This window comes from Prevotella sp. HUN102, from assembly GCF_000688375.1.
Lineage (GTDB): Bacteria > Bacteroidota > Bacteroidia > Bacteroidales > Bacteroidaceae > Prevotella.
Genome location: NZ_JIAF01000004.1, coordinates 633208 through 748550 on the forward strand (window position 1 = coordinate 633208; position 115343 = coordinate 748550).

At 46.4% G+C, this 115343-nt stretch carries 89 protein-coding genes and 6 pseudogenes (2 of these 95 only partly in view); 47 read left to right on the forward strand and 48 right to left on the reverse strand.

The features are described 5' to 3' along the window. The 3 genes from P150_RS0107600 to P150_RS17080 form a co-directional block, all read right to left on the reverse strand. Positions 1 to 580 carry the 5' portion of an efflux RND transporter periplasmic adaptor subunit gene (locus P150_RS0107600; RefSeq protein WP_028897167.1) on the reverse strand. It extends 503 nt beyond the left edge of the window, so only the first 580 of its 1083 coding nucleotides appear in the window; it begins with the start codon at positions 578 to 580; the stop codon falls past the left edge of the window. 44 nt (positions 581 to 624) lie between these two features. Further along, entirely contained in the window at positions 625 to 1956 is a 1332-nt protein-coding gene (locus tag P150_RS0107605; protein ID WP_036932136.1) for a TolC family protein, read from the reverse strand. A gap of 317 nt (positions 1957 to 2273) precedes the next feature. Beyond that, on the reverse strand, positions 2274 to 2507 hold the full coding sequence (locus tag P150_RS17080; protein ID WP_081819355.1) for a DUF6132 family protein: 234 nt from the start codon (positions 2505 to 2507) through the stop codon (positions 2274 to 2276). A gap of 310 nt (positions 2508 to 2817) precedes the next feature. Between P150_RS17080 and P150_RS0107610 the strand changes: the two genes are divergently transcribed. Together P150_RS0107610 and P150_RS0107615 are read left to right on the forward strand one after the other, a co-directional pair. After that, positions 2818 to 3759: an acyltransferase family protein gene (locus P150_RS0107610; protein ID WP_028897169.1), complete on the forward strand. Its 942-nt coding sequence runs from the start codon at positions 2818 to 2820 to the stop codon at positions 3757 to 3759. A gap of 273 nt (positions 3760 to 4032) precedes the next feature. Continuing rightward, positions 4033 to 6234, forward strand: coding sequence for a S8 family serine peptidase (locus P150_RS0107615; RefSeq protein ID WP_028897170.1), 2202 nt, complete (start codon positions 4033 to 4035; stop codon positions 6232 to 6234). Positions 6235 to 6646: 412 nt separating this feature from the next. Here the strand turns inward: P150_RS0107615 and P150_RS17570 are convergent, their stop codons facing one another. Beyond that, positions 6647 to 6784 (reverse strand): hypothetical protein, encoded by a 138-nt coding sequence (locus tag P150_RS17570; protein WP_155952968.1) that lies wholly within the window; start codon positions 6782 to 6784, stop codon positions 6647 to 6649. A gap of 616 nt (positions 6785 to 7400) precedes the next feature. Here P150_RS17570 and P150_RS0107635 point away from each other — a divergent pair. The 9 genes from P150_RS0107635 to P150_RS0107675 all read left to right on the forward strand — a co-directional run bounded on the left by P150_RS0107635 (position 7401) and on the right by P150_RS0107675 (position 19848). Beyond that, on the forward strand, positions 7401 to 8669 hold the full coding sequence (locus P150_RS0107635) for an AAA family ATPase (RefSeq protein WP_028897173.1): 1269 nt from the start codon (positions 7401 to 7403) through the stop codon (positions 8667 to 8669). Further along, positions 8647 to 9147 (forward strand): hypothetical protein, encoded by a 501-nt coding sequence (locus P150_RS0107640; protein WP_028897174.1) that lies wholly within the window; start codon positions 8647 to 8649, stop codon positions 9145 to 9147. The genes P150_RS0107635 and P150_RS0107640 overlap by 23 nt, the downstream gene beginning before the upstream one ends. Positions 9148 to 9420: 273 nt before the next feature. Further along, the gene (locus P150_RS0107645) at positions 9421 to 12336 is read left to right on the forward strand and encodes a leucine--tRNA ligase (protein WP_028897175.1); all 2916 of its coding nucleotides are present in this window, start codon (positions 9421 to 9423) and stop codon (positions 12334 to 12336) included. 72 nt (positions 12337 to 12408) lie between these two features. Then, the gene (locus P150_RS0107650) at positions 12409 to 13389 is read left to right on the forward strand and encodes a YitT family protein (RefSeq protein ID WP_028897176.1); all 981 of its coding nucleotides are present in this window, start codon (positions 12409 to 12411) and stop codon (positions 13387 to 13389) included. A 17-nt stretch (positions 13390 to 13406) separates the two neighbouring features. Further along, the gene (locus P150_RS0107655; protein WP_028897177.1) at positions 13407 to 13982 is read left to right on the forward strand and encodes a non-canonical purine NTP diphosphatase; all 576 of its coding nucleotides are present in this window, start codon (positions 13407 to 13409) and stop codon (positions 13980 to 13982) included. A 702-nt stretch (positions 13983 to 14684) separates the two neighbouring features. Beyond that, complete coding sequence (locus tag P150_RS0107660; protein WP_028897178.1) at positions 14685 to 15575, forward strand: glycosyltransferase family 2 protein; 891 nt, start codon at positions 14685 to 14687, stop codon at positions 15573 to 15575. Continuing rightward, positions 15572 to 17599, forward strand: coding sequence for a hypothetical protein (locus P150_RS0107665; protein WP_028897179.1), 2028 nt, complete (start codon positions 15572 to 15574; stop codon positions 17597 to 17599). The genes P150_RS0107660 and P150_RS0107665 overlap by 4 nt, the downstream gene beginning before the upstream one ends. After that, positions 17575 to 18861 (forward strand): glycosyltransferase family 39 protein, encoded by a 1287-nt coding sequence (locus tag P150_RS16175; RefSeq protein ID WP_051617589.1) that lies wholly within the window; start codon positions 17575 to 17577, stop codon positions 18859 to 18861. Before P150_RS0107665 ends, P150_RS16175 begins: the two co-directional genes overlap by 25 nt. 15 nt (positions 18862 to 18876) lie before the next feature. Beyond that, complete coding sequence (locus tag P150_RS0107675; protein ID WP_036932138.1) at positions 18877 to 19848, forward strand: acyltransferase family protein; 972 nt, start codon at positions 18877 to 18879, stop codon at positions 19846 to 19848. Between the two features lie 273 nt (positions 19849 to 20121). On the opposite strand, the gene P150_RS0107680 is transcribed toward P150_RS0107675, so the two are convergent. The 6 genes and pseudogenes from P150_RS0107680 to P150_RS18190 all read right to left on the reverse strand — a co-directional run. Next, positions 20122 to 20670: an RNA methyltransferase gene (locus P150_RS0107680; protein ID WP_028897181.1), complete on the reverse strand. Its 549-nt coding sequence runs from the start codon at positions 20668 to 20670 to the stop codon at positions 20122 to 20124. 154 nt (positions 20671 to 20824) lie between these two features. Continuing rightward, positions 20825 to 21238: a SufE family protein gene (locus P150_RS0107685; protein ID WP_028897182.1), complete on the reverse strand. Its 414-nt coding sequence runs from the start codon at positions 21236 to 21238 to the stop codon at positions 20825 to 20827. A gap of 119 nt (positions 21239 to 21357) precedes the next feature. Continuing rightward, positions 21358 to 22608: a peptidase U32 family protein gene (locus P150_RS0107690; RefSeq protein WP_028897183.1), complete on the reverse strand. Its 1251-nt coding sequence runs from the start codon at positions 22606 to 22608 to the stop codon at positions 21358 to 21360. Between the two features lie 315 nt (positions 22609 to 22923). After that, positions 22924 to 23448 (reverse strand): hypothetical protein, encoded by a 525-nt coding sequence (locus tag P150_RS0107695; RefSeq protein ID WP_155952969.1) that lies wholly within the window; start codon positions 23446 to 23448, stop codon positions 22924 to 22926. Next, positions 23394 to 23690: a helix-turn-helix domain-containing protein gene (locus P150_RS17085; RefSeq protein ID WP_081819356.1), complete on the reverse strand. Its 297-nt coding sequence runs from the start codon at positions 23688 to 23690 to the stop codon at positions 23394 to 23396. The genes P150_RS0107695 and P150_RS17085 overlap by 55 nt, the downstream gene beginning before the upstream one ends. A gap of 94 nt (positions 23691 to 23784) precedes the next feature. Then, positions 23785 to 23916 (reverse strand): annotated as a pseudogene (locus P150_RS18190) (IS982 family transposase); the annotation flags it as partial. Between the two features lie 126 nt (positions 23917 to 24042). Here P150_RS18190 and P150_RS0107700 point away from each other — a divergent pair. Beyond that, positions 24043 to 24648, forward strand: a complete 606-nt coding sequence (locus tag P150_RS0107700; RefSeq protein ID WP_028897185.1) for a hypothetical protein — start codon at positions 24043 to 24045, stop codon at positions 24646 to 24648. Between the two features lie 222 nt (positions 24649 to 24870). Here the strand turns inward: P150_RS0107700 and P150_RS0107705 are convergent, their stop codons facing one another. The 3 genes from P150_RS0107705 to polA form a co-directional block, all read right to left on the reverse strand. Next, positions 24871 to 26088, reverse strand: coding sequence for an IS4 family transposase (locus P150_RS0107705; RefSeq protein ID WP_036932140.1), 1218 nt, complete (start codon positions 26086 to 26088; stop codon positions 24871 to 24873). 645 nt (positions 26089 to 26733) lie between these two features. Further along, positions 26734 to 26922 (reverse strand): type II toxin-antitoxin system Phd/YefM family antitoxin, encoded by a 189-nt coding sequence (locus P150_RS16180; protein ID WP_051617590.1) that lies wholly within the window; start codon positions 26920 to 26922, stop codon positions 26734 to 26736. A gap of 470 nt (positions 26923 to 27392) precedes the next feature. Continuing rightward, positions 27393 to 30155, reverse strand: coding sequence for a DNA polymerase I (gene polA, locus P150_RS0107715; RefSeq protein ID WP_028897187.1), 2763 nt, complete (start codon positions 30153 to 30155; stop codon positions 27393 to 27395). Between the two features lie 88 nt (positions 30156 to 30243). Here polA and P150_RS0107720 point away from each other — a divergent pair, with 88 nt between their 5' ends. Further along, complete coding sequence (locus P150_RS0107720) at positions 30244 to 31221, forward strand: polyprenyl synthetase family protein (protein WP_028897188.1); 978 nt, start codon at positions 30244 to 30246, stop codon at positions 31219 to 31221. Positions 31222 to 31299: 78 nt separating this feature from the next. Here the strand turns inward: P150_RS0107720 and P150_RS0107725 are convergent, their stop codons facing one another. From P150_RS0107725 to P150_RS16190, 11 genes are all read right to left on the reverse strand, one after another. After that, positions 31300 to 31629 carry a hypothetical protein gene (locus P150_RS0107725; RefSeq protein WP_028897189.1) on the reverse strand — a complete coding sequence of 110 codons (330 nt, stop codon included), beginning with the start codon at positions 31627 to 31629 and terminating at the stop codon, positions 31300 to 31302. A 355-nt stretch (positions 31630 to 31984) separates the two neighbouring features. Continuing rightward, positions 31985 to 33562, reverse strand: a complete 1578-nt coding sequence (locus tag P150_RS0107730) for a leucine-rich repeat domain-containing protein (protein ID WP_028897190.1) — start codon at positions 33560 to 33562, stop codon at positions 31985 to 31987. Positions 33563 to 33883: 321 nt separating this feature from the next. Then, positions 33884 to 35251 (reverse strand): WG repeat-containing protein, encoded by a 1368-nt coding sequence (locus tag P150_RS0107735; protein ID WP_028897191.1) that lies wholly within the window; start codon positions 35249 to 35251, stop codon positions 33884 to 33886. A gap of 100 nt (positions 35252 to 35351) precedes the next feature. Further along, entirely contained in the window at positions 35352 to 36263 is a 912-nt protein-coding gene (deoC, locus tag P150_RS0107740) for a deoxyribose-phosphate aldolase (RefSeq protein ID WP_028897192.1), read from the reverse strand. 22 nt (positions 36264 to 36285) lie between these two features. Next, positions 36286 to 37125 (reverse strand): CPBP family intramembrane glutamic endopeptidase, encoded by an 840-nt coding sequence (locus tag P150_RS16185; RefSeq protein ID WP_051617591.1) that lies wholly within the window; start codon positions 37123 to 37125, stop codon positions 36286 to 36288. A 32-nt stretch (positions 37126 to 37157) separates the two neighbouring features. Continuing rightward, complete coding sequence (locus P150_RS0107750) at positions 37158 to 37487, reverse strand: nucleotide pyrophosphohydrolase (RefSeq protein ID WP_028897193.1); 330 nt, start codon at positions 37485 to 37487, stop codon at positions 37158 to 37160. 347 nt (positions 37488 to 37834) lie between these two features. Continuing rightward, positions 37835 to 38287 (reverse strand): D-aminoacyl-tRNA deacylase, encoded by a 453-nt coding sequence (dtd, locus tag P150_RS0107760; RefSeq protein ID WP_028897195.1) that lies wholly within the window; start codon positions 38285 to 38287, stop codon positions 37835 to 37837. A 27-nt stretch (positions 38288 to 38314) separates the two neighbouring features. Then, positions 38315 to 40153 carry an excinuclease ABC subunit UvrC gene (gene uvrC / locus P150_RS0107765; protein WP_028897196.1) on the reverse strand — a complete coding sequence of 613 codons (1839 nt, stop codon included), beginning with the start codon at positions 40151 to 40153 and terminating at the stop codon, positions 38315 to 38317. 316 nt (positions 40154 to 40469) lie between these two features. Beyond that, positions 40470 to 41000, reverse strand: a complete 531-nt coding sequence (locus P150_RS0107770) for an adenine phosphoribosyltransferase (RefSeq protein ID WP_028897197.1) — start codon at positions 40998 to 41000, stop codon at positions 40470 to 40472. 176 nt (positions 41001 to 41176) lie between these two features. After that, positions 41177 to 43048 (reverse strand): tRNA uridine-5-carboxymethylaminomethyl(34) synthesis enzyme MnmG, encoded by a 1872-nt coding sequence (gene mnmG / locus P150_RS0107775; RefSeq protein WP_028897198.1) that lies wholly within the window; start codon positions 43046 to 43048, stop codon positions 41177 to 41179. A 431-nt stretch (positions 43049 to 43479) separates the two neighbouring features. After that, positions 43480 to 44568, reverse strand: coding sequence for a winged helix-turn-helix domain-containing protein (locus P150_RS16190; protein ID WP_036932143.1), 1089 nt, complete (start codon positions 44566 to 44568; stop codon positions 43480 to 43482). A gap of 177 nt (positions 44569 to 44745) precedes the next feature. Between P150_RS16190 and P150_RS0107785 the strand changes: the two genes are divergently transcribed. The 7 genes from P150_RS0107785 (at position 44746) to P150_RS0107815 (ending at position 52645) form a co-directional block, all read left to right on the forward strand. Then, on the forward strand, positions 44746 to 45600 hold the full coding sequence (locus tag P150_RS0107785) for a GLPGLI family protein (protein ID WP_036932144.1): 855 nt from the start codon (positions 44746 to 44748) through the stop codon (positions 45598 to 45600). Between the two features lie 219 nt (positions 45601 to 45819). Further along, positions 45820 to 48291, forward strand: coding sequence for a carboxypeptidase-like regulatory domain-containing protein (locus P150_RS16195; RefSeq protein ID WP_051617592.1), 2472 nt, complete (start codon positions 45820 to 45822; stop codon positions 48289 to 48291). A gap of 112 nt (positions 48292 to 48403) precedes the next feature. Continuing rightward, the gene (locus P150_RS0107800) at positions 48404 to 48685 is read left to right on the forward strand and encodes a hypothetical protein (protein ID WP_155952971.1); all 282 of its coding nucleotides are present in this window, start codon (positions 48404 to 48406) and stop codon (positions 48683 to 48685) included. Between the two features lie 271 nt (positions 48686 to 48956). Further along, positions 48957 to 49646: a fumarate reductase gene (locus P150_RS0107805; protein ID WP_028897201.1), complete on the forward strand. Its 690-nt coding sequence runs from the start codon at positions 48957 to 48959 to the stop codon at positions 49644 to 49646. A 30-nt stretch (positions 49647 to 49676) separates the two neighbouring features. Then, a complete protein-coding gene (locus tag P150_RS0107810) occupies positions 49677 to 51659 on the forward strand; it encodes a fumarate reductase/succinate dehydrogenase flavoprotein subunit (RefSeq protein ID WP_028897202.1) in 1983 nt (660 codons plus the stop codon). Between the two features lie 114 nt (positions 51660 to 51773). Next, positions 51774 to 51905 carry a four helix bundle protein gene (locus P150_RS17095; RefSeq protein WP_255327180.1) on the forward strand — a complete coding sequence of 44 codons (132 nt, stop codon included), beginning with the start codon at positions 51774 to 51776 and terminating at the stop codon, positions 51903 to 51905. Then, positions 51890 to 52645 carry a succinate dehydrogenase/fumarate reductase iron-sulfur subunit gene (locus P150_RS0107815; protein WP_028897203.1) on the forward strand — a complete coding sequence of 252 codons (756 nt, stop codon included), beginning with the start codon at positions 51890 to 51892 and terminating at the stop codon, positions 52643 to 52645. Before P150_RS17095 ends, P150_RS0107815 begins: the two co-directional genes overlap by 16 nt. 187 nt (positions 52646 to 52832) lie before the next feature. On the opposite strand, the gene P150_RS0107820 is transcribed toward P150_RS0107815, so the two are convergent. Then, positions 52833 to 54125, reverse strand: coding sequence for a hypothetical protein (locus P150_RS0107820; RefSeq protein ID WP_028897204.1), 1293 nt, complete (start codon positions 54123 to 54125; stop codon positions 52833 to 52835). A 41-nt stretch (positions 54126 to 54166) separates the two neighbouring features. Continuing rightward, entirely contained in the window at positions 54167 to 54391 is a 225-nt protein-coding gene (locus tag P150_RS0107825; protein WP_028897205.1) for a hypothetical protein, read from the reverse strand. Positions 54392 to 54404: 13 nt separating this feature from the next. Here P150_RS0107825 and P150_RS17575 point away from each other — a divergent pair, with 13 nt between their 5' ends. From P150_RS17575 to P150_RS0107855, 6 genes are all read left to right on the forward strand, one after another. After that, positions 54405 to 54578: a hypothetical protein gene (locus P150_RS17575; RefSeq protein ID WP_155952972.1), complete on the forward strand. Its 174-nt coding sequence runs from the start codon at positions 54405 to 54407 to the stop codon at positions 54576 to 54578. An 827-nt stretch (positions 54579 to 55405) separates the two neighbouring features. Continuing rightward, on the forward strand, positions 55406 to 56197 hold the full coding sequence (locus tag P150_RS0107835; protein ID WP_369793334.1) for a M15 family metallopeptidase: 792 nt from the start codon (positions 55406 to 55408) through the stop codon (positions 56195 to 56197). A gap of 99 nt (positions 56198 to 56296) precedes the next feature. Further along, on the forward strand, positions 56297 to 57592 hold the full coding sequence (locus tag P150_RS0107840) for an SAM-dependent methyltransferase (protein ID WP_197018062.1): 1296 nt from the start codon (positions 56297 to 56299) through the stop codon (positions 57590 to 57592). A gap of 205 nt (positions 57593 to 57797) precedes the next feature. After that, positions 57798 to 58949 (forward strand): hypothetical protein, encoded by a 1152-nt coding sequence (locus P150_RS0107845; RefSeq protein ID WP_028897208.1) that lies wholly within the window; start codon positions 57798 to 57800, stop codon positions 58947 to 58949. A 97-nt stretch (positions 58950 to 59046) separates the two neighbouring features. Next, positions 59047 to 61014: a DNA topoisomerase IV subunit B gene (locus P150_RS0107850; RefSeq protein WP_028897209.1), complete on the forward strand. Its 1968-nt coding sequence runs from the start codon at positions 59047 to 59049 to the stop codon at positions 61012 to 61014. A 95-nt stretch (positions 61015 to 61109) separates the two neighbouring features. Then, positions 61110 to 62699, forward strand: coding sequence for a S41 family peptidase (locus P150_RS0107855; protein ID WP_028897210.1), 1590 nt, complete (start codon positions 61110 to 61112; stop codon positions 62697 to 62699). 229 nt (positions 62700 to 62928) lie between these two features. Here the strand turns inward: P150_RS0107855 and P150_RS17100 are convergent. Further along, positions 62929 to 63350 (reverse strand): annotated as a pseudogene (locus P150_RS17100) (YitT family protein); the annotation flags it as partial. A 261-nt stretch (positions 63351 to 63611) separates the two neighbouring features. Between P150_RS17100 and P150_RS0107865 the strand changes: the two are divergent. The 3 genes and pseudogenes from P150_RS0107865 to P150_RS17110 form a co-directional block, all read left to right on the forward strand. Continuing rightward, positions 63612 to 64244: a hypothetical protein gene (locus P150_RS0107865; protein ID WP_028897211.1), complete on the forward strand. Its 633-nt coding sequence runs from the start codon at positions 63612 to 63614 to the stop codon at positions 64242 to 64244. Positions 64245 to 64542: 298 nt separating this feature from the next. Further along, positions 64543 to 64713, forward strand: a pseudogene (locus P150_RS17105) (type I methionyl aminopeptidase); the annotation flags it as partial. A gap of 237 nt (positions 64714 to 64950) precedes the next feature. Continuing rightward, a pseudogene (locus P150_RS17110) lies at positions 64951 to 65137 on the forward strand (tRNA (adenosine(37)-N6)-threonylcarbamoyltransferase complex transferase subunit TsaD); the annotation flags it as partial. Here the strand turns inward: P150_RS17110 and P150_RS16205 are convergent. Further along, positions 65138 to 65569 (reverse strand): annotated as a pseudogene (locus tag P150_RS16205) (YitT family protein); the annotation flags it as partial. Between the two features lie 232 nt (positions 65570 to 65801). Here P150_RS16205 and P150_RS0107880 point away from each other — a divergent pair. The 5 genes from P150_RS0107880 (at position 65802) to yfcE (ending at position 70751) form a co-directional block, all read left to right on the forward strand. Then, entirely contained in the window at positions 65802 to 67097 is a 1296-nt protein-coding gene (locus tag P150_RS0107880; RefSeq protein ID WP_028897212.1) for a DUF2851 family protein, read from the forward strand. Further along, positions 67098 to 67517, forward strand: a complete 420-nt coding sequence (locus tag P150_RS0107885; RefSeq protein ID WP_028897213.1) for a thioesterase family protein — start codon at positions 67098 to 67100, stop codon at positions 67515 to 67517. 127 nt (positions 67518 to 67644) lie between these two features. Further along, the gene (dprA, locus tag P150_RS0107890; protein WP_028897214.1) at positions 67645 to 68769 is read left to right on the forward strand and encodes a DNA-processing protein DprA; all 1125 of its coding nucleotides are present in this window, start codon (positions 67645 to 67647) and stop codon (positions 68767 to 68769) included. A gap of 407 nt (positions 68770 to 69176) precedes the next feature. Continuing rightward, entirely contained in the window at positions 69177 to 70112 is a 936-nt protein-coding gene (locus P150_RS0107900; RefSeq protein WP_028897215.1) for a hypothetical protein, read from the forward strand. 96 nt (positions 70113 to 70208) lie between these two features. After that, positions 70209 to 70751: a phosphodiesterase gene (yfcE, locus tag P150_RS0107905; protein WP_028897216.1), complete on the forward strand. Its 543-nt coding sequence runs from the start codon at positions 70209 to 70211 to the stop codon at positions 70749 to 70751. 65 nt (positions 70752 to 70816) lie between these two features. Here yfcE and dusB read toward each other — a convergent pair whose 3' ends face one another. Beyond that, the gene (dusB, locus tag P150_RS0107910) at positions 70817 to 71782 is read right to left on the reverse strand and encodes a tRNA dihydrouridine synthase DusB (protein WP_028897217.1); all 966 of its coding nucleotides are present in this window, start codon (positions 71780 to 71782) and stop codon (positions 70817 to 70819) included. A gap of 156 nt (positions 71783 to 71938) precedes the next feature. On the opposite strand from dusB, the gene P150_RS0107915 reads away from it, so the two are divergent. Next, positions 71939 to 72541 carry a hypothetical protein gene (locus tag P150_RS0107915; protein WP_028897218.1) on the forward strand — a complete coding sequence of 201 codons (603 nt, stop codon included), beginning with the start codon at positions 71939 to 71941 and terminating at the stop codon, positions 72539 to 72541. Positions 72542 to 72795: 254 nt separating this feature from the next. Here the strand turns inward: P150_RS0107915 and P150_RS0107920 are convergent, their stop codons facing one another. From P150_RS0107920 to dapB, 3 genes are all read right to left on the reverse strand, one after another. Further along, a complete protein-coding gene (locus tag P150_RS0107920; protein WP_081819301.1) occupies positions 72796 to 73512 on the reverse strand; it encodes a WbqC family protein in 717 nt (238 codons plus the stop codon). 162 nt (positions 73513 to 73674) lie between these two features. Further along, the gene (locus tag P150_RS0107925) at positions 73675 to 75204 is read right to left on the reverse strand and encodes a S26 family signal peptidase (protein ID WP_028897220.1); all 1530 of its coding nucleotides are present in this window, start codon (positions 75202 to 75204) and stop codon (positions 73675 to 73677) included. 57 nt (positions 75205 to 75261) lie between these two features. Beyond that, on the reverse strand, positions 75262 to 76017 hold the full coding sequence (dapB, locus tag P150_RS0107930) for a 4-hydroxy-tetrahydrodipicolinate reductase (RefSeq protein ID WP_028897221.1): 756 nt from the start codon (positions 76015 to 76017) through the stop codon (positions 75262 to 75264). A 654-nt stretch (positions 76018 to 76671) separates the two neighbouring features. Here dapB and ruvB point away from each other — a divergent pair. From ruvB to ybeY, 8 genes are all read left to right on the forward strand, one after another. Continuing rightward, on the forward strand, positions 76672 to 77709 hold the full coding sequence (gene ruvB / locus P150_RS0107940; RefSeq protein WP_028897222.1) for a Holliday junction branch migration DNA helicase RuvB: 1038 nt from the start codon (positions 76672 to 76674) through the stop codon (positions 77707 to 77709). A gap of 288 nt (positions 77710 to 77997) precedes the next feature. Then, positions 77998 to 78468 (forward strand): DUF4252 domain-containing protein, encoded by a 471-nt coding sequence (locus P150_RS0107945; RefSeq protein WP_028897223.1) that lies wholly within the window; start codon positions 77998 to 78000, stop codon positions 78466 to 78468. Between the two features lie 9 nt (positions 78469 to 78477). Beyond that, positions 78478 to 78990 carry a DUF4252 domain-containing protein gene (locus tag P150_RS0107950; RefSeq protein ID WP_028897224.1) on the forward strand — a complete coding sequence of 171 codons (513 nt, stop codon included), beginning with the start codon at positions 78478 to 78480 and terminating at the stop codon, positions 78988 to 78990. Positions 78991 to 79013: 23 nt separating this feature from the next. Next, complete coding sequence (locus P150_RS0107955) at positions 79014 to 79514, forward strand: RNA polymerase sigma factor (protein WP_028897225.1); 501 nt, start codon at positions 79014 to 79016, stop codon at positions 79512 to 79514. Then, positions 79511 to 79990: an anti-sigma factor gene (locus P150_RS0107960; protein ID WP_028897226.1), complete on the forward strand. Its 480-nt coding sequence runs from the start codon at positions 79511 to 79513 to the stop codon at positions 79988 to 79990. The genes P150_RS0107955 and P150_RS0107960 overlap by 4 nt, the downstream gene beginning before the upstream one ends. A gap of 17 nt (positions 79991 to 80007) precedes the next feature. Next, positions 80008 to 80457 (forward strand): DUF4252 domain-containing protein, encoded by a 450-nt coding sequence (locus P150_RS0107965; RefSeq protein WP_028897227.1) that lies wholly within the window; start codon positions 80008 to 80010, stop codon positions 80455 to 80457. A 105-nt stretch (positions 80458 to 80562) separates the two neighbouring features. Next, a complete protein-coding gene (gene coaD, locus P150_RS0107970; protein ID WP_028897228.1) occupies positions 80563 to 81009 on the forward strand; it encodes a pantetheine-phosphate adenylyltransferase in 447 nt (148 codons plus the stop codon). 52 nt (positions 81010 to 81061) lie between these two features. Next, the gene (ybeY, locus tag P150_RS0107975) at positions 81062 to 81478 is read left to right on the forward strand and encodes an rRNA maturation RNase YbeY (RefSeq protein WP_028897229.1); all 417 of its coding nucleotides are present in this window, start codon (positions 81062 to 81064) and stop codon (positions 81476 to 81478) included. A 368-nt stretch (positions 81479 to 81846) separates the two neighbouring features. Here the strand turns inward: ybeY and P150_RS0107980 are convergent, their stop codons facing one another. After that, complete coding sequence (locus tag P150_RS0107980; RefSeq protein WP_028897230.1) at positions 81847 to 83793, reverse strand: DEAD/DEAH box helicase; 1947 nt, start codon at positions 83791 to 83793, stop codon at positions 81847 to 81849. A gap of 931 nt (positions 83794 to 84724) precedes the next feature. On the opposite strand from P150_RS0107980, the gene P150_RS0107990 reads away from it, so the two are divergent. The 3 genes from P150_RS0107990 to P150_RS0108000 all read left to right on the forward strand — a co-directional run bounded on the left by P150_RS0107990 (position 84725) and on the right by P150_RS0108000 (position 88180). Next, the gene (locus P150_RS0107990) at positions 84725 to 86008 is read left to right on the forward strand and encodes an NAD(P)/FAD-dependent oxidoreductase (RefSeq protein WP_028897232.1); all 1284 of its coding nucleotides are present in this window, start codon (positions 84725 to 84727) and stop codon (positions 86006 to 86008) included. Between the two features lie 58 nt (positions 86009 to 86066). Next, positions 86067 to 86594: a TIGR00730 family Rossman fold protein gene (locus P150_RS0107995; protein ID WP_028897233.1), complete on the forward strand. Its 528-nt coding sequence runs from the start codon at positions 86067 to 86069 to the stop codon at positions 86592 to 86594. A 311-nt stretch (positions 86595 to 86905) separates the two neighbouring features. After that, on the forward strand, positions 86906 to 88180 hold the full coding sequence (locus P150_RS0108000; protein ID WP_028897234.1) for an ATP-binding protein: 1275 nt from the start codon (positions 86906 to 86908) through the stop codon (positions 88178 to 88180). Between the two features lie 329 nt (positions 88181 to 88509). Here P150_RS0108000 and bglX read toward each other — a convergent pair whose 3' ends face one another. From bglX to P150_RS18195, 8 genes and pseudogenes are all read right to left on the reverse strand, one after another. Next, the gene (gene bglX, locus P150_RS0108005; protein ID WP_028897235.1) at positions 88510 to 90765 is read right to left on the reverse strand and encodes a beta-glucosidase BglX; all 2256 of its coding nucleotides are present in this window, start codon (positions 90763 to 90765) and stop codon (positions 88510 to 88512) included. Beyond that, on the reverse strand, positions 90762 to 92990 hold the full coding sequence (locus P150_RS0108010) for a glycoside hydrolase family 3 C-terminal domain-containing protein (RefSeq protein WP_028897236.1): 2229 nt from the start codon (positions 92988 to 92990) through the stop codon (positions 90762 to 90764). Before P150_RS0108010 ends, bglX begins: the two co-directional genes overlap by 4 nt. A 117-nt stretch (positions 92991 to 93107) precedes the next feature. Then, complete coding sequence (locus P150_RS0108015) at positions 93108 to 94301, reverse strand: glycoside hydrolase family 5 protein (protein WP_231477628.1); 1194 nt, start codon at positions 94299 to 94301, stop codon at positions 93108 to 93110. A 65-nt stretch (positions 94302 to 94366) separates the two neighbouring features. Further along, positions 94367 to 95707 (reverse strand): family 16 glycosylhydrolase, encoded by a 1341-nt coding sequence (locus tag P150_RS0108020; RefSeq protein WP_036932146.1) that lies wholly within the window; start codon positions 95705 to 95707, stop codon positions 94367 to 94369. A gap of 357 nt (positions 95708 to 96064) precedes the next feature. Then, the gene (locus P150_RS0108025; protein WP_028897239.1) at positions 96065 to 97492 is read right to left on the reverse strand and encodes a hypothetical protein; all 1428 of its coding nucleotides are present in this window, start codon (positions 97490 to 97492) and stop codon (positions 96065 to 96067) included. A 70-nt stretch (positions 97493 to 97562) separates the two neighbouring features. Next, complete coding sequence (locus tag P150_RS0108030; RefSeq protein ID WP_028897240.1) at positions 97563 to 99107, reverse strand: RagB/SusD family nutrient uptake outer membrane protein; 1545 nt, start codon at positions 99105 to 99107, stop codon at positions 97563 to 97565. Positions 99108 to 99127: 20 nt separating this feature from the next. Continuing rightward, positions 99128 to 102388: a TonB-dependent receptor gene (locus tag P150_RS0108035; RefSeq protein ID WP_028897241.1), complete on the reverse strand. Its 3261-nt coding sequence runs from the start codon at positions 102386 to 102388 to the stop codon at positions 99128 to 99130. 634 nt (positions 102389 to 103022) lie between these two features. Then, positions 103023 to 103916 (reverse strand): annotated as a pseudogene (locus tag P150_RS18195) (family 16 glycosylhydrolase). A gap of 407 nt (positions 103917 to 104323) precedes the next feature. Here P150_RS18195 and P150_RS0108050 point away from each other — a divergent pair. Then, entirely contained in the window at positions 104324 to 107218 is a 2895-nt protein-coding gene (locus tag P150_RS0108050; protein WP_028897242.1) for a triple tyrosine motif-containing protein, read from the forward strand. A gap of 713 nt (positions 107219 to 107931) precedes the next feature. Here the strand turns inward: P150_RS0108050 and P150_RS0108055 are convergent. The 7 genes from P150_RS0108055 to P150_RS0108090 form a co-directional block, all read right to left on the reverse strand. After that, positions 107932 to 110052, reverse strand: coding sequence for a S46 family peptidase (locus tag P150_RS0108055; RefSeq protein ID WP_028897243.1), 2121 nt, complete (start codon positions 110050 to 110052; stop codon positions 107932 to 107934). A 91-nt stretch (positions 110053 to 110143) separates the two neighbouring features. Then, on the reverse strand, positions 110144 to 111634 hold the full coding sequence (locus P150_RS0108060; protein ID WP_028897244.1) for a lipopolysaccharide biosynthesis protein: 1491 nt from the start codon (positions 111632 to 111634) through the stop codon (positions 110144 to 110146). A 77-nt stretch (positions 111635 to 111711) separates the two neighbouring features. Next, entirely contained in the window at positions 111712 to 112938 is a 1227-nt protein-coding gene (locus tag P150_RS0108065; protein ID WP_028897245.1) for a nucleoside recognition domain-containing protein, read from the reverse strand. Positions 112939 to 113105: 167 nt separating this feature from the next. Then, complete coding sequence (locus tag P150_RS0108070) at positions 113106 to 113522, reverse strand: copper resistance protein NlpE N-terminal domain-containing protein (protein ID WP_028897246.1); 417 nt, start codon at positions 113520 to 113522, stop codon at positions 113106 to 113108. A 59-nt stretch (positions 113523 to 113581) separates the two neighbouring features. Beyond that, positions 113582 to 114061, reverse strand: coding sequence for a DUF4625 domain-containing protein (locus tag P150_RS0108075; RefSeq protein WP_028897247.1), 480 nt, complete (start codon positions 114059 to 114061; stop codon positions 113582 to 113584). A gap of 138 nt (positions 114062 to 114199) precedes the next feature. Beyond that, the gene (locus tag P150_RS0108080) at positions 114200 to 114952 is read right to left on the reverse strand and encodes a DUF4625 domain-containing protein (protein ID WP_028897248.1); all 753 of its coding nucleotides are present in this window, start codon (positions 114950 to 114952) and stop codon (positions 114200 to 114202) included. 268 nt (positions 114953 to 115220) lie between these two features. Beyond that, positions 115221 to 115343, reverse strand: partial view of a TonB-dependent receptor gene (locus P150_RS0108090; RefSeq protein WP_028897249.1) — the 3' portion only. Its footprint extends 2034 nt past the window's final position; the window shows 123 of its 2157 coding nt (coding positions 2035-2157); its start codon lies off the right edge, out of view; the stop codon is at positions 115221 to 115223.

Here is a 115343-nt window from a genome sequence, read left to right on the forward strand (position 1 = left end):
TGCCTGGTGTTGCGATGCTTCCCGCATCAATCATCTTTTGCGATACTATGCCTGAGAACGGTGCTCGTATCTGTGTGTAGGCATTTGTGGAACTTACCTCTCTCAAACTCTGTTGTGCCATCTGGAGTTTTGCCTTCATCGATGTACGGTTCAGCTCCATATTCTCTAATTCCTTGTCTGAAACGCTGTTCTGCTCGTGCAGCGTTTTGTAGCGTTGATAGTCTCTTTCGGCACTTTGATAGGCTGCATTGGCTTCGGCAACCATACTCCTTACTTGCTCGGTCTTGGCATTGAGGTCGGCACTGTTGATGGAAATGAGCAGTTGTCCTTTCTTAACTGCATCTCCTTGTCTCACATATATCCTTTCTATAAGCCCCATAACCCTTGTGCTGACCATTGCTGTTTGTCGTGCAGCCACCGAACCGCTCACCGATATGCCTTCTGTCTGTTGCATAGATGGCGAATAGGTCTTTACTGCAAGAGCTGTTTCGTTTGTTTGCGGCTTGCCGTTGTCGTGCTTGCAAGACAATAGTGAGCCGATGATGGTAAGTGCATAGAATGCTTTTGTAAAAGTTTTCATTGTCCGTAGAATTATTTATGATGGAGAGTTTCTCGCTCCACGAATTATTTGTTTGCTGTAATGAAATTCTGATAATGTATGGTTATGTTGTATTGCATAATCGTCTGTGCGTGCGAAAGACGCTCTTTGGAAAGTTGCGCCTGCGCTGCAAGCAAGTCGTTGGTGCTGATGAGGCCTTCCTTGTATCTGTTCTGTTGTATTCGGAGCACCTCTGTTGCGTGTCTGATACTTGCTTCTTGCTTCTTCATTTCCGTTTCCATTGCAATGAGATTCCGATGGGTTTGGTTCATTTCTGCCTGTTTTTCGGTAATGTACCGGTCGAGATCTTCTTGCATTTTTACCGTCTGCAATTTGTTGGACGACAGTTTGTTCTTTCGGAGTTTTCCGTCGTAGATGGTCCAGTTGAGATTTATCCCCACCATAAAGGCATCCTGTTTGAAGCCAATTACATTGTCGTTGTTGAATTGGAAATTGCCGAAGGCATTTATCTTTGGCAGAAATGCTTTCTCGGCAGACTTTACCATTGCTTGCGAAGCCTTGTTTGCCAACTGCATAGCCATTACGTCGCTCCGCAGAAGAGATAGCTGTGGCAATTCCGTTGAGGGCGTAATGACAGCAAGAGAATCGGTAGTGAACACATTGTTATCCGAAATTTCCATTCCCATAAGCACTTTCAATCCTTCCGATGCGTTTTCAATTCCACTTCTTGCTTTGGCTATTGCGCTTTCAATGGTGCTTATCTGAACTTTCGCATTCAGTACATCTGCTTCCTGTGCAAGGCCTTGCCGTTTAAAGTTCTCAACCGTCTGGCAGATGGTTTTCATATCTTCCAATGTCTCGAGGAGTATCTTTTCGCTGAGATATGAGAATTGAAGTTGAGTATAAGCCTTGTCCGTTTCATAGCCGATGTAGTTCCTTGTGTACTGCGTCTTGTGTTGATAAGACTCTGCTTTCAGTTTGGCGGCTTTGCGCGCATAGCGGGTTTCCTGATCGAAGAGCGACATACGGATGTCAGCTCCTATGCTGAAGTTTGCCTTTGGGTCGGGATTGTTCAGCTTTGCAGGGTCGAATGAGGCTTGCGTTACGCCTCCTTGCTGCAATAGGAATCCGAAGGCATTCAAGGGATGATTGGTTACTGCGATGCCGTATGATGCTGAAATCTGTGGCAGAAAGGCAGCAGCGGACTGCTCATATTCGTTTTGATGTATCTTGTGTTCAATATCCGAGAGACGGATATGGGCATTATTCTGCATTGCTTGATTCCTTGCCTGTTCTGCCGAAAGATAATTGCCAGTTTGAGCTTTCGTAGCTACTGCACCCAAAAACAGCCAAACCAGACTTGACAAAACTCTTTTATAATGCTTTGTTTTTAACATATCTAATCAGTTTACTTTTGTTTTTATGAATATTTTTTATTCCGATGGAAAATATTTATTTGTATTTTAAGCGAGAATGATGATGGTTATAGACAGAAAAGAATCTGTCTTGCCATTTGAGAATAAGAAGATTAAACTATTGGGGAAATGAGAATAGGATTTTTGTAACTGTTTTAATGTTTGCGCACATACGTTTCATATCTGTCTATAATTAGCTTTTATGTCTGCATATATAGCTTTTATGTCTGCATATATTAGGTTTTATAGTTGTGCATATTAGCTTTTATAGCAGCGTATCTGCGCTAACGGATTGCCGGTTATCGCTTACACCCTTTATCGTCTCCATTGCAACGTCCACAACTTCCGTTCGACAAGAGTGCAATAATTCCTCCCATAGTGGCACCATATAGCGAACTGTAAAGTGGCGATGAAGTAATGGGGCAGGTTCCACTGCTGCATCCTACGAATTTCCAGTACAGAAAGCCTGCAACGCCTCCTAAAACCACTCCAATGACAGGTTTGATAATTTTTTTCATCAGGTCTTTTTTCATTATATCGTTTTTATTTGTTTTTGAATCGAGCTTATATAATTTTCTTATGGAAAATAAATAGCTATGAAAATGCAATGCAAAAGTAGTTTTTGTTTGTTGTTTAACAAAATATATAGCACGATTATGATGTATATTTATAGAATATTTTGAATTTAAACTTATAATTTGCAAATATTAATTATTAATCTGTTCCAATAGAATATATGCTGTGTTACAACTTATTTGATTTAAGATTGATTATTGAAAGCCGTTTTACGCTCAAATAGTTTTATTTTCGTAATTTTGCCAATCAACTCAACTTCTATATAAAATGAAACAATATCACGAGATAAATTTTGTGCGGACAATCCTCATTCTGTTGGTCATACTGGTTCATATCGTACACTTTGGCGCACTCTATCCGGCTGTGAAGGAAGGCATCCTTGGCTTTATGATGCCCTCGTTCCTTGTTGTTACGGGTTATCTTGTGAACGTTGAGAAGTCGGCAAAGGAGTTTCTAGTTTATCTTTTCCGTATCTTCGTTCCCTATCTCATAATGGTATTGGGCTTTTCGGTACTCTCTTTCTATCTTCCGGTGCGCGACGGGATAACCGAAATATCGGCAGCCGTACTCTTGGAGAAAGTCTTTCTCACGTCCATCGGACCTTATTGGTTTCTGTATGTGATGATAGGGTGTGGCATCTGCTACTATCTCAGCTTCAGGATATTGCCGATAGGGAAGAATACCTTCGTGCGTTTGCTCGTCTTTGCAGCCCTTCTGTATCTTGTTTCCCTTGTGTTGCCGCTGATGGCTGTGAAAATAGTGATGTATTATTTCTTCGGTACCGCCTTGCGGCAATTCAAATTTGCCTACAACAAGTTTGATAACAGTGGTTGGATTGAGGGTATTTTCTTCCTTTTATTCTTGTTTTTCACTGATAATCGGGATTGGGGAAGCATCGTTATCGTATTGACAGTATCATCGTTTCTTGTTTTTTCCAACTGGCTGTACCGTTTTCTGCCTTCCCGATTCACTCGATTTACCGATTGGATGGGAATGAACACGCTGCCCATCTATCTTTTCCATCCCGTGTTTACGATGTTTGGCAAGTATTACCATCCTTTGTTTCTTTGGGATAAGACAGAGCTTCTCTACACCTTCGTAACGCTCGTTCTCAGTGTTGCCGGCTCGCTCGCCCTCGCTTATTTCCTCGACAGGACGCATCTTACCACGCTTTTTGCTCGAAAGAAGTTCTTCAGGAAATTGGATTAGAGCGGTAAATATGAAATGGAATCAATGCTTTGAAATCGTAGAAAATATATTAATATAGGTTAATCGTAGGGCTTGTAAGTGTAAAAAAACTTTCTAAAATAAAATATTTGATGTTTTATTCGTAAATTAGCAAGCTTAAATGTATTGACGATGCGCACGGATGTGCAGCTTACAGACCGCAGATATCTGTGGAAATCTGCCTTTACATCATAGTTAAGCTCATATATTTATTACAATGTATAAATTATTGTAAAACTTTAAATAACAACTACAATGACAAAAGTAATCAAAAAACTATTATGTCTTGCTCTGTTGGCCGTATCTATCTCTGCACAGGCACAGATGACCAACTACACAAAGAACTTCCTAAAGCAGCGCAAGGCACAGAAAACTACTGTTACACCCACCACTAATCAAAAAATCAGACGTTATGCCAAGGCGTACACCAATGCGAAGCAGACAGAAGTAATCGCTTGTTTTGTAACGGCACTCAACGTTCCCGACAATGAAATAACTGCCCGCGGTGGCGAAATATCATCCGTTGTAGGCGACCAGATGATTGTTGTGATGCCAATCGACAGCATAGAATCCCTGTCGAAGGTGGAAGGCATACAGAAAATAGACGTTTCCCGTCCGTTGCGCAAGAAAACAGATAAGGCACGCACGCTGACACAAGTGGAAGACGTCTACAATCTTTCGGATGCAGCCAAGGCAGCCGGGCTGAAAACCAAATACGACGGAACGGGCGTTGTAGTGGGAATCATCGATACCGGTATAGAATTTAACCACGTAACCTTTCAGGATGCGCAGGGAAAATCCAGAGTTAAAGCCGTATATATGCCAAATGCTAAGATTGCTAAAGGTGGAACGAAGAAGGTCATCGACGGAACTACCTTGATGGGCTACGAATACACCACCGAAGAGCAGATTAAGAAGCTCACGACAGACGACAATAATGGGTCTCACGGCACGCATACAGCGAGCACGGCAGCCGGCAGCCGCTTCACCACTACCGGTTTGTCTGAAAACACCACATACAGTGGTATGGCACCGGGTGCTGACATCATCCTCTGTGGACTGGGAGCAGACCTTACCAACACCTCAGTGGCAGCAGCAGCGCAATACATTGCCAACTATGCCAAAGAGCATAATCAGCCTTGTGTAATCAGCGTCAGCCTTGGAGAGAGTATGGGACCACACGACGGTACGTCATCAACAACGAAATTCTACGACAAGATAGCCGAAGATTATGGCGCAGTGATACTTTTGGCGGCCGGCAACGAAGCTGGGGAAAAGATATTTCTTTCCAAAGAAATGGAGAAAGATGGCGACTATCTGGGCACGATACTCGGCGTAGGTCCGAATATGGACGTAAATTATACGGAAGCTGCTGCCCTTGCCGGCGTGGATGTATGGAACAGCAACAGCGATTCCCTGTCTGTATCATTCGTTGTGTTCGACGGCGATTTGAAACCAGTCTACACCAGTCCTCGTATCTACAACGGAGAAGTGGACGCTACCGAACTGGCAAAATATTTCAGTGCCAGCGCGCTTAAAAGTCTCGACAGCAGCCTGAAGCAAGGTATCAACGTTCAGGGAGAAATAAACAAGGAAAACAACCGATACAATCTCTACGTGGATGCCACCCTCGGCGGCAGCGATGAGGGCTACGAACTCGGAATGCTCGTTTATGGAAAGAACGGAAACAAGATAACGATGTGGAACGACGGCCATACAACCGTGTTCAACGGATATGCCGATGACGACACGGATTATATCTTCCAGACCGGTGACGGCACGTGTTCTATCTGCGACGACGTTACAGGACGCAATACAATCAGCGTGGGTGCTTACGCATCGCGTCAGGTTGTGCCGATAAGTTACGGAAAGGACACCGAATTTTTGGAAAACGGAACCTTAACTGCACAGGACATTGCCTACTTCTCAAGCTACGGTACCGACTTCAACGGCACCGCCCATCCTTTCGTTGCTGCACCCGGACACGCTATCGTGGCAGCCATCAACCGTCATAATAGAGACGCTTGGAGTGCATCGGGAGGTGTATCGCCTGCTGCATATCGTTATAAAATCTCAAAAAGCAACTACGATTACTGGGCTTTTATGAGCGGCACATCAATGGCAACACCTTTGGCTGCCGGCATCGTAGCACTCTATTTGCAGGCCGACAAGACGCTGAAGGTAAACGATATCAAGGACGTGATGCGCAACAGTGCCGACAAAGATGAGTTCACTTCCTCTGCAACAACAGGCTATCGCTTCGGTGTAGGCAAGGTAAACGCACTCAAGGGTATTCAGTACATCCTGAGCAAAGCGAACACCGATGGCATTGAAGAAATCAATCAGAGCGAAAACAGCCGTCAGGACGACAGAATATACAATCTCCAAGGACAGCAATTACAGCAATTGCAGCGTGGTATCAACATCGTGAACGGCAAGAAAATCATCAAACTGTAAGGCACAATGCCAGCACAGCTTCATTAAAAAGGCTGCATCCTCGTAATGAGGGTGCAGCCTTTTTAGGAGACGAAGAGGCAAATAAAGGAGAAAACAAGGGGACAAGGAGACAAGAGGACAAGGAAATTAGTTGGCAAGGAGATATTCTGCAATACACCTTCACACAAAGAAACCTACTTGTCCTTTCGTCCCCTTGTTTCCTCGTTCCCTTGCCGCTTGTATCCTTGTCCTCTCGTTCCCTCGTCTCCTCGTTCCCTTGTTTCCTTACCCCTCGTCCCTTTACTTCCTCTTCTGTAAAGAAAAATACCTATTTTTAACATTTCTGAAACATCGATTTTAGAGAAATAAAGAGGCAATTTCATCGACTTTCATTCCTATTCTGCAACCAGTATTTTCATTCTTGCGAAGAATGCTATTCCTTCTTGCGAAGAACGTCTTTCATTTGTGCGAAGAATGCCATCCGTTCTTCGCACAAATGCACGCCCACTCCCCGACTATTATCCTGTAAATCTTCCGAAAACCTCTCCCAAACGTCGTTTTTATGCGTCATAATTTCGCCCTCTCCGTGCTGGATTCTTGCGAGAATCTCCTCTCGAAATCATAATTCTTTGATTCTCAACACTTTGCTATCGACGCTCAAAAATCGCATATTTGCAAACAAAAAATTTTTATTTTCAAATACGGGAAATATGAGAGTGCAATTGTAAAATATTATTATCCATTTTAACATATAGGATAACTGGACAATCCCTGCACCATCATTCGGAAATATCTGCAAAATCTGCGCAATCAGCAAGAGGATAAACTGCTCGCCTTGTTTCGCACCTCTGTTTTTATCCTGCTCCAATGTAAATCAGCAATCATTCGTGATCCTTTTCTCAATAAAAATCATTATCTTTGAAGGCAGATAGGAAAATCTGTCATTATGCAGCATTCTCTGATAGTAATTCACTATAACCCATCACTCAATGGCAAAGAAACAACAACTGACGTATAGAGAAATAGAGAAAGACTGTGTGGAAAGAACTTAGTATGTATAAATGTATCTCGCGCCGATTATAAGCAATAATCGATATACAGGTGCAACAAGGAAGATGGATTTAATGCGTCTCTCTTTCTCTTTTTGAGAAAAGATTATGTAAATTTGCAAAATAAGAGTAATCATTATGAATAATAATACTGAAATCAAAATAAAAGACTTTCGTGCAGTCCATAAAGCCGATATTGTTCTGAATGGTATCACGGTGATTGCTGGAGTAAATGGGAGTGGGAAAAGTTCTTTGTCCAAGATGCTTTATTACGCTTTTGATAAAGCAAACTCTATGGATTCTATTTATTTATCTAAACTTGTTGGTGGATTACGCCCTATTACAGAAATTTATCAGCAACTTACAAGTATCTATTCTGATTTAGGCAATATACATTCTTTTCTTATTACACTTTATAAAGACATAGAAAAAGCAAGAAATATTTTGGAAAAAGCATTGATAGGGTTTAAGAAGAAATTAATATCTTCGCCTGATAATGCAGAGATTGTAAGACTTTTGAATATTATCAAGTATAATATAGGGCGGGATATTGATGCAGAGAGTTTAGAAGAAACAGCATTAAATGTATTTGACGAACAGGTTGAGAACTATCATTATAGGATGGAACAGAGACCTGTTACGACTATGGATGCTGCTTTGTCTTTGGAATTTGATGAAAAAAGTTTATTGGATAAAGTTTATATATCAGAATATGGTGTACCGTTTTTTGGAAAGGATATATCAAAGATTCCAATTCTTCATTATATAAAAAATACTACATATATAGAGTCTCCGTTATCTGTTAAGTTTGATGAGATGTGGGGTGTAGAAGCCGACAATGCTGTTTCTAAATTGTATTTCAAATTATTCAATTCTGACGTTAAGGAAGAAAATATAGAAATTGCGAAATACATTGAAGAGCACATAATAGATGGCAATGTAGCTTTGAACAATGAATCTGAGGAAATTGTTTACCAACGAAATGATGGAGAAAATTTCTCCCTGCAGGATTGTGCAACAGGCATAAAAGCTTTTGCCATTTTACAGCTTTTATTGCGAAATGGATACATCAATGACCGTTCATTGATTATCATTGACGAGCCGGAGGCGCATCTGCATCCACAGTGGATAGTGGAATATGCCAAAGTGATAGTTGAATTGAATAAGCAAGTAGGTGCAAAGTTCTTTATTGCTACTCATAGTACCGATATGGTCAGTGCATTGAGATATATTTCCGAAAAGGAGGAAACGCTTGAAAGACTGGCTTTCTACAATGCTGTTCCTGCAAAAGAAAATCCTTATAAATTCAACTATGAAGTATTAGGTGCAGATATAGAACCTATTTTTGCCTCCTTCAATAAATCATTTGACCTAATAGAACGATATGGAGCAGACAATGGTGTATGAGTTGAGATCTCCCAAAGGCATTCGAATTAAGCATATACAAGAAACAGATATCATACCTGTAAGTGATGGTTTCAGAAAGGAAGGCTGTCCGATATTTGAAAATCGTTTTTTGCCGGAAGACTTGTGTATAGATTTAGATGCAATACAAAAACGTGCTGCTCAAAGAAACCATACTGCTCCCAGGGCTTCGGCAGACTTTTTATTTTGTGTGGACAAGTGCAGAGTTCTGTTTGCAGATGCCAAATTTAAATGCGAAAAAGTAAAAAATATAGATAAGAAAGAAATCGCAGATAAGAAAAATGAATCAAGGTCTTTGATAAATGATGATGAATATTATGTGTTAAATGACTTTTATTTGCTGTTTAAAAAATCTGTTTTAAATAATCAGGCAAAGGGCTATCTTAAGCGAATGTTCAAGGGATCTCCTAAATTCCACTTTCTGAATGGTATGGAATTTTCTGAATTGTTTGGAAGATAGGTATAATATCTTAGTTCGGGTCAATACTTGAAAAAACGGATTTCTCATTGGCTGAATTGATTTTTGCCTGAGAATACTCCCTCGTATAGGAAGCGATTGCAAAATATGTTTAATAAGATTTGCAATCGCTTTTTTATTTTTGTAAATTTGCAAGTTGGATAGTAGTATATAATGATGTGGTATTTTTATCGGTCTTTAACGTTATCCACCTTTTTAATATATTAAAAGAGATTTGCTTTAGTTTTGTTGAAATAAAGAATAAACAATATAAGAATGGAATACAACTTCACTGACATTGAGAAGAAATGGCAACAGAGATGGGTTGAGCAGAAGACCTACAAGGTTGTTGAGGACGGGAACAGAAAGAAGTTCTATGTGCTCAATATGTTTCCTTACCCGTCGGGTGCAGGCTTGCACGTCGGTCATCCACTCGGCTATATTGCCAGCGACATCTATGCACGTTACAAGCGTCTGCAAGGCTTCAACGTACTGAATCCTATGGGTTATGATGCCTATGGACTGCCTGCCGAGCAATATGCCATACAGACCGGTCAGCATCCGGCGATTACAACGGAGCAGAACATTGCCCGTTATCGCGAGCAGCTGGATAAGATTGGTTTTTGCTTTGATTGGGACCGTGAAGTGCGCACTTGCGATCCGAAATATTATCACTGGACGCAATGGGCATTCCAGAAGATGTTCAACTCATACTATGACTTCAATCTCCAGAAAACGCAGCCGATAGAAAACCTTGTGCGCCACTTTGAGGAACAGGGCACGTTGGAGCTGAACGTGGCACAGGGCGAAGAGAAGATGTTCTCTGCACGCGACTGGATGAGTATGAACGAGAAAGAGCAACAGCAGGTGCTGATGAACTACCGTATTGCCTATCTCGGCGAAACGATGGTAAACTGGTGTCCGGGCTTGGGAACGGTATTGGCAAACGATGAAGTGGTCGATGGTGTGAGCGAGCGAGGCGGCTATCCTGTTATTCAGCAGAAGATGAAGCAGTGGTGTCTGCGCGTATCTGCCTATGCACAGCGTATGCTCGACGGCTTGGAAACGGTGGACTGGTCCGACTCTATCAAGGAAACACAGCGCAATTGGATTGGCCGTTCAGAGGGTACTGAAGTCGAGTTTAAAAGTCTTACCCCGAATCCGTCATCGGAAGGGAAAGGCGACGCAGAATATACCGAAGGACATTTCACTATCTTCACAACGAGAGCAGACACGATGTTCGGCGTAACGTTTATGGTGCTGGCTCCTGAAAGCGAGTTGGTGGAAACGCTTACGAGTGCCGCACAGAAAGCTGAAGTGGAAGAATACTTGGCTTACGTGAAGAAACGCACCGAACTGGACCGTATGAGCGACCGAAAGGTAACGGGCGTGTTCTCGGGTTCTTATGCCGTGAATCCGTTCACGGGCGCACAAATACCGGTTTGGATTTCAGAGTATGTGCTTTCAGGTTATGGTACCGGCGCTATTATGGCAGTTCCCGCACACGACAGCCGCGACTATGCTTTCGCAAAACACTTCAATCTCCCTATCATTCCGTTGATAGAGGGTGCCGATGTGTCGGAAGAGAGCTTCGATGCTAAGGAGGGAATCGTAATCAACAGTCCGGTAAATCCGGTTGAAGGTGGTTTCTCTCTGAACGGACTGACCGTGAAGGAAGCCATCGCTGCTACGAAGAAATATGTTACGGAGCAGGGGCTCGGCCGTGTGAAAGTAAACTATCGTTTGCGTGATGCCATCTTCTCCCGTCAGCGTTATTGGGGCGAACCGTTCCCTGTTTACTACAAGGATGGTATGCCTTATATGGTGCCTGAAGAGTGCTTGCCGCTGGAATTGCCAGAGATAGACAAGTATGAACCTACCGAAACAGGCGAGCCTCCATTGGGGCGTGCTAAGGTTTGGGCTTGGGATGAGGCAAACAGGAAGCTCGTAGACAAGAGTCTTGTAGACAATGAGACGATTTTCCCCGTCGAACTCAACACGATGCCGGGCTTTGCCGGCAGTTCGGCTTACTATCTCCGCTATATGGATCCGCGGAATGAGGAAACGTTGGTGGGTAAGGAAGCAAACGAATACTGGCAGAACGTGGACCTTTATGTGGGAGGAACGGAGCACGCAACGGGTCATTTGATTTACAGCCGCTTCTGGAACAAGTTCCTGCACGACTATAATGTCTCCTGCAAGGAAGAACCATACGGGAAGTTGGTAAATCAGGGAATGATTCAGGGTCGTTCAAACTTCGTGTATCGTGTGAACAGCGACGACCATTCCGAGGCTCCGGTGTTCGTAAGTCTCGGGCAGAAGGACAAGTATGCAACAACTCCGATACACGTGGATGTGAACATAGTGCACGCCGACGTGCTGGATATAGACGCTTTCAAGGCGTGGCGTCCTGAATACAACAACGCTGAATTTATCTTTGAAGACGGAACGAAATCAACGGATTCAGCCAATGCCAGTCAGCCGGCAGCTAATATTTATAAGTGTGGTTGGGCTGTGGAGAAGATGTCGAAGTCAATGTTCAACGTCGTTAATCCAGATGTTATCGTAGAGCAGTATGGTGCTGACACCCTTCGCTTGTACGAAATGTTCCTCGGTCCTGTCGAGGCAAGCAAGCCTTGGGACACGAACGGCATTGACGGCTGTTTCCGTTTCCTGAAGAAGTTCTGGAAACTTTATCAGCAGGAACTGAACGATGATGAGCCGTCGAAGGAATCTCTGAAGAGCGTTCACAAGCTCATCAAGAAGGTTTCGGGCGACATTGAGCAATTCTCATACAATACTTCCATATCGGCGTTTATGATCTGTGTGAACGAACTCGGTCAGCAGAAATGCAGCAACCGTGCTCTCCTGAAGGATATGCTCGTTCTCATTGCGCCATTTGCGCCCCATATTGCCGAAGAGCTATGGGAGGCTATGGGCGAGACAACTTCTGTTTGCGATGCGCAGTGGCCTTCGTGGAACGAGGCTTACCTGACGGAAAGCGAGGTTCAGCTCACGGTTTCGTTCAACGGCAAGGCGCGTTTCCAGATGACTTTCCCGGCAGATGCCACAAGCGAGGAGATAGAAAAGGCAGCTTTGGCAGACGAACGGAGTGTGAAGTATGTTGAGGGAAAGACCATCGTGAAGGTGATTGTCGTTCCGAAGAAAATCATCAACATCGTTTGCAAGTAAAAATACAATTACACCATAGGGTTTCCGAGGCTTTACAAGAAGCCCGGAAACCCATAACAATTCTTTAAACCTATGACTTTCAACAAACAGTTAATCCGTTCTGAGGCCAGCGACTACATTTTCCTGACGCTCGGTCTCCTGTTGTATGCGTCGGCATTCACGGTGTTTCTGCTCCCTTACGAGATTGTAACGGGCGGCGTAACGGGTATGTCGGCAATCGTTTATTATGCTACCGGCTTCAAAATCGAGAACACGTATATGATCATCAACATATCGTTGCTGGTCGTTGCCTTGAAGATACTCGGTTTCAAGTTTATGATGAAGACCATCTATGCCATCTTCGCACTGTATTTCCTGCTGAAATACGCTCAGGAGCTGATGCCGGTGGACGAGAACGGCGAGTTCGTGAAGATACTTGGCGACGGACAGGAATTTATGTCGCTTGTAGTGGGATGCTGTCTTACGGGTACGGCTCTGGCAATCGTCTTTCTCAACAACAGCAGTACCGGTGGAACGGACATCATTGCAGCCTGTGTGAACAAGTACAAGGACGTTTCGCTCGGTCAGGTGCTGATGATGGTCGATGTCTGTATCATCGGCAGTTGTATGCTTTTCCCTCAGTTCGGCGACTATGTGGAGCGTTTCCATAAGGTGGTGTTCGGTCTCTGTACGATGTTTATCGAGTGCTTTATGCTCGACCACGTGATGAACCTCCGCCGCCAGTCGGTTCAGTTCTTCATATTCTCGCGAAAGCACGAGGAGATTGCCGATGCCATTATGGAGGAATGCGACCACGGAATCACGCTCCTTGACGGACACGGATGGTACACCGGCAAGGAAATGAAGGTAATCTGCCTGTTGGCTAAGCGCAATGAAAGTCAGGTAATCTTCCGTCTCATCAAGACCATCGACCCTAATGCCTTCGTAAGCCAGAGTTCGGTAATAGGTGTTTATGGCGAGGGTTTCGATCAGATCAAGGTGAATGCCAAGAAGAAAGCCGCTGCCGTGTTGCAGAAGAGCGGCGAGACGGAAGTGTATATGGGCGAGGATTAGTTTGTTGAGGCAGTTCGATGAAAATAGTTTTTGCAACAAACAACGGCCATAAGCTGACCGAGATAAAGGAAATACTGGGCGGCGATTTCGAGATTGTATCGCTGAAGGATATCGGCTGTGATGTGGATATTCCCGAAACGGCTGATACGCTGGAAGGAAATGCACGTATCAAGTCGAGATATATCTATGATAACTACGGACTTAATTGCTTTGCCGACGATACTGGGCTTGAGGTTGAGGCTCTGAATGGCGAGCCGGGCGTGCATTCGGCACGCTACGACGAGACCACCGATCACGACAGCGAGGCGAATATGGCGAAACTGCTGCGCAAGTTAGCCGGCAATCCGAACCGGAAAGCGTGTTTCCGCACCGTTGTTTCCCTGATAATTGACGGCACGGAGCATCAGTTTGAGGGTAGGGTAGACGGCAGTATCGCGATGGAGAAGTCGGGTTCTGAAGGTTTCGGCTATGATCCTGTCTTTGTTCCGGAGGGCTATGATAAAAGTTTTGCCGAGCTTGGAGAGGAAATCAAGAACCGGATTTCGCACAGGGCAAGGGCCGTGAAGCAGCTTGCAGCCTTTTTGAATCAGTAGCCGGCGAGTGAATGAGGGGATAAGTTCAGGCGTAAATTCGATATTTCGTGATTCGCTTGTTCTCTCATTCACTCGTTTTTCTTTTCCATTTTCAGAGCGACGGCTTGCCTGTTGGAATGATGCCTTGCAGAAAGTGGAAATCAAATATCACGTAATATCTCGGCAAATATCACGTAATATCTCGGCAAATATCACGTAATATTTCAGCAAATATCACGTAATATCTCGGCAAATATCACGTAATATTTCAGCAAATATCACGTAATATTTCAGCAAATATCACGTAATATTTCAGCAAATATCACGTAATATTTCAGCAAATATCACGTAATATTTCAGCAAATATCACGTAATATTTCAGCAAATATCACGTAATATTTCAGCAAATATCACGTAATATTTCAGCAAATATCACGTAATATTTCAGCAAATATCACGTAATATTTCAGCAAATATCACGTAATATCTCGGCAAATATCACGTAATATCTCGGCAAATATCACGTAATATCTCAGCAAATATCACGTAATATTTCGTCAAATATCACGTAATATTTCGTCAAATATCACGTAATATTTCGTCAAATATCACGTAATAGAGATATAATTTGCAGAAATGCAAGGATTTTAAAGCCCTTTCACTCGTGTGTGGCAGCCTCATCGAGAGGCTTAAATAAATTATTCGAATCCACTTTGAAAAAATATGAAGTCAATATCTGTTCTTTTACCCACCTATAATTGTGATTGCGTTGCCTTGGTTACGGAATTGCAGCGTCAATGTGTGGCAGAAGGGATAGATTTTGAGATAATAGTGGCTGACGACGCTTCGCCAGTCAAAGCGTATATCAAGCAGAATGAATGTATTGAAAGGCTTGAAGGAGTGCGATACATACGGCGAACGAAGAATGTAGGGCGTTCGGCCATCCGTAATTTCCTGATTTCCCAAGGCTCAAAGGAATGGCTGCTCTTTATCGACGGCGATCTTGCGCTGGATAAACGGGACTTTATCAAGTCTTATCTGGAGGCGGAAGGAGAAGTGATTGTGGGGGGAATTACCATCACGGACGATGATGAGGAGTGGGGAAGAAACCTCCGTTATCGCTATGAAAAGCGTTACGAGCAAAGCCATAATGCAGCGTTGAGGCAGCGGAAAGCCACGCAAAACTTCCGAACCACCAATTTTTTGGCGCATAGGGACGTGATGGCGAAATGCCCCTTCGACGAATCTTTCACAGAATATGGCTACGAGGATGTGCTGCTTGGCAAGTCTTTCGCCCGGCAGAGAGTTCGTCTTAGCCATACGGACAACCCCATCTTGCTGGCCAGTTTTGAGCCGAACGATGAGTTTCTGGACAAGACGGAGGAGAGTCTGCGCACATTGAGCAAGTTCAAAAGAGAATTGGAAGGCTATTCAAACCTGCTTAATGTGGTTCAGAAAATCCGGAGATACCATTGTATCAGACTGCTGAACCTGTTCTATTCTTTATTTAATAAATCTATAAAGCAACGGTTGAAAAGCAATAAACCGAGCGTTTTCCTGTTTAATACGTATAAACTTATGTACTTTGTGCATTACGATTCACAGAAATTATGACCAAAAGAATATTCCTTTTCGTACTGGCTTGTCTGCTGAACGTGGCAGCTTCGCAGACATTTGCTGCAGGCGTGGGCACGTGGAAAGTCTATATGGCTTACAGCGACATCACTTGGGTGGAGAAAGGAGGCGACAGGATTTATGTGCTTGCATCCGATAATCTCTATGCCTATAACGAGAATGACAACAGTATTCAGACTTTCGACAAGCTGACGGGACTCAACGGCAGCGATATCGACTTCATAGCTTGGAACAACACAGCGAAGAAGCTCGTGATAGTTTATGCCGACTACAATATCGACTTGCTTGACGAGAAGGGCAATGTAACGAATATCTCGGACTATTACAGCAAGTCTATGACCGGCAGTAAGACGGTAAACGACTTGTATATGCACGGCAATTTCTGCTATATATCTACTGGTTTCGGCATAATGAAACTGAATGTATCGAGGGCTGAAATAAGCGATACCTATAATCTTGGATTCAACGTGAACTATGCGTATGTCGAGGGAAACAGCATCTTTGCATCGAGCAGCACGAACGGACTTTACAAAGGTGTTCAGACCGACAATCTTTTGGACAGGAATAACTGGACGAGGGTAGGAGAATATACGGCGAGGAACAAGACGATGGACGCTGAATTGCTCGCCAAGGCAAAGGCACTGAATCCCGGCGGGCCGAAATACAATCGCTTCTTCAATATGACTTTCAGGAACGAACGGCTTTATTCTGTCGGTGGATTGTTCGAATCGGGCAGTATGGCTTTGAATCATCCGGGAACCGTTCAGGTGTTGAAAGATAATGAATGGACTGTCTATGAGGACAATCTCGCGCCTAAGACGGGAGTACAGTACGTCGATGTGAACTGCGTTGCCGTGGATCCGAAGAATCCGAACCACGTATTCGTGGGTGGAAGATCGGGGCTTTACGAATTTCTTGACGGCAATTTCCAAAAACTGTATAACAGCAGCAACAGCCTGCTTCGCCCGGCAATGGACAAGGGGAAAGAACTGGACGACAACTATGTTCTGATAAACAGTATGGTTTTCGACGACAGTGGTAATCTCTGGATACTCAACAGTCAGAGTAAATCGCAGACAATATTGGAATTGTCTCGCGACGGTAAGATGACTTCGCACCACCAGTCTGCTCTGATGAAGAGCGGCGTAGGTCCCGACCTTATGAAGGGTGCAATGTTCGACAGCCGCAAACTCCTTTGGTTTGTCAATGGCGATTCAAAGTTTCCGGGTCTGTTCTGCTTCCAACCGTCCACCGGCGGCTTCAATTCCTTCTCACGCCTTGTGAATCAGGATGGCAGCACCGTAGCCGCAACATCGGTAAAATGTGTTGCAGAAGATTTGGAAAACAATATCTGGATAGGCACGAACGTAGGTCCTCTGGTATTGGAAACCTCTCAGATGAACAATCCTTCTGAAGCCGTCTATACGCAGGTTAAAGTGCCGAGAAACGACGGAACTAATCTTGCCGACTATCTGCTGGCAGGCGTTGATATCTCCTGTATGGCGATAGATGGCGGCGGTCGCAAGTGGTTCGGCACGGGCAGCAACGGCGTTTATCTGATCAGCGAGGACAATATGACGCAGATTCATCATTTCCTCACATCGAACAGTAAGCTGCTTTCCAACAATATTGAGAGCATTGCTATCAACGACAAGACGGGCGAAGTGTTCTTCGGTACCGACAAAGGACTGTGCTCTTATATGAGCGATGCCACAAAAGGGGTGGACAAGATGGATACAGACGTAACCTATGCTTATCCGAATCCTGTGCGTCCGGGCTATACCGGCCCGATTACCATCGTAGGATTGACCTACAATGCAGACGTGAAAATCGTAACTACGAACGGCATTCTCGTGAATCAAGGCACAAGCAACGGAGGAAGTTATGTGTGGGATGGAACCGATATGGACGGCAAACGGGTTGCATCCGGGGTTTATATGGTAGAAACTGCCGACCAATACGGCAAAAACGGAACGGTATGCAAGGTAGCTATTGTAAGATAAGTATTGCCTATCTGCTTTTTCTCATAGGCGTGTTGTGCATCTTCGGTTATACGCCTACGAATGATGGCGAGGGATATATCGAATATGCGCAGACTTGCATTGCCTATGGCGAACCCTATCCCTGCTATCCCACCATTATGGGGAAGCCGTTTATATGGAACATCGGACAGATAAATCTCGTGGCACTTTCGCTTTGGGCTTTCAAATCGCTCGTGCCGTTGCTGATGCTGATGTGTGTGTTGAAAGCACTTTCGGCTTATCTCATTGCACGAATAGCCGAAACGCTTTTCACTCATAAGGTAGGACTGACAGCCCTTCTGCTTTATGTTTTCTATCCGAACAACTGGGGACAGAGCACGACAATTCTTTCAGAGATACCCGCAATAACGATGTTGCTGGGTTCTGTTCTGCTCGTGCTCCGTCAGCATAAGGTTTCGTTGCTCATCGTTGCAGGGCTGTTGATGGGACTTGCGAATTGGTTCCGACCGGTGGGATTGGCTTTCCTCGGTTCCGTTTTCCTCTATTATCTCTTCTTCGATCGCAGCGTTCTCGCAAAGAAGTTCGGTTCTTTGCTCGGAGGATACGTTGCCTTTATCCTGATAGTGGGCACAAGCTGCTACCTGCGCACGGGCTATTTCATCTATCAGAGCGACACGCTATGGTTCAATATGGCAGAAGCAACCTACGAAACGAGCGTGGAACCGCATTACAATTCAGAGATGTATCCCAAGGGAACCATCCGATATATCGAGAACAGAGAGCAGAAAACGGCTCTTGAATGTTCCGACATTTGGAAGGAGCGAAGCATTGAGTGGCTGAAGGAGAACAAGATGAACTATCTGAAGAAAGTTCCCGGCCGTCTCGTTTATATGTATATGAACGATATGGACAACATACCTGCCTTCCTTTCCGATAAGTCGAAGTCGGAGAACAACTACATCACGCTGCCATACCGAAGCCTCCTGTCCAATATCGGCACATTGACAGGAATGCAGTGGTTCGGACTCCTGAATATGATCTACTATGTTCTGTTGCTGACAGGCTTTGCCGTTGCCACCGTCCGGCTGCTGCTGAAGCGGGAGATACGCGGAATGTTCCTACCGGTATTCATTACCGTGGGCGGCTCATTGGCACTTGTGCTCGCCGTACACGGAGAGACGAGGTTCAAGTCGCCCTTTATGCCTTTCATCTTTATGATGGCAGCCGTGTGCATCAGCCAGTTCTTGGCTGACAGAAGGAAGAGAAAACTGACAGAACGATAAGCGCACAGAGTGGATATGCCTGAAAGAAAGACTTGGATAGACCTTCTCCGTGGTTTCTGTATGCTGGCAATATTGCTTGATCATACTGAAATCTATTATACTGGCGACAATCTCATCGACTATGATTTCTATGTGGTCAATGTGCTTGTCGTCTTTTTCTTTCTCTCGGGCTATCTTTTCTACAAGGAAAAAGGCTTTCGGTTGCGTTCCAAGCTCGTTTCCGTTGCACGTGGAATCGTTATGCCCTATTTCATCTTTACGACCCTTATAGCCGTTCCGAAGGCGTTGGTACACGGCAGAGACATCCCCGATGCGTTCTTCGGCATCATATCCGGACAGGCATCTTGGTTCATTGCCGCACTTATATTGGCCGAAATATGTTTTGCACTTCTTCTGTGGATAAGTCGTGGCAAAACTATTGTATTATCCGCAGCATCCGTCCTCTCGTTCATAACCTGCATCTTGTTATCGGATTATCCCGAACTTTATTGGCAGTTGGAGAATGCCTGTATGGCGTTGCCAATCCTTTATCTGGGCTATCTCTACCATCGACACGAGAAAGTTTTCCACCGTTTCAACACCCCATCATACTCATCCTTTTTCTTAATACTTCTAATTGTTTTAAAGATATATGAGCATAGGAACGGCGTGAACCTGATGATAGAGCCGGTTCAGGTTAATAACTGGCTTCTTTTCGTCATCGACAGCCTCCTCTCTCTGCTCTTTCTCCTCACGCTTGCCAAGCAGTTGTCGCGTATGCGATGGTTGGAATGGATAGGAGCGCGCAGCATCGTCTATTATTTCTGCGCCGGTGGAGTGCCGCTTTTGGTGTCGAAAGGCCTTCAGAAAGCAAATATGGGCTTTTCGGGGGAATATTATCAGGTAATGATAGCCTTTCTTTTGGTCTGTGTCTTCACTACCATTATTACTTGGTTCGTTTATCGCTACGTGCCGTTTATCACGGGGAGAAAACAGAGAAAGGGATAAGGGGACAAGTTTACGAGTGGACAAGGAGACGAGTAGAGTTCTCACAGAAAGCACAGATTCACAGATTTTCATCCTGATTTCCCGCTCACAGAGAAGGCAATATCTGTGCTTCCGTGAGATCTGTGAGAGGTCTCCTCGTCCCCTTGAAAAAAAAGGTATATACTTTTCATCCAAAAGGTATATACCTTTTTTCTATATCCAAAATAGGATTTGCAATAAACTGATAATCAGTGCATTGTGCGAATGCTGAAAATGCGTGGAATTTTCTTTTTGTTATCCTTTATCGAGAAACAGCTTTCTGGCAAATTCCCACATCACGATTCCTGCCGTAACGCTCACGTTGAGCGAATGCTTCGTGCCGAACTGTGGTATTTCCAGACAGCCGTCGCACCTGTCCACTACGCTCTGCTTCACGCCTTTTACCTCGTTGCCGAACACTACGGCGAAGCGGGCAGAGGGCGACGGATGGTGGACGTTCAGGCTCTGCAACTTCGTAGACCCTTCCACCTGCTCCACGCTATACACGAAATATCCCTTGTCGTGAAGTTCCTGTACGGCATCTTCCGTATTCTCGAAATACTTCCAGTCCACGGAATCCTCGCCACCGAGTGCCGTCTTGTGGATTTCGGCATTTGGAGGCGTCGCCGTGATGCCACAGAGATACACGGCCTCTATGCGGAAAGCGTCACCGGAACGGAATACGCTCCCCACGTTGTGCAGCGAGCGCACGTCGTCCAAAACCACGATGAGTGGCAACTTGCTTGCCTCCTTGAACTCTTCCAAGGACAAGCGATTCATTTCTATGGTGCGTAGTTTTCTCATTGATAAAGCCTAAAAGCCTCCCCAAGCCCCTCCAAAGGAGGGGATGTTTTCTTTTATGGATGGCATTGATAGTTTTGTATAGAATCCTCTTTTAATGTTTCCTGTGCCGTTGTAGTGCAACGAACATCCCCTCCTTTGGAGGGGCTTGGGGAGGCTACACGCTGAACGCAATGGCGTATGCCTTGATTTTCTTTACCATCGAGAGCAGACCGTTGCTGCGAGTAGGACTCAAGTGCTGGCGCAGACCGATTTTGTCGATGAAATAGAGGTCGGCATCGATGATTTCCTTTGGCGTATGCCCGCTCATCACGCGAATGAGCAGGGCAATGATACCCTTCGTGATCAGCGCATCCGAATCGGCAGTAAACACGAGACGGCCGTCCTCCATATCGCATTGCAGCCATACACGGCTCTGACAGCCGTCTATGAGGTTCTGCTCGTTCTTGTATTGTGCATCCAGTGCTTCCAAATCATTTCCCAGATCAATGAGCATCTGGTACTTGTCCATCCAGTCCTCAAAGTCAGAGAACTCTTCTATAACCTGATCTTGTGCTTCGTTTATCGTCATTGTATTTGTTTTTTATATACAGTAAATAGGAAATCTCCTCGTAAACTGGTATTCTTGTAAACTCGTTCCCTTGTTTACTTGTCCACTCGTCCACTTGTCCCCTCGTAAACTTCCCCTCTTCAATCCTTAAACTCCACCTTATCCAGTCGGTACACCTTGTCGTTGGGTCGCACCTTTTCGGGAACGGGAATAGAAACACGCCATCCCTTTTCGGCCTTTTCCACCGGTTCAAGCTCGTAACGGATTTCGTCGAGCGTGAATTTCTGTACGCCCGTGGTCGTCCCTGTAATGAGAATATCGTTCTTGACTGCGATTTCAGACGCCTCCACAGCCACCTCTGCCACGCCCAATTTGGCGAAATACTTGATTACCTTGCCCACGAGCACCTTCTTCTCCGTAGCCTTGTTGCCGTAGTTCTTCGTCCATTCGCCCATCTTCTGTCCCTGATAGTATCCGTCCCAGAAACCACGGTTGAACACAGTTGAGAGCCGTTCGTCCCACGCATCCTTCTTTTCTTCCGTGAACGTGCCGTCCAGAACGCTTTGGATGGCCTCCTTGTAGCACGTTACCACCTCGTGAACATACTCCGGACCACGGGCACGTCCCTCAATCTTGAACACGCGCACGCCGGCTTTCATCATCTTGTCTATGAAGCGCACGCTCTTCAAGTCCTTCGGGCTCATAATGTACTTGTTGTCTATCTCGAGCTGATTGCCCGTTTCATTGTCCGTAACGGTATAGGAGCGACGGCAGATCTGTGTGCATTGTCCCCGGTTGGCAGAACGGTTTGAGTCGTGCAGGCTCATATAGCATTTTCCTGAAATCGCCATACAGAAAGCTCCGTGGCAGAACATTTCTATGCGCACCAGCTCTCCGTGTGGTCCGCGCACATCCTGTTCCTCTATCTGTCTGTAAATCTCTGCCACCTGCTCCATATTCAGCTCGCGCGCCAGCACGGCAACGTCGGCAAACTGAGCATAGAACTTCAATGCCTCGATATTGGAGATGTTGAGCTGCGTGGAGAGATGCACTTCCATACCCACCTGACGGCAATACACCATCACGGCAACGTCGCTCACGATGGCAGCCGTGATGTTTGCCTCCTTCGCCGCATCTATAATCTCGTGCATCGTGCTGATGTCCTCGCCGTAGATCACGGTGTTTACGGTAAGGTAAGTCTTTATTCCCCGTTCGTTGCAGGTTTCGGCAATCTCCTTCAGGTCGTCTATCGTGAAGTGGTTGGCCGAATGCGACCTCATATTGAGCTGTCCGATGCCGAAGTAGATGGAGCCGGCTCCTGCCTGTATGGCTGCCGCGAGACTTTCCCGAGAGCCGACAGGTGCCATTATTTCAAATTCTTGTATATCCATTGTTGTTTCTTTTCGCTGCAAAGGTACGCAAAATAATTGATACCTTCCGTCTGAAACTTGGGCTAATCTCCCGAAGTCTGTAATTTTTACTGATTTCTTTTCTCTCGTTTCCTATATGGATAACTTGTAATTTTCTATTTCCTGTTCGAGATTAAACAGCAATCGTAGGCAGTATTGTAGTGTTTTCGCGGTAAGCACGGCATCACAGAAAAACAAAACTGAGTTCGGGATAAGCCCGAACTCAGATATTCATACTATAAATAGCGTTTTAATGTTCTTTATTTTAATCAATTTTGAGTTGATTCCGTCGGAAGATTAGAACCTTATACCTATGGAACCATAAAAATGGTTTACGTTTCCGATACCTTGTGTGCGTGAGTTTTTATGAGAGAATCCCAATGCGAATGTTGGCGAAAGTTTGCTCTGGAGCTTAATAGCCACTTCTACTGTGTATTCGGTTTTCTTCCAGTCCACCGAACCTACGGACGAAGCACAGAACGCACGTGCATCAACCTGTTCGCCATTGTCCATTGTGAATAGCTTGTACCCGATACCACCACCGATTGCATTGGACGATAAAGCTTTCTTGCCATTTTCCATTTCGATAATGCCGTATGACCCAGTAAGGCTGAGCAAGACTTGAAAACGAGGTAAAAACTCGTAACCTACACGACCATTAAAACCAATTTCTTTTATGTTGTGCTGTTCGGGAGCTCCGATTGCATTTACTTCGATAGAGAGTTTGTCTAAAAACGATTGTTTTGTCTCTGATTGAGCAAACAGGCTCAGCGAAGAACACAACATTGCCAATGATAAGATGAATGTTTTTTTCGTAACCATCCCAAATTAGCCGTGAACCATCGAGGGTGTTGTCTCCATTGAATACGCTCTCTAGCGAGCATATGGGCATATGCAGCACGATAAGTGTACTTGCTCTTATTTCGTTTGATTTCACGACTAACAGTACCAACGGAAACTTCAATCGTACGAGCTATTTCTCGTAGGCTTGCTCCGCGCTTGAGTAATTGAGCAATTGTGTATCTTTGCTCTTGATTCAGTTGCTTGTATCCTTTCAGATATATTCAAATATAAGTAGGCTGAGTCTTTTAGCCAGAGGTAATGTCCTGCCTCTGGCTTATTTTTACCCTAGTGTTGTACTTAACGGTGGAATGTGCACATTGTAGAATTTCGATGATATTTCCTTTTTCCTGTAGGTTTTAGCGTATATTTTGCTGTCATTGCATCAAAAAACTTGCAGAAGTCATCTGCCATACAAAATATTTTAGTAACTTTGTCCTCGGTGATCATAGCGATTTGTTTGTAATTATTTGTATTTCAATACCTTGAAATTACAACAAATTTCGCTAATCACCAAATTTATAGACACTTATAATTCGTCGAACTCACGTTAACATATTAAAAACAACAATAAAAATGAAGATTACTAAAACGATTCTGATCCTGCTTTTAAGCACAGTGATGTTTGCCGCTTATGCAGACAAACCGAAGAAGCAAGACCCGCTACTTACTGGTCCATTCTTCATACACCCCTACTTCAATGCTTTCGGTATGCGGGTGGAAGAAGTAGATACAACGGAAGCTCGTCGAGGCTGTGTGGATTTTTGGGAACATCAGAGTGCGCGAGCATACTACTTTGTCTCAAAAAAGAATGCCGAAACCTCAATGGAGTACACAACGGGAGAATCAGGTTTTCGGATCGATAATATCAAATTTCATGTGTACAGAGAATATCCTACTGTTGAAGAAACAGTAGGGTTCATGTGGAATGAAATTCCTAAAGACTGGCAAGAAATTTCAGAAGAAGAGTATATCGAACATACCAAGGAGAAATGTCGCCGCATGGTAGGCATATGTTCCGAAATCTATCGTTCAGATGTGAAATGCTATCGCTTGCCCAAGATAGAAGGTCGCCCAACCATCTATGCCGGAGTATGTGTTTCTGCCTTCCCTGCAAAAAAGAAAGTGGCGGTAAGTGCCAATATCTACTACTGGGAAGATGGTGGCGCAGTGAATAAATAAAGCACGGCAAAGCTGTTCCTTTATTGATTCTCTGCATCCCCTCCAGAAAACATTGCAAAAAAAAATTAGAAGCTTCACCAAAACTTTATTTGGTGAAGCTTCTAAACAATTAAGCCAAGATTTTATATTATTGCTGTCCGGTAAAACTTAAATAGCCTATAAATCCTTGCGGAATTGCCTTTATATAGGTAATTCCGCATTCTTTTTTGAAATCCAAGCCCCCTAATCAAATAAATCAAGTTCTTTTGGTGGTGCATTTGCCTTTTCTGCCATTATGATGAGTTCATCATTCTGTGGATTTTCCATAAATGAGATGAAATCAGTGTAATACATCAGTGTGAGCCTTAGCATGGTTACCAGCTGCGAGAAGGATACGTGTCTTTTTATCATTCTGGAGATAACGGTACAGAGCAGATTGGCAATGAGTACCACCCATGTCTGTATCTGTATGGCATTTACACTGTCACCATAGAAGAAATGCAGTGGGAAGTTCTGCTTGAGCTGCTTGTAAAGGGACTCAATAGCCCACCTGCGCTTGTAAATCTCCTCAAGGTCCTTTACATCAAGCTCAAGGTTATTGGTCAACAGGACAACTGACTTATGTGAGTTATTACTCCATAGTTCCACTCGTCTTGCCTGGTGTCTTATCTCCCCCTTCTCAAAGACAATCTTCTTGTCTGTATGTGTAACCAACCCATCAGGGCTTACATAGGTTACTGAGGACAACTCCGTATAGGTGAGATTCTTCTTCATCTTGGTCACATAGCATACCCCTTCCTCTGTAAGTCGCTGGAACTGTGCATAATCAACGTATGCCCTGTCCATGGTAAGGGTAGCATCCTTAGGAAGATGCACTTCTTTAAGTAGATAATGGTCATGCGTGGCGGCAGAGGTAAGCTGTACGACCATGGGAACGCCAACATGGTACTTCATGACCGTATGAACCTTCATACCGCCTTTCTTCTTACCACTCTTGGGGTGTCTGCCTACACCCTTGAGTATGTTGTCAAAAAGGATAATCGTAGTTGAATCCATCATATACAGAAGCTTTTCCCATGTCTTCTGTTCACCTTTAGGGCGGCTGTCCGATAAAAAAGAACCATAACGATCTAAGAGGTACGCATAAACGCTTGCAAAGAACTCTTGTGGGCGACGCTTGTTGGCATCAGCAAGCGTACTACGACGAACGACATAGTCGATGCCAAGATGATGCAGTTTGTTTACTTCAGCCTTCATGCCTATCTCCACTTCCCGAAGAGAATCAAAGTGTTTGAGAACACCAAAGAGCATTATGACAAGGTGAGTCCACCCGTCAAGACGCTTTACATAAGCTTCACTTCGGGGTGTTTCAAGGCTAATTTGCTTGATTTGTTGCTTATCGAGTAATTTTATTACCTGATGATAGACCGGCTGTCCGATAAAATATGTACTTTTGCCCATGTTATTGAAGTTTTTTCGCAGAAACAAAAGTAACAAAAAGGGCTGAAATCCAAATACGGATTTTAGCCCTTAACTTTTATATGTGGAAAAGGTTTACCGGACAGCAATAATTTTTAAATTAATGTAAGCTATACTATTTATAGTTCATATTTTTTTCTTTTCATAGATTTAGATGATAGTTTCTATTTGCTTGCAAAAGTAATATGTTTCTTATTATAGCCTTTCAAAATGACTGTTAAATAATTTCATATTTACGATTTTGTAACTTTTTTGTGAACGAGGTTGAATATTTGTTTTCGTTTTATATTTTTTAATCCCTTAGCTAAATTTTGTTGATGGAATGCTCATAACGGGAGGTTTTGCGCATCGGTGTTTTCCCTCTGGCTGTCTTTTCAAAGAAGATAATGTGTTATTGGTTAGTGGTTTGTAAGTAGTTGAAGATCAGTATGTAAATGGTTGATTTTCATTTGTGCGAAGAATACAGTCCATTCTTCGCAAAAACGCATTGTAATTGTGCGAAGATTGTTTTGCATTCTTCGCACAATTACAAAACGCATTTCCAACTGCCTGTCTTGAGTTCAGGATAAAGTGGAAAATGGACGAGCGAAAAGTAAAGAAATTTTTGACGTGGATGCTCTCGTTTACTTATATTTCCAATCCTTTCGAGCGCATAAGGTATTCCGCTTTTTTGAGCGCATTGTATTCCTCTATGGGCATTATCACTACGCTCTCGTTGTTGGGTCGGTGGATAATCAGCGATTCGCCGTTCTGTGCAACGCTGTCAAGATACTCTTCCAAGTTGTTTCCGAAATCAATATAGTTGGTAGTTCTCATTGCTTTAATCGTTTATAATGCAAATAATAGGTACATATTTCTGTACCTGCAAGTGATGATGAAAATAAATAAAATTGAGTTCGGGGTGTGAATCAGCAAGAGGAGCAAGTAAGCAGGTCGTGAATCTGTGAGAGCCGATGCTGTGGCGCAACTGGATAATTCGGTATAAGCCACTGCAATATTGCCTCTCACAGATTTCACAGACCCACAGAATCTTCTCTCTGTCTCTGCCCACAGAGAAGGCAAAGCCTTCAAGGATAGCACAGATAATTGATGAGCAACGACGGGGCATTTATTCAATACATTCATTGTCGCAAGGAATCTGTGCAATCCTTGAATGCCCTGCATTCTCTGTGTGGGAAATGAAATCTGTGAATCTGCGAAATCTGTGAGAGCCAAACTTGTTTTCTTCTCAAATGGTTCGCTTGCTTGCTCGTCCACTCGCCCCTTGTATCCTCGTCCCCTTACTTCTAATGCGCCTCGAGCCAGTTGTCTCCCCATCCGGCATCGGCCACGAGGGGCACGTTGAGAGGGTAGGCATTCTGCATTTCTTCTATCACGATGCGCTCAACGCGTTCCTGTTCTTCAGGATATACCGAGAAGTTGAGTTCGTCGTGTACCTGAAGAATCATCTTTGAGCGGATGTTCTCCCGCTTGAAACGCTCCCAAATCCGAATCATTGCCACCTTGATGATGTCAGCTTCAGAGCCTTGGATGGGCGCATTGATGGCGTTTCGCTCGGCAAAACCACGCACGGTGCCGTTCTTGCTGTTGATAGCGGCCAGATAGCGGCGACGGTGGAAGATGGTTTCGGCGTAGCCCTTCTGCCGTGCATCCTCCTTTGCCTTCTCCATATAGGCCTGAACCTTCGGGAAAGTCTTGAAATAGCCGTCTATGAGTTCCTTTGCTTCGGCGTTGGGAATGTCCATACGCTGCGCCAGACCGTAGGTAGTGATGCCGTAGATGATGCCGAAGTTGGCCTGTTTTGCCTTCTTTCGCTGTGCATCGGTAACGTCGTCGATGTTCTCGTGCCATATCTGCGCAGCCGTTGCACGGTGGATGTCGTGGCCGCTGCGGAACGATTCCATCATATTCTCGTCTTCCGAGAGATGCGCCATAATGCGCAGTTCTATCTGACTGTAATCTGCTGAAAAGAATTTACAGTTTTCTTCCGGAATGAAGCACTTGCGAATCTCCTTTCCGTCGTCGGTGCGCACGGGAATATTCTGCAGGTTCGGATCGCTCGACGACAGGCGGCCGGTGGCTGTAAGAGCCTGATTGAACGACGTGTGGATGTGTCCCGTACTCCTCTTGATCAGTTTTGGGAGCGCATCTATATAGGTGCTGAGCAGTTTCTTTATTCCTCTGTAACTCAGTATCTTTTCAACGATGGGGTGCTTTGCCTGAAGACTGACGAGAACTTCCTCGCTCGTAACGTATTGTCCTGTCTTTGTCTTCTTCGGTTTCTCCATTATCTGCAACTTGCCGAAGAGAATATCGCCCACCTGTCTGGGGCTTGATATGTTGAACTGTTCGCCTGCCAATTCGTAAATTTCCCTCTCGCAGCCATTCATACGTTCGGTAAATATTCTTGAAGTTTCTTCCAATGCTTCGGTGTCGAGGCGCACTCCGTGGAGTTCCATATCGGCAAGCACCGGAATGAGTGGCATCTCGATGTTCCAGAACAGTTCTTCGGCATTTACTTCTTTGAGTTTAGGCTCCAGAACATTCTTCAGACGCAGCGTGATGTCGGCATCCTCGCACGCATATTCATAAACATCCGTGGGCGGGAGGTCGCGCATATTTTTCTGATTCTTTCCCTTCGGACCTATCAGCTCGTCAATATGAACCGTTTTGTAGTTGAGAAGCGTCTCTGCCATAAAGTCCATATTGTGGTGAAGCTCGGGTTGGATGAGATAATGCGCAATCATTGTGTCGAACATTTTACCCTGCACAGTAACTCCGTATTTGTGCAACACCTCGTAATCGTACTTTATGTTCTGGCCGATTTTGAGAATTTCAGGATTTTCGTACAGTGGTTTGAAGATGTTTACAAGTTTTAAGGCTTCTTCACGTTCGCTCGGTATTGCCACATAAAAAGCCTTTTTCTCTTCCACCGAAAAGCTCAAACCCACCAATTCTGCATCAATCGCATCCGTTGAAGTGGTTTCTGTGTCCAGACTGACAAATTGTTTTGTCAAGAAATAATCACAAATGCGCTTTGCTTCTTCCTCATTATCAATGAGTTTATAGTCTGTCTGCGTGGTTTTAAGGCTCTCAAAACTCTCGTTTTTTGGAGTTTCCTGACCGATGGACGAATTTACGGCAAATAAATCGAGCTGTAAATCATCGTTTTTTTGCGTTTGTTGAGGTTCATTAACAAACTTCTTCAAGAGCGTTCTGAACTCCAATTCGGTAAAGATTTCGCGCAGTTTCTCCTCATCGGGCTGTTCCATCTTCAGCTCGTCCCACTTTATATCGATGGGAACATCGGTACGGATGGTGGCAAGGAACTTTGAAATCTTTATGTCCTCAACGGCAGCTTCCACCTTTTCGCGCAGCTTGCCCTTGATTTCGTCCGTGTGTTGGAGCATATTGTCGATAGAACCAAACTGATTGATGAGTTTGGCGGCTGTCTTTTCGCCCACGCCGGGGCATCCGGGAAAGTTGTCTGCTGTGTCGCCCATCAGAGCCAGCAGGTCGATAACCTGTTGCGGGGTGGGGATGCCGTATTTCTCCTGCACCTCCTTTTCGCCAATCTGTTCATATCCGCCACCGTGTCGGGGACGATACATATATACATTCGGGCGAATGAGCTGCCCGTAGTCTTTATCCGGCGTGAGCATAAAAGTCTCGATTCCATCGGCACCGGCACGCAGAGCCACCGTTCCGATGATGTCGTCGGCCTCGAATCCGTCCACCTGCATTATCGGGATGCGCATAGCCTTGAGAATGCTCTTGATGAGAGGAACGGCTAGCTTTATGTCTTCGGGTGTTTCCTCGCGTTGCGCCTTGTATTCGGGATAGGCTTCGTGCCGGAAGGTGAGTCCGTGGTCGAAAGCCACACCGATATGCGTGGGTTGTTCCTTCGTTATGACTTCGTTCAACGTGTTGCAGAAGCCCAAAACGGCCGATGTATTCAGCCCTTTTGAATTGATTCTTGGGTTTTTGATGAATGCATAGTACGAACGATAGATGAGCGCATAGGCATCGATGAGAAACAATTTATCCATATTAAATCTTATTTTTAAGGGTAAAATTACTAAAAAAATGCCACATATACCGATTATATTCAGTAATTTTGTGTCAAAATTATCTCGTATGGATTATCTCTCGATCATAAAACAACCGATTAATCAGGAACTGGATGAATTTATCTCACTCTTCAACCAATCCTTAACCCACGAGGAAGGGCTGCTTGCGAAAGCCTTGGAGCACATTCGGAACCGTGGCGGAAAGCGAATGCGTCCGATTCTGATGCTGCTCATTGCCAAGAATTTCGGCAAGGTTACGCACGTGGCTCAGAACGCTGCAATCGGTCTGGAACTGCTCCATACGGCGAGTTTGGTTCACGACGACGTTGTGGACGAGAGTGGGGAACGCCGGGGACAGGCTTCGGTAAATGCCACCTACAACAACAAGGTTGCAGTCCTCGTTGGCGACTATATCCTTTCCACGGCTCTTCTGAAAGTTGCGCTGACGGGGTCGGACGCCATCGTGAAAGACTTGGCAGAGTTGGGAAGGACGCTTTCAAACGGAGAGATTCTCCAACTGACGAATATCTCGAATCAGAAAATATCGGAGGAGGTTTATTATCAGGTAATCAGGCAGAAAACGGCTGCGCTGTTCGAGTCTTGCGCTGTCATTGGTGCGAAGGCGGGAAATGCCGACGAAGATGCCATAGAAGCAGTGCGATTGTTTGGCCGGAACATCGGTATCATCTTCCAGATTCGCGACGATATATTTGATTATTACGATTCAAAGGAGATAGGGAAGCCCACGGGCAACGATATGGCTGAAGGAAAGCTGACACTTCCGGTTATCCACGCCTTGAACTCTACGGGCAACGAGGAGATGATTGCGCTGGCAATGAAGGTAAAGGAGGGCGATGTGAATGCCGATGAAATCGACCGTTTAGTGGCATTTACCAAGGAAAACGGAGGCATTGAATATGCCGAAAAGCGAATGTCGGACTTCCATCAGGAGGCATTATCCTTCATTTCAACGTATGTGAAAGATGCGGAAATCGCTGCTTCGCTGAACGCTTATCTCGATTTTGTGATTCAAAGGAGGAATTAGAGCGGCTTAAATATAAAAAAACATCTGCGGAATGGCCTGTTAAAGGATTATTCCGCAGATGTTTTTTTAAAAGCACTTTCACTCATTTATATTCGCCTCGTAAGTCTTTTTGATGATTTTGTCATTTCCAGCATTTACCAACATATACAAACATTGTCCTAAAACGAATTGGTCTTCATTGCAAATTTGGCTTTCTTTAGTTGCATTATCGAAAACAAGGTAAACCGGTTCGGAATCAGCTTGTTCAATTGCGGAAATGAAAGCATTGGTAAATTCAGAAGATTGCTTTTGTGCAGTTTCTGTTTTAGGCTCGGTTTGTATATCTTCCTTTTCATTGTTTGAGCAACTTACAAATGAAATTAAGGATATGGCAAACATACAAACTAATAATAAATTCTTGGTTTTCATAAGCTCATTATTTTGGTTCTTAGTTATTGCAAAGATAATGGTAATAAATAATAACAAGGTGCTTTTGGTGTAAAATAACAAATGTTTAACGTTTTTTATTTTTTGTGTGATGCCGATAATATGTTGAAGCGCAGATATTGGAGTTTCACGATGTGGCTTTGAGCTTTATATCGGAATATATGAAAGATGCGGCTATTGCCAATTAGCTGAAGGCTTATACCGACTTCGTGATTCAAAGGAAGAGTTAAAGTATTCTTGGTTTCGTTGGAGCAGAAGAGTACGATAAGTAAAAACTGGCTGCAAGGTGGTTCAAGACCCGATTCTTGACAGACTTGCAGCCAGTTTTCGTTTTGTTTTATTTTATTATTTTTTTCCCATTGATGATGTAAATTCCGTTTGGCAATTCATCAAATGGCTTGTTGAGTTTCGTGCCGTTGATTGTGTAGACAGTTTTCTTTTCCATCGATGATGCCTGTTTGATATTATCAATCAAGGTACTTGGTTCTTCGAGTTCCGTAGCGTTTCCTCCGTTGAAATCATAGGGAATCCACAGTTTCTTTTTTATATTCACTATATTCTTTGCCTCATAGCTGTTTTCTTCCATAGCAGCCTTTGAATCCATCAAATAGAGTGCCCCCTTTTCTCCATATCCTTTGGCAGGTGTGTAGTTAGGTAGCGAATTGACAAGCACCGTCATTTGCTCTCCTTTTATCTTATTGCCCATACAAGCCAGTTCTTTGAGCATCGTGTTGTTGCTCATATTTAGGGCTGTCAGCATATTATATCCACAGAGAAGTTTTGTAAGCCGCGTGCAGTTTGCCGTGTTGAGTTCTGGCAATCTGTTGCTGCTGCAATCCAATTCCATCAGCATCGGATTCTTGCTAATGTCCAAGACGGTGAAAGCATTGTTGTTGCAATGGAAATACATCAGGCGGAGCTGATTGTTCACGTTGATTTCCGAGAGGTTATTTTCGTTGCAATACAGGAACATTATGGATTTGTTTTCTTTTATATCCAAGGCTGAAAGTCTGTTCTTATTGCAGTTCAAGATTGAAAGCGAGGGATTTTCTGTCAGATTCAGTTCGCTGATTTCATTATCATTGCAGTCCAGATATCTCAGCTCTTTGTTGGTGCTCACGTCCAGTATTGCTATCTTGTTGTTGTAGCAGTCCAGTCGTTGCAGCAATGGATTGTTTGTTATGTCAAGTTCTGTAAGATTATTTTGGTGGCAATAAAGAGCATTCAGCTTTTTGTTTTTACTTATATCAAGGGTGTTAAGTGGGTTCTTGTAGCATTTCAGGGACTGCAATTCCGTAAGAGATTCAAGTTTCAAAGATGTCAGTTCGTTGCCATAGCAATAGATATGCTTTAGTTTTGGAAGATTGTCGAGTGTCAGCAGCGAAATCTTGTTCTCACTGCAGTCTATGCTTTCAAGCTCGGTTTTGTCTTTTAGGACTAATGAAGTGAGACCGTTCTCGGCACAACTTATTTTAGACAACTTCGGGTTCGCGCTTAAATCAAGTTCTTTTATCGAATTTTTCGCACAATACAAGTGTTTCAGGTTCGGATTGTTGCTTAGGTTTAGTTCCTTAATCTCGTTGAGCTGGCAAATCAAATTCTTCAGTAAGGGGTTTTTGCTGACATCAATTGCAGTTATTCCCGATTTTGTACAGTCGAGTTCTGTAAGATTACCGGTCAGCGTAATGGTTGGTTTGGTTATTTTAAACGTGTTGCGGTCGAAGCTGCTTGAGCTTGGAGTGCCCTCCAGACCGTCTACGGTCAATGCGCCGTTATAGACCAGAATAAGTTTTATTTCTTCTCCAATCTTCTTGTTTGTGGTCAGCGTGATGGTGTTCTGAGCAAATAGATTTAAAGGGAAGAGCATAAGAATCAAGGCTAATGAGCCGATGGGATTGTGAATAAGCTTTTTCATTTAATTGGGTTTTAATAGTTGATTATATGGATTGCAAAGCCCAATAACGGGCTTTCAGGTGCAAAAGTATATAATGGTTAATGTTTGCACAATAACCATTTATTGGTATTTTCGTGGGAAATGAAAAAGATTTTGCTGTTTTAAATAAGAATACCAACCGATGGTAATCATTTTACCATCGGTTGGTAATCGGTTTACCATCGGTTGGTAATTGGTTTACCATCGGTTGGTAATTGGTTTACCATCGGCTGGTAATCGGTTTACCATCGGTTGGTAATTATTTTACCATCAGTTGGTAATTTTTTGTTTTACGGTACAATGTTATTTTTTTGCCTCTTGAATAACGTTCAAATCTGCATCCAATCGGGTGTTTTCTTTCATAGAATCGTAGATGTCGAAGAAGTCATTGTAGGCTACAATGATATGGTTTATCATACCGTAGAGCAGCTCGTTCTTCAGATTGATGATGCCGTATTTGCCGTCTTTCTTTATTACAATCTTGTCGCCACAGGTTATCCAGAGGCGATCTTCATACATAATGGGGATGATTATTTTGTCGTTGGCATCCACAAGTCCGTACAGATTGTTGAGCTTTACGCAGAAATAAGGATGATGAAATTGACTGAAGACGTCCTGATATTTATAGGGAAACATCATTTTCTTCGTGTCGTTGCTGATCAGTGTGGTTTTGCCGTCTTTTTTGATGGCGGTGTATAAATCGCTGGTATGGTATTCGTCGAAGGTGTAATCATTGATGAATTTCTTTGTTTCGTAGTCGTAGAACCGTTTTCCGGTTTCGGTTTCTACTGCCAGACAGCCAACAATGGAGGTTGCCCGAATGGATTTATACTGGAAAGGCAGAATCACGTTGTTGTAAATATCGATGGTTCCGTAGTTATTTCCCTTGCAGGCAATGAGCCAAGGGGTTGTTCCAAAGCGATAACCAATGTCCCGACATACAAGTTTTGTGTATTGGGGCTTCATAAACACCTTTCCTTCTTCGTCGAGCAATCCGCAGAGCGTGTCTTTCCTGAAGATGTAAAAATCCTTGGAACGGATGCCGTCGGTTTCCAGTACAAATTTATGAAGGATGGTTATGCCGTCCGAAACGAAATGCTTGAAGGACAGCAGATAGTCTGTGCCGTCGTCTTTTACGAGTTCCAACTTATAGAAATTTCCTTTTATTTCGTTGTATATGGGTTGGGCGAGGTATTCTCCACGTTCGTTGCAGAGACCGTATTTGCCGTTTTTGCGAACGTACAGGCGTGCCTTGTCCGACCATTCGTAGCCTTTATTCTCGATTTCATCGAAGATTGTATCGAGGATTTTCCTGCCATCCGTGTTGAAAACGCCTTTCTTACCATCCTTTTCAATGAGGAAGAGATAGCCGGAGAGTTGTTCGATACGGTCGTATTCAATCGGAATGACGACTTTACCGTCTCTGTCGTAGAGTCCTTGCCTGCCGTCTTTCCGGATGTAATACCATTCTCTATTCTTGAACACAATGCTGTCTGCATTGTCTATCAGGAGCGAATCGGGATGTTTCCAGAGCTGATATTTGCCGTTCGGGGCTTTTTTGATGGTGTTGTCTATCCTCGCAACGGCTATTGCCACTCTGTATTCCTGTGCGCAGAGAGGACTGATGGGAGCCGAAATGAGGCAGAATAAGAGGAAAAGATACTTGTGCATAGCGTGTGAAATAATGTTTCTTGTAAGTGGAATCAACTGTTTGCTCGAAAAGATAAAATCCCCTCTATGCGGAAAGATAGAGGGGATTTGCATTATTGGTTTAGAAGAACTTTGTTTCCTTGCCGAGAATGTCTGTGAGGAGAAGGTTTGTCAGACGGCTTGTGCCGAGACGGAACCAGTAGTTGTCGAGCCACTTTTCGCCGAGGATTTCCTTGTAGATGGTGTAGAAAATCACTGCGTCCATCACGGTGTTGATGCCGCCGGCAGGCTTCAGGCCGACCTGAATGCCGGTCTTGTCGTAAAATTCCTTGATGGCCTGACACATTACGTAGACAGATTCGGGCGTTGCGCTTACCTTTTCCTTGCCGGTGCTGGTCTTGATGTATTCCGCGCCTGCAAACATAGAGAGGAGGGCAGCCGTCTTGATGTTCTTAGCGTTCTTCAAGTCGCCGGTTTCGAGGATAACCTTCATCGGGATTTCGCCACAGGTCTGCTTCAGTTCGCTGATGGTGTCGCACACTTCTTCGTAGTCGCCTGAGAGGAACTTGCCTACCGGCAGCACGATATCAATCTGTGTGGCACCGTCCTTGATTGCCAGAGCTGTCTCAATAGTCTTTACTTCGAGGAATGTCTGCGAAGAAGGGAATGCACCCGTAACGTTTGTAATGTCCACGCCGTCTACTTCGAGGCTGTCGGCAACGAGCTTTGTGAAGCAAGGATATACGCAGATTGCGCCCACGTGAGGGAGGTTGGGGTATTCGTGTGCAAACTTGTTTACCTTCTCTGTCATTGCCAATACCTCTTCCTCTGTGTCGGTGGTCTGCAAAGTGGTAAGCTCAACGCTGCCGAGGAGGAATTGCTTCACTTCCATAGTGTCGTTCTCTGCCACCTTTTCAGCGATGATTTTCTTGACAGCTTCCTTTACTTCCTCGTCTGTAATCTCGAGGTTGTAGTTCTTCAGCATTTCGTCGTACTTGCTGTTGTTTACGATTTTACCATTGTTTGTTTCCATAACTTAATTTATTATTAGTGATTTAAATGTTTGTGTTCTCTTTAATTAGTTCCCCTTTTCGTATCATCTGGAGGAAGAATAGGGTAAAGGCAATACCGATGATTACCGATATTACCGATGCTTCTGCACCGAAACTGCCACCGGTGATGAGTTCGTGACCCGTGATTTCGGGCGTTATTATGCTGCTGCCGCTGTCTGTTCCCGATACCTCGAAACCGAAAACGTTGCCCTGCAAATAGTTCCAAGCCCAGTGAATGCCGATGGGCATCCATAGATTGTTGCACCATTTGTAGATCGTTCCGAATAAAAGGCCTGCCTCGATGGATATGGCAAATGCCGACCAGAGCGTTGCATTGTCGTTCGTGATGTGTACGAATCCGAACAGAAGGGCTGAGATAATCAGGGCTTTGACAAATCCCCATTTCCTATCCATCATTCGGAACAGGATGCCGCGAAACATAATCTCTTCGCAAACGGCGACGCCAAAGAAGAAAACGAAGTTCTTGAGTTGTTCGCCTGCGTTGAAATCGGTTGTTTTTATGCTGTAAGCACCGAGCAGCATCATAATTCCTACGACTGTTATGAAGTATATGCTGCCTGTTGCGAGCCCTTGAATCGTGTCCGGCAATAGCTTGCGCAGGCTCAGTTCGCTGCATTTACGCTTCTCTGTGAGCTTTATCCAGCCCACATAGGCGAGTGTAACGAGGATTATGAATACAAGCATGAAGGCGGCACTTACGGCAGCATCGATTTCAAGCAGGGATGGCGAGAGTGCAATTCCATAGAGAAAGCCGAACAGAAGAAATCCTCCTATCAGCTTGAAGAGCCATATCCATTGGTCGTCGGAGATTTTAATTCTCATAATCGTTAATTTAAATTCCAATAACAGGTCATTTATTTTGCCGTCAGCTTGTCGTTGTTTCTGTGCCTGTCCTTGTCTCTGCTCGTCTTCTTTTCGAAGCTCTTGCGCAATTCTTCGGTCAAATCTACGCCGGTTTGGTTGGCAAGACACATCAGTACCCATAAAACATCGGCCATTTCTTCGCCGATATTGGGCTTTTCCCCCTTCTTGAAGCTCTGGTCGCCGTAGGTTCGGGCCATCACTCTTGCCAGTTCGCCCACTTCTTCCGTAAGGCAAGCCATATTGGTAAGCTCGCTGAAGTAGCGGACGCCGTATTGATGAATCCAGTCGTCCACCATCTTTTGTGCTTCCTGTATTGTCATAGTCTTACAACATTTTAGGATTTAAAGATTGCGAAAGCGAATCCGGTTAATATCAGCAGCATATATAGAACGTATGTTATGTTTTCTGTCTTTGTATTTCCCTTCCAGTTGATTATATTTGCCACTAAGGCAATTATAATGACGGCTATAAATACAATGGCTGTCGCCTGAATCAGATGTTCATATCCTTCTGTATGTCTTGAAATGATATTCAGAATAATGAACGAAAGGACAGATATGTGCTGTGCATTCTGTATATTTTTCTTGTGCTTGGATATAAGTTGTTTCAGTTTCATATTATGCTCTTGATGTTTGAAGGTTTTCAGTTCGCTGTATTCGATGGGGTATCACTCTTTATTCTTCGTGTCCATACAGATGGTTACAGGACCGTCGTTGAGCAGTTCCACCTTCATATCAGCACCAAATTCGCCTTCCCCCACGGTTTTTCCCAATGCTTGGCTTAGTTCCTTGCAGAACTTGTTGTATAGTGGGATGGAGATTTCGTGCCTTGCAGCGCGAAGATAGCTTGGACGGTTGCCTTTCTTGTAGCTTGCCATCAGCGTGAACTGGGAAACAACGAGTATCTCTCCGTCCACTTCCATTATGCTCTTGTTCATCACTCCCTGTTCGTCATCGAATACACGTAGGCCGATGACTTTATTAACAAGCCAAGAAATATCCTCTTCATTGTCGTCTTCGCCGATGCCTAAGAGGATAAGATAACCCTGTTGGATGGCAGATTTCACGTTGCCATTGATGGTTACGGATGCGTGCTTCACACGCTGGATAACGATTCTCATATCGCAAATATACTATTTTTATTTCATTTAACCCTCCGTAGAGTGGAAATAATTGAAGAGTAAAGTAGCTTTCGCATTGCCTAATACTTCTGTAAGCGATTGAATATCAGCTTCTTTTATCTTTTTTACGCTCTTAAATTGCTTCAACAATGCTTCCCTGCTTTTCGTTCCAATACCTTTAATATCGTCTAATTCGCTGTGTAACTGATGTTTAGAGCGTTTGTTGCGATGGAAGGATATAGCATATCTATGTACTTCGTCCTGTATATTGGTAAGGATTTTGAAGAGTTCGGAGTTGGTTTTTATGCCGATTGTCTGGGGAGGAAAGCCGTAGAGCAGCTCGTTTGTCCTGTGACGGTTGTCCTTTGCAAGTCCGGCGATGGGTATATTCAGGTGGAGTTCGTCCTCGATAACCTCTCTTACCACTTCCATCTGCCCTTTACCACCGTCGGTAATAATGAGGTCGGGTAGCGATTCCTTTTCCTCTATCATCCGAGAGTAGCGACGGCGCACCACTTCCTGCATAGAAGTGTAGTCGTCTGGTCCGACAACTGTCTTGATATTGTACTTTCTGTAATCCTTCTTAGAGGGTTTCATTGCTTTGTAGACCACGCATCCTGCAACGGCATCGGTACCGGAAATGTTTGAATTATCGAAGCATTCGATTTGATAGGGTAGCTTAGGCAGTTTCAGAGCTTCCTGAAGTTCTTTCATCAGTCTCGTTTGTTTCTGCTCGGGATTCAGCTTTTCGGCTTGTTTTAATCGGTCGAATTTGTATTGCTTGGCGTTCATTTCCGAAAGCTCCAGCAAATGTTTCTTGTCTCCTCGCTGTGGAATGAAGAACTCGGCATCCTTTATTTTAAAGTCCAATTCAAAGGGAACGATAATCTCTTTTGCCTTGCTGTTGAATCGTTGGCGTATATCTGGAATGGCTTCGTTGAGAAGTTCTGCGTCGCTTTCATCGAGTTTTCGCTTGTATTCAAAGGTAAAACTCTGGTTGATGGCACCATTTGTAACGTGGATATAATTGATGAATGCGTTTTTTCTGAACTCATCATTCACGATAGTAAACACATCAACGTCGTTGATCGTATAGCTCACTATCTCGCTTTTGGCTGCAAAATTCTCCAGAGCAATGTATCTTTGCTTGTAGGCTTCAGCCTCTTCAAAACGTAATTCTTCTGCGCATTTTTCCATTTGTGCCCGAAGAATCCTTTGCACCTCACGTGTGTTGCCCTTTAGAATCTGCTTTGCCTGATTGATGTTTTGCTGATAATCTTCATAGCTTTGCTTTCCAATGCAGGGTGCTCCACAATTCTTCAGGTGATATTCAAGACAAGGTTTGTACTTATTTTGCTCAATACCTTCTTTTGTTATCGGGAATCTACACGTGCGAGGCTTGTACACTTTCTTTATAATATCAAGAATAGCGTACATACTGCTTATGTGGCTATAAGGGCCGAAAAATGTTCCGTAGCGTTTGTTTATGTTGCGTGTGTTGAATATTCGTGGGAAATATTCGTTCGTAACACAGATACTCGGGTACGTTTTTCCGTCTTTCAGCAGCACATTGTATTTCGGCTGATATTGCTTTATCAGTTGATTCTCTATCAGCAATGCGTCTTCTTCCGAATTGACCACGGTATAAGTGATATCGTGAATTTTGGAAACGAGTACCTTTGTCTTGAATCTGTCCACCTCTTTGTGGAAATAAGAAGAAACACGATTCTTTAGATTCTTTGCCTTTCCCACATAAATGATGGTATGCTCTTCGTCATAGTACTGGTACGTTCCCGGTTTCTCAGGAAGTGTCTGTACTATGCCTTTAAGATACTCTAAGCGTTTAAAGTTTTCTTCTTTGTTCATTTTCTGTAACTCCTTTGTTTAAAGAGGTTTTGAAACGTTTTGTTTCACGTGGAACGTTAATGCTTTTGTTGTTCCTGTTTCACAATGTTGTATTCCAAGACAGACTTGATTGTGGACAAAAGAGATGTTTGTTGCAATCTTGTCAGATCCTTTTCGGAAGATAGACGGGTGGAGAATGAAATCTGCTTTTGCAACTAAAAACCGAAAGACGGGCGTTGTGTGTCTTTCGGTTTTTGTTGGTTCATTCTTTATTGTGCTCACGTTTCTTTTTTAATAAATGATAAGCACTTTTCATTTCTGACAGAGTGGGAGCGTATTAGAACTCCAAAAGAGATGAAATTTCAACGTCCTTGTCGAAACTGTCTCGGCAGTTCGGAAACTCGCTGCGCAATTCTATGATGAAATTGCAGTAGACTTTCTTAGGATTGAACTTTTTAACGAGGCTGCAAGCAGCTTTCATCGTACCACCGGTAGCAAGCAAATCGTCGTGAAGGAGGATAATATCGTCTTCCGTAATTGCGTCCTTGTGGATTTCAATCGTGTCGATGCCGTATTCCTTTGCGTAGCTTTCTTGAACTGTTTCGCAAGGGAGCTTTCCCGGTTTGCGACAGAGAACGATGCCTGCACCTAATTTTAAAGCCAAGGCAGACGACATTACGAAGCCGCGGCTTTCGATTCCCACAATCTTTGTAATTCCTTTGTCCTTGTAAAGTTCATACATTTCGTCTGTAATCTCTTGCAATGCTTCCGGAGATTTGAAGAGAGTGGTTACGTCTCGGAAATTAACGCCCGGGATTGGCCAATCAGGAATACACCTAAGATTGTCAAGTAGAATTTTACTGTTCATATTCAGGTAGTTATATTTTATTGTTTTATTATTTGTTTCACGTGAAACGGAGGGTGTTTTAATGTGAGATGGGAAACGTTAGATATGAAATGGGAGATGTGGGGTGGGAAATGTGATAATGTTTGTTTGCGAAAAGAAATCTTGTTTTCGGAGAAATTAAGACTGCTTTCATTTCTTTATCTTCCCATCAATACCAAAAGCACATTAATGTCGCTCGGACTTACGCCCGGAATGCGGCTTGCCTGAGCGAGCGTTTCGGGTTGAATGCGCTCGAGTTTCTGCCGACATTCGGTGGAGAGGTCGTGGATTTCGCTGTAATTGAAGTGTCCTTTTATTTTAATATCTTCAAGACGGCGCATCTTTTCTGCGAAAACCCGTTCCCGCTCAATATATCCCTTGTATTTCATCTTGGTCTCGGCAGCTTCTGAAATCTCTTCCTTGCGGTTCGGAGACTGTTCTATTATTTCCTTTAAATTGGGCAGATGCTCTGCCAAACCATCGAAGCCTACTCCCGGACGTGCTATCAAATCTGCTATCTTGACGGTTCCTTGAAGTGGAGAACTGCCGATGGAATCCAGATAACCGTTTATTTCGTTTGGTTTCACAGCCGTTTCTTCACAATAGGAAATGATTCTGTTGATGTGTTCTTTCTTCTGAATCCACCAATCATATCGGTCGCGTTTGGCAATTCCCAACTCGTATGCCTTCTCCGTAAGTCGGGCATCGGCATCGTCCTGACGCAGAAGAATGCGGTATTCGGCACGAGAAGTAAACATACGATAGGGTTCATCGACTCCCTTTGTAGTGAGATCGTCGATGAGAACGCCGATATAGCTTTCGTCGCGCTTCATTACGAACGGCTCATTTCCCGCACAGAGCAGAGCTGCATTGACGCCGGCTACCAAGCCTTGACCACCTGCTTCCTCGTAGCCGGTAGTGCCATTTACCTGTCCTGCAAAGAACAAACCCTCGATAATCTTTGATTCCAACGAGGGTTTTAGCTGCGTTGGGTCGAAGTAATCGTATTCGATGGCATATCCGGGACGATAGATTTTCGCATCACGGAGTGCCGGAACCCGATGGATAGCCTCCAACTGAATCTCCCAAGGCATACTCGATGAAAAGCCGTTGAGATACATTTCGTTTGTATCCACGCCTTCAGGCTCAAGGAAGAGTGGGTGGGAGTTCTTGTCGGGAAAGGTTACGAGCTTTGTCTCTATCGAAGGACAATAGCGTGGCCCTGTGCTTTGAATCTGTCCATTGAACAGAGGAGACTCAGCAACGCCGGCACGGAGTATCTCGTGTGCCTCTTCGTTGGTGCTGCAAGTCCAGCACGGAAGTTGCGGAAGTTCCCTGTGCCGGTCGAGATAAGAGAACTGATGATAGTCCGTTTCGCCCGGTTGTGCTTCCATATCCTCAAAGTGTACAGAACGCTTGTCGATGCGTACCGGTGTACCCGTCTTCATTCTGGAACTCGTTATGCCCCAGTGGGTTATGCTTTCTGTGAAGTTCTTTACGGCAGGTTCCGAACATCGGCCACCCTCCACTTGTCTGCGCCCGATGTGCATCAGTCCGTTGAGGAATGTTCCGGCAGTTACAACCACCGTCCTTGCATATATTTCAATACCCCATATCGTTCTGACACCCAGTGCTTTATTGTCTTTTACGAGCAATTCGTCGGCTTGATCCTGAAAGATGTCAAGGTTGTCGGTATGGTCGAGCGTGCGTTTCCATTCGCTGATGAACTTTTCACGGTCGCATTGCGCACGCGGACTCCATACGGCAGGACCTTTTGAACGGTTGAGCATACGGAACTGGATAGCCGTGGCGTCGGTAATCAGTCCCATCTGACCACCGAGCGCATCTATTTCACGAACAATCTGCCCTTTGGCAATGCCTCCCACGGCAGGGTTGCAGCTCATTTGTGCAATCTTGTTCATATCCATTGTTACCAAACAGGTTTTCGCACCCATATTGGCTGCTGCCGTTGCTGCTTCGCAACCTGCGTGTCCGCCGCCTATGACAAGTACGTCATACTTGAATTTCATTCTCTTGCTTCCTATTTTTTGGCAAAAGTAAGAAATAAAATTGAATAATTGAAGCACATTGCCATATTAAGTAGGTGTTATGTTGTGAATTGGTGCAATATTCGGTGCATCCCCGTAAAGGATTTGCCTTATCCGTGTTCAGAGATATTGGGTTGCTGTATTCGTTTCATAGCTTTGAGACAACAGTTTCATAATTATGAGACAACTTTCTCAAAGCTATGAAACTAATACGGTGCTATAATAAAAGCAATGGAATGTCCAGTGAAATTCAAATAAATGATAGGATTTGAGGATAACAATGAACTGACGGGGACAAAAGGAATGAGGGATGGTAGAGGATGGAACGAAGGATTGTAGAGAGTGGAATGAGAGGTGGAGAGAGGACGGAATGAGGGGAAGGGAAACGGAAGGGGCGAGCGGGACAGGGCGTTCTACTGGTTTCTGATGTTGAGAATGTAGCCTTTCTTGTAGATAACGTCGATGGAGAGTTTCTCATCCGACTTTAGGGCGCGCCGCAGATGGGTTATCTGAACGTTCAGAGCGAGGGAATTGGCGTAGGAATCGTCGCCCCACGCAGCAAGAAGAATGTCTTCGCGCGGTACAATCCTGTTGGGCGAATCGCTCAGGAGCTTCAGTATCTCGGCTTGTCGTGAGGTCAGAATCACGCGTTCCTCCCTATACTGCAATTCGTTGAGTCCGTAACGGAATTCCGTATCGCCTATGCGCAGGCACTCTCCGTCGGCACCGGTCTCTTCGGGCTGCTTCATCTCGAATATCATATTCTTCATAAATTCACGACGGATGCCGTCGATGCGCTTCTGGATGATGATGGTTTTAATCTGATAGAGAGTGCAGATGGTAAGGACGATGAGGAGGAGTGTGCTCGCAATGAGCTGCCACATCATCGACTTTATTACGTTGGAGACAGGAATCGGGATGGAGAATGCAATGCCTTCGCCGAAGAGAGGATTGCTCCAGTACGCCACTTTCAGTTTTGTTTCCCATCCGATTTCCGTGCTGAACCGTGGTTCAAGGTTGTTTGCCTTCATCTTGACGTGCTTGAAATCCTGTATCTTCTGGCTTCCCTTTGCCGTGAGGAGCGAGTCGATTACCTTTGTCTGGAAAGATTTGAAGCTCGCAGCTTTGTATTTGTTGTAGATTTCGCCGGCAGCCGATGATGTCAGTCCGTTGCAGTTGAAGACCACCTTACCTTTCTCCGGCAGAAGATAAGTGAAGGTAGACGTGGAGGTGGGCTTGCGCTTCGAGCTGTAATCGTAGGATATGGTAGTGGTTACGTTCAGCGTGTCCTTTATCTTTTGTTCTCCGAGGTATTCGTAAACTTCCTTTATGCGCATTTCCTCTTCCGTTGCAAGACCTTTGGCGCAGATGTTCTTCAGTTCGTCTGCCATCGCATTGCTCGTGTAGAGATACTGGTTGTAGAGCCAGTAGGCTTGTCCTGCGAGCGTCAGGAGAATAGTGGCGATGGAAAGGAGGAATACCAGCTTTATTCGTTTGTCCATAGGTATATCTTTGGTTTACAATACAAAGATAATAAAATCTCCCGACGTGGTGCGTTGAATAATAAATGAATAATAAAAATCGCGACGGAAAAGAATATTTCTGTAATAAAAATCAGCGTTTTCATCGGGAATATACGGCTATCTTTGCCAGAGAAAACAATTTAATGACAAAGAGCTATGAAAAGAAATCTATTTGTATGGGTGCTTGCAATGACGGCAATGTTTGCAGAGGCACAGGGTGTAACTCTCATTACGGACGACGACAGGAAGCAGGGCGAGTTCATTGACCGTGTGAAGTACGAGATAGTCTATGATATGAACTCGGTTGTCAATCCGAATGCCGAGGCACGGGCTTCGTTCAACGAGCAGATGCTGCTGCAGATCGGCGATAAGTGCTCGGCCTTTTACAGCTATGCGAGCTATCAGGTGGACTCGCTGATAGCCGAACAGATGCGGAAAGGCGAAGACATCAATATTAATACCAGTTCGCAAGTGAGCTGGAAGGTGTATAGGAACTATCCCGCAATGGGCAGATCTGCCTATCTGGACAGGATAGCAAACGACCGTTACGTCGTGGAGGAGGAACTGGACGTGCCCCGATGGGAGATTGTTGCCGACAGCACGAGGCAGATACTCGGATATACGGCACACTTGGCCACGGCAAAGTATCGCGGACGGGTGTGGAACGCGTGGTATGCAGCCGACATTCCGCTCGACAACGGCCCGTGGAAGCTCCACGGATTGCCCGGATTGATACTCTCTGCCTATGATTCCAACCGCGAATTTACGTTCAATGCCGTGGGAATCAGGAATGTCAGGGAGGAAAAGATGATGGAGTACAAGGGCAGGGACTATGAGCCGATAGCACGGAAGTCGCTCAACAAGATATACAAACGTTACTATTTCGATGCCATCGGCTATACGCTGATGAGCTTTCCCTCCTCGTCGAATCGGACGATAACTATCAAGGACGAAAACGGAAACGAACTGAAACACTCTGCTCCACAGGACTACAACCTGATAGAATGGTAGGTGGGGGGAGAGCTTTCGCAGAGCATTCCCCCGAAAGGTTTAAGCCTGATGCAGAAAAGGCTTTAAACCTGTTCGGAAAAAGTTCGCCAGCTTTTTATCAAAAGCTCTTAATCTTTTCCAAGAAAGCTCTTAATCTTTTTCAAGAAAGCTCCTAAGCTTTTTCAAGAAAGCTCTTAAGCTTTTCGGAAAAAGGAATTTATCCTATAAAATCATTGCTCTATGAAACGATACATTATGCTGCTGCTTTCCTTTTGGACGTGCCTTGCAGTTCAGGCACAGACTTCCGTTTACGGAACGGTGGAGGACGGTACCGGAAAATCCGTTCCGGGTGCATCGGTAACGCTTCTCCGAGCCGGCAAGCCGCTGAAGTTTACGAAGACAGACGCCCGGGGAGCCTTCCGAATGAATATCGGGGAATTGCAAAAGGCCGATTCCTTGCAGATAGGCTGTATAGGATTTGCCAAGACGGTCGTGAAGCCGGCAGAGAAGGGAGCAACGAACGTGAAACTGGCGGCAAAGCCTTTCGAGCTGAACGAGGTAACGGTGCGTGGCGGAAGAATATTCGGAAGACAGGACACCACGGTTTACGACCTGACGCGGTTCGCCAACGAGCGCGACAATTCGCTGAAGGACGTGCTGAAGAAACTGCCCGGCGTAGAAGTGGCGTCGAACGGCGAGCTGACTGTGAACGGAAAATCGCTCAGCCGATTCACCGTGGAAGGATTGGACTTGACAGGCGGTCGATACAATCAGCTTGAGGAAAACATCAAGGCAAAGGATGTGAAGAATGCCGAAATCATCCATCACGATCAACCGGTAAAGGCTCTGGAGGGAAAGGTGCTCACGGACAACGTGGCGATGAACATCGTGCTGAAGGACGACGCACGCGACAAACTGCTGCCCACCGTCAGGCCGCATCTGCTCATCGGCAAGCCGGTCAGCGTGGGGGGTGCTGCCAATATCCTGCAAATAGGCAAGAATAGGCAATGGATGTACACCCTTGCCTACGACCGGACGGGGAAAGACCTGATGCAGGAAACGCACGCACTGGCGCATTATGGCGGAGGATTGCCCGCGGCAGGGCTGCCGTCGTGGCACGCCGCTCCCTCCGTCTATGCCCCGATAGCTGCCGAACGGCTCCGGTTCAACACCTCACAACGCTACGGAGCAAGCAGAATACAGAAGCTGCCGAACGACGGCGAACTGCGCTTCACGGCAAACTATCTGCGGACGGTGGAACGGCAGACAACAAAGAACGAATCAGTCTACGACCTCGGAGGTTCAACTCCCGTAATAACCACTCAGAATCAGCACCTCACCTTGCTGCACGACGATTTCTCAGCCGAGCTTGAGCACAAGATAAACACGGCTTCAACGTATGGGAAAGACCTGCTGAGCATCTCGGCAAGGCAGACCGACGCCCTGTCCGACCTTGGCGACACGCTCGCCCAACGCATCAGAACTCCCGAGCTGAACATCTCCGGGAGCCTGTACCGCCTTTACACGCTCGGCAAGGGACAGCTCTCCGTTCAGTCCGTAATGGATTACCACCATTCCGTTTCCGACCTTTATATTAACAACTTCAGGACACGTCTGCGCACAAACCTGTGGCATTCTGCCGTGTCCGTGGGATGGTTGCGCAAGCGGTTGTATCTTACGAGGCGATATTCCGGTGGGTTCGACCTCCGAAACCTGAACCTGTCGGGCAGCAGCGTGAAGCTCTCCGCCCATCTTTCCCCTTATTTCCAGTACGAACGGGGGAAGTTTCAGGCATCGCTCACGCCCCGTTTGGTGTGGGAACGATTCGTCCGCCAACGCTGTTCGTTCCTCCTTCCGCAGCCTTCCCTCTATCTGAAATGGAAGTCCGGACGGAGAAGCGAGTGGACGCTGGCAGCCAATTACGCCGAAGGGACAGGACAGATGGGCGAGTTTATCCTTGACAGCTATCGGCAGAACTACCGTACTTATTATACGGGCGACGGACTGATTCGCCGGACGCGCAACCTCTTTTCCACCTTGGAGTATGTCTACAAGCGTCCCGTGAGCGAGTTCTTCTTCAATGCCGGTGCGACGGTGGGGCGCAGTTGGCAGAACATTATGATCGATTTACGGATTGCCGACGGCAGGTATTACCTTTCGCAGAGGGAGTGCAATGCGGAAAGCGACTATTGGCAGGCCGAGGCTTCGGTGTCGAAAGGACTTTCCGACCTGCACCTCAAGGCTCGTCTTAACGGCAGTTTCACGTATGGTAAAGGGCAGCAGATGTCCGACGGCAATCTGCTGCAATACACTTCGCGCCTCTGCAATCTGATGCCCAACATAGAGTTTGCCCCCACTTGTGGAGCACTCAGCTATGAAGGCCGTTTCAGTTGGAGCAGTTCATCTGTAATGGAAACGCTTTTCGGATGGGAACAGAGCCTTTCGCTCACTTCCACTTTCGGTCCGATAGACCTCACTTGCTCTATGACGCATCATCGCAACGAGCTGCAACAGGGCAACGTGCTCAGCATCTTGCTTGCCGATGCCAAAGCCGTGTGGCGGATGAAGAAGCTCCGTCTCTCCCTCAATCTCTCCAACCTGTTCGACAAGAAGGAATACATCGTAAGGCAGAACACCGGAATAAGCATCTCTACGGACTGTTATACATTGCGGGGATGCGAACTGCTGTTGGCGTTGCAATATTCTTTATAGCCTTTTGGGCTTAATTTCCTTACCTTTTTAAGTGTTTGATAATCAATGGGTAAAAGATGAGTTTCCATTCTTGCGAAGATTGCGTTCCATTTTTGCGAAGAATGCAGCGCAAATGACCGAAGATTGCAGCGCATTCTTCGCAAGATTGGAAAACGGGCGTCTCGCAGTTGGAAACGACGGTCGTCCTGATGAGCCGCTGCTGCTGTTCCTTTCCCTGATTTCTGACTTATTCCGAACTCGGAAAGGAGCGATAACGGACAGGCTGATCGGCAAGTTTGCCACCCTTGTTATCGCAGCGTGCGATGATGTTTTTGGGTCTGCATATTGTCGTTTTATCCCTGTAAATAAGTGTAAAAATGTAAATATGTCCGTGGTTTCTTATGTGTTAGTGTAACAGGTATTACTTATTGGTTTAACTGATAGAATGATACGGCTTGTTTAGAAAGTGTCAAGATAAGCGTTTTTGGGCTTAAAAGCGTTCCGATTTTTGCTAAATATTTTTGAACTATCATTAAATTATAGTATTTTTGCATCGCATAAAGACTGCCTGAATACCAATATATGAGTATTGGAAGACGTGGGTGGTCGGTTGTTGATGCCCAGAAGCATTATGCCGAAGTGGAAATAATTCTAACAGTTTAAATATTTTAAAAATCAAAACATTTATGTGGTTAATCAATTCTTCTATTGGTAGAAAAGTTGTGATGTCTGTAACGGGTATCGCGCTTATTCTATTCCTGACATTCCACATGTCGATGAATCTTGTTGCGTTGTTCTCCGGCGAGGCATACAACATGATTTGTGAATTCTTGGGTGCCAACTGGTATGCGGTTGTTGCAACTGTGGGACTCGGTGCTCTGACCGTGGCTCATATTGTGTACGCATTCATCCTCACGGCGCAGAACCGTCGTGCCCGCGGTAGCGAACGCTATGCCGTAATCGGTTCAAGCCCTAAGGTGGAATGGGCATCAAAGAACATGTTGGTATTGGGTATCATCATCCTCTTGGGTATGGTACTGCACTTGTTCAACTTCTGGTACAATATGATGTTTGCCGAAATTTTCCACATCGCAGACCCGTTGGGAAATCCTGCTGATGGTTTCGGTTACATCAAATTGACATTCTCAAATCCTGTTTATGTAGTACTCTACGTAATCTGGATTGCGGCAATCTGGTTCCACCTTTCACACGGTTTCTGGTCGGCTATGCAGACTGTGGGTGTGAACGGTAAGGTATGGTTCAGTCGTTGGAAGATGATTGGCTTGGTTTACACCACTCTTCTTATGCTCGGCTTCTTGGTAGTTGTGCTTGCATTCGCATTCGGTTGCGCTCCAAGCCTCTGCTGTGCTGCTTAATTCATAATACTATAAAGAATATATAAGGTTATGGCTAAAATATTAGATTCAAGAATTCCAGAAGGACCAGTAGCTGAGAAGTGGAGCAATTACAAGGCTCACCAGCGTTTGGTTAATCCTAAAAATAAATTGAAGCTCGACGTTATCGTGGTAGGTACAGGTCTGGCAGGTGCCAGTGCCGCTGCCTCACTCGGCGAAATGGGCTTTACCGTATATAACTTCTGCATACAGGACTCTCCCCGTCGTGCGCACTCTATCGCCGCACAGGGTGGTATCAATGCTGCAAAGAACTATCAGAACGACGGCGACTCTGTATACCGCCTGTTCTACGATACCGTGAAGGGCGGCGACTACCGTGCTCGTGAGGCCAACGTGTATCGTCTGGCAGAGGTTTCAAATGCCATCATCGACCAGTGTGTGGCTCAGGGCGTTCCTTTCGCACGCGAATACGGCGGTATGTTGGCAAACCGTTCCTTCGGTGGTGCGCAGGTTTCCCGTACTTTCTATGCAAAGGGACAGACCGGTCAGCAGCTTCTGCTCGGTGCTTACTCTGCACTCAGCAAGCAGGTACACGACGGTCGTGTGAAACTCTACACACGCTATGAGATGGAAGATGTGGTTATCGTGGACGACCGTGCCCGCGGTATCATCGCAAAGAACCTTGTAACCGGTAAGCTCGAGCGTTTCTCTGCCAATGCTGTGGTTATCGCTACGGGTGGTTACGGCAATGCCTACTTCCTTTCCACCAACGCTATGGGCTGCAACTGTACGGCGGCTATCCAGTGCTATCGCAAGGGTGCTTACTTTGCTAACCCTGCCTACGTTCAGATTCACCCAACCTGTATTCCGGTACACGGCGACAAGCAGTCTAAGCTCACATTGATGTCAGAGTCGTTGCGTAACGACGGCCGTATCTGGGTGCCTAAGAAGATTGAAGACGCAAAGGCATTGCAGGCGGGAACAAAGAAGGGTTCTGACATTCCCGAGGAAGACCGCGACTACTACTTGGAGCGTCGCTATCCGGCGTTCGGTAACTTGGTGCCCCGTGACGTTGCTTCGCGTGCCGCTAAGGAGCGTTGCGACCACGGTTTCGGCGTGAACAACACCGGTCTGGCCGTGTTCCTCGACTTCTCTGAAAGTATCAACCGTCTTGGTTTGAACGAAATTCTCCAGCGTTACGGCAACCTCTTCGATATGTATGAGGAAATCACTGACGTGAATCCGGGCGAACTGGCAAAGGAAATCAACGGTGTTAAGTATTATAATCCAATGATGATCTTCCCTGCTATCCACTATACAATGGGTGGTATCTGGGTTGATTATGAATTGCAGACAACTATCAAGGGTCTCTTCGCAATCGGCGAGTGCAACTTCTCTGACCACGGTGCAAACCGTCTTGGTGCGTCTGCGCTGATGCAGGGTCTTGCAGACGGTTACTTCGTATTGCCATACACCATCCAGAACTACCTCTCTGATCAGGCTATCTGGGCGAAACTCCCGACAGACCTTCCTGAGTTTGAGGCAGCCGAGAAGGGTGTTCAGGACGAAATAGACCGTCTGATGGGCATTCAGGGCAAGCGTTCTGTTGATTCAATCCACAAGGAGTTCGGCCGTATTCTCTGGGAATATGCAGGTATGGGTCGTACACTCGAGGGCTTGAAGACCGGTCTTGAGAAGATGAAGGAACTTCGCAAGGAGTTCAACACCAACCTTTTCATCCCGGGAAGCAAGGAAGGACTGAACGTGGAACTCGACAAGGCTATCCACCTCCGCGACTTCATTCTTATGGGCGAACTCATCGCTAACGACGCTATCTCTCGCAACGAGAGCTGCGGTGGCCACTTCCGTGAAGAATACCAGACCGAGGAAGGCGAGGCAAAGCGTGATGATGAGAACTATTTCTACGTAGGTTGCTGGGAATATCAGGGCGACGACACAACTGCTCCTGTGCTCATCAAGGAACCACTTGAATACGAAGCTATCAAGGTTCAAACACGTAACTATAAGAATTAAGTATAGGTGAGGTAACGAGTTCACAAGTAAACAAGTTTACAAGTAGATTACTTTGACCGTATTTACTGGTTCGTTAAACTTTGTTGGGTTATCGTTTCTACGCATAAGGATTTAATTGTCTGGCAAAAGAGCATTCTTTTAGTAAAGAGAATCTACCAGACAACAAAGTCTTTTCCCAAAGAGGAAAACTCTTGTCTCCTTGTTTACTTAACATTAAAAATCAAATCAAAATGGATAAAAATATAAGTTTCACACTTAAGTTTTGGCGTCAGAATGGTCCTACTGCACAAGGACATTTTGATCAGCGCGAGATGAAGGACATCCCAGGCGATACTTCATTCCTCGAAATGCTTGATATCCTCAACGAGCAGCTCATCGAAGAAGGTCAGGAGCCATTCGTATTCGACCACGACTGTCGCGAAGGTATCTGCGGTATGTGTTCACTCTACATCAACGGTCATCCACACGGACCTGCTAACGGTGCTACTACCTGTCAGCTCTACATCCGTCGTTTTCAGGATGGCGATGTTATCACGGTTGAACCTTGGCGTTCGGCTGCATTCCCAGTTATCAAGGACTGTATGGTAGACCGTAGCGCATTCGACAAGATTATTCAGGCAGGTGGTTACACGAGCATTCGTACCGGTCAGCCACAGGATGCCAACGCAATCCTCATTTCAAAGGAGGCCGCAGACGAGGCTATGGACTGCGCTACCTGTATTGGTTGTGGTGCTTGTGTGGCAGCTTGTAAGAACGGTTCGGCAATGTTGTTCCTTTCTTCCAAGGTCAGCCAGTTGGCATTGCTCCCACAGGGCAAGCTCGAGCGTGCTAAGCGTGCCAAGAATATGATTATGAAGATGGAGGAACTCGGTTTCGGTAACTGTACGAACACACGTGCCTGCGAAGCTGAATGTCCAAAGAACGAATCCATCGCCAACATTGCCCGCCTGAACCGTGAGTTCATCAAGGCGAAACTTGCCGACTAATTTCATTCCTTCGGAAAACCTTTGCGCTCCGAAATGAAATCAAATGATATGAAAATCCCGTAACTCCAATGAAGAGTTACGGGATTTCTTCTTTTATCATTAATAGAACTTTAATGCTTGCGACAAACTGCGGCTGGGTAAAAACATTAAAAAGCCTGCTTCGGGAACGAAGCAGGCATTAATCTGATTACCATTTATCAGGCCAACGGAAATTATCCTTTTCTATGGCTACAACTTCGTCTTTGGTGTACAGCTTATTATCGCAGCCCAAATATTTGTCATAATACTTATACCACATTCTGCGATAGAGGTATTGAATCTTTCTGGTGCGCAGTGCTTCCTCTACATCTTTTACGTCAATAATTCTAGTTTCTGTGTAGTAACTTTCCGGATCAACTGGGAAAATGGCATCATCGCTTGCAACACGCCCCTGTGCATCGCACATTACCGGCATCCAGCGATAATAGTTTTCTTCATCTTTGCAAATGACTTCTTGTGGGACTTCGTTCTGATTGCCCCATCTATGTTTTTCCAAATACTGAACAGCTCCTCTGGTGTATCGCTTAGAAGAAGTGGCATCTGCCCATTCGTTTTGTCGGTGATAATAATAGGTGTAGACACCTTGATTTAACAGACTGTCTTTCGCACACCACCAGTCTATGATTCTTCCTGTAGAATCTCTTACTTCTCCTCCATCCTTATTATACACTTTGGGTTCCCCCCAACTTAGTAAAAACAAAATATTATTAATATTATTAGAGATTCCACAATCTTCTTCCCTCATCTTTCTTGAGCTGATCAGTTTGCCAACACTTAGCTTCTTGCCTTTCGTATTATATCTTACCTTGCGGTAATAATCTTTATATACTAAGCCTGAATATATAAAACTGCCGAGTTCAGCCATACTCCCAGGAGATTCCTCAAACGACTCCACCACTTTTCCCTTTTTATCGCAGAACACTTCTTCCCACGTATAAAAAGTAGAATCGCTATCAAAGCCGATTGTTCCCTCTTCTTCCTTAAATATATTATAAGTTAGTTCCTTAGACTTACCTGTTTCTAAGGATAAATATTCTATGCCTGCACCACCACGATTATCGAAGACTTCTGTAACCATTGCACGTCCATCCGGGGATATATGATGTTTGTAATACACAGATGTCTTAATAGTAAAATTCGTTTTACACGTATCTATATTAACCGTTGGAAGGGCAGAAGGATCAAAGATATAAAGGAAAATTTCCCAGTCTTTCTTTTTACGCATATTGCGCACCCATTGCGAATCATGTCCGTCTTGATGCTTATTGTAGAGCACCCAGTCGCGTTTGACAGAATAGGCAATTACCTTGCCGCTGTCCTTTTCTAATTTTGCACGCCATTTCTCCCAAGCCTTTGGAAAGCCGTGTTCATCATTGTCGGCATAACAAGAAATGCTTGAAAGCAAAATAACCACAAATAAAATAAATGGTTTAAGTTTCATAAATAGGATAAATTTAAAGTGAAAAAATAAGCATTGAGGAGTTATAAAAGATTCGCTCTCTGCCTGATAGTTATAAATAAAATGGTCTGATTCCGGTCGATGTACATACTGCCGTAGTCGGCTTCGAGGTAATTGTTGCAATAGTCGTTGAGAATCTTCCGGTAGTTGATGCGACCATTTACACCCGATGGTGCAGACAGTGCAGAACCTACGAAAACAAAGCTCAACAGACATCCCAGAATAAGGGAAGAGATAAACTTTTTCATTTGCGTTAGATATTTGATAGAATTTAAAAGCGCAAAAAAAGCGTGGTATGCTGTTGTTACCACGCTGAGGCTCTGGACTGCCCTTAATAAAGTAACAGACAGCAATCCACGCCAGAAGATATATCGTCCCTTTGGTAAGGGTACAATACTCTCTCACGTGAACGTACTTGTCCATTATCCTTATTAAGTTGAAATTGTCCAGATTTCAAGCGTGGATAACGAGCAAACGCTCTTCGTCAATAAAATTCAGGGAACAGCATCGGTAATATTATTACAATGCATCCCCTACTTGTCTACTATCCGTGTTCAAAGACAGAGGAATAAATCCTATTCTGCCGAATTGTACGGTATAGTGTTGCAAAGATAGTGAAAAAAAAGATAAAGACAAGTTTTTCTTCGGTTTTTATATTGCTGATATTTGGAGAAATTTACAAGTTTACGAGTAAACGAGTTTACAAGAGGACAAGTAGATAAGTTTACGAGTGGACGAGTTTATAAGTTTACAAGGGAGCCGAGTGGCAGGTAAATAACTTCTGTATGTTCAAAAGACAACGGATGGATAACGTCTGAAATGGTTTGGAAATAAAGATATTTACTTCTTAATCGATTCACTTCATACAAAGAAATGAAGTTGAATGAAAAGCTGTTTGTAAGTGCTTGAAAATCAAAGAATAAAAAACGTTATTCATTTTTGCGAAGATTGCAGCGCATTCTTCGCAAGAATGCGCTGTAATTGTGCGAAGAATACATTGCAATCTTCGGTTACTTGCAAAACGTGTTTTTATTTGCTTGCATCCGTCATTGTTTCTTATGTGTGGGGAAGGGGGGGATTAACCTGTAGTTTCGGTAGTGTTTGCTTCTGTTCTTGTTGTTATGAGTGTTGGCAAAAGACGCATTCCATTTCTATAAAGAAAAGGAATTAATTTTGTTTGTTGCCTTGTTTTTGCGTATCTTTGTTGAGAAAATAGCGTATCGGGGTAGATATTCTACCGTGTTTACGAATCAGATAAAGGAATAATGAACAGAAACTGGATTGTATTGTTGGCACTTATCCTATGTGCCTGCACGTCGAATGCTCAAAAAACAACAGGGAATGCTGCCGCATCGGTTAAGACAAAAGCAGCATCAACAGGTGGTAATGCCCAAAGAAAAGCTGTATCGCCTGCCGGATTGCGAATGGCCGGTCAGGGATTGGTGAATATAAAGGATGTGGAGCCGAGCATAAAGGTGGCACTGATGTATGCCCGTACCGATAATTTTTGCCGAAAAGTGCTTTATAAGGACTTGCGCGAGGCATATATGCTGCCCCGTTGTGCCGAAGCATTGAAGGAAGCGCAGGCCGAACTGAAGCGGCGCAGACCGGATTTGAGCCTTTGCATCTTTGATGCTACGCGCCCGATGAGTGTTCAGCAAACGATGTGGGACGAAGTGAAGAATACCAATCACAGCTTCTACGTGAGCAATCCGGCCAATGGAGGAGGGATGCACAATTACGGAATGGCGGTGGATATCAGCATCTGTAAGGCCTCGTGGAAAGAAAGCGAATGGAAGGACGGTGCGCAACCGTGCAGAATAGACACGCTGCCGATGGGCGTAAGGGTGGACCATATGGGCTATCAGAGTCACATCGACAAGGAGGAAACGCTGCTTGCAAAGGGCATTCTCAGCAAAGAGAGCCTTGAAAACCGTCGGCTTCTCCGAGCAGTGATGGAGTCGGCAGGCTTTATGGCACTCAGAACGGAATGGTGGCACTTCAACCTTTGCACGAGAGCGTGGGCAAAGAAGAATTTGAAAGTAGTGAGGTAAAGCTGCCGGGAATCGGTTCGCCTTTTTATGTCTTCCGGAGAAGAAGAAAACGATACAAATTGGCGAATTTTATATGATAGATAAAAGCTGAAAACGGATATGAGTGAAGATTTGAAAAACGACAATATACAGAACGTTTCGCCTTCTTTTCTTTCGGAATGGGGCGAAAAGGAGAGGCTTTTCTGCCTTTCGCACTGCACCTCGTCCGTTCGTTCCCTCGCACTCCAAGCCTCCAAGTATCCTGATATCAATATGCCGTTTGCGCTGAATCAGATTGCAGGGTGGCAGACTGCGTGCAGAAAACTGCCAACTTGGGCCGGGAAAGAGGGGATAATCTATCCGCCGCATCTGTCAATGGAGCAGTGCTCTTCGGAACAGACGGCACTGTATAAGGAAAAACTTGCCAAGCGACTGGCACAAGCGTATATTGACAATGAGGCGAATAAAACCGAAGAGGACGGTGTTTCGGCAGGTTTGGCCGCATCGTCGTTCGTGGATTTAACCGGAGGGTTTGGCGTGGATTTCTCGTTTATGGGGCGGAACTTCGTATCGACGTATGTAGAGCAGCAGCCCCATCTCTGCGAAATAGCCAAGAATAATTTCCCGTTATTGGGTCTTGAACGCACAACGATTGTGAATGCAGACGGCGTGGAATATCTGCGTCAGTTGGATTTCAGCACGATAATCTATCTGGATCCTGCAAGAAGAGACTGCCACGGTGGGAAAACGGTGTTCATCAGCGACTGTACTCCCAATCTTATAGAGCTGAAAGACGAACTGATTGGCAAAAGTGGATACACCATCGTGAAACTTTCGCCTATGCTGGACTGGCATAAAGCAGTAGAGGAACTGAATGCCGAGGCCGACATAGTGCGCGAGGTGCACGTGGTTTCCGTTAAGAACGAATGCAGGGAACTGCTTTTCGTTCTGGGTAAAGGCAGTGCGGCGTTGCGGCTTCATTGCATAAACGATACTGAATGCCTTGTGGTGAATGCTGAAAGTGGATTGAGGGAATCGGTTTGCAGCGAAATCAAGCCCGGACAGTTCCTCTATGAGCCGAATGCGTCGGTAATGAAGGCGGGATGTTTCGGAGAACTGTCTGTCCGTTACAACGCCAAAGCCGTGAGCCAGAACTCGCATTTGTTTGTTTCCGACGGATTCATCGAGGATTTTCCCGGCCGAAAGTTCACGATAAAGACGGTTTCATCGTTCAATAAAAAGGAACTGAAACAGGCGTTGAATGGCATCAAGGCAGCCAATATCGCCACCCGTAACTTCCCTGTGAGCGTTGCAGAATTGCGCAAACGCCTGAAGTTGAAGGATGGAGGCTCGTGTTATATATTTGCAACAACGGATGCAAGAGGCGAGCATTTGCTCCTGATTTGCGAGAAATAAGCGTGCAATTCTTCTCAAGTCTTTTTTTTGCAATGGGAGAGCATTGCACGGCATTGATATAGATTAGGGTATTGGCTTGCGCCTGTAATCCATCTTCAGTTTGTAATCTCTTAATTAACACCAAAAACTAAGGGTAAATTTGGTATTGTAAAGGTAATTCATTACTTTTGTACGTTTAAAGAATAAAAAACCTAATTAAGGAAGAATGTCATCAGTTCAGATAAAGAAAGTCGAGACTAAGAAAGATCTCAAGGCTTTTATAGAATTTCATTACGACCTCTACGAAGGCAATGAATATGATGTGCCTAATTTATATAGCGACGAATTAAGGACTTTGTCGAAAGACAAGAATGCTGCTTTCGACTTTTGCGAAGCTGATTATTTCCTTGCCTATAAGGATGGTAGGCTTGTCGGACGTGTGGCGGCAATCATCAACCATAAGGCGAATGAAACTTGGAATCGCAAGGATGTCCGTTTCGGTTGGATAGATTTCATCGACGATTTGGAAGTTTCGGCAGCATTGTTCAAAGCTGTGGAAGACTTCGGCCGCGAACGTGGTATGCAGGACATCGTAGGACCTCTCGGATTCACGGATATGGACCCTGAAGGTATGCTTACGTGGGGATTCGACCGACTGGGAACTATGCCCACTATCTACAACTATGCTTATTATCCGCAGCATATTGAAAAGCTCGGTGGATGGGAAAAGGACAACGACTATCTGGAATTTCTCATCAAAGTGCCGAATGAAGTGCCTGAAAAGTTGACGAAGCTCTCTGCAATGATAGAGAAACGATATAATCTCCACGTAAAGAAACTTACGAAGAAGGACATCTTCGAGGGTGGCTATGGCAAGAAACTCTTTCAGCTCATCAATGAAACATACAGGGATATCTATGGTTTCTCGCAATTAACAGACCGTCAGATAGACCAATATATCGATATGTATTTCCCGATGGCCGACCTTGACCTGATCACTGTCATTGTAGACGACAATAAGGATGGTGCCATTGCCGGTATGGGAATCACGATTCCGTCGTTGAGCCGTGCATTGCAGAAGTGTCGCCGCGGTCGTTTGCTGCCCTTCGGTTGGTGGCACGTGCTGCGGGCAATCAAATACAGCAAGACAGAGGGCGTAGACCTGCTTCTTCTTGGTTTCCTTCCTGAATACCGTTCAAAGGGTGCGAATGCGCTTCTCTTCAATGATCTCATCCCACGTTATGTGAAGCGTGGCTTCAAATGGGGCGAAAGTCAGGTGGAAATGGAGAGCAACTCGGGCGTGCAGAGTCAGTGGAGTATGTTCGATACAGAGAACCATAAGAAGAGAAGATGCTATCGCAAGGCGTTGAGCAAATAAGCGGCAGGGCGTGTTGAACTCATCGATATCCGTCATCTGTCCCTTTGGGAAATATCAGTCTTCCATCCTTCATCATTCAATATAAAACAGCCTATAAATGGACAATTCATCAACATCCAATATTCAAAACCCGACAACGGTTGAATACACCGACGACAATATCCGACACTTATCTGATATGGAGCACGTTCGCACGCGTCCCGGTATGTATATCGGGCGATTGGGCGACGGAAACTTGCCTGAAGACGGTATTTATGTGCTTTTGAAGGAAGTCTTGGACAACTCTATCGACGAGTTCAAGATGAATGCTGGCACACGGATAGAGATTGATGTGGACGAAAATCTGCGTGTCTCCGTGCGCGACTATGGCCGTGGTATTCCACAGGGCAAGCTCGTTGAGGCCGTGTCGGTATTGAATACAGGTGGCAAGTATGATTCCAAGGCGTTCAAGAAGAGTGTCGGACTGAATGGTGTCGGCGTGAAAGCCGTGAACGCATTGAGTTCCCGCTTTGAAGTGAAGAGCTATCGCGATGGCAAGGTGCGTGAACTGTCGTTCGAGAAAGGCAATCTTCAGAGCGACAAGACTAAGAAATCCACCGACGAGAACGGTACTTATATCTTCTTTGAACCTGATAACACCTTGTTCAAGAATTACAGTTTCCACGATGATATCGTAGAAACGATGCTTCGCAACTACACCTATCTGAATACAGGACTGACGATTATGTACAACGGTCGCCGAATCCTGAGCCGACACGGCCTGAAAGACTTGCTGACAGACAATATGACGGTGGATTCTCTTTATCCAATCGTTCATATGAAAGGCGAGGATATCGAGATTGCCTTCACGCATACCAACCAGTACGGCGAGGAATACTATTCATTCGTGAATGGACAGCATACCACGCAGGGCGGTACGCATCAGTCTGCATTCAAGGAACACATTGCGAAAACCATCAAGGAGTTCTTCGGGAAATACGAATACGGAGACATTCGTAACGGTATGGTGGCTGCTATTGCCGTCAATGTGGAGGAACCCGTGTTTGAATCGCAGACAAAGATTAAGCTGGGCTCTACGCAGATGTCGCCCGACGGCGAGACCATCAATAAGTTCATAGGCGACTTCATCAAGACAAATGTAGACAACTTCCTGCATATCCACAAGGAAGATTTCACGGATATTCTGGAGAATAAGATTAAGGAGACAGAGCGCGAACGCAAGGCGATGGCCGGTGTTACGAAGTTGGCGCGCGAGCGTGCGAAGAAGGCAAACCTCCATAACAGAAAGCTGCGCGACTGTCGCGTGCATTTCAGCGATGCAAAGAACGACCGCAAGGAAGAAAGCTCTATTTTCATTACTGAGGGCGACTCTGCGAGCGGAAGCATCACGAAGAGCCGCGACGTGAATACGCAGGCAGTATTCTCATTGCGAGGCAAACCGTTGAACTGTTTCGGCTTGACGAAGAAGGTGGTTTACGAAAACGAAGAGTTCAATCTGCTTCAGGCGGCACTCGATATTGAAGACGGACTCGACACGCTGCGATATAATAAGGTGATTGTTGCCACCGATGCCGATGTAGACGGTATGCACATCCGTCTTCTTATCATCACTTTCTTCCTCCAGTTCTTCCCGGAACTCATCAAGAAAGGCCACGTTTACGTGCTTCAGACCCCACTTTTCCGTGTGCGAAACCGTAGAACGAAGATAGCAAACAAGCAGATAATCGAAGAAATAGATGCCCGTAGAACGAAGGGAGAGAAGAAGAGCGATTTCGTAACGCTTTATTGCTACAACGAAGAGGAGCGTCTGAATGCCATCCGCGACCTCGGTCCTGATCCGGAAATAACCCGATTCAAAGGACTTGGCGAGATTTCGCCCGATGAATTTGCTCATTTCATAGGACCTGATATGCGCCTTGAGCAGGTAACATTGCATAAGAACGATCAGGTACAGAAACTCTTGGAATACTATATGGGCAAGAACTCTATGGAGCGTCAGAACTTTATCATCGACAATCTCGTGATAGAAGAAGACCTTGCCGAAGAAACTGAAGAGATTGCATAGGAATTACATTAAGTTCCTATCTCTTCCAGAACGTGCATTGGAGCGTGTATCGGTTTTTGAAGATGCACTTTAGTAAAACAAAACAACAAAAACGAATGAAGAAATTACTCTTATTATCCATACTTGCCGCATTGATTCCGACGCTGGCAAACTCTCAAATCAATTTCAAATTCGGCGGAGATTCGCCCCTTCGCAAGATGCAGATGGCGGAAATTGCCATCAACAATTTCTATGTGGACGAGGTAAACGAGCAGAAATTGGTAGAAGATGCCATCAGGGGAATGCTGGAGAAACTCGACCCACACTCCACTTACACGGATGCAAAGGAAACAAAGGCTATGAACGAGCCTTTACAGGGCGACTTCGAGGGCATCGGCGTGCAGTTCAATATGATTGAAGACACGTTGGTTGTAATTCAGCCCGTAGTGAACGGACCATCGGAGAAAGTCGGGATTATGGCAGGCGACCGTATCGTAATGGTGGACGACACCCTCATTGCAGGCGTGAAAATGAACCGTACAGACATTATGAAGCGGCTCCGAGGCAAGAAAGGCACAAAGGTAAAGCTGGGAATAGTGCGGCGTGGCGTGAAAAACAGGCTGACGTTCATCGTTACCCGTGCCAAGATTCCTGTTCACACGCTGAATGCTGCCTATATGATTCGTCCGGGAATCGGTTATATCCGTTTGGAGAGCTTTGGCGCAAAGACCCACGAAGAGTTTATGACTGCCGTGGATTCTCTGAAACGAAATGGTATGAAAGACTTGATTTTAGACTTGCAGGACAACGGTGGAGGCTATTTGCAGTCGGCTGTTGAGATAGCCAATGAGTTTCTGCAAGACAACGATATGATTGTCTATACCGAAGGCAGACGCGTTACACGCCACAACTACAAGGCGCGAGGAAACGGTCGTTTGAAGGATATTGGCGTTTACGTGTTGGTAAATGAATTTTCGGCATCGGCGGCAGAGATTGTCTCGGGCGCATTGATGGACAACGACCGTGCCGTTGTCATCGGTCGCCGCACTTACGGCAAGGGGCTTGTTCAGCGTCCGTTCGACCTTCCCGACGGAAGTATGATTCGCCTCACGGTAGCCCATTACTATATTCCGAGCGGCCGTTGCATTCAGAAGCCTTACAAGAAGGGCGACCTGAAGGACTACGAGATGGATTTGGAGAACCGTCTGAAACACGGCGAACTGACCAATGCGGACAGCATTCACTTCGATGATTCGCTGAAATACTACACCGTGCGCAAGCACCGTCCTGTCTACGGCGGCGGCGGTGTGATGCCCGACTATTTCGTTCCCCTCGACACGATGAAATACACCCGTTTCCATCGCCAGCTTTCAGCCAAGAACATCCTGATGGACGAATATCTGAAATATGCTGATGCGAACAGGAAATCGCTCAGATCCAAATACAAGTCGTTTGAAACCTTTGCCCGTGAGTATAAAGTGCCCGTAAGTCTGACGGACAGAATGGTGGCAGAGGCCAAGAAACAGAAGATTGAACCGAAGGACGCAAAGGAACTGGAGCAATCGCTGAACTATATAAGGCTTCAGATTAAGTCGTTGGTGGCGCGAGACATTTGGGATATGAACGAATATTTCAGGGTTTGGAACGAGGAAAGCGACATTGTGAAGAAAGCACTGGAGGTAGTTGGAAAGCCAATGCCCGACTGATAGCATTTTAAGATACGGGAAAGCCCCACAGATTCTCTATGAGTCTGTGGGGCTTTTCCGTATAGTTGTCTCGCCGATTGCATTGAATTTGCCTGACGCTTTGTACTTTCTTGCTGAATTGAGGGGCTTCTTGTCAGCTTGTCAAGTCGTTACCTTGTAAACTTATCCACTTGTAGCCTCGTCCACTTGTTCACTTGTAAACTTGTCTCCTCGTAAACTAATCCCTTCATCAATTATTCTTGCGCTTCACTTTGAACTTCTCGAAGCCCTGTCCGAACACGCCCATAACCTGACTCTGTGTTACGAATGCGTGAGGATCAATGTCGTCTATCATTCTGTGAAGGATGCCTGCTTCGCGCTGGCGTGTAATGGCAAGAATTATCTTGGTATTAGTGCCTGTGTAATAGCCCTTGGCATCGATGAGCGTACAGCCGTGATGGGGTGGGTTGGCAGTAATTGCCTGACAGATTTCCTCGTAGCGTTCGGAAATGATGAGGAACTGAACCGACCGGCGTTCACAACCTGATCGAGCACGAAGGAAGTGATGATGAGGCAGACGTAACCATAGATTACCTTCTCGAAATCGTGAACCACGAAGTAGCTCAGCGACACGATAGAAGTATCCACCAGTACGTGGAGTACCGGAAGGGAGCGCTCCGACGGATGAAAGATGTAGAGTGGAGGAGGGATGAAAAGAGGCTGTTTTGTAGTTTTACGGACAGTTTGCAGGAGATAAAGACTAGTTTTTTTGGTTTGAATTGTATTTTTTTGATATTTTGATATATTCTTTCGAAGAATATGCGTACCTTTGCACACGCTTGTATGACATATTTGATGTTGTCAGGCAACACGATATGAGAAAGAGGCAAAACATGCACTCCAACTTGTCAAATTTAAATTTAAGCAATTATTATGAAGAAAATTAAACTTGTTTTTGTGTTTTTGATGCTGTGCTTGGCGGTTTCCGCCCAAAAAGTATCCATGCCTTCCAATCTGCTTGGCGAGTATTTCGGCAATGCGGAGGTGGAAACTACCAGTGATGAACATCCTGAAGGATCCAAGACGAAGAAATCTTTTTCGGCGGTCATCAGTAAAGACGGCAGTGAAACATATAAAGTTGTTATTAAGGGGTACAGTCTGGGGGGAGAGAAAATCAAGGATTTCAGCGTCAAGGAGTTGATTTTATTATTCGATAACCCAACTGGAAGGTGGAAAATATTCCAAGAAAATACGGCATATATAGGCTTTCAAACAGAGAGTGGCAAGGAGTTTAATGTCTTTGTTTCCGTAGATAATGCAGAAAGTTGGATTACATCCGAGGGAGAAATGAAACTTGTGTTTTATGCCACTTATAATAACAATTCTGTGTTTATGACTACTTCCTTTACGGGTAAACTCAAGAAAACGACAACAGGTATTGAACGCATGGATACTGCTGAAAAGGGGGAACTGAAAAGCAATATCTTCAACTTGCAGGGGCATCGCCTCAGGAAACTCCAAAGGGGAATCAATATCGTAAACGGGAAGAAGATTTTGGTGAAGTGAGTTGTTCTTGCTCCACGGAATTAGTCTCTTATGACATCGGTTAACATTTGCTTTGATTAATCCTGCAAACTGATACGGTTTGCAGGATACTTTTTATGTAAAGGGAGAAACTTGCTTATCACAGAAAGAGTGGGGAGACATTTTGTTAACCGTTACTAGATGGCTTTGGTTTACTGGCCGCCAGCAAACAATATATTTTTCAGGCCATAATCAGTTCTGTTCGCCTTAAAAGTGTTCTCTTTGCATACAAATAAAAATACATCGATATGGTTTTCAACAAGAAAAAAGATGGCATTGTATGCCCGGGCAACCTCTTTCGGAACTCGACAAGAAGGTGATGTACTGGGAAAATAAAGGCAAGTTGGTGCCTACGCGTGCCATGGTGCGCACCCCTGAACAGATAGAGGGCATACGTATAGCCGGACGTCTGAACACCGGTTGTTTGGACGCTGTGGAGGCAGCCTATCGATGAGGCCGACCCTTACGGATGGGAGGTTATATCGGGCGACGAACTGCCGTCGGCGCAATGGGAACACACGTTTCTCATGATCGAAACCGGCGTGGAGGTGCTGTCGCGATAAGAAATGATACATCGGGCAGATGACAGATGTCGGTCGGCTCGACCGCGACGAGAGCGTCAAGTATGCTCTGTGGGTCTTGTCCGACGGTGTGACTTATCCCCAATTTCCACAAATCAATCAGAGCAATGGAAGAAAAGACAGACATATATATACTAGGTATAGAGAGCAGTTGTGACGACACGTCGGCTGCTGTGTTGAAAAAACGGCGTTCTGCTGAGCAACATCACGGCATCTCAGGAGGTGCATAAGATCTATGGAGGCGTGATGCCCGAGTTGGCCAGCAGAGCGCATCAGCAAAATGTGGTGCCGGTGCAACACACGTCCCAAGGATATATCGCGATACTTGTTTACGATGGTCGCAACGATGTCTGAACCACCCGAACTGCCGTTGTAGGACAGGCAGAAACCCAGTCCCAGTCCGCAGAATATCGCTCCGATGAGTGCCACCATAAACGGCTGGTCCTGAAGAATAGTGGGATTAGGGAAAATTTCGCGCAATACGGTAGTTACCAATGTGAGTGTAAGCACGCCGTAGATGGTCTTGATGCAGAATTTCAGTCCGAGCGTCTTCAGAGCGGCAGCCAGCAGAATGGAATTCAGAACAAGATAGGTAACATATACCGGTGTGTTGAAACCCCAGAAAACGATGGACGACAGACCGGCAACACCACCATTGCCGATATGGTTCGGCAGCAGGAATATCGTCCAGCCTATGCCATAGGAAATACATCCTATCGTAATCATAATGTAATCAAGGATTTCGCGGTAAAGCGATTTTTTTTGAAATTTTCAGTTCCATAAGCTCAAATGATGTAAAATTTACTGCAAAATTAGACAATAAATTAAAGAACACCAAATCCTGACTGCACTTTTCATAGCTTTGTAGAAAGCATTTCCATAAACAAAAAATGAGGAGAGTGCGATGGAAATCCTTGGAATTTTAGTATATTTGCATTCCATTAACCAATTATCCATTATGGAGAAATTCATCCATTATGTGTGGAAACACAGGCTTTTCCCCCTTTCCGAACTTGCAACTACTGACCATCAGCCAGTAGAGATAATTGACACGGGACTGCACAACCACGATGCCGGTCCCGATTTCTTCAATGCAAAAGTGAAAATCGGCGGCACCGTATGGGTGGGAAATGTGGAAATACACCACAAGGCGTCCGACTGGTATCTGCATGGACACGAAAAAGATGCACGTTACAATAACGTGATTCTGCACGTAGTGGGCGTTTCCGACACGATGGTAAAGAAGGAAAACGGAGAAATTCTGCCTCAGTTAGTGCTCCCCGTACCTGTTTCGGTGGAGCAGAACTACAAGGAGCTGCTCGCCACAGACCATTATCCGCCGTGCTACAAGATTATCCCCACGCTCACCCGACTGATGATTCACTCGTGGATGACGGCCTTGCAGACCGAACGGCTCGAACAGCGCACAGCAGCCATACAGCAACGGGTGGACGACTGCAACGGAAATTGGGAAGCCGCCTACTTCGTTACGCTGGCACGCAACTACGGATTCGGTATCAACGGCGACGCTTTCGAGCAATGGGCGAAGCACATTCCCCTGATTGCCGTAGACCATCACCGAGACGATTTATTCCAAATCGAAGCCATCTTTATGGGACAGGCCGGACTGCTGGAGCTGAAATCCGTTCCCGAACGCTATCAGGAGGAGGCCGTCCGTGAAGGCTATTTCGGCAGACTGAGAACCGAATACCAGTATCTGGCGCATAAGTTCTCGCTCAATCCGATTGAGGCGGGACTGTGGAAGTTTCTCCGGCTCCGTCCGCAGAACTTCCCTCACATCAGAATTGCGCAGTTGGCAAATCTCTACTATCAGAGAAAGGCAGGTCTGGTAGCCCTCATAGACTGTCAGACCATCGAAGAAGTGGCCGAACTCCTGCAAACACAGGTTACGCCCTACTGGGAAATGCACTATACCTTCGGCTCGGAGAGCACCAAAAGCAGGAAAACGCTCTCGAAAGCATCCCTCCAACTGCTGATAATCAACACCGTGGTGCCGATGCTCTTCGCCTACGGGCGGCACAAGTCTTCGGAAAAGCTCTGCGGCCGTGCCTTCGATTTCCTCGAAACGCTGAAAGCAGAGAACAATCACATCGTGCGAATGTGGCGTGAAGTGGGCTTGGAGGTGGATTCGGCGGGCGACTCACAGGCACTCATCCAACTGAAAAAGGAATACTGCGACCGGAAGGACTGCCTCCGTTGCAGAATAGGTTACGAATATTTAAAAGCAAGATAAATGAAGACAAACAAGAATTACATTTATGAAACCCGTATGGAGGTGCGCGATTACGAGTGCGATATACAGGGAATTGTGAACAATGCGAATTACCTCCACTACACGGAACACACACGACATCGCTTCATTCGCTCGCTCGGAGTGAGTTTTGCGGAACTCCACGAAAAGGGAATTGACCCCGTAGTGGCGCGTATGCACCTTGAATACAAGACGCCGCTGGTATGCGACGATGAATTTATTTCGCGCCTTGCACTCCGAAAAGAAGGCGTGAGATACGTATTCACGCACGACCTCTATCGCGCCGGCGACGAGCGTCTCTGCTTTCACGCCGAGGTAACCCTCGTGATTCTGACCAACGGAAAACTCGGTCCGAGCAAGGAATACGACGAAGCATTTGCGAAAGTAATTCCAAACTTCTAACGCCTTCTCGCGAAAGAGGCGGGCAAAGGATGGCTGCCGTGCGGTAGTCTGGCGCATCTTTTCACTCCGTCCATCGGCTCAGCCATCCCCGTCGTTGCCCCGTTAGTCCTCATTAAAGTCTTCTGTTATGGATTCAGAAACACTCTACGCCGTTGCTCTGGCACGTATCAGCTATTTCAATTCCGCCGCATTGCTCGCCCTCTATCAGAGGACAGGCTCTGCAACGGCTGTCATTGAGAACCGAAACAACATAAGGGACATACTGCCCGATGCTTCGCCACACCTCGTTGAGGGTTTGCAGGATATGGATAATGCCCTGAAACGGGCTGAAGAGGAACTGAAATACAACGAGGAGCACGGCATCAAAATACTCTGTTTCAACGATGCTGACTACCCACAGCGTATGCGTGAATGTGCCGATGCGCCTTTGGTGCTATTCTATAAAGGCAATGCCGACTTGAATAAAAGGCATACTATCAATATCGTCGGCACTCGCCACTGCACCACCTACGGTCAGGAACTCATCAGAATATTCACGCGTGAACTGCAGTCGCTCTGTCCCGACGTGCTCGTATTCAGCGGTCTGGCTTACGGAATAGACATTGCAGCCCATCGGGAGGCACTCAGCAATGGAATAGACACCGTGGGAGTGGTGGCGCACGGACTCGACGACATCTACCCAAGAGGGCACCGGGAGACGGCAACCAAGATGATACAGCAAGGCGGTCTGCTCACGGAATACACCACACGGACGCAGCCCATAGCCAAGAATTTCGTGCAGCGCAACAGAATTGTAGCCGGATGCTCGGACGCCACCGTGCTCATTGAGTCGGCGGCAAAGGGTGGCGGTCTCATCACTTGCAGCATTGCACGCAGCTATCATCGCGATGTCTTTGCCTTTCCCGGTGCCATTGGCGCAGAGTTCAGCGAAGGCTGCAACAACCTGATTCGCGACAACGGCGCAAGCCTCATCACATCGGCCTGCGACCTTGTGAAGGCTATGAACTGGGACGGCGACGTGAAACTGGAGAAAGCGCAGAAGCAAGGCATTGAGCGCAGCCTTTTCCCCGACCTTTCGGCAGATGAGCAGGCCATCGTAAACGTGCTGAAAAAGAACAATGACCTGCAAATCAACCTCCTTTCCGTGCAGAGCAACATCGCAATATCAAGACTGACGGCGCTCTTGTTTGAGTTGGAGATGAAGGGAGTGGTGAAGACAATGGCCGGAGGATGCTATCATCTTTTAGGATAATTCAAGATTCAGGCAGTCATTATCCATTTCTAATTATTCACGTTTTGCCTTATTCTAGTACGTTCTCCCCTGTTCCGGACACAGGTTCTGCAAGTATCATTTTGTGCAGTTGAACACACGTTTTGCAAATGACCGAAGAATGCAATGCAATCTTCGGTCATTTGCGTTCCGTTTTTGCGAAGATTGCATTGCATTCTTCGCACGTTTGAAAATCGGAAAAATATCCGTTGATTTTCAGTTACTTACAAGTTGCATTGTGTTTCTCGTGTTCCGTAAACCCGAAGTGCAGTTTGACAAAAGGATAAACAGGCTTATTTATTGCTTTGCAGATACTGAACTTATTCAGAAAATGTTGTTCTTTTGCAGATTATTTATTATCTTTGTGTTTGAAGAAAGGGGACGATACTATGGAAGTGAAAGACATTTTTGAACTCGGAAAGCAGGGAAGAACGGAGGAAGCCTATGCTGCCATCCGACCAATGTATGCTGCGCACAAAGGACATTACACCACGATTGCGATGTTCTGGGTGGGTGTTGATATGATGCAGTTGCGCTATCAGCAACGAAAGCTCGCAGAAGCCTACAAGATTTTCCAAAGTCTGCTGCGCCTTTATCCCACGATGGACGACAAAGAACTGCGGGGGCAGTCGGCTATGATGCGTGCGGCACTACTCGTTTTCGAGCATCATCCGGACTTCTCTATGCTCGAGTTCATCACGGATTGGGGAATCGGAAAACTCTCTGACGAGGACTGGACGATAGGCAACAGCAACGGGCATCCTGTTCCTTCGATTGCTATGCGTGTAGTAGGCAAGGTTTTCAAGGAAGTGGAGGGAAAGCCCACCGTGGATATGGCACTGAAAGCTGCTCCGATTCTCGCAGAGGCACTGAAGCACAGCCCCTACAATATGAACAATCAGCGTTATAAGGCTATGATCTACAAGATAATGGGCAAGAAGGACAAGGCTATCAACATCTATCGGCACCTGCTTCGGAACCATCGCCAGTCGTATCTATACCACGAACTTTCGGAGTTGATAGAGGACCGGAGCTGCAAGATAGCCCTGCTCTGCAAGGCAATAGTGAACCAGCGTGAAGAGAAATACCGACAGCGTATGCGTTTCACGCTCGCAAATATGCTTTTCAGAGACAACAAGCCCGGGGCAAAGTATGAGTTGGAAAAGTGCATTGCTGCCCGAAAGCAAGCCGGATACACCATAACTTGGGAAATGCAGAATCTTTCGGCAAGTCTAAAGGAAGTGGTTGCTGCGAGCGATATGGCGCAAAGGAGCTTTTACAAGGAACAGGAAAGGGTTGTGGAACGCTTAATCCGTGGTTCGTAATTCCGTATTTCCCCTGTCTGCCCGTCCCTGTTTCTGTGTCCACTTGTTTCCGTTTTTCAAAAAATCCTATTACCTTTGCGAAAAATAAAAGACACTATGAAGTATTTATTGGTTTCAGATATCCACGGTTGCCGTCCGGCATTGGAAAGAGTATTGAGGTTCTACGACGAAGAGCATTGCGATATGCTCTGCATTCTCGGCGATATATTGAACTACGGGCCGCGAAATTCCATACCGGAGGGACTCGATCCGAAGGGAATTGTGGAACTGCTGAACGAACGTGCGAAGGAAATTGTAGCCATCAGGGGCAACTGCGACGGCGAAGTGGATCAGATGCTGCTGCACTTTCCCATCCTCGGCGACTATCTTCTGCTCGTAGATGAAGGCAGAAAACTGTTCCTTACCCACGGCCACATATACAACAAGGATCAGATGCCGCGGGGAGATTTCGATGCCGTCGTCTATGGACACACGCACCTTTGGGAGTTGACGCCGCAGGGCGGAACGCTGATTTGCAATACCGGCTCCATCACATTCCCGAAAGGAGGCAACGAAGCAACGTTTATGACCTATGAAAACGGAGTTTTCACGGCGTATAATATGGAAGGCGAGAAGCTGAAGGAGGCAAGGATAGGATAGAACTGACGGAGGGAAGATTATCAAGTAATCTTCCCTCCGTCAATTCTGTTCACACTTCTTCGGTGCTAAATTCCTTCTTTCAGCCGTTCCCTGCACATTTCCAGTATTCCGATAAGCTCATCCATCTTGCCCGCACGCAGCATAGCGATGCGCGTTTGCTTGAAGTCGGGGATGCCTTTGAATATTGGCGACGCAGCCAGATGACGGCGCGTGTGCAGAATACCCCGATATTCGTCGATGCGCTCCACGTTGATGCGCAGCATTTCTTCGAGCACGTCAAGCTTCTGGTCGAGCGTCAGAGGGGCGGATGTCTGTTCAGCAAAGAGCCAAGGACAGCCGAAGGTGGCACGGCCAATCATCACTGCGTCCACGCCGTACTGTTCAAAACGCTCGTTCGCCTGAACAACGCTCATCACGTCGCCGTTGCCTATGATGGGAATGCGTATGCGTGGATTCTTCTTTACCTCGCCAATCAGCGTCCAGTCGGCTTCGCCGGTGTACATCTGTGCACGCGTTCTGCCGTGTATGGTCAGTGCCTGAATGCCGCAATCCTGTAATTGCTCGGACAGTTCCGTAATAATGAGGCTGTTGGCATCCCATCCGAGACGCGTTTTCACGGTAACGGGAGTGTTTACGGCTTTCACTACTTCGCGCGTGATGTCTAAAAGCAGAGGCACGTTGCGCAACATACCCGATCCGGCACCCTTTCCTGCAACCTTCTTTACCGGACAGCCGAAGTTGATGTCGATTACATCAGGCTTTACCTGCTCTACAATCTTCGCCGCTTCTACCATCGATTCCACGTCCCGGCCGTATATCTGTATGCCGACGGGGCGTTCCTCCTCGTTAATGACAATCTTATTGAGCGTCGATTTAATGTTGCGCACCACGGCTTCAGCCGAGACAAATTCCGTGTAGACCATTGCAGCACCGAAACGCTTGCACATTCGCCGGAAACCTATGTCTGTAACATCTTCCATCGGTGCTAAGAACAGGGGACGTTCTCCAAAATCTATTGTTCCAATCTTCATAGGTGCAAAGGTAAGAAAAAAATAGCAAAAGCCTTCAAATAACACTTTTTGTCGTCTCTTAGACTTTGTTCAGTTCATTTATAACTAATTATAGGCACGGAAAACGGCTGTCTGAAAAATTATCCATACTTTTGGCGCATCTAATATGACTGTTGAATGTGCAGAAGATATATTTTTATTCTATTGGCATTATGGGCATCGGTTCAGACGAATGCACAAGAGACATTGGTCTGCGATGGGCTGACCAAGTTTCCTTTGCGCGACATCAAGGTGATGGCAGATGGCAAACTGATTGGGAAAACCACCTATCTCGGGCTGATTCAACTGCCTGATTCGTTCCAGACGGCTACCTTTTCGGGCGAAGGCTTTCGCAATGAGAAGCTCACGCGTGAAGAAGTTCTGCGCGATACCGTCTTTCTCTATCCGGCCAAAAACTATCTGAACGAAGTGGTGGTAATAGGAAAACATATTGTCAGCGGCAAGGATCTGCTGGCCAAGATGCCCAAACGCGACATTTTGGAAGAGGCACCTGCACACGCAGTCGGAGAATTTGATTTCGGCCTGATGCTCGACAAGCGTTTGAGAAGAGACAAAAAGCACGTGGCACAACTGAGAAAGATATTCAAGAAGCTCGACGGCACCGACACCGAAGACCCTATTATGCGAGCATACAGGGAAACAATGCTCGAAAAGAAAGCGAAGCGGATTGCCGAGGAACGAAGGAAGGAGAAGGAAAGAAGGGAAGGTTATGCGCCGTAGGACGGCAGATTAGATAGCCAAACACCCATTGTTGTCTGCATTCAGACTTATCCTTAAATTCGGGTGTCGAAGTACGATTTCCAAGTAACCGAAGATTGCACGGCAATCTTCGCAAGAATGCAAGACAAACGTGCGAAGAATGCGTTCCATTCTTCGCACGTTTGCAAATGAATATTTTATCTGTTGATTATCAATTACTTATATTCGTACCTGGTATATTCTCGTCGCCTTGTCCCCTTACCTCAAGTTCAGGCTTACAAATACAATATTGCCTCGTTGCCTTCATTGAAAAGAAGGTCGAGGATGCTGAGATTGGGCTGGAAAGGATATTTATGGCGGTACACCTGATAGTAGGTCTTGGGATGGAAATCGGCATCCTGCAACGGTTTCTTCGGATGAATGGCTTCACGGAAGTCGGAATAAGGGTATTCTGACGCTTCATCGGCAATGGGAATGAACTCCGTTGAGAAACTGTATTTGGGACGAACATCGAGCAATTCGCACATCTTCTCCATAATTGCCGTGTTGAAGTCGAGCAGATAGTCCCACTTCTTTTCAAAGAAAGGGCGTATGTCGTCCTGATAATACTCGAAGAACGGACTTTCGCCATACGACGATAGCAGCGCATTCCAGTGCAGATGACGCCAGTTGGCGTGGTCGCTGATGCGCACATCCTTCATTTCGCACTTGCTTCCCTCGAACTTCTCCACGGGGATTGACAGCGACTGCAAGCCGTTTGCCGTCGCTATCACGCACCGGTTCCGGTAGGTCTGCTTCACGAAATGGTCGTGTTGCTCAATCACGCACTCGTACCTGTTGAGCTTCTGATACCATTGCACGGGACCAAAATAGGCAGAAGAGAGAATGCACACCCTGCCATTATCTGCCCTTGCTCCCTGTTCTTCCCCACAAGGATGGGAAACCGCCGCTGCTCCCTCACGGCATTTGCCGTTATTATCTGATGAAACCATATTCAAATGTTACTTTATCTCATTATTATTATATGCTCCCCTATCAAGTGGAATGAGTCTGATAAGGAAACAAAAAACGCAAGCAGAAACCTCTGCCTGCGTTATATTCCGCTCTCCTCTGCATAAAGGAGAAGCAAAGGATAAGCCCGCCGAGAGCCACCTTTACTTTATATTATCCACCCACGTGAACAATCGGCTCCACCGAATACCACTCAATCCCTTTCTGTCAGGGTCGCTCGACCACCATACGAACAGTGGTTTGCCCACTATATGGTCTTCAGGCACGAAGCCCCAATAACGGCTGTCGGCAGAGTTATGACGATTGTCGCCCTGCATCCAGTAGTAATCGAGTTTGAAGGTGTACTTGCTGGTCTGCTTGCCGTTGATGAAAATCCTGCCGTTCCTCACTTCGAGGTCGTTGCCTTCATATACCTTGATGCAGCGTTCATAGACCGGAAGGTTGTTCATCGTCAGTTCAATGCTCTTTCCCTTTGCCGGAATCCATACCGGACCGTAGTTGTCGCGCGTCCAGTTATGATATTGATTGAGCGGATATACCGGTCCGGAATAAACATCCTTGTCCGTAACAAGGCGCATTTCCTTCACGACTCCCCTGCTCTTCAGTGCCGAAGCCGCATTCCTTGTCAGCGGCAAATAGCCGTCGTATTGCAAGGCAGCATTGTTCAGAATCAGTCCGTTGCTCACGTCGCAGCCGTGCAGACGGGATATGCTCTGCACATCTTCCACGCTGATGCCCAGTTCCTTGCGCATATCGTCGTATTCTTCGCCGAGGAAATCGGCAGCCGTGATGTTGTTCAGCTTCACGAAATAGGTGTACTGCACGTTGTCCGGCTCCTTGTTTGCCTTTCCGTCGAGATAAACCACCTTGTTCTTGATCTGCAACGTCTGTCCCGGAAGACCCACGCAACGCTTCACGTAGTTCTCACGACGGTCTGCCGGACGCGAATCTATCACTCCATACGTCTGCGCATTTGCGGCAATGTAGCCCCGTCCCTTTGCGTATGCCTTGGCGTAGAAGTCTCTCTGCTCCATAGGATTCATATTACGGACGTTCAGCGTAGGATTCTCCTGCATCATCATATTGAGTCCGAGGGTGTAAACCGTCTGATAAAAATCCTGTGCCTGATAGTTAAGATCGCTCATAATGGTGTCGCCGGCAGGATAGTTGAACACCACGATGTCGTTTACCTTCACTTTTCCGAGTCCCTTCACGCGACGATATTCCCAGTGTGGTTTCTCAATATAGCTCTTGATATTGAAGAAAGGCAGCGTGTGCTGCGTGAGCGGCATCGCCAACGGAGTCTGCGGAATGCGCGGGCCATAGCTCACTTTGGAGACGAAAAGATAGTCGCCGGTAAGCAACGATTTCTCCAATGACGAGGAAGGAATCACATAGTTCTGGAAGAAGAACTGATTGACGAAATATACTGCCACGAGCGCGAAGACGATAGCGTCCACCCAGCTCATTACGAATCTCGCCGGTCCTTCAAAATTCTTCCACCACTGCCACTTTATTTTCTTCGTGATGTAGACATCGAAGATGAACGGAAGCGCGAAAAGTCCCAACCAGCTCTTCACCCAATACAGGAAAAGGAGATAGAGTAGTGTTACGATAATGAACTTAGCCCATTGTTTCTTTGGGTTCAGTTTAGCTTTTTCTTTATCAATCATTGGTTTGTTTTTATCAGGCACACCGTCCCAGAAAGACGGGCAGCCCAGTATTTATTTTCAGAACTTAAAAAGGTCGCTTGTGGTCAGCAGTCCGCTGTGTTCCTTGGTGTATTCGGCGGCAAGCACTGCTCCGAGCGCAAAACCCTTGCGGCTGTGCGCATCGTGGGTGATGGTGATGCTGTCGGCTTCGGAATCGTATCTGATGCTGTGTATTCCGGGCACTTCGCCGCGACGGATGGAGGCTATCGGCACTTCGTTTTCGGCTGCGTCGTTGCTGCCCTCTTCGCTTCCGTCGGCATTTGTCTGATGTCCTTTTACCCAATTCTCCTTTCGGTCAAGGTTAGAAATCAGCTCTTCGGCCAGCGTAATCGCAGTACCCGACGGCGCATCGAGCTTATGTACGTGGTGTGTTTCCTCCATTTCCACATCGTACTGTGGGAAACCGTTCATAATCTTTGCCAGATAACGGTTCACGGCAGAGAAAATTGCTACGCCGATAGAGAAATTGCTCGCCCAGAACAAGGTTTTCCCTCCCTCCGTGCAGAGCCTTTCTATCTCCTTTCCGTGCGTCTGCATCCATCCCGTAGAGCCGCTTACCACCTTCACATTGTGCTCGAAGGCTTTCAGATAGTTACCATACGCAGCAGTAGGATTGGTAAACTCAATCGCCACATCTGCCGAGGCGAACTCGGGAGAATCGAAATCCTGAGGATTATCTACATCTATCTTGCAAACTATTTCGTGTCCGCGATCGAGCGCAATCTGTTCAATCATCCGCCCCATCTTGCCATAGCCTATCAATGCTATCTTCATAATCAGATTTGTTTTAAAACATTGCAAAGTTAGCAGAATCCATAGATAACACAAAATATATTCATTATTTTTAATGCTTTATCACGCTAATTGTTAGGCTCGTAACGCCTATTTCCATTATCCTCTTCCAAATAATGAAAGAACGGCATTTGTAAATTAATTTTCATTCCCGTTTCGTCTGAAAAGCAATCGTCGCACGTTTGCACGCCATTCTTCGCAAGATTGTGCTGCATTCTTCGCACAAATGCAGCGCAATCTTCGTAAAAATGGAACACGAAACAACGACGCTCATAAATCACTCAATATCAATCTGTTACAAAATAAATGAAAAGATACGGCATAAAACAATAGTGTAAATATTTTTCATATATGGTTCTGTGCAGAGCGACGGCGTTTTAGAGCATCAAGAAAAGAGCAAACAGCTTGCTCTCTCATCTTGAATGCGATTGCAGTTTGTGAAAGCAATAAAGAAACGTATGGAAAAAGGAATACCCTAAAAGCAAATTTGGCAAAGTCTTCTCCGAAAACACGGTGCTTCGGCAGCGAATCTTTATTCCTTGTTGTCAATTCTCGATTTTATTGGTTATCTTTGCAGAGAATATAGTGTTCACTCGTTACTTTGAATTTTACTGCAAAACGATACGGAAATACGATATGGATGAAGATTTCGACATAAGAGAAGAAAGGCTGACTTCGACCGAAAAGGACTTTGAGAATGCGCTACGGCCTCCCTCGTTCGATGATTTCAGCGGACAGGGAAAGGTGGTGGAGAATCTGAGAGTCTTTGTTGAGGCTGCCAAATACCGTGGCGAACCACTCGACCACACGCTCCTTCACGGTCCACCGGGCCTGGGAAAGACCACGCTGAGCAACATCATTGCCAACGAACTGGGCGTGGGCTTCAAGATAACCTCGGGACCGGTGCTCGACAAGCCGGGCGATCTGGCAGGCATTCTCACTTCGCTCGAGCCGAACGATGTGCTCTTTATCGACGAAATCCATCGGCTTTCGCCCGTGGTTGAGGAATATCTGTACTCGGCAATGGAGGATTATCGCATCGATATTATGATAGACAAAGGGCCTTCGGCACGTTCCATACAGATAGACCTGAATCCGTTTACGCTCGTCGGCGCAACAACGCGCAGCGGACTGCTCACGGCTCCGCTCCGTGCCCGCTTCGGTATCAATCTTCACTTGGAGTATTACGACCCCGAGACGCTCAAACGGATTATCAAACGTTCGGCAAGACTGCTGAAAGTGCCCATTGAAGACGATGCAGCCATAGAGATAGCACGCCGTTCACGTGGCACGCCCCGTATCTGCAACTCGCTGCTTCGCCGTGTGCGCGACTTTGCACAGGTAAAGGGCAACGGAACGATTGACCCTCAGATAGCACAGTCGTCTCTCCAGTCGCTGAACATCGACCAGTACGGACTGGACGAAATAGACAACAAGATACTATTGACGATTATCGATAAGTTCCGTGGCGGACCTGTCGGCGTGTCTACTATCGCCACGGCTATCGGCGAAGATTCGGGAACGGTGGAGGAAGTCTATGAGCCTTATCTTATAATGGAGGGCTTCATCAAGCGAACGCCGCGCGGACGTATGGCAACTCCGCTCGCATACGAGCATCTGGGACGGAACATCTTAGGGTCATCGGCAGCCGAACCCGATTTGTTCAGTCTGTAAGAGGGCGAGCGAAGCGAGTTTACAAGTGGACAAGGGACAAGTGAACAAGGAGACAAGTTTACGAGTGAACAAGTATATTACCATATCAAGAAAACAACGAGAAAAGTAAGGCTGCAATGACACGACGCTGAACAAATTTACTTGTCCACTCGTCCACTCGTAAACTTGTCTCCTTATCCATTTACTCCCCTCTAAAACTTCTCTTTTTTCATTTTCTTTGCCACAAAAATATAGCAGTTTCCGTCTCTATAATTGTAAACGGAATATAAACCTTTAAAAATAAAGAAGATGAAAACATTATTTCTTACATTGGTTCTTTGTGCGGCAAGTCTCAGCAGTTGGGCACAGAATATTGACGACGTATTCAATCAGTTCAAGAACAGAGAGAACGCAACCTTGGTAAACCTTCCCAAAAGTCTTATCAGTATGGGACTGAAATCTTCCAATGACGAGGATGCCAAAAAGTGGGCAGACAAGATAGAATCAATGCAGATTCTTGCATTGGAGGATGCAAGCGACGCGCTGAAGAAGGAACTCAACGCTGCCGTAAAGAAAGCCAATCTGGGCGATTATGAGGATATGATAAGAGCAAATTCCGACGGGGAGAAAGTGCGCATAATGACGAAATCGGATGGAAAGGAAATAACGAGCCTCATCATCTTTGCCATCGACGAGGAAGACTGCGCTATTGTGAAGATAGACGGACACATTAATCCGAAAGATGTGGATGCTATTGTAGACAGTCAGACCGGTAAATAAACTGCGACTATGAAACGGATACTATTGATTGCAGCCGTCCTGTTGAGCACGCTCACAGGTTTTGCAAGCCGGCAAAGTGGCTCTGACGGCGTTTCCAACCTTTTCTGGGACTTTATGTACTGCAAGAATGCGGAATATGTTCACGTACCGAAGTTGCTTTTGAAGCTCGCTGCCGTCGCTATGGACGATGAGGACAAAGAAGATATGAAGTTCCTGAAACGCATTTCATCGGTGCGTGTGCTCGATCTGGAGGAGTGCAGCGAGAAAATCAAGCGCGATTTCACGGAAAGAACAAAGAATTTCAAGGCCAAAGGCTACGAAGAACTGGTGCGGCAGAAGTCGAAAGACGAGAATACGCTCGTATTGATAAAGATGAAAAAGGAGTATATCCGTGAGCTTGTAGTCATTACCTGCGACGGAGAAGACTGTACATTGGTTCAGATAAAGGGAAAAATACATCTCGACGAAGTGGAAGACGTCATCGAACATCAGGGCAGAAACGCCAAGAACAAGCATACATAATCTATCTATAATAGTACAGACAGATGGAAGCCTCGCAATTTAAATCTCTCTTTTTGCCGTGCCACAGTAAACTTTATGCTGTGGCGTGGCGACTGACGGGCAATAGTCAGTCGGCAGAAGATTTGGTACAGGAGACTTTCCTTCGCTTATGGACAAAGCGCGATCAGCTCGATGGCGTGGAGAATGCCGAAGCATACAGCATAACGATACTCCGACGGCTCTTCTACGACGTACAGCGCAGCGGGCACATCGTGGAATCAGATGCTGAAATCGGCAAGATGACGCTGAAGTCTTCGCAAGACCTGAACCGGGAAATCGAATCTGCCGACGAAATGGAACGGATACGGAAACTGATTCTTCAGCTTCCCGACCCACAAGGAAAGGTTATGCTGATGCGGGATATAGAAGACAGACCCTACGAAGAAATCAGCAAGGCAACGGGACTGACCGAAGTAAACGTGCGCTCGGTGCTGAGCAGGGCGCGAAAACGAATACGAGAACAGATAAAGGAGATGAAACGATGATGAAGACAGAGGATATAAAGGATTTGCTCGAACGCTTTTACGAGGGTAATACCACCGAGGAGGAAGAGCGGGCGTTGAAGGAATATTTCTCTGCAAACGACATTGCAGAGGAATTGAAGCCCGAACAGGTATTCTTCCGGGCATTGAATACGGATGACGCAACCGTTCCCGACCGGTTGGAAGAGCGTCTGGAAAGACAAATCAACCAGTGGAACAGGGTTGAAAAGACTGTCCGAAGAAGTGCCACACGCATAAGTCTGCGCTGGATTGTCGGCGTGGCTGCCAGTCTGCTGATACTCTTCAGCATAGGCATCTTCGTGAGCAGGCAGGGCAAGGAGGATAATCTCAGCAGCATCGAACAGGCCGATACATACGACAATCCCGAAGATGCGTCGGCAGAAGCAGCCCGTGCGCTGACCAAATTCTCGAAGAGTCTGAACAAGGGACTCGGTACATTGGAAAAAATAACGAATTAATAAAACTGTTTGTTGAAATGAAAAAGATACTTTTTATATTTCTGCTGTCGCTGATTTGCGGTCAGACATTTGCCCAAAAGGCAATTTTCGATAAATACGAGGATGTGAAAGGAGTGAGCACCGTCTACATATCGAAGAATATGTTTCAGATGATGGGAGGCAAGGTAGGCGACAAGGATTTATCAAAGATAGCCAAGAAACTGGAGCATATGCAGATACTGGAGTGCGAGCGTCCGTCGATGATTCAGGGAATCAAGAACTTTGCCACCACCGTTCTCAACCAGCAGCGGTATGAAGTGGCAATGAAGGTAAACGACGGCGACGAGCGCGTAACCATTTATCAGAAGAACCGCGGCAACGGAAAGAACGAATTTGTGCTGTTGGCGGTGGAAAAGGATGAAATCAGCATTATCAATATTCTCGGAAACGTTTCCTTACAGGATATCAAGGGCTTTGCCGGAGATTGAAAAGTGGCAGTTTTAATGAAGAGAATATTTGGAAATATTGTGGAAATAGCGTACTTTTGCAACGTATTCACGCAGTTGAAAGAACGCTCAATATAAGAAAAAGCAATGAAGACAGGTTTGTTTGTTGGCAGTTTCGACCCATTTACTATCGGACACGACTCCATCGTGCGCCGTGCTTTGCCGTTGTTCGACAGAATAGTCATAGGTGTAGGCATAAACGAACGCAAGCAGTATATGGAACCGACCGAAGTGCGCACAGAGCGTATTCGGGCAGTATATGCCGGCGAACCGAAAATAGAAGTGAAGGCATACGACGACCTTACGGTTGATTTCGCCAAACGCGAAGGCACAACATTCTTCATAAAGGGCGTGCGCAGCGTGAAAGACTTTGAATACGAGCGCGAACAGGCCGACATCAACCGTCAGTTGGGAGGAATGGAAACACTACTGCTCTATGCAGAACCACAATACGAGAGCATAAGTTCCACCCTCGTGCGCGAACTCACCCACTTCGGGAGAGACGTGAGCGCATTTCTTCCGAAAGGCTACTGAAAGGAACGAATGCCCAAGCAGCTCTATTAAAAGCCGATAAAAAGAAAAGAATATGATAACATACAACGCAGAGGACGTAAAACTTCCAAAAATAAAGAAGCGCGATACCACGAATTGGATCAAGGCCGTAGCTGCAACGCACGACAGAAAGGTGGGCGAAATCGGCTATATGTTCGTCAGCGACGAGAGGATTCTCGAAGTAAACAATGAATATCTTGGGCACGACTACTACACGGATGTCATCACTTTCGACTATTGCGAGGGCGACGTGCTCAATGGCGACATCGTGATTTCGCTGGATACGGTGCGCACCAATGCCGAGAAGTTCGGAAAAGCCTACGAGGATGAGCTTCACCGCGTGATTATCCACGGCATACTCCACCTTTGCGGAATCAACGACAAGGGTCCGGGCGAGCGTGAGATAATGGAAGATAACGAGAACAAGGCACTTGCCTTGCTGAAGAAATAATCATCCCCTTCCTCCAAACTCGGGATAATCAAACGAACATAAGGAAACAGATTGACAAGTAGAACTCTCCATCCCCATCGTTTCGGCTCTGCTTGTCCCTTGTTTTTCCGTGCATAATTAATAGAATATGCTTGTAAACAGATTTACTTATTAGAAAAATCTATTGTTTACATTTATCATCTATACTTTTTCCGTAGCCGTTGTTTCTCAAAAGGAAATTGCATTTTAGCACAGTAAAAGCAGAGACAACGGATAAACTGGTCAGTAAATATCCAATCAATTCCTCCTGATTATCAAAAAAAGAACCTTGCAAGGGCTATTCCCAAGCAAGGTTCTTTGGTGTGTGATTTTATTTTTCGTGGATTTTACTATTTCTTCTTTGGTTTACGGCGTGCCCATCCTTCTTCCGTGAAGTCAGGTTCATCGCCTTTGAACTTTACGCTGTCGTTTCCTTTCATCAGCTCTTTCCAGTCGTCTTTCCTGAATTTGCGCTGTGTGGCAAAGTCGTTGCCGTCATTGTTGCGCTTTTTGCTGCCACGACTTTCATCGCGACGACCACGACCAGCATTGCGGCTGCTGCGTTCTCGGCGTTCGCCATAGCCTCCTCGGCTTTCGTCTCTGCGACCACGGCCTTCACCACGACCACCACGAGACCCGTGTCCACCCTCATCGGCATCGTTGCAGCGCACTTCGCGCCCCTTGTATGTAAGTCCGTTGAGAGCTGCCATCACTTTCTGTGCGTCCTGTTCGGGCACTTCTATGTAGGCCTGCTTCATCAGAAGGTCGATATGGCCCACTTCCTGACGCCCCTGCACGTTCTTGTTAATGAACTGCATTATTTCGCCCGGATAGAAACCGTCGGTCTTTCCGAGGTTGATGAAGAGACGCTTGAAACCTGCTTCAGCCTTGCGCGGACCACGGGAACGCTCGCGTGTGCGTCCTTCGCCACGTTCGCCGCGCCCCTTGTCGCGCCCACCGCGGCCTGCCACCGGCTTTTCTATCTCGGGTGCATTCTTGTAATAATCGAGGAAACGGCCGAAAGTGGCTGTAACAATCTTCTGAATGATGATTTCCTTGTCGATGAACTCGAACTGGCGATTGATGTCTGCAACGTAAGGAGCAATCTGTTCCTCGTCGATATCCGTCTTGAGGATGTTGTCCATCGTCTTGAAGAGCTGCTTCTTGCATATTTCTTCAGCCGAAGGGAGCGTTCCGTCCTCGAACTCCTTGCCGATGATTTTTTCTATGTTACGTACTCTGTACTTCTCCTTGATGTGGATGATGGAGATGGAAGTACCCTTCTTGCCGGCACGTCCCGTGCGTCCTGACCGGTGGGTATAGTTTTCCACGTCGTCGGGCAGGCCGTAGTTGATTACGTGTGTAAGGTCGTTCACGTCCAGACCACGTGCTGCAACGTCGGTTGCAACGAGAATTTGCGTGAGATGCGAACGGAACTTCTGCATCGTGAGGTCGCGCTGCTGCTGCGAAAGGTCGCCGTGCAGAGCTTCGGCATTGTAGCCGTCCTTGATCAGTTTGTCGGCAATCTCCTGCGTTTCAATCTTTGTGCGGCAGAAAACGATGCCGTAAATCTTCGGATAGAAGTCTACGAGACGTTTCAGTGCAAGGTACTTGTCCTTAGCGTGAACCATATAGTAGATGTGGTTCACGTTTTCGGCACCTTCGTTTCTTGAGCCAACCACGATTTCCTTGTAGTCGTGTAGATAGCCTTTTGCCACGCGTTCCACCTCACGGTTCATTGTAGCGGAGAACAGCAGTGTGTTGCGGTCTTCGGGAACGTTGGTGAGAATCTCCGTAATACTCTCCTGAAAGCCCATATTGAGCATTTCATCTGCCTCGTCGAACACCACGTTGTGAACGTTTTCCAGCTTTGCCTTGCCACGGTTCATCAGGTCGATGAGACGGCCCGGTGTGGCAACGATAATCTGGACGCCGTGACGGAGCTGCTTGATCTGTGTGTCGATGGACGCACCTCCATATACGGCTGCGATGTGCAGGTGGGGAATATACTTGCCGAAATCCTTGAGGTCGTCTGCAATCTGCAGACAAAGCTCGCGCGTCGGACTGAGCACGATGGCCTGTGTGTCCTTGCTCTTGGTGTCGATGCGCTGCAAAAGGGGAATGCCGAATGCGGCAGTCTTGCCCGTACCCGTCTGTGCGAGTGCGATTACGTCGTTTCTGTTACCGAGCAAATAAGGAATTACTTCTTCCTGAACAGGCATAGGCTGTTCAAAACCTAACTCACTAATGGCCTTGCGAATCTCTTCGCTAACGCCTAATTCTTCAAATGTTTTCAAATTCGTTTATTTATAAATGAAATCCTATTAAGGACATTCCGCCACCAAACGAACCCACTTAAAGAAACATAAGGCTTGCTCTTTCCTTTTACAATCTCAAGCCTTTTACGGTGACTGATATCCTTTTTCGGGGTGCAAAGTTACGTTTAAGATTCCGAACTGACAAATAAAAGCAGCCATAAATCAATTAATTTTTGAATTTTAACTCGTCCGTGGAACTTGTTCTGCCCGGAAAACTCTTGCCTTTCTGCACTTTTCATTCGTCCAGGAACATTGTATTGCTGATGCGCAAATGAAACAATGATTTCCGTGTATGCAGACACGTTTTTCAATCGTGCGAAGATTGCGTTCCATTCTTCGCACGTTTGCGTTGCATTTTTGCGAAGATTGCGCTGCATTCTTCGCAAGATTGGAAACGGATTTTTTATTCGCTGATTTTCAATGATTTACAAAATTCTGTTTTCTTTGTTTTTCTTCTCTTTCATAATGTCTTCAAACAGAAAAAACTCCCTGCAATCCCTGCAGAGAGTCTTCGCTTTTTTAAACCTTTACACTTAAAGTTTTTCCTTTTTACTAACTCAAATAATTAACTTTAATAACGACTAATTGTCTATTCTTGCTGCAAATATAATGAAAAAAATAAACTTACAAGAAAAGAACGGATAAATATATGCTAAGAGAATGTTAAGGACGAGCGATTTGGATTGTTAGTTTGATACCTTCCGAAAAGACTGGAAATACAATTTGTCTTTCGTTCGTAGCGATATGAAACATAGGGTGTTAATATGCCGTTATAGTAGTTTCAAATTGATATAGATGAATATTTTTAATATCCTATAATAAATATGGCAAATCATAATGATTATTGTTGGATTTCTGCTTACATTTGCACTTGTATTTTTACAATCCAGAATTTATATATTTTAGGAATATGAAAGCGAATATTGCGCATAGTGAGAAGAAACGCATCGTTATTGCAGGTGGTGGACTGGGCGGTTTGGAATTGGCATTCCGCCTGCTCGATTCGGAGTATCAGGTAGTACTTGTAGACAGGAATAATTATCATCAGTTCCCGCCATTGATCTATCAGGTGGCTTCGGCGGGCTTGGAACCGAGTAGTATCTCGTTTCCGTTCCGGAGATTGTTTCAGGGAAAGAAAGATTTCTTCTTCAGAATGGCAAATGTGGAAAGGGTGATTCCCGAAGAAAATGCACTCAAGACTTCGGTGGGCACCATTCATTACGACTATCTTGTGTTTGCGGCAGGTGCCACGACCAACTTCTTCGGGAATGAGAATATAGAAAAGAACACGCTGCCGATGAAGACCGTGGCCGAGGGAATGCGATTGCGCAATACCATCCTCGAACATCTGGAACTTGCCGAGACCGAAGAAGACGAGGCGAAGCGTCAGGCATTGCTCAATATTGTCATCGTAGGCGGAGGTGCATCGGGCGTGGAGATTGCGGGGGCTATGGCAGAAATGAAGAAGAAGGTCATTCCGCGCGATTATCCGGATTTGGATTCTTCAAAGATGAATATCTATCTCGTGAATGCCGACGACAGGCTGCTGAAGGCGATGGACCTGAAGTCTTCCACCCGTGCCGAAGAAGACCTGACGGCTATGGGCGTGAACATTATCGGAAACAAGTTTGCCGTGGATTTTCAGGACGACGAATTGATACTGAAGGATGGCACGAGGATTCCAAGCAAAACCGTTATTTGGGTGAGTGGCATTCGTGCAAATATGTTTGAAGGTTTTGCCGATGAGAGCATAGGGCGTGCCGGTCGTCTGATAACCGACAGATACAGCAAGGTGCGCGGCTATGAGAATATCTTCTGCATCGGCGATCAGGCCATCGTGGAGGGCGACGCTGAATATCCGATGGGGCATCCCCAGTTGGCACAGGTGGCAATGCAGCAGGCCAAAACACTTGCAGGGAATCTCAAGAACCATTTCCGGGAAAAAGAATTAATGGCGTTTAAGTACAGGAATCTCGGCACTATGGCTACCATCGGGCGTAAGTGTGCTGTGGCGGAAATCGGCGGACAGAAGTTTGGCGGACTTTCGGCGTGGATACTTTGGCTCGTTGTGCATCTCCGTTCCATCTTAGGCGTGAAAAACAAAGCCGTCATTCTCCTGAACTGGATGTGGAATTACTTCAATTACAGGCAGAGTCTGCGCCTCATTCTCCGTGCATCTGTCAGAAAGGAATAATATTTTGAAGTTTGCTACGTATATTATATAGAATACAACAGACTAAATCTTTCAGAATATGAACATAGCAGTATATTGCTCGGCGAACGACAATATCGATTCCGACTTCTTCAAGGAGACCGAAAAGCTGGGAAGATGGATGGGTGAGAACGGGCACACGGTGGTTTATGGTGGGTGCAACATCGGGCTGATGGAGTGCATCGGCAGGTCGGTACACGATGCAGGCGGACGCGTCATCGGCGTTATCCCGCAGATTATTGAGCAGGGAGGAAAGAAAAGCGACTGTATCGACATTGAATTTCCGTGCGACAACCTTTCCGACCGTAAGGAGATAATGATGAGTCAGAGCGAGGTTTTCATTGCCTTGCCCGGTGGACTGGGTACGCTTGACGAGATTTTTACCGTTGCCGCATCATCCACCATCGGCTACCACCACAAGAAGACCATTCTCTATAATATAAAAGGGTTCTGGAATCCTCTGATTGCCGTTCTGGACGACCTTCAGTCGAAAGGATTCATCCGTGGCGATTATCGCAATTATATTCAGGTTGCAGACAGTTTGGAGGAATTAATCGGGCTTTTATAGCTGTAATTGACAAGGCATCTGCCAAACAATCATTCCTTTCGTTTGCTCATTTTCGGGCAGACGAATATTATTTTGAGAAATAGTTTGGAATTGTTTGAAAGTCAATCGATAAATCCAGTCTTTGGAATTTTGGTCAAAAAAACTTGCCGTATTGCTTTTCCAAAGCAAGGGATAAATCGAAGATAGTTGTCGATTTTATTTAATCAGCAGACCTGATAAAAGAATTTTTTATTGAAATATGATAAAAATTCAAAATATAATTTATAACTTTGTGCTAAAAGTTCAAAATATAAGTTTGAAAATCAGCAGGAATGATTAGTAAGGATATTGTTAAACAGGTTTTGGCATCCAATCAAAAGGATGTTGAAAATTATAAGGTAATCCCTCGTGCATTACCTTCAGATGATTTTGGATGCTGTGTATTTGTCGGTGTACGTCGTACCGGAAAATCCTTTATGCTCTATCAGAAAATGCAGCAGATGCTCAATGCCGGTTGTCAATGGGATGAAATGCTGTATCTTAATTTTGAAGATGATCGTTTGACATCGTTTGACTCAAATGATTTCGAACTTATATTGGAATCCCATACGGAAATGTATGGAAAGCGTCCTATGCTTTTTCTGGACGAAGCACAGAATATTGAAGGATGGGAAAAGTTTGCCCGTCGCTTGGCTGACAGAAAATATTCTGTCTGGATTACGGGCAGTAATGCCAAAATGCTGTCTTTGGAGATAATGACAACCTTGGGAGGCCGCTATTTGACAACGGAAGTCTATCCTTATAGTTTTGAAGAATTTCTTGATGTGCAAGCTGTTCCACACGATGAAATATCATTGTTGGCTACTGAGGAACGTGCGAGAATGCTTCGTGCTTGGAATGAATATCTTGCTTGGGGAGGATTGCCGGAATCAATAAGGCTTGAAGTTAAGCGTAATTATCTCAGCAGCACATTTCAGAAAATATATTTGGGAGATATTGTCAGTCGGAACAGCATATCTAATTCGGCCTTGTTGCGGCTGATGCTTAAAAAACTGGCAGAGAATGTGGGACAGCCGGTTTCCTACAATCGTTTGGCGAATGTTCTTTCTTCGGTAAGTGGAAAAATAACGATGCCAACTGTCAGTAAATATATTGAATACAGTGAAGCAGCGTGGCTCTTGTTACGGCTTAGAAATGTTTCCGCACCATTTGCCGAAAAGGAAACTTCGGGTAAATACTATTTCATAGATAATGGAATACTGAACTTGTTTCTGCTTAATGGTGAAACTATACTGCTTGAAAATATCGTGGCACTTGCTTTGTTTCGTAAATACGGGCACGACTCTGATAATGAGAGAATCTTCTTTTATAATAATAAAGTGGAAGTGGATTTCTATATTCCGGAAGATGGACTTGCCATACAGGTTTCGTATAGTATAATCCAAACACCTGAAACTTACGAGCGTGAGGTAAATGCCTTGAGAAAAATTCCTAAGGTGCTCGCTTGCAAGCGTCGTCTGATATTGACCAATGATGAATCTGACAGGATAGAAGATGATTTCGGTATCATAGAAGTAATGCCGGTTTGGAAGTGGCTGCTGATGTAAGTGAGTGTGGAGAAAGATACATAATGCTTATTCTGTCTTATCTGATTGCGGGATTGTACTTCCATTACGACTATAGTGTACGATGCTGTTTGCGTTATCAGCAAGTATTTTCTGCTCATAAAAAACGAGAATAATATGTATTGATTTCCAGGTATCCTGAGTCCAGCCATAAAAAGAAACGCTCCCAAACCCTATTTTGTCAGGTTTGGGAGCGTTTAATGTATAATGTGGTAAGTTGTGGACTTATAGTCTTGTTCTCACATTCGCTTGCAAGCTCATAAACTTGTATCCTTGTTCACTTGTCCACTCGTTTCCTTTGTCATTCATTATTAAATAACCGTGAGCTTTGCCGTCTTTAGGTTCTTGCTGTGAGGGCCAATCATTATGTCGAAGTCGCCCGGTTCGAGCACGAAATGGAGGTCGCTGTTATAGAATTTCAGCATATCGGGCGTGATGTTGAAGCTGATTGTCTTGCTTTCGCCTGCTTTCAGACTGATGCGCTCGAATCCTTTCAGTTCCTTAACTGGACGGGAAATGCTTGCAAATCTGTCGCGGATGTAGAGCTGGACTACTTCGTCGGCATCGTATCTGCCGGTATTGCTCACGGTAACGGTTGCTTTTACCGTGCCGCTCTGGCTCATAGAGTTTGCTGAAAGCGTGATGTCGCCGTAGCTGAACGTGGTATAGCTGAGCCCGTAACCGAATGGGTAAAGCTCATCGTTGCGAATATCAAGGTAGTTGCTCTGATATTTGCGGAACTCCTGTGCGCCGTCGGGAACCGGACGACCGGTGTTCAGATGATTGTAGTACATAGGAATCTGTCCCATAGACTTAGGGAAGGTCGTTGTGAGCTTGCCGCTGGGCACTTTGTCGCCGAAGAGGACGTCGCAGATGGCGTCGCCGGTTTCTGATCCACCGTACCAAACGTTGAGAATTGAGTTTACATTCTCGTTTTCCCAAGTGAGAATGGTGGGGCGGCCGGAGTAGTTAAGCAGTACGACTGGCTTTCCCGTAGCCACGAGTGCCTGCAAGAGTTCCATCTGAACATCGGGAAGATGAAGGTCGCTTCGGCTTGAGCTTTCGCCGCTCATCTCTGCCATTTCGCCCAGTGCAGCTATGATGACATCGGATTCACGGGCAATGCGCAATGCTTCTGCCTTGGCTTGGGTATCGTCTACACGAGTAATCTCGCGCCCGAACGATGCAGCTTTCTGCGTCTGTGCGTCGCGGTAGATGTTGCTGCCCTGTGCATAGGTTACGGTTGCCTTACCCTTGAGTGCCTTTTGCATAGCTTCTTTCAGCGTAGTGTACTTCTCAGGCTTGTCTCCTGTGGACCACATACCCGGAAGATTGTTTCTTGTGTCGCCCAAAGGTCCGACGAGCGCAATCTTTCCTTCCTTCTTCAATGGGAGGAGATTGTGCTGATTCTTCAGAAGAACAAAGGTCTCGGCTGCAAGATTGCGGGCTGCAAGACGACTTTCCGCCGTGTACATATCCTTTGTGGCGCGCTTCTTGTCGCAGAATCGGTAAGGATCCTTGAAAAGACCGAGTTTATACTTTGCCTCCAGCACACGGCGGCAAGCCAAATCAATGTCGGCGATGGTAACAGTACCGTTGTTGAGGCATTTTTCCAACTGGTTGATGTAGGCACCGGAGCACATATCTATATCTGTTCCTGCCTTGAGTGCCTGTGCAACGCACACGTCCTGTTCGCCAATTCCGTGTACGCTCATTTCGTTGATAGCACCGTAGTCGGTAGCGAGAAAGCCGTCGAATTTCCACTGATTGCGAAGCACTTCCGTAAGCAACCATTTGTTGCCGGTTGCCGGTATGCCGTCTACGATGTTGAAAGACGACATAAACGAGCCTGCACCGGCTTCGACGGCCATCTTGAACGGAAGGAAGTACTGGTTGTACATACGGACACGGCTCATATCCGTGGTGTTGTAGTCGCGGCCAGCCTCGGCTGCACCGTAAAGCGCATAGTGCTTCACGCAGGCCATTGCATTTTCCGGACCGTAGTTGCCTTGATAGCCGCGAATGAGCGCAGCTCCGACGAGACCGTTGAGCAAAGGATCTTCGCCGGCACTCTCTGCAATGCGTCCCCAACGGGGGTCGATTGATACGTCTACCATCGGGCTATATACCCAACTGATGCCCTGTGCCGTAGCTTCCTTTGCAGCGATGCGGGCACCTTCTTCGATGGCAGCGAGATCCCAAGAGCACGCTTGTGCCAACGGAATGGGAAAAACGGTTTCATAACCGTGAATAACGTCCTGTCCGAATATCATAGGAATACCCAGACGGCTCTTCTTCACGGCAATCTCCTGCAACTCTCGAATCTTATCCTGTCCTTTCACGTTGAGAATGGCACCGAGTTCGCCTTTTGCTGCAAGCGTTCCGAGCGGACTGTTCATTGCCTGTCCGGTTGTGATGTCGCCACCGGGAAGAAGATTAAGCTGACCGATTTTCTCTTTCAGCGTCATCTTCGCCATCAGATTATCGACGAAGGTTTTCATATCGTCTTGTGCCGATGCCGTAAGCACCGAACACAAAATGCCTATTGCTAAAAATATTTTTCTCATTTCAAATTGAATTTAATGTTCAATGGGAGGTTGTCTGATGAATTTCCTACGAGTGCCGTGAACGAACCGTTCTCGCTCTTCCATCCGTTTGATGCCTCATCGTAGAAGCTCATCGCTTCGTTGTCGATAGTTATCTGTACGTCCTTGCTCTCACCGGGTTGCAAGAACACCTTCTGGAAGCCTTTCAGCTCTTTGTATGGACGGTCCACGCTCGCTTCATCGTCGTGAATGTAGAGCTGAACAACCTCAGCTCCCGCGCGTTTGCCGGTGTTCTTCACATTGACTGTGAAGGTAATCTTTCCGTCGCGCGTTACGTCTTTTGTCGATGCACGGAGGTTGGAGAGGGCAAATGTGGTGTAACTGAGTCCGTGTCCGAATGCAAAGGTAGGCTTTATCTTCTTTGAATCCATCCAGCGATAGCCCACATAGATGCCCTCCTTGTATTCCTCATCTATTATCTTCTTGTCAGCACGCCACTTTCCGGGATATGTATTGAGGGCGTGTGCACCATAATCGTTCAGCGTTCTGCCCCAACTGAACGGCAGTTTGCCCGATGGATTGGCCTTGCCTGTGAGAACATCAGCAAGCGCATTGCCTGCTTCCGAACCGATAAACCATCCCTGAACGATAGCAGGTATCTTGTTTATCCAAGGCATAGCAACTGCATTACCCGAAATATTCACGTAGATGAAGTTCTTGTTGGCCTTTGCCAGAGCCTCGATTACTGCATCCTGATTGTACGGAAGCTCGTAGTTCTTACGGTCGTGACCTTCACAATCCTGATAATCGGACTTGTTTAAGCCACCGAAGAAGATTACATAGTCGGCATTCTTCGCCTTTGCAACTGCGTCTGCAATGAGCTGACTGGCGTTTCGGCTTTCAGAAAGATCCTGTCCTGTGGTAACACCATTGTATGCACCCGTTACATCGCCCACATATCCACGTTCATAGTCTACCTGAACACCCGGCAATGCAGCCTTGAGGCCATCGAGAGGAGACACTTCACGCTGAACTTTCAACGAGGAAGAACCACCGCCGACGGTCATCATCTTGACGGCATTCTCGCCGACAACGAGGATTCGCCTTGCTTTCGACACATTGACAGGAAGCACGCTCTTGTCGTTTTTCAACAGAACGATGCCGCTATTTGCCACGTCGCGCGCAGTTTCGTAATGCTCTTCCGAGCACATTGAACCCGTTTTACGGTCGGGATTCATCGTGGTACGGAAGAAAGTGCGCAAGACACGGCGCACTTTGTCGTCCAATTCTTTCGTTGTGTACTTTCCGTTCAGGATACCTTCCTTATAAGGATTGGCAAGATAGTAGTTCTGATAGGCGTTGGAAGCACCGAAATGCAAGCCATCCGTCCAAGTGCCAAACTCCATATCGAGGCCGTTCATCACGGATTGTTCGGTGTCGTGTGCGCCTCCCCAGTCTGAAATTACCACTCCGTCGAATTTCCAATCACGTTTAAGGATTTGATTTAATAGGATTTCGTTGTGGCAGTTGTGCTGATTTTTATAAAGATTGTATGCACCCATCAGTCCCCAAACGTGTCCTTTCTGCACGGCAGCCTTGAACGCCGGGAGATAGATTTCGTGGAGCGCACGGTCTGAAATAACGACATTCACCTGATTACGATACTCTTCGTCGTTGTTCAGAGCGTAATGCTTCACGCAGGCCGCAACGCCGTTGCTCTGCAATCCCTGTATGTAGGGAACAACCATTGTGGACGCAAGGAATGGGTCTTCGCCCATATATTCAAAGTTGCGTCCGTTCAATGGAGTGCGGTAGATGTTTACACCGGGGCCAAGAATCATATCCTTGCCACGATAGCGTGCTTCTTCGCCCAGACTTATACCGTATCTCATCGCCAGCGAAGGGTCGAATGTGGCTGCCAGACAAGTCAATGCAGGGAAAGCCACGCAGGAATCGTTGGTCTGTCCGGCTTGTTCCCATTCATCCCACAGCACGTCGGGGCGCACTCCGTGAGGTCCGTCGTCGGTCCAGAAGTCGGGCATACCGAGCCGGGGAACTCCTCTTGACGAGAATTTGCTTTGTGCGTGTATCACGCCCAACTTCTCATCGAGCGTCATTCGTGCGAGCGCATCCTCCACACGCTCCTCGATTGGTTTTGTGTTGTCGAGATAAACCGGTACGGACTTCTGTCCCCAAGAAGAGACGCTCGCCAATACTGCGACAACGGCAATCAGAATTTTTCTCATATTGGTTATTGAAATGTTTAGTTGATTTGTTGCAAATATAGTGGAGATAGTCAGGATAACGGTGAAAAGAAGTTCGTTAAAACCTCACTTTTGCGTGATTATCCTGACTATTTCAGGTTATTTAAGTCTCAGCGACTTGATATAGGAAACTTGAGGCGTGCAGTTTTCCACCTTAATGTTGTTAAGATATTCGCGAAGCAACCGACAAGCCACGGCCTGATCCGGTCTGTTTTCACGGATATTCTTGTAGGTGCTGCGGTCGCTTTCAGCAAATTTCACAATGACGGAATCCCATTCGACAGGCCGCTTTACGGCGTTGAAGCAACTGTTGTCCACCTTCTTGTAGGGCCAGAACGTGTAGCCGATGTTGTTTTCCTCCAAAGTCTTGCACACTTCTTCCTGCCACTCGTCGGTGTTGTGCCCGATTTCGCCCATATACATAGGCAATCCTGTCTTGTCGCGGAAGTCGATGAGATCCTGATAAGACGACTTGCTGCTCCCGGCACCATACCGGTGGCAGGTGTACATAATCTTGTCATCGAACTTCCAGTCCGTGAACGGCTTGAAATTTCCGTTCCATTGCGCGCCTCCCAGCATTATGATATGATTCCTGTCCACCTTTCTTATCTCCTTTGTAACGCGTTTATAGAGCGGCTCCAACAGAGGATTCAGCTTGTCGTATTCTTTTTCAAAGTAGGTTGCGATAGGTTCGTTCATCAGGTCGTAGCCGAGAATCACCGGCTCATCCTTGTAGCGTGCTGCGATTTCGAGCCATATCCTGCAGAAGAGTTTTTGGCTTTCCTCGCTTACGAAGAGCCAAGGATAGCCGTAGGAATTGTCGATATTGTCGCCCGTCTGCCCACCGGGGCAGTCGTGCATATCGAGAATCAGATAGAGATGATTGTCGCGACACCACGTTACTACTGAATCAACGAGCGCAAAACCGTCCTGATTGCTGTTGATGCCCATATAATCCTCGTCGGTAAACGACTTGTAATTGAAAGGCAGTCGGATGGTATTTGCTCCGGCAGCAGCGATGAACTCGATGTCTTTCCGTGTGATGTAGTTCTGCTTGAACTCTTTCCAGAAGGCGGCGGTTTCGTCCGGACCGACGAGCTGTGCCAGCATCTGGTCGATCATCCAATAGGAATTGGTCTTCTGAAAGCCGAACATATATCCCTCGGGATTTACCCAGTTGCCCAGATTCGTACCTTTGATGAAGAGTTTCTTGCCGTTTGGCTGTATCAAGTTCACGCCGTCAATGGTAACGAACTTCGATTTTGGCTTTGCATAAGCCGTGATGCCTAACATCGCTATGAGTGCTGACAAGAATATTCTTTTCATTGTTTTGTCAGGTTGTTGATGATGATTTATGTTTAATTCTTCTTGAAGATGCGGACGTAATCAACCTGCATCGTAACAGGCAATGCGCTTTCGTCCACTCCGTTCATACCACCCCAAGCACCGCCCCACGCAAGATTGAGAATCACGTAGAACTCCTTGTTGAACGGCCACGTGTCGTTGTTGCCCTTTCCGTCGTTCAGGAAAGTGAGCTGAGGCTGTCCGTCCACGTAGGTCTTTATGTAGTCTGCCGTCCATTCCAGCGCATAGACGTGATATTCGCCCTCTGCATTGCTGATGGTCATTGCGTGGGTCTTCTGCGTTCCTATGTTGTGGTTGTAGGCCTTACAGTGGATAGACGAGGAAACTTCGTTCGGTACTGCGCCCACCTCTTCCATAATGTCTATCTCGCCGTCGCCGGGCCACGTCTTAAAATTCACGGGCATCATCCAGAATGCCGGCCACGTGCCCTTACCCTTCGGCAGAAGGATGCGCGCTTCCACGTAGCCGTACTTTATTCCCTTGTTTCGGTTGGCATAGATACGGCCTGAATAGATTTTGCCGTTGGCATCCTTGTAGCACTGAATGTTGAGGCTGCCGTTCTGAAGGAAGGTTACCTTGTCGTTCTTCACGTAGTTCTGCAATTCATTGTTTACCCAGCCTGCGTTCTGAATCTCGTGCGTCCAGTCCGAGCTGAGTGCGGTACCGTCGAACTCGTCGTGCCAGAAGAGCGAATAGCCTTCGGGAATGCTCATCGTCCGGTCGTCTGCGGATTCCTGTTTCACAGAGATGTCCAATGCCTGTGTAGGAGTCTTGACAGACACTTTGCCGGTGCGCATTGCGTGGTCGTTGTTTTCGGCCGTGGTAACGGTAAACGCAGCGTTGCCGGTTTTCTGAACCGTAATCCAACTGTCGGCGGTGCTTACGCTCCATTCTTCCGTAGAAGTAACGTTAATCGTGGTTGTTCCGCCCACAGAACCCATACGGATTTCTGCATTTGAAACCTGCAGCGGGGCCAGCTGTGTCAGCTTGATGGCGTATCGCGCCGAACCGGACTTGACAATAATATTGGTGGAGCGCGAAGTGGCAGACGGATTGGCAGCCACGCTTACGGCAATCGTGCCGTTGGAAGCATTCGTGTTTGCCAAAGACACCGTAGCCCATTCACTTTCTGAATATGCAGTCCATTCGCTTCGGGTGGTCTTCACGCTGACCGTATAAGTGCCTTGAAGTGCCGTGGCCGTGATTTCTGAAGGATTGCAGGCAATCGTTGCGTTTTCAGGGGCAGTCTGTCCTCCGTCATCGTCGTTGCCGCCGCACGCAGTCAGGGAAAGGATGGAAAGGAGAAACAGGAAAATAGCTTTTATCGCTTTCATAATTTGTATGGTTATTTTGTATGGTTGGTTGAATAAAAATGTGTTGTCTGCCTGATGTTTTGTAAGTGGTTGAAAATCAGACGATAGAATGTCGCTTTTCAAACGTGCGAAGATTGCGTTCCATTCTTCGCAAAAACGCACTGCAATTGTGCGAAGAATGCACGCCGTTTTTCGGTTACTTGCAAATCATTTCTTTTTCAGCCTAAAACGGGCAGGCGAAATTCACTCAGCCAAGAGAGTTGAAAAAAGGATGGATGTTGGCATCCATCCTTTTCTGTTGATTGAAAAATTACTTACTGAATGTGGGTTCAATGGGTGCGTCGGCATCATTTCTTGCGCACATTCATCGAACGGACATTATTTCGGATTGTGCTTCTGAATGATGATGTTGCTCACCTTGGTTACCAATCCGGCAGGACAGGTGCCGAGGTCTATCATCACTTTGACATCAGCCGCAGCAGCATCGTTGCCCTTTCCGTCGCCATCCTTCGGATAACGTTTCGCCCAACGGAGCACGTTATCGCCCGCACGGAGCGATGTAGGGTCGGAGAGCACGAGCACAGGATTGTCAGACTGGTCGCAGATCTTGATGCACGCATTCTCAAACGCCTGATTTACGTTGATGGTCATACTCACGTCGTATGCCTCGCCGGCTTCAAGGCTAAGCCCTGCGTGCTGAATGGAGCACTGTGCCTGCCAACGGGCAGCCGTAGCATTGTCTGCCGTGATGGTGTAGACACCGTTTTCGAAGCTGAAGGTAGGATCGGCAATCTGTGCCCAACCTGCGTCAGACCACCAGAACACCATCTTGCCCGCCGTGTTGAAGTCCTTACCGAGGTTGAGCGCATCGCTGACGCCAGCCCAATTTACCTTGTCAGGATCGAAGTCGTTCGTAGGAGCAGGGTCTTCTCCGTTGATGAACGTGAAACGCCATACGATGCCCGGGAGGTCGAGAGCCAGTTCCATATACTTTGAATCGATTTTGAGGATGCGGCAGGTGTACTCGCCTGTCATCTGAGAATCGTGGCCAATGTATGGGAAGAGAGTCTTTGCAGGGAGCGTGATGGTTTCCACCTTGTTGGCATCGTCGTAGCCGAGTGCATACTTCGCGCTTGTCTTGGTGTCGAACCGGCCTGCTGCCTGAATGCTGTAATCGACTCCTGCACCTGTTACGCCGAGCGTGGTTACGCCCTTGTTGCAGAATGTCAGGCCGTCTGCACCTGCATCGTAAGTGTAGTCGTTTGTATTGCTGAACGTGATACGGTCGTCGTAGATACCTTCGGCAGCCTTTTCCTGCGGACCTGCCGACCACCACGCTGTACCTTCCGTACCTTCAGGACCGCAGGCAAGGTGTCCCTTTGCGGCAGCGTATATGCGCCATTCCTTTTTGCTGTTGTCGGTCAGGGCAGCGATGGTCTTTGAGAAATCGTAACGGGTAGTATCCACGGTGAAAGTGCCGCTGATCTGCCCGTCGCTCACGCCATTCTTGTTTCCCACCTTCAGCGTGTAGCCATAGGTTCCCTTGAAGATGTACTTCTTCTGAAAGCCGTTTACGGTGCTTTTTGCAGCCGGCGAGCCTTCAATGTTCCAGATTGGATAGATTCCCGGCGTGTTTAGCTTGAAGGTTACAACGTTCGTGTTCTGGTCTACCGATACCGTGTAATCTATACCTTCGAGTGTTGGAAGCCCGTTTTCGTTGGCTCCGTCGAACTCGTCCGATGTGCAGGCTGCGAAAGCAAGCATCATCATCAGCGCACCGGCTATGTTTTTAAGGATATTTTTCATATTACTTGTTCTTTATTGTTTGGTAGGGCAGGCGAGTGCGTGGTGCATTCGCCTGCTCAATGAGTCTCTGTTAATAATTGTTCTGCACCAAGTTAGGGTCTGCACTCAGCTCTCCCTGTGGGATAGGCAGGTACTTCTTGCTTGCAGTCCAGCCGTTTGTACGGTTGAATGCCGAGTTGGCAACGAGCACCTGAGGAGCTTTTCCGGAACGGACGAGGTCCCAGTAGCGTTTGCCTTCGCCTACAAACTCGAGATGACGCTCGTTCAGGATGTCGTCTATCGTTACCGTTGGCAGCTCGCTTACGCCTGCACGCTTGCGAACCATATTCACATACTGTGCGGCCGTGGCGGCACTTCCGTTCGTGCGGAGCAACAGCTCGGCTGCGTTGAGCAGCGTTTCAGAGAAACGGTAGATGCGGTAGTTGTTGTTGAAGTTCAAATCAACGTCCCAGCCTGCGTCCTTGTTGTTGGCAGGGCGTGGCAGATACTTGTAGAGGAAGTAGCCGGTGTCGCCCCAAGCCTTCTCATACTGAACGCCGTTGGCCGTCGCCGCCGCGTCAGCGTTCCAGCAAGTGCCGTCGAGACGTGCGTCGTTGGCTGTGTAGAGGGCAACCGTACTGGTGTTGATGGTGCCGAATCCCCAGCCCAGATCCACACCTGCAACGCCCGAAGTCCATCCGCGGGGACCCATCAGTCGGGGAAGCACCGTGCCGCCTACGGCGATAGGACTGCTCCATCCGCGAGCGTGGTTGTCGTCGTTGTAGTTCACTTCAAAGATACTTTCCGAACACCATTCGTTGGCTTCGTCCCAGAGTGCCGCGAAATCGCCGTAGAGTTCGTAAGAACCGCTGTTGATGATTTCCTGCATATACTTCAGGGCTGTTGCGTATCGGCTTGCATCGTTCTGATACATTGCCAGTTCTGTGTAGAGCATATATGCCATAGCCTTCGTTACACGGCCTTCCTGACCTCCTTCTGCCTTCATCGGCAGGGCGTTCAGGGCGATGGCACCTTCGAGGTCCTTGATTATCATATCGTAAACCTCGTCGGCCTTGTACTGAGTGCCGAGATAGTTGCCGCTCAGGTTCACTTCAAAGTAAGGAATGTTGCCCCAGAACTTCCAGAGATTGGTGTAGTAGTATGCGCGCAATACACGAGCCTGAGCCTTGTATTTGTTTGCATTCGCTTCCGTAATGTCGGTGTTGCCTGCTGCAAGAGCGTCATCAACATATTTGATTACGTCGTTGCTGCGCTTCACGCCGCTGTATTCGTCCACCCAGAGTGAAGGCAGTGTGTTGTTGGCATCAGCCTGATAGTTTGCCATCAACTGCCAGTTGAGCATATCCGATGCGGTGGCACCGCCCGGATTCACGTCGTCAGCCATAATGTCGCTGCATATATTCAATGGCGAATAGCTTCCGTTGCCCCAGTCTGGCCAGTGCAGAGGGTCGTAAGCAGCAACGAGTGCTTCCTGAATGTGAGCATCGGTCTTGTAATACTGGTCGATTGGGTCTGCTGCGGGGTTCTCAACCTCGAGGAAACTGTCGCTGCATCCCGTCAGGCCGATTGTGCCGATTGTCATTAAGCCCAATACAAATATATTCTTAGTTTTCATATCGTATGCCTTTATTTTAATTATAAGGTAATGTTGAATCCGACAGTCCAAGTGCGGGCTTGTGGATATACACCGTAGTCTACACCGAGTGATGTGCCGCCGGAAGAGATTTCAGGATCGAAACCGTGGTACTTTGTCCAAGTTATCAGGTTTTCTGCCATCACGAAGAGGCGCAGACGCTGAACAAAGAACTTCTGTGTGAGATACTGTGGCAGCGTATAGCCGAAAGAGATGTTCTTCAAACGGAGGTAGGAACCGTCGTAGATGTAGAGGTCTGAGCTTTGCCAGTTGTTGGCATCACCGTTTACAAGGCGTGGAATACGGGTTGATGTGCCTTCGCCTGTCCAACGCTGAAGCATCCAGGAAGGATAGTTGCTTGAGGCAATGTCGGTACGGTGTGTGGCATCGAACACGTCTACGCCTGCCACGCCCTGCCAGAACATATTGAAATCGAAGCCCTTCCACTCTGCGCCGAAGTTCAAACCGAAAGTCCACTTCGGAGTACCGTTACCGATGTTTGTACGGTCGTCGTTCGTGATGGCGCCGTCGCCGTTCAGATCTTGGAAGCGCACGTCGCCCGGAACAGCGTTTGGCTGAATCATATTGCCGTCAGCATTTGTGTAGGAACGAACCTCGTCCATATTCTGGAAGATACCGTCAGTCTTGAAACCATAGAAGAATGGGAAAGGAAGACCATTCTCGGCACGTGTGATAGTACCTACGCCTTGGAATGAATCCAAGTCTGCATAGCCTGCTTCGTTACCATATTCGAGCAATTCGTTGTGAAGGTAAGATGCGTTAGCCCTTGCGTTGAAACGGAAATCATTAACGCGCCACTTGTAACCCAATTCCACCTCGAAGCCGGAGTTTTCCATATCGCCCACGTTTCCGATAGGCTTTGCCTCACCCACGTAAGAAGGAATGTTCATCGTCATCAGCATACCGTTGGTCTTCTTTGAGAAGTAGTCCATACTCAATGTCAGGGCATTGTTGAAGAAACCGAAGTCCAGACCGAAGTTGGTCTGCTCGCTTTCCTCCCACTTGAGGTCTGGGTTGGGAAGTGCGTTTGCCTTAGAGCCAAGTGTGAGTGTAGAGTTCGTGCCGAAATAGTAGTTGTTTCCAGTTGCTGTGAGCACTGTATAGCGGAAATCGCCGATATTGTCGTTACCGTTCTTACCCCAGCTGAAGCGTGCCTTGAAATTGCTCAGCCACTCACGCGTATTTTCCATAAACGCTTCGTTCATTACATTCCAACCCAACGATACTGACGGGAAGGTACCATACTTGTTGTTTGAGCCGAAGCGTGAACTGCCGTCCCGACGGATGGTAAACTGCGCCATATAACGCTCGTCGTAGTCGTAACTGCCGCGAAAGAAGAGTGAAGACATCGTGTGAGGGCTGTTGATCCAGCCTGCCACGCCGTGCTCAACCACTGCACCCGTTACCTGATAGCCTGCCGGAACGTAGTTGCCGGCAGCATCCTTGGTATATACAGGAATGTATTTGCCGTCGCCGTCTACCTGATAAGTAGTCTGGTATTCGCCGGTTGAGTAGTTGATGGATGGTTTGTCAGGATTGATCATACCACGACGGTTGCCGTTGATACCGAAGCCGGTGTTCTTGAAAGCACTCTGACCGAGTACAACTGCAAAGTGATGCTTGCCGATAGTCTTATCGTACGAAAGAACGTTCTCAATCTGCCATACCGTTCCACGGTCGCTTTCAGCGAATGTGTTGGTGTACTGTGCGAGATTGTTGGCCGAACGGTAGTAAGTCTGTGGCGTATAGCTGTCGCTTCCCCAGAAAGACAGGTCGGCACTGTAAGAGAAACGATACTTCAAAGCATCCCAGATGTTGAGTTCTGCTGCAAAATTGGAAACGAACTTGTGGCTCCAACCCTTTGAAGCAGGGAGTGCCATCATCGCCAGTGGGTTGTTGATTTCGTTGTAGGCAGTACCCGGAATCATCAGGATGTTGCCGTTACGGTCGTATATCGGATCATAGTAGTTGTTTACCATACCCGTTTCGCCGTAAGTCTGATAAACGTAACGCTGGTTCTGCGCCAAAGCTTCTGCTCCACTTACTGTTGGAGTCAGGATTGGCGAGAGTGCCAATGAAGAACCGAGCACGGAACCCCACTGAGAGTTTACATCGATGCCTGAACTCTTGATGCGTGCATAGGAGAGATTTACGGTAAGGTCGAGTTTGTTCAACCAGTTGCGCTTATCCGTGTCGTCGAAGAGATTGTAATTGGTGTTGCTGCGCATAGACAAACGCTGATAGTTTGACTGATCGAAGTTTCCGCCAACGATACCTTCCTGTGTATAGTAGCCCAAAGAGAGATAATAGTTCAGCTTCTCCGTTGCACCGCTTACACTCAAGTCGTGGTTTACGACCGGAGCACCGTCGTTGAACACGAGATCCTGCCAGTCTGTTCCCTTGCCGAGCGAATAAGGATCGGCGTAGAGTGCATTCTGACCGGAGTTTATGTACTGCTCGTTCTGGAGAATAGCATAGTCGGTAGCGTTCAGCACGTCGCGGCGCTTCCAAGCACTCTGCCAACCGGCAGAGAAGTTGTAGTTGATGTTCGCACGACCCTGTTTTCCCTTCTTTGTGGTAACGAGGATAACGCCGTTTGCAGCACGCGCACCATAGATTGCACCCGAAGCGGCATCCTTTAATACCTCGATACTCTCGATATCGTTAGGATTCACGAAGTCCAGACCTCCCTCGATAGGCATACCGTCCACGATGTAGAGAGGGTCTGAATTGTTGATAGTACCCGTACCGCGCACGCGAATGCGCGCAGCAGCACCCGGCTGACCAGATGAAGAAGTTACGTTCACGCCGGCAGCCAAACCTTTCAGCGCATTGTCCATACGCACTACTGATTTGTTCTCGAGGTCGCTTGCGTCCACCTTGGCGATGGAAGCCGTTACGATGCTCTTCTTCTGTGTACCGTAACCGATAACAACTACGTCGTTCAACATCTGTGCATCCTCTTTCAAGGTTACAACCATATTGTTCGACGCGCGAAGTTCCTGAGCCGCATAGCCTACATAAGAGAATGTAAGCGTAGCACCCGGTTCTACTGAAATAGTGAACATACCATCAATGTCTGTCGCGGCACCATTCGTGGTACCTTTTTCCATAACGGTTGCTCCAATAACAGGTTCGCCGTTTACGTCAATCACCTTGCCGGAGAGATTTTGCTTCTGGGCAAAGACGGTTGAGGAAACAAGCAAAGCCATTAACACCATTAAATACCTGAAGTGTTTCATAGGTTTTGGTTTTTTGTTAATAATTTAGATGTTTGTTTATTTTGTTTTGATTTGTTGTCAGATGTTCGTTCGGAATAAGTTCCGTTCCAAGAGCTTCTTCCCAGTTCTGAAGGCTGGATGCTTTAAAAGAGATGCTGCAAGAATATAGTATAGCCGTTTAGTTTTTGTGTTGCATAAGGCTTCCACCCTGCTTTCGTATTTTTAAAAATGGAGTAGCGACATTCACATGGGGCTATTCCATACGACTAATAATATAACTCAAATAACATAACTATTAAAAACCTTCAATTTATTTAATCAATCTAGAATAATTTTTGTTGTTTTGTGATTGCAAAATTAATAAATTTGAATGCCTTTGTCAAGTTTTTCAACTCACAAAAAACTCACTTTTTTGATGTAAAATGCCGATAAAAGCAAGTTTTCCCGTATTTTGGGACGCATTTTTCCAAATTTTTCGCTTTCTTTCCAAATATTTCTTGTTCTTTTTCTTGCCATTCACGCTTGTTTAGATTGTGAAAAGTGTTTTTAAGAAAAATTTTAAATTAGATGCTGAAACAGCATTAATATCTGTGAGCGATTTGTGGAATTTTACCGATGAAATGGCTGATAATTATTATCAGTTCGGTGTTCACACTCATTTTATGTGTTGAATGTGCGGACATTCCACTTTTTCAGCATCATTTTCATTGAATTTTGCATTTGCAGTCTTTTGATAGACTCTTACCCAATCAACAAGCATTTCAGCCTTTGAACCCTTCTTTGGCAATGCCGTTATGTCCTTGGCATCTCTAAGTCCCGGAAAATCGCCGCCGACAGCAAGATTGAAAAGAATATGATGTGGCTTGTGGGCATATTGATAATGTTCGGTTTCCTTTCCAACCTGCTCTCGGAAATAAGGAGTTGGAACGTCGTCTACATAGAAGCAGATTTCGTTTTCGTCCCAAGTACAGGTAAAAATATGCTATTCGCCGTCCTGAACCGAATAGCTGTTGAACGTATCGTAAGAAACAAACTTGTGGTTTCTCGTATCTTTTCCCCAGTGCAATGCTCCCGAGAAGTATTTTTCTTCATTATTGTTCTCATAACCGTTGCTGTGTCCGATTTCCATAATGTCTATTTCGTAGCATTTCGGCCATCCCACCTGACGTATATCGTCGCCCATCATCCAGAAAGCAGGCCACAGCCCGCGCGCCGTTTTGGGAAGTTTGATGCGTGCCTGAATCTTTCCGTGCTTGAAATTCACTTTCTCGCAAGAGTTTACACGACCCGAAGTAAAGTGTCGTCCTCCGTATTCTTCACGAATACCCGTCAGCACAAGGTTGCCTTTCTCTATCTTCACGTTTTTGTCGCGGTCGGTGTAATATTGCAGTTCGTTGTTGGCAGGGTGTGGCGTTACTTCCACGTTCCAGTTTACGCCCAGTGTGTTCGAGTCGAACTCATCGCTCCAAACCAGTCGGTAGTCCTGTGCCGGGCTATTCATAAAAGGTGATAGTGCCACCGTGGCAGCCAGCATAGTTTTTTTCATCATTTGTTTTTTGTTGATAGTGTGTTGATTTGTTTTTGTTTTGTAGTGCAAAAATAGCTGAAAACAGAGGCTTTATCAAGTTTTCCACTTCGTAAAAACCTCACTAATAGCCGAAAAATGGCTTATTTGTTACTATTTACTGCCTTTCATTACAAAGTGAAGAAAGTCGGAGCAACAGACTATTGACAGTTATTTGCCTGCTAAAGTTGGATGCAGACTGAAATAAACGGTAACGGAAACTCCCTTCTTTTATGTCCATTGAGTTTCTAATAATGTATAAGTGTCGAAAAATCAATAAGTTTTATACTTTTAATTGTTTTATTTCCACTATATCTTTGCGCAATTCCTAAAAAACACCTAACTTTGAATCTTTAAAGAAAATATCAATGATAATATATTACCGATTATAAATGAAGCAAAGAATCATACTATGCCTGCTCCTCTGCTTTTCGCTGAAAGCATTCGCTCAGATTCCAATCGTGCGCAATTTCACGAATATGGAATATGCCGGCGGTACGCAGAACTGGGACATAGATCAGGCAACCGACGACAGAATGTTTTTTGCCAACAATTCCGGACTGATGGAATTTGACGGCGACAAGTGGTACAGCTTTGCCATTGCCAACTATACCAACGTCCGTTCGATATTGTTCGATTCCCAAAAGGAAATCGTTTATGCCGCCGGTACCGATGAATTCGGATATTTCTACACGAATTTGGAAACCTATAAGATAGAATACAAATCCCTTTCAGCGAATCTTCCTGCAAGCGAAAGGACGTTTGGTGAGGTCTGGCATATCCATAATATGGGCAGCGGCATCGTGTTTGAGGCCAAGCGGAGACTGTTCTTTCAGACTGCGCAGGGCAAACTGAAGGTGTTCGGCATTCCTTATCGCGTAGAAACCTCGGCAGTTATTGATAATAAGGTAATAGTTTCGTGTCAGGAAGGCAACTATATCTTCGACGGAAGCAAGCTCACGGCTCTGCCGGGCACCGATGAGCTGAAGGGGAAAATGGTAAGGGCGATTCTTCCTTACTACGGAAAGACGCTCTTTGTAACGGCCCAAGGGATGATGTTTCTCTACGATGGCAAGAAGCTGACCCCTTATTCGCTCGACATTTCGCCGTTGCTCGAAGCCTCACAGGTGTTCTGTGCGTGTGTTTCCGACAATATGCTGGCATTTGGAACCGTAAAGAATGGCTTGATAGTGAAGAATCACAAGACGGGAAAGAACTGGTATGTGAACGGTCTGACAGGCTTGCAGAACAATACCGTCCTTTCGATAAAGTTCGATAGGAATAAAAACATCTGGCTGGGATTGGACAATGGTGTCTCATACGTTATGGTGGAAACGCCTTTTGCCGATTTGCTCGGAGGCAATAATAATATAGGTACGGGCTATGCCTCGGTGGTAATGAACGGCAAACTCTTTCTGGGAACGAATCAGGGCTTGTTCTTTATGCCTTCAACCCTCTCCAATCTGCCGGGACAGGGACGCCCATTGCCGATAAACGGCGTGGTAGGGCAGATATGGAATCTCACGAATATCAATAATCTCCTGCTTTGTGGAGCCGATGCCGGGGCTTTCGTGGTGAAGGGCAATCAGGCTTTTCCGGTTAAGGGAACGCTCGGCACGTGGGGATTCAAGGCTCTGAAGCATCATCCCGGCTATATTCTCTCGAGCGACTATCAGGGATTTGTCGTCTTGAAACAGACGGGAACAGGCGTTGAGCTTCTGAACAGAGTGAATGGTTTCAGCGAGGCAGGTGCCGGTTTTGAGGAAGATTCCGACGGCAGTATATGGTTGAGCCATTGGCGAAAGGGCATCTATCACATTTGGCTCTCGCCCGACTTGAAGAGCGTTGCATGCGTGGAACTTTTCAATGGGAACAACGGATTGCCTGCCGACGACAATAATCTGATAACCAAGATTCGCGGACGTGTATATGTTTCGTCGCGCGATGGATTCAGACATTACAATCCAAAGACCCGACGGCTTGAGAAGGATGAAAGGCTGACAAAGGTTTTCAGCACCTACGGACAGGCACTGCGCATAGCCGAGATGCCTGATGGAAAACTCTGGGTCTACAAGGACAATTACCTTTCGATTGCCAAGCCGTCGGGCAAGGGCTACAAGGTGGACAGTCTTGCTTTCGGAAACCTGATCAAGCGTTTGCAGATGAGCCTCGGACACATCGGAATCCTCGACACGGAACACACGCTGCTGAACTACGATAATGGATTCTACGTGATGCGCAACAGCTACAAGGGCTTGCCCGAGCACAAGCATTTCTTCCTGCGTTCCATCTGGAGCATCTCGGGCGAGCGCGATTCGCTGCTCTATTCGCATTTCCCCAGTCAGAAAGTGGAGAGGGTGAAGATTCCCCATTCGCTCAACTCCGTGAGGATAGAATTTGTAATGCCCGAGTACCGCGACAACAAAGCCGTGGAATACAGTTGTATGCTCGAGGGATACGAAAAGTCGTGGAGTGTGCCCCAAACGGCAACCTACAAGGAATATACGCAGTTGAGCCGCGGAACTTACACATTCCGAGTAAAGGCGCGCAACCTCGTTACGGGCGAAACGGCCGAAGTGAGCATCACGATTGAGGTGCTGCCAGCGTGGTACGAAACGTGGTTTGCCGTGTTCGTATATTTCTGTTTCTTTGTGGGTGCTCTTTATCTGCTTGTGAAATTTCTCCAGAAGCGTGCCGAGCGCAAGCTGGTTCGGATGCAGGAGGAGAAAGAGCGTCAGTTGAAGGAGCAGCAGACGCAGTTCCTCATTCAGGAAGAGAAGAAGGAAAAGGAACTGGTAAAGCTGCGCAACGACCAACTGACCATTGAGTTGAAGCATAAATCGGGGCAGTTGGCTGATTCTACGATGAACCTCGTCCGCAAGAATGATATGCTGCAAGCCATCGACGAGAAGATGTCGGAGCTTTCCGACAGCGTGAGAAAGGAAGAGGCAAAGACCTATCTCACGAAGAAGATCAACGATATTCGCAGGGAAATCAAGAGCAATATGGCGGACGACGACAACTGGGAGAAGTTTCAGGAGAACTTCAACCTTGTTTACGACAACTTTATGCAGAAACTCACGGCTCAATTCCCCGACCTGAAAAAGAACGACCTCAAGCTCTGTGCTTATCTGAAGATGGGACTTTCCTCAAAGGAGATGGCTTCGCTGCTCAACACTTCCGTCCGTAGCATCGAAACGGCGCGCTATCGTCTGCGCAAGAAACTGGAACTGGATAGTGGCGAAAACCTTACGAACTTCATTCAGAATATGGAGAAGGAAATGTAGGTTTGACAGTCGGCGAGCAGAAGAGGGGAAGAAGGAAACGGATTTGTTGATTTTATTTACCGAAAAACTGCGTTTCTGAATGCTCGTTTCAGAGATTGGAGTGCCATTATTCGGAGATTTTGACGGAGATTTTCGATAAACGGATTGTGTTCTTGCGAAGTTCGTATTCCGTTCTTGCGACGTTTGCAGACTGTTCTTCGCTTGTTTGGCAGATGTTTGAGCGAAGAATGGTGCTCAAAATCTGTCCGTTTGTCCGAAGAATGCAGAGCGTTTGCCGGTTGTTAAAGCCTGTAATGAGTGTTGTTTTTACGTGTTTGAATTTGCAACTGTTTTATAGTCAGATGGTTATTCCCTGTTTTTCAAATTTCGTGTATTTGAAAAAAGTTTCTCCTTGTTTTTGAAAATGCCCCTTGTTGGAAGTGCATTTGTAATAGTTTTTTACGTGTTTTTTTGTTTTATCTTGGTTTTAGATAAGCCCGGAACAAGGAACATAAGATGGTTCTGAAAAGTAATCAGACTGCTTTTGTCTTAGCCTCTCACAGAGAATACGGAAGCACAGATTTTGTGTTCGGAAGAGTAGGCGTGAATCAGTGAATCTGTGGTGTCTGTGAGAGCTTTCTTTGTAGGTTCAGCACAGGTCTGAAACGCGACGATAAAGAACAAGGGCTTTCCTTGTTGGAAAGCCCTTGTTATGTGAGAGACAAATAAATGAATTACTGCGGATTGATTTCCTTGATCAGACGGTCGGCATGTCCCCACTTGTCCATCATATAGAGAACGAAACGAATATCGACACCGATGCAGCGAGCGAGGTTGCGGTCGAAGTTGATATCGGAGCTGAGGCTGTCCCAGTTGCCGTCGAATGCAAGACCGATGAGCTGTCCCTTGCCGTTGAACATTGGCGAACCGGAGTTACCGCCCGTGATGTCGTTGTTGGTAAGGAAGCAGAGCTGCATCTTGTTTGACTTCTTGTCTGAGTATTTTCCGTAGTCCTTTGCAGAGAGGAGTTCTGTCATTATAGGCTCTGCCTTGTAGTCTGGAATCTTGTCGCTCTGCTTGAACTTCTCAACGATGCTTTCGGCAGTTGTGTAGTAGCCGCTATTGAATGCGCCAATCATATAGCCGCCCACCTGTCCGTAGCTCAATCGCATTGTGAAGTTGGCATCGCTGTAATGAGGCATATCCATTTCCATCTGTATCTTAGCTTCGCAGAGTTTCTTCTCTTCAGCCTGAATCTTTTCCGTTACAGGAGCAACCTTCTCGAGAATCTTGCCGTATGTGGCGTAAAGGTCGAGGCCTACCTGTACGGCAGGGTCTTTCATAAACTTCTTTGTATCCTTGCTGAAGAACTTTGCGCCCTTTGTGAGCACCTTACTCTTCTTGTAAAGATAGTCGGTGTACTTGTCGAAGTCGCCGCCAAACTTCTTGTTTACGGTCTGGAAGAAGTCCGGATGATATTCTGCGGGCATCATCTTGGCATAGTTCTTCATCATTGCAGCCGTCATTTCCTTGTCGAGGGCATAGTTCCACTCGCTGCTGTTGTCGGCAAATTCAAAATACTGCTTCTTAGGGTTCGTCTCGTCGCCCTGAAGCGGTGCACCGAGGTTCATTTGGATAGCACGTGTGAAGAACTCGGAAGTCTTCCAGAACGATTCCTGCCAGTACTGAAGTGCGTTCATTACAGGACCGCTTTCCTTGTAGTAACGCTCCAATGCGGCGAAATCAACGTTGGTTGCCGGGTTCTTTACCTTCTGATTGCTGAGCCAATGCTTTATTTTTGCTTCGTATTCAGCTTTCTGACGGATAAGACCGATGGAATCGATACATTTGTTCATACCCATAGAGTTCTTCCAGTAGTTGGCAGAACTTGCGTAGCCGTCTTCGTACTGGATGCGTGTTGCTTCGTCGGCATCCATATATTTCTTCATAATGGCGAGCTTGATGTCGCGTGTCTGCACACGGCTTGTGTTTTCAACGTCGCGCCGCTGCTGAATGCCGTATGAGGAAAGGTAACGGCTTGTGCTGCCCGGATAGCCGATGGTCATAGCGAAATCCTTGTCCTTGTATCCCTGAAGGCTCACAGGTGCCCAGTGTTCGGGGTGGTAAGGCACGTTGTCCTTTGAGTATTCGGCAGGTCCGTTGGTCTTCGGGTCGGCGTAGATACGGAACACAGAGAAGTCGCAGGTCTGACGAGGCCACATCCAGTTGTCGGTGTCGCCGCCGAACTTACCCATACTCTTGGGCACGGTGAACACGAGACGGAGGTCCCGGAACTCCTGATAGGTGGTGGCGTAATACTTGTTTCCTTCGTAGAATGGGTCGATTTCGATGTGCAGGGTCTTGTCGATGGCCTTGATGGAATCGTTCATTACGTTTGTGAGCGAGTCGATAATCTGCTCCTGTTCAGCCATACTCTTGCCTGCAATCAGCGAACTTACTCTTGCAGTAATGTCCTGCTGACCTCTCATAAACGATACGAACATATTCTCGTTGGGCAGTTCCTCGCTGAAACTCTTGGCACAGAAGCCGTCCCGCATATAGTCGTGCTCAACGGTTGAATGCGCATTGATGGCACCGAATCCACAATGGTGGTTGGTGAATACGAGGCCGTCGGGCGAAACTACAACGCCGGAGCAGAATCCGGAGAAGTTTACTACGTAGTTACTGATGGCATTCGGCGAGTTGTAGAGCATATCGCAAGGAAGCTCGAAGCCGTAATTTACCATCTGCTCATACACCGCGTCGGGCAGATTGTAGAGCGTCCACATACCTTCGTCGGCGTGGGCTGTGCCCATTGCAAGGAGTCCGGCGAGGACTAAGGTCGATTTTTTCATAATAATTTGCGTTTAATGATAAAATATTTTTGTTGATGTTTCTTTTTGAATGTTTGTCAGTCCGATTGTCAGCATAGGGTTCTGATGTATCTTATCTGAATTTCTTGCCGATTATCGGCAGCTTGCTCAATGGGAAATCTTTCTTGATAATGATGCCCAGAAAGAGAAGAATGAGCAGCGTGTTCAGCGAGAGTGCCGCCCAAGTGGGGAGCATTTCGTTGGAAAGGGTAATGCCTCCGAAGAGAATTGCGGCAACCACTACATAGAACAGGATGTCTTTCAACGGATAGTTGATGGGGTAATACTTTTGTCCGAAGTAATAACTGACTGCCATACTCACAGCATAGGATACGAATCCCGCCCAAGCGCACGCCCAATAACTGAAATAGGGGATGAGCGCAATGTCCATCACGATGAGAACCACGGCACCGATGCCCGAGAAATAGGCTCCCCAGATGGTGCGGTCGGTAAGTTTATACCAGAAACTGAGGTTGAAGAAGATGCCGAACATAATCTCGGCTGCCATCACGATAGGCACGATTTCGAGGCCTTCCCAGTAGCTTCGGCCTACGACGTGTCGGAGAATGTCCATATATCCCATTACGGCGAGGAAGGCAAGGAGCGTGAAGATGATATAGAACTTCATCGCCTTGGCGTATGTATCCTTGTTGTCCTTGTCCTTCGATTTGCCGAATACGAATGGTTCGTAGGCATAACGGAAGGCCTGCGTGATCATTACCATAATCATTGCAATCTTGATGCAGGCACCATAGATGCCGAGTTGCGTGCGGGCTTCCTCTGCCGAACCGTCGAAAGCGTATGGAAAGATTATCTGCGACGCACATTGGTTGAGCTGTCCTGCGAGTCCCATAATCAGGAGTGGGAAGGTGTAGCCGAGCATACGCCTGCAAGTGCCCTTGTCGAAGCTGTATCGGATGCCGGAAAGCTCTTTCCAGAGCATCAAAAGCATGGCAATGGTGCAGAAAAGGTTGATATAGAAAATCCAAACTACGTCGAGCGAGAAGTTGGCATCGTATATTCCGAACGGATTCAGCTTGAAATAAGGCAATACAACGAGGTACAGCAGGTTGAGAACGATATTGAATGTGATGTTCAGCATCTTTAAAGTGGCAAACTTTATTGGCCTGTGCTTGCAGCGCAGATAGGCGAACGGGATGGCTGCAAAGGCATCAATGGCCACCGTTATGTACATCACGAGGATGTATTCAGGGTGGTCTGCATAGCCGAGCATTGTGGCAATAGACTGATTGAAGAGGACGATGACAGCCATAAAGAGCAATGAAGTCATTCCGACCATCTTCAGAGTGGTCGCATAAACTTTGTCGGGATCCTCGCCTTCCTTGCTCATAAATCGGAAGAAAGTGGTTTCCATACCATACGTGAGCAACACGATGAGGAGTGCTACGTAGGCATAAACGTTGGTAATGATGCCATACTGCCCGCCGGCAGCATTGAATTTGGCAGTTTGAATCGGCACCAACAGGTAGTTGATGAAGCGAGCCGCAATGCTGCTCAGACCGTAGATTGCGGTGTCTTTTGCCAGTGATTTTAAGTTTGCCATTTGTATTTTGTTCTTATTTCTTTGTTGTTGATGTGCCGAATATCTGATTTTCGCCCTGAAAGAAGGCTGTCTTATGGTCAGAAGAATATGTAACAGATGGCTATTGCTGCAATCACTCCGGCCAAATCGGCAAGCAGTCCGGCTGGCAAAGCGTGTCGGGTGTATCTGATACTGACACTTCCGAAGTACACTGCAAGCACGTAGAACGTGGTATCGGTAGCTCCTTGGAAGATGCAACTGAGACGACCGGCGAACGAATCTGCGCCAAAATTCGTCATTGTTTCCTGCATCAGGCCACGTGCGCCGCTTCCCGATAGTGGCTTCATAAATGCTGTGGGCAGCGCATCAACGAATTTTGTATCCAATCCACACATCTCCACACACCAGCGGATGCCCCCGATGAGCATATCCATCGCCCCCGAAGCTCTGAATGCTGCTACGGCCACGAGTATTGCCACGAGATACGGAATGATTCTCACGGCTGTTGTGAACCCTTCCTTGGCTCCTTCCACGAAGGAATCGTAAACATTGATGCGCTTATAGAAGCCGGCTGCAATGAAGAGCACGATAATCGACATTATAATAAGGTTGGAAGCAACCGTGCTCACCTTGTCAATCGTGGGCTGATCCATCTGTCCGAATCCCCATATTATCAGTCCTACGGAACCTGCAAGACCGAGAATCGTGCCCAGAAGGACGGGCTGAAGCAGATTGATGCGCTGCCAGAGCGACGTAATGATAATGCCGGCGATGGTGGCAACGGTGGTTGCGAGCAGGATAGGAATGAACACATCGGTGGGCGAGGCAGCTCCGTTGCTGCTCCGGAAAGCGAGAATGCTCGTGGGAATGATGGTCAGTCCCGATGTGTTCAGCACGAGAAACATTATCATCGGATTGGTAGCCGTGTCCTTCCGTGCGTTCAGTTCCTGCATCTGTGCCATCGCCTTCAGTCCGGTAGGCGTGGCTGCGTTGTCGAGACCGAGCATATTCGATGCGATGTTCATAAAGATGGACCCCATCACGGGATGATTCCGTGGAATATCAGGGAAGAGCTTGCTGAAAACAGGGCTGAGCAGCTTTGCAAGTGCATTCACGATTCCCGCCCTTTCGCCTATCTTCATAATGCCGAGCCACAATGCCAGCACACCCGTAAGGCCGAGAGAAATTTCAAAAGCAGACTTGGAAGAGTCGGTAATGGCTTTTACCATCGTCTCGAAAATCGTGGTGTCGCCCATTGCGAGCGCAATGATTCCGAAGATGAAGGCAATCAGAAAGAAAGCTATCCAGATATAGTTTAAAACCATAGATAATAATGTGCTTATGCGTGCATAGAGTTGATACGATACGCAAAAGTAATACTTTTTACCGATAATTGCAATATATAAGGTAAAAAGTAACCAAAAAGCCCTGCTTTGCCATTTTTGGAGCAGAGCAGGGATTTTGTGTTTGTGCCGATGGAATCGGCATCTTTTTACTTCTTGAGCTTCAAGTTGTAAGCCTCGCCGCTATCAGCAAGGTCAAAGCTGTTTACCATTCTTACGGTAGAATCGTTTACAATCTTGAATACAGTCGTATCGTTCTCGCCTGCGAGCTTGTAGTAAGAAGCTGAATCGGTCTTCATAACAGAGTACTTACCGTTCATAAGTTCTGTTGTGTCGGTGCCTGATTCGCGCATCTTGTAAGATCTAGCCAAGCTGTAAGTGGAATCCTTCTCTACAAGCACGAGCTTATAGTTTATTTCTGCCACGTCAGCACCCGGGAAAGTGCCTTCGTAAACTACTGAGTCAGTCTTTGTGCTGTCAGCACCTTCAGTTGCTTTCTCTGCGGGCTTGTTGTTGCAAGCCACCATTGCTGCACACGCAGCTACCAAAAACATAATTTTCTTCATTGTCTTTTTTTTAATGTGGTTGATAAATATTCGTTGTTTATAACTCTGAAATTTCAATTTTATTGTATCAGCTTGATACTAATTGATTTTAATTCCTGATATCCCGTGATGTCGGTGGTGCGAATCATAAAATGATAATCGCCCGGCTGCACGTTGGCAGGTATCTGAATGTCTTGTCCGATAATGTAGGTCAGCGTTCCCACAGGGATTTTGAAGTCCTTATTGTAAATCCATACGTTTGCCGCAGCCTCCTTCTTTTCGTCCAACGGACATTCTCCGGCTTCCGTGCTGTGGCTGTGGTGGTCGAAATTATTGTGGATTTCGATGTTGTAGCTCCCTAAACCAACGTTGTCCTTCAGTACATAGCGCACCGGAATGATGTCGCCGAGATGATATACCTGACAGTTTTCGGGCATTGCCACGATACCTTCGCCGGTGATGGTTGGCTTCTGTGAGTCGATTTCCTCGTCGTTGCTTGAGCACGAGAAGAGACCGAGTGCGAGCATTGCTGATAAAAATAATGTGCCTGTTTTCTTCATTTTCATTCTTGTTATGGATTCGGGACAGGGGAATCCGTCTTCAATCGCTGCTTGTTGTTTCCGATCAATCTCGTTAATCAGCACAGCTTCATCGGCGAAATCCCCCAGTCCGTTCCTCCGTTTTCGGGCAGAAAACGTTTATTTGATTTCAAAATCCTCTATTTCTGCTGTGTTTTTGTGGCCTTCAACCTCTACTGTGTAGTGGAAGTGGCACTTGCCCTTGGCTGCCTTTGCGGGAACGGTAATCTCTTCCTCGAATGTGAAGTTTGATTTACCGATATACTTTGCCAATACCGCCTCTTCAAGCTCAACCTCCCATTCGCCGGAACCGTGGAATTCGAGTTCCATTTCCGTTACAGGCTTTGCGGCATCGAGACTTGCTACGGTAGCTTTTACGATGACTTTGTCGCCTGCCTTTGCCGATGTAATGGGCTTGTGTGTAGCCTTGTCGAGAATATCGACAGAAACCTTCGCAGTCTTGATAATCAATTTTACATCGCCTGAAACCACTTTCTGCTTATTCTCCATATCGGTAACCTTGAGGAACACCTTGTAGTTGCCTTCAGCGAATGTAGAAGGAATATCGATGTGCTCGTGGAATGTTGCTGCGAGAACGCCGACATACTTGCCCGTGTCGTATTTCTTTGTCAGAACCTGCGTGCCGTCAGCCTTGGTCATCTCCACTTCGATGAGTTTAATCTTGGCATTTGTAATGATGTTCGCCTCCAAATGCATATCGCTGCCGATGGTAGCTTCGCCGTCGTGGCCGAACTTGGCATTGTTGATTTCTATGCTTGATTCTACTGGCTTGTCATCATCGCTGCAAGAGGTCATAGACATAGTGAAAACACTCAGAAGTGCAAAAGCACCTAATAAAAATTTATTTTTCATTGTGATAATTTTTTGCGAGACCGAAGTCTCAAGTTTATAAATTTAAGATCTGTAATACTCTCGTTGTTTTTAGATTTGTAAGTGTTTGAAAATCAGTATATATTTTCTTGGTTTTCATTCTTGCGAAGAATGCACGGCAATCTTCGCACGTTTGCGCTGCATTTTTGCGAAGATTGTTTTGCATTTATCGGACATTTGCAAATCATCTTGTTTTTATCTGTTTTAAAAGATCGTTTTTCTTCCGAATCGGGGCTGCGAAGTCTGCTTCTCAGAAGTCCAGTCCTATCATTAGCGCAATGTTTCTTCCGGGTTCCGGAACATCAATGAGGCGATAGTAGCTGGTGTGGTCGTAATACTTTCTGTTGAGCAGATTCTCTGCGTTGAGGCTTAT

Coding starts and splice junctions, on each gene's coding strand:
- P150_RS0107605 (WP_036932136.1), bottom strand. CDS start 1,956: ATGTTAAAAACAAAGCATTATAAAAGAGTTTTGTCAAGTCTGGTTTGG.
- P150_RS17080 (WP_081819355.1), bottom strand. CDS start 2,507: ATGAAAAAAGACCTGATGAAAAAAATTATCAAACCTGTCATTGGAGTG.
- P150_RS0107610 (WP_028897169.1), top strand. CDS start 2,818: ATGAAACAATATCACGAGATAAATTTTGTGCGGACAATCCTCATTCTG.
- P150_RS0107615 (WP_028897170.1), top strand. CDS start 4,033: ATGACAAAAGTAATCAAAAAACTATTATGTCTTGCTCTGTTGGCCGTA.
- P150_RS17570 (WP_155952968.1), bottom strand. CDS start 6,784: ATGACGCATAAAAACGACGTTTGGGAGAGGTTTTCGGAAGATTTACAG.
- P150_RS0107635 (WP_028897173.1), top strand. CDS start 7,401: ATGAATAATAATACTGAAATCAAAATAAAAGACTTTCGTGCAGTCCAT.
- P150_RS0107640 (WP_028897174.1), top strand. CDS start 8,647: ATGGAGCAGACAATGGTGTATGAGTTGAGATCTCCCAAAGGCATTCGA.
- P150_RS0107645 (WP_028897175.1), top strand. CDS start 9,421: ATGGAATACAACTTCACTGACATTGAGAAGAAATGGCAACAGAGATGG.
- P150_RS0107650 (WP_028897176.1), top strand. CDS start 12,409: ATGACTTTCAACAAACAGTTAATCCGTTCTGAGGCCAGCGACTACATT.
- P150_RS0107655 (WP_028897177.1), top strand. CDS start 13,407: ATGAAAATAGTTTTTGCAACAAACAACGGCCATAAGCTGACCGAGATA.
- P150_RS0107660 (WP_028897178.1), top strand. CDS start 14,685: ATGAAGTCAATATCTGTTCTTTTACCCACCTATAATTGTGATTGCGTT.
- P150_RS0107665 (WP_028897179.1), top strand. CDS start 15,572: ATGACCAAAAGAATATTCCTTTTCGTACTGGCTTGTCTGCTGAACGTG.
- P150_RS16175 (WP_051617589.1), top strand. CDS start 17,575: ATGCAAGGTAGCTATTGTAAGATAAGTATTGCCTATCTGCTTTTTCTC.
- P150_RS0107675 (WP_036932138.1), top strand. CDS start 18,877: ATGCCTGAAAGAAAGACTTGGATAGACCTTCTCCGTGGTTTCTGTATG.
- P150_RS0107680 (WP_028897181.1), bottom strand. CDS start 20,670: ATGAGAAAACTACGCACCATAGAAATGAATCGCTTGTCCTTGGAAGAG.
- P150_RS0107685 (WP_028897182.1), bottom strand. CDS start 21,238: ATGACGATAAACGAAGCACAAGATCAGGTTATAGAAGAGTTCTCTGAC.
- P150_RS0107690 (WP_028897183.1), bottom strand. CDS start 22,608: ATGGATATACAAGAATTTGAAATAATGGCACCTGTCGGCTCTCGGGAA.
- P150_RS0107695 (WP_155952969.1), bottom strand. CDS start 23,448: ATGGTTACGAAAAAAACATTCATCTTATCATTGGCAATGTTGTGTTCT.
- P150_RS0107700 (WP_028897185.1), top strand. CDS start 24,043: ATGAAGATTACTAAAACGATTCTGATCCTGCTTTTAAGCACAGTGATG.
- P150_RS0107705 (WP_036932140.1), bottom strand. CDS start 26,088: ATGGGCAAAAGTACATATTTTATCGGACAGCCGGTCTATCATCAGGTA.
- P150_RS16180 (WP_051617590.1), bottom strand. CDS start 26,922: ATGAGAACTACCAACTATATTGATTTCGGAAACAACTTGGAAGAGTAT.
- polA (WP_028897187.1), bottom strand. CDS start 30,155: ATGGATAAATTGTTTCTCATCGATGCCTATGCGCTCATCTATCGTTCG.
- P150_RS0107720 (WP_028897188.1), top strand. CDS start 30,244: ATGGATTATCTCTCGATCATAAAACAACCGATTAATCAGGAACTGGAT.
- P150_RS0107725 (WP_028897189.1), bottom strand. CDS start 31,629: ATGAAAACCAAGAATTTATTATTAGTTTGTATGTTTGCCATATCCTTA.
- P150_RS0107730 (WP_028897190.1), bottom strand. CDS start 33,562: ATGAAAAAGCTTATTCACAATCCCATCGGCTCATTAGCCTTGATTCTT.
- P150_RS0107735 (WP_028897191.1), bottom strand. CDS start 35,251: ATGCACAAGTATCTTTTCCTCTTATTCTGCCTCATTTCGGCTCCCATC.
- deoC (WP_028897192.1), bottom strand. CDS start 36,263: ATGGAAACAAACAATGGTAAAATCGTAAACAACAGCAAGTACGACGAA.
- P150_RS16185 (WP_051617591.1), bottom strand. CDS start 37,125: ATGAGAATTAAAATCTCCGACGACCAATGGATATGGCTCTTCAAGCTG.
- P150_RS0107750 (WP_028897193.1), bottom strand. CDS start 37,487: ATGACAATACAGGAAGCACAAAAGATGGTGGACGACTGGATTCATCAA.
- dtd (WP_028897195.1), bottom strand. CDS start 38,287: ATGAGAATCGTTATCCAGCGTGTGAAGCACGCATCCGTAACCATCAAT.
- uvrC (WP_028897196.1), bottom strand. CDS start 40,153: ATGAACAAAGAAGAAAACTTTAAACGCTTAGAGTATCTTAAAGGCATA.
- P150_RS0107770 (WP_028897197.1), bottom strand. CDS start 41,000: ATGAACAGTAAAATTCTACTTGACAATCTTAGGTGTATTCCTGATTGG.
- mnmG (WP_028897198.1), bottom strand. CDS start 43,048: ATGAAATTCAAGTATGACGTACTTGTCATAGGCGGCGGACACGCAGGT.
- P150_RS16190 (WP_036932143.1), bottom strand. CDS start 44,568: ATGGACAAACGAATAAAGCTGGTATTCCTCCTTTCCATCGCCACTATT.
- P150_RS0107785 (WP_036932144.1), top strand. CDS start 44,746: ATGAAAAGAAATCTATTTGTATGGGTGCTTGCAATGACGGCAATGTTT.
- P150_RS16195 (WP_051617592.1), top strand. CDS start 45,820: ATGAAACGATACATTATGCTGCTGCTTTCCTTTTGGACGTGCCTTGCA.
- P150_RS0107800 (WP_155952971.1), top strand. CDS start 48,404: ATGACCGAAGATTGCAGCGCATTCTTCGCAAGATTGGAAAACGGGCGT.
- P150_RS0107805 (WP_028897201.1), top strand. CDS start 48,957: ATGTGGTTAATCAATTCTTCTATTGGTAGAAAAGTTGTGATGTCTGTA.
- P150_RS0107810 (WP_028897202.1), top strand. CDS start 49,677: ATGGCTAAAATATTAGATTCAAGAATTCCAGAAGGACCAGTAGCTGAG.
- P150_RS0107815 (WP_028897203.1), top strand. CDS start 51,890: ATGGATAAAAATATAAGTTTCACACTTAAGTTTTGGCGTCAGAATGGT.
- P150_RS0107820 (WP_028897204.1), bottom strand. CDS start 54,125: ATGAAACTTAAACCATTTATTTTATTTGTGGTTATTTTGCTTTCAAGC.
- P150_RS0107825 (WP_028897205.1), bottom strand. CDS start 54,391: ATGAAAAAGTTTATCTCTTCCCTTATTCTGGGATGTCTGTTGAGCTTT.
- P150_RS0107840 (WP_197018062.1), top strand. CDS start 56,297: ATGAGTGAAGATTTGAAAAACGACAATATACAGAACGTTTCGCCTTCT.
- P150_RS0107845 (WP_028897208.1), top strand. CDS start 57,798: ATGTCATCAGTTCAGATAAAGAAAGTCGAGACTAAGAAAGATCTCAAG.
- P150_RS0107850 (WP_028897209.1), top strand. CDS start 59,047: ATGGACAATTCATCAACATCCAATATTCAAAACCCGACAACGGTTGAA.
- P150_RS0107855 (WP_028897210.1), top strand. CDS start 61,110: ATGAAGAAATTACTCTTATTATCCATACTTGCCGCATTGATTCCGACG.
- P150_RS0107865 (WP_028897211.1), top strand. CDS start 63,612: ATGAAGAAAATTAAACTTGTTTTTGTGTTTTTGATGCTGTGCTTGGCG.
- P150_RS0107880 (WP_028897212.1), top strand. CDS start 65,802: ATGGAGAAATTCATCCATTATGTGTGGAAACACAGGCTTTTCCCCCTT.
- P150_RS0107885 (WP_028897213.1), top strand. CDS start 67,098: ATGAAGACAAACAAGAATTACATTTATGAAACCCGTATGGAGGTGCGC.
- dprA (WP_028897214.1), top strand. CDS start 67,645: ATGGATTCAGAAACACTCTACGCCGTTGCTCTGGCACGTATCAGCTAT.
- P150_RS0107900 (WP_028897215.1), top strand. CDS start 69,177: ATGGAAGTGAAAGACATTTTTGAACTCGGAAAGCAGGGAAGAACGGAG.
- yfcE (WP_028897216.1), top strand. CDS start 70,209: ATGAAGTATTTATTGGTTTCAGATATCCACGGTTGCCGTCCGGCATTG.
- dusB (WP_028897217.1), bottom strand. CDS start 71,782: ATGAAGATTGGAACAATAGATTTTGGAGAACGTCCCCTGTTCTTAGCA.
- P150_RS0107915 (WP_028897218.1), top strand. CDS start 71,939: ATGTGCAGAAGATATATTTTTATTCTATTGGCATTATGGGCATCGGTT.
- P150_RS0107920 (WP_081819301.1), bottom strand. CDS start 73,512: ATGGTTTCATCAGATAATAACGGCAAATGCCGTGAGGGAGCAGCGGCG.
- P150_RS0107925 (WP_028897220.1), bottom strand. CDS start 75,204: ATGATTGATAAAGAAAAAGCTAAACTGAACCCAAAGAAACAATGGGCT.
- dapB (WP_028897221.1), bottom strand. CDS start 76,017: ATGAAGATAGCATTGATAGGCTATGGCAAGATGGGGCGGATGATTGAA.
- ruvB (WP_028897222.1), top strand. CDS start 76,672: ATGGATGAAGATTTCGACATAAGAGAAGAAAGGCTGACTTCGACCGAA.
- P150_RS0107945 (WP_028897223.1), top strand. CDS start 77,998: ATGAAAACATTATTTCTTACATTGGTTCTTTGTGCGGCAAGTCTCAGC.
- P150_RS0107950 (WP_028897224.1), top strand. CDS start 78,478: ATGAAACGGATACTATTGATTGCAGCCGTCCTGTTGAGCACGCTCACA.
- P150_RS0107955 (WP_028897225.1), top strand. CDS start 79,014: ATGGAAGCCTCGCAATTTAAATCTCTCTTTTTGCCGTGCCACAGTAAA.
- P150_RS0107960 (WP_028897226.1), top strand. CDS start 79,511: ATGATGAAGACAGAGGATATAAAGGATTTGCTCGAACGCTTTTACGAG.
- P150_RS0107965 (WP_028897227.1), top strand. CDS start 80,008: ATGAAAAAGATACTTTTTATATTTCTGCTGTCGCTGATTTGCGGTCAG.
- coaD (WP_028897228.1), top strand. CDS start 80,563: ATGAAGACAGGTTTGTTTGTTGGCAGTTTCGACCCATTTACTATCGGA.
- ybeY (WP_028897229.1), top strand. CDS start 81,062: ATGATAACATACAACGCAGAGGACGTAAAACTTCCAAAAATAAAGAAG.
- P150_RS0107990 (WP_028897232.1), top strand. CDS start 84,725: ATGAAAGCGAATATTGCGCATAGTGAGAAGAAACGCATCGTTATTGCA.
- P150_RS0107995 (WP_028897233.1), top strand. CDS start 86,067: ATGAACATAGCAGTATATTGCTCGGCGAACGACAATATCGATTCCGAC.
- P150_RS0108000 (WP_028897234.1), top strand. CDS start 86,906: ATGATTAGTAAGGATATTGTTAAACAGGTTTTGGCATCCAATCAAAAG.
- bglX (WP_028897235.1), bottom strand. CDS start 90,765: ATGAGAAAAATATTTTTAGCAATAGGCATTTTGTGTTCGGTGCTTACG.
- P150_RS0108010 (WP_028897236.1), bottom strand. CDS start 92,990: ATGAGAAAAATTCTGATTGCCGTTGTCGCAGTATTGGCGAGCGTCTCT.
- P150_RS0108015 (WP_231477628.1), bottom strand. CDS start 94,301: ATGTTAGGCATCACGGCTTATGCAAAGCCAAAATCGAAGTTCGTTACC.
- P150_RS0108020 (WP_036932146.1), bottom strand. CDS start 95,707: ATGAAAGCGATAAAAGCTATTTTCCTGTTTCTCCTTTCCATCCTTTCC.
- P150_RS0108025 (WP_028897239.1), bottom strand. CDS start 97,492: ATGAAAAATATCCTTAAAAACATAGCCGGTGCGCTGATGATGATGCTT.
- P150_RS0108030 (WP_028897240.1), bottom strand. CDS start 99,107: ATGAAAACTAAGAATATATTTGTATTGGGCTTAATGACAATCGGCACA.
- P150_RS0108035 (WP_028897241.1), bottom strand. CDS start 102,388: ATGAAACACTTCAGGTATTTAATGGTGTTAATGGCTTTGCTTGTTTCC.
- P150_RS0108050 (WP_028897242.1), top strand. CDS start 104,324: ATGAAGCAAAGAATCATACTATGCCTGCTCCTCTGCTTTTCGCTGAAA.
- P150_RS0108055 (WP_028897243.1), bottom strand. CDS start 110,052: ATGAAAAAATCGACCTTAGTCCTCGCCGGACTCCTTGCAATGGGCACA.
- P150_RS0108060 (WP_028897244.1), bottom strand. CDS start 111,634: ATGGCAAACTTAAAATCACTGGCAAAAGACACCGCAATCTACGGTCTG.
- P150_RS0108065 (WP_028897245.1), bottom strand. CDS start 112,938: ATGGTTTTAAACTATATCTGGATAGCTTTCTTTCTGATTGCCTTCATC.
- P150_RS0108070 (WP_028897246.1), bottom strand. CDS start 113,522: ATGAAGAAAATTATGTTTTTGGTAGCTGCGTGTGCAGCAATGGTGGCT.
- P150_RS0108075 (WP_028897247.1), bottom strand. CDS start 114,061: ATGAAGAAAACAGGCACATTATTTTTATCAGCAATGCTCGCACTCGGT.
- P150_RS0108080 (WP_028897248.1), bottom strand. CDS start 114,952: ATGAAAAATAAATTTTTATTAGGTGCTTTTGCACTTCTGAGTGTTTTC.